This is a genomic window from Rhodanobacter glycinis, from assembly GCF_900114325.1.
Classification (GTDB): Bacteria; Pseudomonadota; Gammaproteobacteria; order Xanthomonadales; family Rhodanobacteraceae; genus Rhodanobacter_A; species Rhodanobacter_A glycinis.
The window spans coordinates 111,899-226,264 of sequence record NZ_FOSR01000002.1 but is presented as its reverse complement, the minus strand read 5'-3'; the positions used below and the strand labels follow the sequence as shown (position 1 = coordinate 226,264).

At 65.5% G+C, this 114,366-nt stretch carries 98 protein-coding genes, 1 pseudogene and 1 riboswitch (2 of these 100 only partly in view); of the genes and pseudogenes, 56 read left to right on the top strand and 43 right to left on the bottom strand.

The window, feature by feature from the left end:
- From mprF to queF, 3 genes are all read right to left on the bottom strand, one after another.
- Positions 1-212, bottom strand: partial view of a bifunctional lysylphosphatidylglycerol flippase/synthetase MprF gene (gene mprF, locus BMY90_RS03330; RefSeq protein ID WP_175481482.1) — the 5' end (the start) only. The gene continues 2,344 nt to the left of window position 1, outside the view; only the first 212 of its 2,556 coding nucleotides appear in the window; the start codon lies at positions 210-212; the stop codon falls past the left edge of the window.
- Positions 213-422: 210 nt separating this feature from the next.
- On the bottom strand, positions 423-1,043 hold the full coding sequence (locus tag BMY90_RS17175) for a hypothetical protein (RefSeq protein WP_092701813.1): 621 nt from the start codon (positions 1,041-1,043) through the stop codon (positions 423-425).
- Positions 1,044-1,161: 118 nt separating this feature from the next.
- A complete protein-coding gene (gene queF, locus BMY90_RS03320) occupies positions 1,162-1,989 on the bottom strand; it encodes an NADPH-dependent 7-cyano-7-deazaguanine reductase QueF (protein ID WP_092701506.1) in 828 nt (275 codons plus the stop codon).
- Between the two features lie 132 nt (positions 1,990-2,121).
- Here queF and BMY90_RS03315 point away from each other — a divergent pair, with 132 nt between their 5' ends.
- Positions 2,122-4,098, top strand: coding sequence for a M1 family metallopeptidase (locus BMY90_RS03315; RefSeq protein WP_092701503.1), 1,977 nt, complete (start codon positions 2,122-2,124; stop codon positions 4,096-4,098).
- Positions 4,099-4,262: 164 nt separating this feature from the next.
- Here the strand turns inward: BMY90_RS03315 and BMY90_RS03310 are convergent, their stop codons facing one another.
- The gene (locus BMY90_RS03310; RefSeq protein WP_092701500.1) at positions 4,263-5,255 is read right to left on the bottom strand and encodes an aldo/keto reductase; all 993 of its coding nucleotides are present in this window, start codon (positions 5,253-5,255) and stop codon (positions 4,263-4,265) included.
- A 117-nt stretch (positions 5,256-5,372) separates the two neighbouring features.
- On the opposite strand from BMY90_RS03310, the gene BMY90_RS03305 reads away from it, so the two are divergent.
- Complete coding sequence (locus tag BMY90_RS03305) at positions 5,373-6,275, top strand: LysR family transcriptional regulator (protein WP_092701497.1); 903 nt, start codon at positions 5,373-5,375, stop codon at positions 6,273-6,275.
- 150 nt (positions 6,276-6,425) lie between these two features.
- Here the strand turns inward: BMY90_RS03305 and BMY90_RS03300 are convergent, their stop codons facing one another.
- Together BMY90_RS03300 and BMY90_RS03295 are read right to left on the bottom strand one after the other, a co-directional pair.
- Positions 6,426-7,178: a glutathione S-transferase family protein gene (locus tag BMY90_RS03300; protein WP_092701494.1), complete on the bottom strand. Its 753-nt coding sequence runs from the start codon at positions 7,176-7,178 to the stop codon at positions 6,426-6,428.
- A gap of 75 nt (positions 7,179-7,253) precedes the next feature.
- Entirely contained in the window at positions 7,254-7,646 is a 393-nt protein-coding gene (locus tag BMY90_RS03295) for an acyl-CoA thioesterase (protein WP_092701491.1), read from the bottom strand.
- 345 nt (positions 7,647-7,991) lie between these two features.
- On the opposite strand from BMY90_RS03295, the gene BMY90_RS03290 reads away from it, so the two are divergent.
- The 3 genes and pseudogenes from BMY90_RS03290 to BMY90_RS17545 form a co-directional block, all read left to right on the top strand.
- On the top strand, positions 7,992-10,334 hold the full coding sequence (locus BMY90_RS03290; RefSeq protein WP_092701489.1) for a S9 family peptidase: 2,343 nt from the start codon (positions 7,992-7,994) through the stop codon (positions 10,332-10,334).
- A 748-nt stretch (positions 10,335-11,082) separates the two neighbouring features.
- Complete coding sequence (locus BMY90_RS17550; protein ID WP_425438640.1) at positions 11,083-12,072, top strand: HD domain-containing protein; 990 nt, start codon at positions 11,083-11,085, stop codon at positions 12,070-12,072.
- 1,309 nt (positions 12,073-13,381) lie between these two features.
- Positions 13,382-13,480: pseudogene (locus tag BMY90_RS17545) on the top strand (SEC-C metal-binding domain-containing protein); the annotation flags it as partial.
- 33 nt (positions 13,481-13,513) lie between these two features.
- Here the strand turns inward: BMY90_RS17545 and BMY90_RS03280 are convergent.
- Both BMY90_RS03280 and BMY90_RS03275 read right to left on the bottom strand, forming a co-directional pair.
- A complete protein-coding gene (locus BMY90_RS03280; protein WP_092701486.1) occupies positions 13,514-15,385 on the bottom strand; it encodes a M56 family metallopeptidase in 1,872 nt (623 codons plus the stop codon).
- A 1-nt stretch (position 15,386) separates the two neighbouring features.
- The gene (locus BMY90_RS03275) at positions 15,387-15,773 is read right to left on the bottom strand and encodes a BlaI/MecI/CopY family transcriptional regulator (RefSeq protein ID WP_092701483.1); all 387 of its coding nucleotides are present in this window, start codon (positions 15,771-15,773) and stop codon (positions 15,387-15,389) included.
- A 244-nt stretch (positions 15,774-16,017) separates the two neighbouring features.
- Here BMY90_RS03275 and BMY90_RS03270 point away from each other — a divergent pair, with 244 nt between their 5' ends.
- A complete protein-coding gene (locus BMY90_RS03270; RefSeq protein WP_092701811.1) occupies positions 16,018-16,716 on the top strand; it encodes an alternative oxidase in 699 nt (232 codons plus the stop codon).
- 67 nt (positions 16,717-16,783) lie between these two features.
- Here BMY90_RS03270 and BMY90_RS03265 read toward each other — a convergent pair whose 3' ends face one another.
- A complete protein-coding gene (locus BMY90_RS03265; protein WP_092701480.1) occupies positions 16,784-17,809 on the bottom strand; it encodes a ribonucleotide-diphosphate reductase subunit beta in 1,026 nt (341 codons plus the stop codon).
- Positions 17,810-18,011: 202 nt separating this feature from the next.
- Here BMY90_RS03265 and BMY90_RS03260 point away from each other — a divergent pair, with 202 nt between their 5' ends.
- Positions 18,012-18,308, top strand: a complete 297-nt coding sequence (locus BMY90_RS03260) for a GIY-YIG nuclease family protein (RefSeq protein WP_092701478.1) — start codon at positions 18,012-18,014, stop codon at positions 18,306-18,308.
- 129 nt (positions 18,309-18,437) lie between these two features.
- On the opposite strand, the gene BMY90_RS03255 is transcribed toward BMY90_RS03260, so the two are convergent.
- Positions 18,438-20,882: a ribonucleoside-diphosphate reductase subunit alpha gene (locus BMY90_RS03255; protein WP_092701809.1), complete on the bottom strand. Its 2,445-nt coding sequence runs from the start codon at positions 20,880-20,882 to the stop codon at positions 18,438-18,440.
- A 257-nt stretch (positions 20,883-21,139) separates the two neighbouring features.
- Positions 21,140-21,350: riboswitch (cobalamin riboswitch) on the bottom strand.
- A 192-nt stretch (positions 21,351-21,542) separates the two neighbouring features.
- Here BMY90_RS03255 and BMY90_RS03250 point away from each other — a divergent pair.
- Positions 21,543-23,228, top strand: a complete 1,686-nt coding sequence (locus tag BMY90_RS03250) for an AMP-binding protein (RefSeq protein WP_092701476.1) — start codon at positions 21,543-21,545, stop codon at positions 23,226-23,228.
- 12 nt (positions 23,229-23,240) lie between these two features.
- On the opposite strand, the gene BMY90_RS03245 is transcribed toward BMY90_RS03250, so the two are convergent.
- The 4 genes from BMY90_RS03245 to BMY90_RS03230 all read right to left on the bottom strand — a co-directional run bounded on the left by BMY90_RS03245 (position 23,241) and on the right by BMY90_RS03230 (position 27,577).
- On the bottom strand, positions 23,241-23,618 hold the full coding sequence (locus BMY90_RS03245) for a hypothetical protein (protein WP_008210294.1): 378 nt from the start codon (positions 23,616-23,618) through the stop codon (positions 23,241-23,243).
- A gap of 159 nt (positions 23,619-23,777) precedes the next feature.
- Positions 23,778-25,604, bottom strand: a complete 1,827-nt coding sequence (locus tag BMY90_RS03240) for a putative bifunctional diguanylate cyclase/phosphodiesterase (RefSeq protein ID WP_092701473.1) — start codon at positions 25,602-25,604, stop codon at positions 23,778-23,780.
- Positions 25,605-25,692: 88 nt separating this feature from the next.
- Positions 25,693-26,817: a cell division protein ZapE gene (gene zapE / locus BMY90_RS03235; protein WP_092701470.1), complete on the bottom strand. Its 1,125-nt coding sequence runs from the start codon at positions 26,815-26,817 to the stop codon at positions 25,693-25,695.
- A gap of 67 nt (positions 26,818-26,884) precedes the next feature.
- Positions 26,885-27,577, bottom strand: coding sequence for an alpha/beta hydrolase (locus BMY90_RS03230; RefSeq protein ID WP_092701467.1), 693 nt, complete (start codon positions 27,575-27,577; stop codon positions 26,885-26,887).
- Between the two features lie 59 nt (positions 27,578-27,636).
- On the opposite strand from BMY90_RS03230, the gene BMY90_RS03225 reads away from it, so the two are divergent.
- Entirely contained in the window at positions 27,637-28,230 is a 594-nt protein-coding gene (locus BMY90_RS03225; protein ID WP_092701464.1) for an acyl carrier protein phosphodiesterase, read from the top strand.
- Between the two features lie 171 nt (positions 28,231-28,401).
- Here the strand turns inward: BMY90_RS03225 and BMY90_RS03220 are convergent, their stop codons facing one another.
- Positions 28,402-28,923, bottom strand: coding sequence for a c-type cytochrome (locus tag BMY90_RS03220; RefSeq protein ID WP_092701461.1), 522 nt, complete (start codon positions 28,921-28,923; stop codon positions 28,402-28,404).
- 442 nt (positions 28,924-29,365) lie between these two features.
- On the opposite strand from BMY90_RS03220, the gene BMY90_RS03215 reads away from it, so the two are divergent.
- The 5 genes from BMY90_RS03215 to BMY90_RS03195 all read left to right on the top strand — a co-directional run bounded on the left by BMY90_RS03215 (position 29,366) and on the right by BMY90_RS03195 (position 38,252).
- Positions 29,366-30,580 (top strand): efflux RND transporter periplasmic adaptor subunit, encoded by a 1,215-nt coding sequence (locus BMY90_RS03215; RefSeq protein ID WP_092701459.1) that lies wholly within the window; start codon positions 29,366-29,368, stop codon positions 30,578-30,580.
- A gap of 202 nt (positions 30,581-30,782) precedes the next feature.
- Positions 30,783-34,019 carry an efflux RND transporter permease subunit gene (locus tag BMY90_RS03210; protein WP_092701456.1) on the top strand — a complete coding sequence of 1,079 codons (3,237 nt, stop codon included), beginning with the start codon at positions 30,783-30,785 and terminating at the stop codon, positions 34,017-34,019.
- A gap of 205 nt (positions 34,020-34,224) precedes the next feature.
- Positions 34,225-37,350, top strand: coding sequence for an efflux RND transporter permease subunit (locus BMY90_RS03205; RefSeq protein WP_092701453.1), 3,126 nt, complete (start codon positions 34,225-34,227; stop codon positions 37,348-37,350).
- A gap of 89 nt (positions 37,351-37,439) precedes the next feature.
- The gene (locus tag BMY90_RS03200; RefSeq protein WP_092701807.1) at positions 37,440-37,748 is read left to right on the top strand and encodes a LysM peptidoglycan-binding domain-containing protein; all 309 of its coding nucleotides are present in this window, start codon (positions 37,440-37,442) and stop codon (positions 37,746-37,748) included.
- A gap of 12 nt (positions 37,749-37,760) precedes the next feature.
- Positions 37,761-38,252 carry a hypothetical protein gene (locus BMY90_RS03195; RefSeq protein WP_092701449.1) on the top strand — a complete coding sequence of 164 codons (492 nt, stop codon included), beginning with the start codon at positions 37,761-37,763 and terminating at the stop codon, positions 38,250-38,252.
- A gap of 134 nt (positions 38,253-38,386) precedes the next feature.
- On the opposite strand, the gene BMY90_RS03190 is transcribed toward BMY90_RS03195, so the two are convergent.
- Positions 38,387-38,812, bottom strand: a complete 426-nt coding sequence (locus BMY90_RS03190) for a hypothetical protein (RefSeq protein WP_092701446.1) — start codon at positions 38,810-38,812, stop codon at positions 38,387-38,389.
- A gap of 243 nt (positions 38,813-39,055) precedes the next feature.
- Here BMY90_RS03190 and BMY90_RS03185 point away from each other — a divergent pair, with 243 nt between their 5' ends.
- The 3 genes from BMY90_RS03185 to bla all read left to right on the top strand — a co-directional run bounded on the left by BMY90_RS03185 (position 39,056) and on the right by bla (position 43,676).
- The gene (locus BMY90_RS03185; RefSeq protein ID WP_092701443.1) at positions 39,056-41,287 is read left to right on the top strand and encodes an NADP-dependent isocitrate dehydrogenase; all 2,232 of its coding nucleotides are present in this window, start codon (positions 39,056-39,058) and stop codon (positions 41,285-41,287) included.
- A gap of 310 nt (positions 41,288-41,597) precedes the next feature.
- The gene (locus BMY90_RS03180) at positions 41,598-42,695 is read left to right on the top strand and encodes a TraB/GumN family protein (RefSeq protein ID WP_092701439.1); all 1,098 of its coding nucleotides are present in this window, start codon (positions 41,598-41,600) and stop codon (positions 42,693-42,695) included.
- Between the two features lie 114 nt (positions 42,696-42,809).
- The gene (gene bla, locus BMY90_RS03175; protein WP_092701436.1) at positions 42,810-43,676 is read left to right on the top strand and encodes a class A beta-lactamase; all 867 of its coding nucleotides are present in this window, start codon (positions 42,810-42,812) and stop codon (positions 43,674-43,676) included.
- 168 nt (positions 43,677-43,844) lie between these two features.
- Here bla and BMY90_RS03170 read toward each other — a convergent pair whose 3' ends face one another.
- On the bottom strand, positions 43,845-44,795 hold the full coding sequence (locus BMY90_RS03170; protein ID WP_092701433.1) for an aldo/keto reductase: 951 nt from the start codon (positions 44,793-44,795) through the stop codon (positions 43,845-43,847).
- A 119-nt stretch (positions 44,796-44,914) separates the two neighbouring features.
- Positions 44,915-45,094: a hypothetical protein gene (locus tag BMY90_RS03165; RefSeq protein ID WP_092701430.1), complete on the bottom strand. Its 180-nt coding sequence runs from the start codon at positions 45,092-45,094 to the stop codon at positions 44,915-44,917.
- Between the two features lie 108 nt (positions 45,095-45,202).
- Between BMY90_RS03165 and BMY90_RS03160 the strand changes: the two genes are divergently transcribed.
- The 5 genes from BMY90_RS03160 to BMY90_RS03140 all read left to right on the top strand — a co-directional run bounded on the left by BMY90_RS03160 (position 45,203) and on the right by BMY90_RS03140 (position 50,001).
- Positions 45,203-46,123: a LysR substrate-binding domain-containing protein gene (locus BMY90_RS03160; protein WP_092701428.1), complete on the top strand. Its 921-nt coding sequence runs from the start codon at positions 45,203-45,205 to the stop codon at positions 46,121-46,123.
- A gap of 374 nt (positions 46,124-46,497) precedes the next feature.
- Positions 46,498-47,610 carry an S-(hydroxymethyl)glutathione dehydrogenase/class III alcohol dehydrogenase gene (locus BMY90_RS03155; RefSeq protein WP_092701424.1) on the top strand — a complete coding sequence of 371 codons (1,113 nt, stop codon included), beginning with the start codon at positions 46,498-46,500 and terminating at the stop codon, positions 47,608-47,610.
- Positions 47,611-47,791: 181 nt separating this feature from the next.
- Positions 47,792-48,454, top strand: a complete 663-nt coding sequence (locus BMY90_RS03150) for an NYN domain-containing protein (protein WP_092701805.1) — start codon at positions 47,792-47,794, stop codon at positions 48,452-48,454.
- Between the two features lie 91 nt (positions 48,455-48,545).
- Positions 48,546-49,445 (top strand): class I SAM-dependent methyltransferase, encoded by a 900-nt coding sequence (locus BMY90_RS03145; RefSeq protein WP_092701421.1) that lies wholly within the window; start codon positions 48,546-48,548, stop codon positions 49,443-49,445.
- A 19-nt stretch (positions 49,446-49,464) separates the two neighbouring features.
- Complete coding sequence (locus BMY90_RS03140; RefSeq protein WP_037098263.1) at positions 49,465-50,001, top strand: pseudouridine synthase; 537 nt, start codon at positions 49,465-49,467, stop codon at positions 49,999-50,001.
- A 233-nt stretch (positions 50,002-50,234) separates the two neighbouring features.
- Here BMY90_RS03140 and BMY90_RS03135 read toward each other — a convergent pair whose 3' ends face one another.
- The gene (locus tag BMY90_RS03135; RefSeq protein WP_092701418.1) at positions 50,235-51,023 is read right to left on the bottom strand and encodes a TatD family hydrolase; all 789 of its coding nucleotides are present in this window, start codon (positions 51,021-51,023) and stop codon (positions 50,235-50,237) included.
- Positions 51,024-51,255: 232 nt separating this feature from the next.
- On the opposite strand from BMY90_RS03135, the gene gspE reads away from it, so the two are divergent.
- The 12 genes from gspE (at position 51,256) to hrpB (ending at position 65,202) form a co-directional block, all read left to right on the top strand.
- On the top strand, positions 51,256-52,989 hold the full coding sequence (gene gspE / locus BMY90_RS03130; RefSeq protein ID WP_092701416.1) for a type II secretion system ATPase GspE: 1,734 nt from the start codon (positions 51,256-51,258) through the stop codon (positions 52,987-52,989).
- Between the two features lie 144 nt (positions 52,990-53,133).
- Positions 53,134-54,351, top strand: coding sequence for a type II secretion system inner membrane protein GspF (gspF, locus tag BMY90_RS03125; RefSeq protein ID WP_092701413.1), 1,218 nt, complete (start codon positions 53,134-53,136; stop codon positions 54,349-54,351).
- Positions 54,352-54,416: 65 nt separating this feature from the next.
- A complete protein-coding gene (gene gspG / locus BMY90_RS03120; protein ID WP_092701410.1) occupies positions 54,417-54,848 on the top strand; it encodes a type II secretion system major pseudopilin GspG in 432 nt (143 codons plus the stop codon).
- Positions 54,849-55,057: 209 nt separating this feature from the next.
- Entirely contained in the window at positions 55,058-55,600 is a 543-nt protein-coding gene (locus tag BMY90_RS03115) for a GspH/FimT family pseudopilin (RefSeq protein ID WP_092701803.1), read from the top strand.
- Entirely contained in the window at positions 55,597-56,064 is a 468-nt protein-coding gene (locus BMY90_RS03110; RefSeq protein WP_092701407.1) for a type IV pilus modification PilV family protein, read from the top strand. Before BMY90_RS03115 ends, BMY90_RS03110 begins: the two co-directional genes overlap by 4 nt.
- Positions 56,061-56,729: a prepilin-type N-terminal cleavage/methylation domain-containing protein gene (locus BMY90_RS03105; RefSeq protein ID WP_092701404.1), complete on the top strand. Its 669-nt coding sequence runs from the start codon at positions 56,061-56,063 to the stop codon at positions 56,727-56,729. The genes BMY90_RS03110 and BMY90_RS03105 overlap by 4 nt, the downstream gene beginning before the upstream one ends.
- Complete coding sequence (locus tag BMY90_RS03100; RefSeq protein WP_092701401.1) at positions 56,726-57,595, top strand: type II secretion system minor pseudopilin; 870 nt, start codon at positions 56,726-56,728, stop codon at positions 57,593-57,595. Before BMY90_RS03105 ends, BMY90_RS03100 begins: the two co-directional genes overlap by 4 nt.
- Positions 57,592-58,758 carry a PilN domain-containing protein gene (locus BMY90_RS03095; RefSeq protein ID WP_092701398.1) on the top strand — a complete coding sequence of 389 codons (1,167 nt, stop codon included), beginning with the start codon at positions 57,592-57,594 and terminating at the stop codon, positions 58,756-58,758. The genes BMY90_RS03100 and BMY90_RS03095 overlap by 4 nt, the downstream gene beginning before the upstream one ends.
- Positions 58,755-59,405, top strand: coding sequence for a type II secretion system protein GspM (gspM, locus tag BMY90_RS03090; RefSeq protein ID WP_092701395.1), 651 nt, complete (start codon positions 58,755-58,757; stop codon positions 59,403-59,405). The genes BMY90_RS03095 and gspM overlap by 4 nt, the downstream gene beginning before the upstream one ends.
- Positions 59,402-60,136 (top strand): hypothetical protein, encoded by a 735-nt coding sequence (locus BMY90_RS03085; protein WP_092701392.1) that lies wholly within the window; start codon positions 59,402-59,404, stop codon positions 60,134-60,136. The genes gspM and BMY90_RS03085 overlap by 4 nt, the downstream gene beginning before the upstream one ends.
- Positions 60,137-60,139: 3 nt before the next feature.
- A complete protein-coding gene (gene gspD, locus BMY90_RS03080; RefSeq protein WP_425438639.1) occupies positions 60,140-62,473 on the top strand; it encodes a type II secretion system secretin GspD in 2,334 nt (777 codons plus the stop codon).
- Between the two features lie 116 nt (positions 62,474-62,589).
- Positions 62,590-65,202, top strand: coding sequence for an ATP-dependent helicase HrpB (gene hrpB, locus BMY90_RS03075; protein WP_092701386.1), 2,613 nt, complete (start codon positions 62,590-62,592; stop codon positions 65,200-65,202).
- A gap of 13 nt (positions 65,203-65,215) precedes the next feature.
- On the opposite strand, the gene BMY90_RS03070 is transcribed toward hrpB, so the two are convergent.
- On the bottom strand, positions 65,216-65,854 hold the full coding sequence (locus BMY90_RS03070; protein ID WP_008214097.1) for a flavin reductase family protein: 639 nt from the start codon (positions 65,852-65,854) through the stop codon (positions 65,216-65,218).
- 84 nt (positions 65,855-65,938) lie between these two features.
- Here BMY90_RS03070 and BMY90_RS03065 point away from each other — a divergent pair, with 84 nt between their 5' ends.
- The 3 genes from BMY90_RS03065 (at position 65,939) to BMY90_RS03055 (ending at position 71,450) form a co-directional block, all read left to right on the top strand.
- Positions 65,939-66,631, top strand: coding sequence for an ArsR/SmtB family transcription factor (locus tag BMY90_RS03065; protein ID WP_008214094.1), 693 nt, complete (start codon positions 65,939-65,941; stop codon positions 66,629-66,631).
- 1,170 nt (positions 66,632-67,801) lie between these two features.
- Positions 67,802-70,069 carry a protease pro-enzyme activation domain-containing protein gene (locus BMY90_RS03060; RefSeq protein WP_175481480.1) on the top strand — a complete coding sequence of 756 codons (2,268 nt, stop codon included), beginning with the start codon at positions 67,802-67,804 and terminating at the stop codon, positions 70,067-70,069.
- A gap of 142 nt (positions 70,070-70,211) precedes the next feature.
- Complete coding sequence (locus BMY90_RS03055; protein WP_092701380.1) at positions 70,212-71,450, top strand: TIGR03862 family flavoprotein; 1,239 nt, start codon at positions 70,212-70,214, stop codon at positions 71,448-71,450.
- 270 nt (positions 71,451-71,720) lie between these two features.
- On the opposite strand, the gene dbpA is transcribed toward BMY90_RS03055, so the two are convergent.
- The 3 genes from dbpA to BMY90_RS03040 form a co-directional block, all read right to left on the bottom strand.
- On the bottom strand, positions 71,721-73,100 hold the full coding sequence (gene dbpA / locus BMY90_RS03050) for an ATP-dependent RNA helicase DbpA (RefSeq protein ID WP_092701377.1): 1,380 nt from the start codon (positions 73,098-73,100) through the stop codon (positions 71,721-71,723).
- A 148-nt stretch (positions 73,101-73,248) separates the two neighbouring features.
- Positions 73,249-74,025 (bottom strand): ABC transporter permease, encoded by a 777-nt coding sequence (locus BMY90_RS03045; protein WP_092701374.1) that lies wholly within the window; start codon positions 74,023-74,025, stop codon positions 73,249-73,251.
- Positions 74,022-74,984 (bottom strand): ABC transporter ATP-binding protein, encoded by a 963-nt coding sequence (locus BMY90_RS03040; protein ID WP_092701801.1) that lies wholly within the window; start codon positions 74,982-74,984, stop codon positions 74,022-74,024. Before BMY90_RS03040 ends, BMY90_RS03045 begins: the two co-directional genes overlap by 4 nt.
- Positions 74,985-75,092: 108 nt before the next feature.
- Here BMY90_RS03040 and BMY90_RS03035 point away from each other — a divergent pair, with 108 nt between their 5' ends.
- Positions 75,093-75,839, top strand: a complete 747-nt coding sequence (locus tag BMY90_RS03035; protein ID WP_092701371.1) for an FAD-binding oxidoreductase — start codon at positions 75,093-75,095, stop codon at positions 75,837-75,839.
- Between the two features lie 448 nt (positions 75,840-76,287).
- The gene (locus BMY90_RS16965; RefSeq protein WP_139201672.1) at positions 76,288-76,644 is read left to right on the top strand and encodes a hypothetical protein; all 357 of its coding nucleotides are present in this window, start codon (positions 76,288-76,290) and stop codon (positions 76,642-76,644) included.
- Between the two features lie 26 nt (positions 76,645-76,670).
- Here the strand turns inward: BMY90_RS16965 and BMY90_RS03030 are convergent, their stop codons facing one another.
- The 5 genes from BMY90_RS03030 to BMY90_RS03010 all read right to left on the bottom strand — a co-directional run bounded on the left by BMY90_RS03030 (position 76,671) and on the right by BMY90_RS03010 (position 83,223).
- Complete coding sequence (locus BMY90_RS03030) at positions 76,671-77,501, bottom strand: fimbrial protein (protein ID WP_139201671.1); 831 nt, start codon at positions 77,499-77,501, stop codon at positions 76,671-76,673.
- A 391-nt stretch (positions 77,502-77,892) separates the two neighbouring features.
- Complete coding sequence (locus BMY90_RS03025; RefSeq protein WP_092701365.1) at positions 77,893-78,993, bottom strand: fimbrial protein; 1,101 nt, start codon at positions 78,991-78,993, stop codon at positions 77,893-77,895.
- On the bottom strand, positions 78,990-81,773 hold the full coding sequence (locus BMY90_RS03020; RefSeq protein ID WP_245734836.1) for a fimbria/pilus outer membrane usher protein: 2,784 nt from the start codon (positions 81,771-81,773) through the stop codon (positions 78,990-78,992). Before BMY90_RS03020 ends, BMY90_RS03025 begins: the two co-directional genes overlap by 4 nt.
- A gap of 62 nt (positions 81,774-81,835) precedes the next feature.
- A complete protein-coding gene (locus BMY90_RS03015; protein WP_092701796.1) occupies positions 81,836-82,585 on the bottom strand; it encodes a fimbrial biogenesis chaperone in 750 nt (249 codons plus the stop codon).
- A 92-nt stretch (positions 82,586-82,677) separates the two neighbouring features.
- Positions 82,678-83,223, bottom strand: a complete 546-nt coding sequence (locus BMY90_RS03010; protein ID WP_092701363.1) for a fimbrial protein — start codon at positions 83,221-83,223, stop codon at positions 82,678-82,680.
- A 627-nt stretch (positions 83,224-83,850) separates the two neighbouring features.
- Between BMY90_RS03010 and BMY90_RS03005 the strand changes: the two genes are divergently transcribed.
- From BMY90_RS03005 to BMY90_RS02975, 8 genes are all read left to right on the top strand, one after another.
- A complete protein-coding gene (locus tag BMY90_RS03005; protein ID WP_245734834.1) occupies positions 83,851-84,789 on the top strand; it encodes an alpha/beta fold hydrolase in 939 nt (312 codons plus the stop codon).
- Between the two features lie 10 nt (positions 84,790-84,799).
- Positions 84,800-85,402, top strand: coding sequence for a hypothetical protein (locus BMY90_RS03000; protein ID WP_092701360.1), 603 nt, complete (start codon positions 84,800-84,802; stop codon positions 85,400-85,402).
- 72 nt (positions 85,403-85,474) lie between these two features.
- Positions 85,475-85,669, top strand: coding sequence for a helix-turn-helix transcriptional regulator (locus tag BMY90_RS02995; protein ID WP_092701357.1), 195 nt, complete (start codon positions 85,475-85,477; stop codon positions 85,667-85,669).
- 14 nt (positions 85,670-85,683) lie between these two features.
- On the top strand, positions 85,684-86,079 hold the full coding sequence (locus BMY90_RS02990) for a hypothetical protein (RefSeq protein ID WP_092701354.1): 396 nt from the start codon (positions 85,684-85,686) through the stop codon (positions 86,077-86,079).
- An 18-nt stretch (positions 86,080-86,097) separates the two neighbouring features.
- On the top strand, positions 86,098-86,361 hold the full coding sequence (locus BMY90_RS16960) for a hypothetical protein (protein ID WP_139201670.1): 264 nt from the start codon (positions 86,098-86,100) through the stop codon (positions 86,359-86,361).
- Positions 86,362-86,368: 7 nt separating this feature from the next.
- Entirely contained in the window at positions 86,369-87,958 is a 1,590-nt protein-coding gene (locus BMY90_RS02985) for an alpha/beta fold hydrolase (protein ID WP_092701351.1), read from the top strand.
- Entirely contained in the window at positions 87,955-88,689 is a 735-nt protein-coding gene (locus tag BMY90_RS02980) for an ABC transporter ATP-binding protein (RefSeq protein WP_008215873.1), read from the top strand. The genes BMY90_RS02985 and BMY90_RS02980 overlap by 4 nt, the downstream gene beginning before the upstream one ends.
- A complete protein-coding gene (locus BMY90_RS02975) occupies positions 88,686-89,858 on the top strand; it encodes an ABC transporter permease (protein WP_092701348.1) in 1,173 nt (390 codons plus the stop codon). The genes BMY90_RS02980 and BMY90_RS02975 overlap by 4 nt, the downstream gene beginning before the upstream one ends.
- A 37-nt stretch (positions 89,859-89,895) precedes the next feature.
- Here the strand turns inward: BMY90_RS02975 and BMY90_RS02970 are convergent, their stop codons facing one another.
- Positions 89,896-90,765, bottom strand: a complete 870-nt coding sequence (locus BMY90_RS02970) for an alpha/beta fold hydrolase (RefSeq protein WP_092701345.1) — start codon at positions 90,763-90,765, stop codon at positions 89,896-89,898.
- Complete coding sequence (gene hemH / locus BMY90_RS02965) at positions 90,762-91,895, bottom strand: ferrochelatase (RefSeq protein ID WP_092701790.1); 1,134 nt, start codon at positions 91,893-91,895, stop codon at positions 90,762-90,764. Before hemH ends, BMY90_RS02970 begins: the two co-directional genes overlap by 4 nt.
- Positions 91,896-92,030: 135 nt before the next feature.
- Here hemH and BMY90_RS02960 point away from each other — a divergent pair, with 135 nt between their 5' ends.
- The 4 genes from BMY90_RS02960 (at position 92,031) to tatC (ending at position 94,327) form a co-directional block, all read left to right on the top strand.
- Positions 92,031-92,720, top strand: a complete 690-nt coding sequence (locus tag BMY90_RS02960; RefSeq protein ID WP_092701787.1) for a lipid-binding SYLF domain-containing protein — start codon at positions 92,031-92,033, stop codon at positions 92,718-92,720.
- A 70-nt stretch (positions 92,721-92,790) separates the two neighbouring features.
- A complete protein-coding gene (tatA, locus tag BMY90_RS02955; protein ID WP_008215886.1) occupies positions 92,791-93,048 on the top strand; it encodes a Sec-independent protein translocase subunit TatA in 258 nt (85 codons plus the stop codon).
- A gap of 48 nt (positions 93,049-93,096) precedes the next feature.
- Positions 93,097-93,570, top strand: coding sequence for a Sec-independent protein translocase protein TatB (tatB, locus tag BMY90_RS02950; protein ID WP_092701342.1), 474 nt, complete (start codon positions 93,097-93,099; stop codon positions 93,568-93,570).
- Positions 93,557-94,327 carry a twin-arginine translocase subunit TatC gene (gene tatC, locus BMY90_RS02945; RefSeq protein ID WP_092701339.1) on the top strand — a complete coding sequence of 257 codons (771 nt, stop codon included), beginning with the start codon at positions 93,557-93,559 and terminating at the stop codon, positions 94,325-94,327. The genes tatB and tatC overlap by 14 nt, the downstream gene beginning before the upstream one ends.
- Positions 94,328-94,792: 465 nt before the next feature.
- Here tatC and BMY90_RS02940 read toward each other — a convergent pair whose 3' ends face one another.
- Both BMY90_RS02940 and BMY90_RS02935 read right to left on the bottom strand, forming a co-directional pair.
- A complete protein-coding gene (locus BMY90_RS02940) occupies positions 94,793-96,130 on the bottom strand; it encodes a S41 family peptidase (RefSeq protein ID WP_092701336.1) in 1,338 nt (445 codons plus the stop codon).
- A 128-nt stretch (positions 96,131-96,258) separates the two neighbouring features.
- Positions 96,259-97,452, bottom strand: a complete 1,194-nt coding sequence (locus BMY90_RS02935) for a murein hydrolase activator EnvC family protein (protein WP_092701333.1) — start codon at positions 97,450-97,452, stop codon at positions 96,259-96,261.
- Between the two features lie 542 nt (positions 97,453-97,994).
- Here BMY90_RS02935 and BMY90_RS02930 point away from each other — a divergent pair.
- The 4 genes from BMY90_RS02930 to ligB all read left to right on the top strand — a co-directional run bounded on the left by BMY90_RS02930 (position 97,995) and on the right by ligB (position 104,649).
- Positions 97,995-100,766, top strand: coding sequence for a TonB-dependent receptor (locus tag BMY90_RS02930; protein WP_092701330.1), 2,772 nt, complete (start codon positions 97,995-97,997; stop codon positions 100,764-100,766).
- Between the two features lie 212 nt (positions 100,767-100,978).
- On the top strand, positions 100,979-101,851 hold the full coding sequence (locus BMY90_RS02925) for a methylglyoxal synthase (RefSeq protein ID WP_008215895.1): 873 nt from the start codon (positions 100,979-100,981) through the stop codon (positions 101,849-101,851).
- Between the two features lie 136 nt (positions 101,852-101,987).
- Positions 101,988-102,746, top strand: coding sequence for an NRDE family protein (locus BMY90_RS02920; protein ID WP_008215897.1), 759 nt, complete (start codon positions 101,988-101,990; stop codon positions 102,744-102,746).
- A 214-nt stretch (positions 102,747-102,960) separates the two neighbouring features.
- A complete protein-coding gene (ligB, locus tag BMY90_RS02915) occupies positions 102,961-104,649 on the top strand; it encodes an NAD-dependent DNA ligase LigB (protein WP_092701327.1) in 1,689 nt (562 codons plus the stop codon).
- A gap of 42 nt (positions 104,650-104,691) precedes the next feature.
- On the opposite strand, the gene BMY90_RS02910 is transcribed toward ligB, so the two are convergent.
- Positions 104,692-105,093 (bottom strand): YchJ family protein, encoded by a 402-nt coding sequence (locus BMY90_RS02910; protein ID WP_092701325.1) that lies wholly within the window; start codon positions 105,091-105,093, stop codon positions 104,692-104,694.
- 67 nt (positions 105,094-105,160) lie between these two features.
- Entirely contained in the window at positions 105,161-105,358 is a 198-nt protein-coding gene (locus BMY90_RS02905) for a hypothetical protein (RefSeq protein ID WP_008216524.1), read from the bottom strand.
- A 209-nt stretch (positions 105,359-105,567) separates the two neighbouring features.
- On the opposite strand from BMY90_RS02905, the gene BMY90_RS02900 reads away from it, so the two are divergent.
- Positions 105,568-105,795 (top strand): SHOCT domain-containing protein, encoded by a 228-nt coding sequence (locus tag BMY90_RS02900; RefSeq protein WP_092701322.1) that lies wholly within the window; start codon positions 105,568-105,570, stop codon positions 105,793-105,795.
- Positions 105,796-105,815: 20 nt separating this feature from the next.
- Here BMY90_RS02900 and BMY90_RS02895 read toward each other — a convergent pair whose 3' ends face one another.
- The 9 genes from BMY90_RS02895 to BMY90_RS02855 all read right to left on the bottom strand — a co-directional run.
- A complete protein-coding gene (locus tag BMY90_RS02895) occupies positions 105,816-106,394 on the bottom strand; it encodes an NnrU family protein (protein ID WP_092701319.1) in 579 nt (192 codons plus the stop codon).
- A 212-nt stretch (positions 106,395-106,606) separates the two neighbouring features.
- Positions 106,607-107,164 (bottom strand): HutD/Ves family protein, encoded by a 558-nt coding sequence (locus BMY90_RS02890; protein WP_092701316.1) that lies wholly within the window; start codon positions 107,162-107,164, stop codon positions 106,607-106,609.
- A 78-nt stretch (positions 107,165-107,242) separates the two neighbouring features.
- Positions 107,243-109,348: an ATP-dependent DNA helicase DinG gene (gene dinG / locus BMY90_RS02885; RefSeq protein ID WP_092701313.1), complete on the bottom strand. Its 2,106-nt coding sequence runs from the start codon at positions 109,346-109,348 to the stop codon at positions 107,243-107,245.
- A gap of 35 nt (positions 109,349-109,383) precedes the next feature.
- Entirely contained in the window at positions 109,384-110,046 is a 663-nt protein-coding gene (locus tag BMY90_RS02880; protein ID WP_092701310.1) for a DsbA family oxidoreductase, read from the bottom strand.
- Between the two features lie 129 nt (positions 110,047-110,175).
- A complete protein-coding gene (locus BMY90_RS02875; RefSeq protein ID WP_092701307.1) occupies positions 110,176-111,483 on the bottom strand; it encodes a type II toxin-antitoxin system HipA family toxin in 1,308 nt (435 codons plus the stop codon).
- A complete protein-coding gene (locus tag BMY90_RS02870) occupies positions 111,480-111,764 on the bottom strand; it encodes a helix-turn-helix domain-containing protein (RefSeq protein ID WP_245734832.1) in 285 nt (94 codons plus the stop codon). Before BMY90_RS02870 ends, BMY90_RS02875 begins: the two co-directional genes overlap by 4 nt.
- Before the next feature lie 114 nt (positions 111,765-111,878).
- Positions 111,879-113,543 carry an NAD(P)/FAD-dependent oxidoreductase gene (locus BMY90_RS02865; protein ID WP_092701301.1) on the bottom strand — a complete coding sequence of 555 codons (1,665 nt, stop codon included), beginning with the start codon at positions 113,541-113,543 and terminating at the stop codon, positions 111,879-111,881.
- 201 nt (positions 113,544-113,744) lie between these two features.
- Positions 113,745-114,251 carry a DUF1993 domain-containing protein gene (locus BMY90_RS02860; RefSeq protein ID WP_008216539.1) on the bottom strand — a complete coding sequence of 169 codons (507 nt, stop codon included), beginning with the start codon at positions 114,249-114,251 and terminating at the stop codon, positions 113,745-113,747.
- Positions 114,248-114,366, bottom strand: the final stretch of a protein-coding gene (locus tag BMY90_RS02855) for a TCR/Tet family MFS transporter (protein WP_092701298.1). It continues 1,228 nt past the right edge of the window; 119 of the gene's 1,347 nt are visible here — the last part of the coding sequence; the start codon falls outside the window, past its right edge; it ends in the stop codon at positions 114,248-114,250. Before BMY90_RS02855 ends, BMY90_RS02860 begins: the two co-directional genes overlap by 4 nt.

The window sequence follows — 114,366 nt, the reverse complement described above, 5'->3', positions numbered from 1 at the left end:
ATGTCGTACAGCGTCATCACCGCGTAGCCCAGCGCGGTAAGCACGATGGCCTGGCCGATGCGGCCGCGGCGCAAGCGGTGCAGATAGTGACCCACCGCGTGGTAGCTGACCTCGCCGGCCAGTTTCTGCAGCGCCCACAGCGCCAGCGCCAGCATCAGCACCGACAGCAGCGGACCGCCGAAGCGGCGCAGCCAGGCCGGGCCCGCAGGCATGCCGCCCGGAGCCTCTGGCCGACTCAGGATCTCCGCGCCCCCTTGCTGCTCCACTGCCGTGTCCCCTGACTGCGCTTTATCGCGATGGTGCCACATTGTCCGCCGCATGCCATGGGCACGGACGCAACGCGGCACCGGTCATGCATTCACCATGAAAAAGGCGCCCCGGCGGGGCGCCCATGCCAAACCCGGGAATCCGGGAGCCTGCGATCAGCGCTTCTTGACTTCGAAGTTCTGGCTGGCGACCTGCTTGCCGTCCAGGGTGATATCCACCTTGTACTTGCCTTCCGGCCACAGGTTGGGGTTTTCCACCTTGAAGGTGGTGGTGGCCGGGCCGCTGGTGGCGATCCGCTGGCTGATGCTGCTGACCAGCTGGCCCTTGCCTTCCAGGTAACGCCAGGTGGCGTTGAGGGTGGCGCCGTTGGTGCTGCCATCGGTGAGCACGCTGGCATACAGGGTCTTCTGGTTCGGCGCGAAATGGTCTTCCGCCTTGCGCACCTTGTGCTCGGCATTGACCGAGTCGCCCACCGCCAGGGAGGCGACCTTGAAGGCATCGGCTGGCGCTGCCGCCGGTGTCGCCGGCGGCGTGGCCGCGGCGTTGGTCATGGCCGGGGTGGCCGCGGTGCCGGCGCTGGCAGGTGCCGCAGCCGGTGCGGTGCTGGCGGGTGCCGGCGCGGTCGCGGCGGTGCTGGCGGCGGCCGGGGCGGTGGCCGTGCTGGCTGCGGCTGGCTGGTTGGCCGCCGGTTGTTCGCTCTTGCCGCAGGCGCTGAGGATCAGCAGGCCGGACAGCGTGGCGGTATACAGGAAAGCGGAGCGTACGGTGGATTTCATGGGCAGCATTCCAGTTCAGGACGCGACGGGACACGAACGGCCCGCGTCACGCAGGCCGATATCGTTGCGAAGGCTAGCGCTTCGGATCTGAAGTGCCGATGACCGACCGATGCGCCTGCTATTGCCGTGCACCGCGGCGGTTGTCAGGCGCGTTGCCTGGCACGCTGCTGCGGAACGGGTTGATGTCCAGCCCGCCGCGCCGGGTGTAGCGGGCATAGACGCTCAGCCGTTCGGGGGCACAGCGTGCGCTGATGTCCATGAAGATGCGCTCCACGCACTGCTCGTGGAACTCGCTGTGGGTGCGGAACGAGACCAGGTAGCGCAGCAGGCCCTCGCGGTCGAGCGGTGCTCCTCGGTAGGCAATCTGCACGCTGCCCCAGTCGGGCTGGCCGGTCACCGGGCAGTTCGAACGCAGCAGGTCGGAGACCAGGGTTTCCTCGACCACCGCGGCAGCCGTGTCGGCATGCAGGTAATCGGCCTTCGGCGGGCCGTAGTCGTCGATGGCTACCGGCAGCTCGTCGATGGATTCGCCGGCCAGGTCGGCGAACGTATGCGCCGCGGTGCGCGCGGGATGCAGGATCACCTCCACCACGTCGCCGGCGGCCGTGGTCAGGTCCTGCTGCAGCAGGGCGCGCAAGGCCGCGGCGCTGGCCAGCGGCTCCTGCGAGAAACCGTTCAAGTACAGCTTGAACGACTTGGATTCGATGATGTTCGGCGTGCTTGCCGGAATGCGGAATTCGGCCACCGCCGCCTGCGGCTTGCCGCGCATGTCCAGCCAGGACAACTCGTAGGCGTTCCAGATATCAGTGCCGTGGAAGGGCAGCGGCATGCCCACGCCGATCTCGTTGCGCTTGGCGACGCGCGGGATGGGAAACAGCAGGCCGGGGTCGTAGCGGTCGGCGTAGACGGTGGCCTTGCCGAGCGGGGAGTGGTCGGGGGTGCTCATGGGGCACATTCTACCGGGCCGGCCCCGCAGTGCCTCGCTTGCCCTGACACCCAGTACTTCTGGCCTATCCATGCGCGCGGCAAGCTTTCTATAGTGGGCTGTCCCGATCCCCGTTGTCCCTGAGGAACCCGCATGAAGAAACCGGTCCTGGCCCGCCCTGCGGCGGTTGCCCTGTTCGCTGTGGCTGCTGCGCTGTGTGCGCCGGCCTTTGCCAACGGCACGGATGCCGGCTTCAACGCTAAAGCCCTGTTTGCACCGTTGACCCTGCCGCACCCGGCCAACGCGTTCCGCGACAGTGCCGGCCGGCCCGGCCCCGAGTTCTGGCAAAACCGCGCCGACTACAACATCCAGGCGCGCATCGATCCGGCCACGCACACCTTGAGTGGCGAGGAAACGATCACCTACACCAATCACAGCCCCGATGCGCTCGACGAACTGTGGGTGCAGCTGGACCAGAACATCTACAAGCCCGATTCGCGTGGCTCGGTCACTTCGCCGTGGCCGCACAAGCCCGGCCAGACCACCGACGGCTACCAGCTCGACGCGGTGGAGATCAACGGCAAGCCGGTGCATTACCTGGTCACCGACACGCGCATGCGGGTGGACCTGCCCACGGCATTGAAGGCGAAGGATGGCCAGCTCAAGCTGCACATCCGCTACCACTACACCGTGCCCGGCGTGTGGGGCGGCCGTACCGCGGTCACGCCAAGCAAGAACGGCGACATCTACGAGATCGCGCAGTGGTTCCCGCGCATGGCGGTGTACGACGACGTGCACGGCTGGGACACGCTGCCCTACCTGGGCCAGGAGTTCTACCTGGAATACGGCACCATCGACTACGCCGTGACCGTGCCGTGGAACTGGATCGTGGAAGGCTCCGGCCAGCTGATGAACCCCGACCAAGTGCTCACCGCCACCGAGCGCCAGCGCCTGGCTGCGGCGGCCAAGAGCGACAAGACCGTCTACATCCGCAAGCCATCCGAGGTGAACGACCCAGCCAGCCGGCCCACCCATAGCGGCACGCTGACCTGGCGCTTCCGCATGGAACACACCCGCGACGTGGCCTTCGCCGCCTCGCCCGCCTTCGTGTGGGATGCCGCGCGCATCAACCTGCCCGACGGCAAGCACGCCATGGCGATGTCGATCTACCCGGTGGAAGGCGTGGGCGCGGACAAGTGGAATCGCTCCACCGAATACGTCAAGGGCGTGATCGAGCACTTCTCGGCCAAGTGGTTTCCCTACCCGTGGCCCAACGCGATCAATCTGGGTGGCCACGGCGCCGGCATGGAATACCCCGGCATCGTGTTCGACGGCTTCGATGAAGGCGGCAAGCCGCTGTTCTGGATCACCGCGCACGAGATCGGCCACACCTGGTTCCCGATGATCGTGGGCTCCAACGAACGCCGCCACGCGTTCATGGACGAAGGCTTCAACACCTTCATCGACGTCTACGCGTCCGACGCCTTCAACCACGGCGAATACGGTCCCAAGCGCGACGGCGAATACGCGCCCGGCGGCGGCAATCCGGTGGACGAGATCCTGCCGATCCTGGCCGACCCGAATGCGCCGACGCTGATGGCGCATGCCGATTCGATCAGCGAGAAGTACCGCCATCCGGTGACTTACTTCAAGGGCGCGCTGGGCCTGATCCTGCTGCGTGAACAGATCCTGGGGCCGGCCCGTTTCGATCCCGCGTTCCGCCGCTACATCGCCACCTGGGCGTACCACCATCCCACGCCATCCGATTTCTTCCGCTTCATGGACAGCGCGACCGGTGAGGACCTGTCGTGGTGGTGGCGCGGCTGGTACCTGCACAACTGGCAGCTGGACATGGGCGTGACCGGCGCCAGCTACGTGGACAACGATCCGGGCAAGGGCGTCACGGTGAGCCTGGTCAGCAAGCAGAAACTGGTGATGCCGGCCACGCTGCGCATCGACTTCACCGACGGCACGCACCAGGACATGCGCGTGCCGGTGGAAGCCTGGCGCTTCAACGGCACGCCGAAGATCACCCTGGACACCACCAAGGCGATCAAGCAGCTGACGCTGGACCCGGACCACAAGCTGCCGGACGCGGATCGCAGCAACAACAGCTTCGCGATGCATTGATGTTCGAAGCCCCTCTCCCGTCGGGAGAGGGGTTGGGGTGAGGGTTCGGTATCGCCGTCACGCCTTGTTCCGCCCGAATCCTCTCCCGCCTGCCGGCACCCTCTCACCCGCAAGGGGACTGCCTCAGGGGCGCCGGAGGGAGAGGGATTCATGCGAGAATCGCTTCAACCGTTGATGTGCGTCATGCTCGCCGCCGCATAACGCGCGCCGACGGCGGCGTCGGGCGGGAAGATCGCCTCGATCGCAGCCAGCTCATCGGCAGACAGGACCACATCCAGCGCGCCCAGGTTTTCGTCCAGCCGGCTGCGTTTCTTGGTGCCGGGGATCGCCAGCACATCCTTGCCCTGTGCCAGCACCCAGGCCAGCGCCAGTTGCGCGGGTGAGCAGCCCTTGTCGGCCGCCAATGCCTTCACCTTGTCCACCAGCGTCAGGTTGCGCGTGAAGTTTTCGCCCTGGAAGCGCGGGCTGCTGCGGCGGTAGTCGTCGGCGTCGAAATCTTCCGGCGAGCGGATTGCGCCGGTAAGAAAGCCCCGGCCCAACGGTGAATAGGCGACCAGGCTGATGCCCAGCCGACGACACGTGTCGAGCACGCCGTTCTGTTCCGGATCGCGCGTCCACAGCGAGTATTCGCTTTGCAACGCGGCGATCGGGTGCACCTTGCTGGCGCGTTCCAGCGTGGCGGCTGAGGCTTCGGACAAGCCGAGGTGGCGCACCTTGCCGGCGGCGACCAGTTCGGCCATCGCGCCCACGGTGTCCTCGATCGGCACGTTCGGGTCCACGCGATGCTGGTAATACAGGTCGATGGTGTCGATGCCGAGTCGCTTCAGGCTGGCGTCGCAGGAGGTGCGCACGTACTCCGGGCTGCCGTTGACGCCGCGCGCCGTCGGGTTGGCCGGGTCGCGCATGATGCCGAACTTGGTGGCGATGAAGGCCTGCTCGCGGTGCCCCTTGATCGCCTTGCCCACCAGTTCCTCGTTGATGTGCGGGCCGTACATGTCGGCGGTGTCGAGCAGGGTCACGCCGCGATCCAGCGCGTGTTGGATGGTGGCGATGGATTCGGCGTCGTCGCGATCGCCATAGAAGTCGCTCATGCCCATGCAGCCGAGGCCGAGGGCCGAGACGCGGGGGCCGTGCTTGCCGAGTGTGCGGGTTTGCATGCGGGTGTGCTCCGGTGTTGGAAGGTAATGGGTGAAAGTGGCGCCATGATGCGCGGTGGCCGTTGGCGAATAAATACTTAATAATTACCAAGACTATTTCATTGAGATAAACAATCCATGGACCGCCTGGAAACCATGCGGCTGTACGCGCGGATCGTCGAACTGGGAAGTTTCACGGCTGCCGCCAACGACCTGGACCTGCCGCGCGCCACCGTCACCAACGCCATCAAGAAACTGGAGGCACGGTTGGGTGCGCAGTTGCTGCGTCGGACCACGCGCTGCCAGAGCGTGACCCGCGATGGCCACGCCTATTACGGCCATTGTGTGCGCCTGCTGGCCGACCTGGACGAGGTGGAGGCGGATTTTCGCGAGGCCGCCGTGGTGCCGAAAGGGTGCCTGCGCATCAACATGCCCGGCACGTTGGCACGCCACCTGGTGATTCCCGGATTGCCGGAATTCTGCGCACGCTACCCGCAGATCAAACTGGACATCGGCACCAGTGATCGCTTCGTGGACCTGCTGCGCGAGGGCGTGGATTGCGTGCTGCGCGTGGGCGAGCTGCCCGATTCGGGCCTGGTCGGGCGCCGGGTTGCGCTGCTCCAGCAAGTCACCGTGGCCAGTGCCGGTTATGTGCGGCGCCGCGGCTTGCCGCACACGCTGGCCGATCTGCAGCAAGGGCACGAAGCCGTGAGTTGGGTCTCGCCGACTACGCGCCGACCCGAACCGTCGCTGGACTTCATGGTGCGGCGCCGGCGGCGTGAAGTGCACCTGCCGGCACGCGTCAGCGTCAGCGGCACGGATGCCTACCTCGGTTGTTGCGAGGCCGGCCTGGGCATCGCGCAGTTCCCCCGCTATCGGGTGGCTGACCTGCTGGCGCGCGGCGCCCTGCAGGAGCTGTTTCCCGATTCGCCGCCACCGGCATTGCCGGTACACGTGCTGTATGCGTCGCAACGCCAGATGCCGGCACGGTTGCGCGTGTTCGTGGACTGGCTGGTGGAGCTGATGGCGAAACAGCGCTGATTCAAATCCCGTCCGTCCACGGGCCCATCCCGCCTTGGCAGGCCCGCTCGCGGGCGATGCTTTTCGACGTGGTGGTCGAAAACCTTGAGGCGCATCGCGGCCGAAGCCGCTCCTGTCGGTTGAAGAGTGAGATAGCCGGGGCCCGGACGTTCAGCCGCGTGGCAAGCCGTGGCGCGGCGTGCCGCCATCCAGCGTGTCGCTGCTGAGCGGCGCACCAGCGGCGAGCAGGGCGGCGCGCTGCTCGGCCAGTGGCAGGCGCAGGATGGCGTCTTCGTAGCGGGCCAGCTTGACCAGTGCCGGTTCGGCCAGCACGTGCGCCACGAAGGCGGCAGTGGCCGGCCAGCGCGCGGGGTCGATCTGATAGCGCACGAACGAGGCGGTGCGGAAGTAGCTGGCGATGGCGATGTCGGCGATCGAGAGTGCGCCGAAGCCGAACAGGAAGCCGTCCGCGGGCAACTGTGTTTCAAGGTAGTCCAGCGTGGCGGGAATGTCGGTTTCCAGTGCGCGTTGTACCACCGCTTCATCGGTAGGCTCGTGGAAGATGTGCCGGCGTGCCCCGCGCTGGTAGAACAGTCGCCAGATCAGCACGTCGGCCAGTTGCGTGTCGGCGTATTCCTCCAGCCAGCGGGCACGGGCGCGGTCGGCGATGTCGCGCGGGTACAGCGTGGGCGAGGGATACTTGTCCTCGAGATACTGGCAGATCACCGAGGAATCGTTGATCACCACGCCGTCATCGATCAGCACCGGAACGCGCCGCAGCGGGCTGAGCCGGGTGAACGCGTCGTTGCCGACGAACGGCGCGATCGGGTCGATTTCGTACTCCAGCTGCTTCAGCTCAAGGCAGGCCAGCACCTTGCGCACGTAGGGCGAAACGTAATTGCCGATCACCTTGAGACGAGCCATCGCACGATTCCTTCCGGCTGAAAGGCGCCAGCGTGGGATCGGGCCGGTGGACCGTCAAGTGCCCTTCCGTGCGCCTCAGTCGGCGGACGGCTTGGGCAGCGCCGGCACCGCCGTGGGCGAGCCGTTGGAATCCAGCGCAATCATCACGAAGCGGCCGGTGGTGCAGACGCGGCGGTCGCCGCTGAGCGGGTCCTCGGCGGTCATTTCCACTTCCACCTGCATCGAGCTGCGGCCGGTGCCGACGACGTGCGCTACCAGTTCCACCAGCTGTCCGCTGCGTACCGGCACGCGAAAGCTCACCTCTTCCGAACGCGCGGTAACCACGGTGCGGCGCGCGTGACGCGAGGCGACGATGAAGGCGGCCTTGTCCATCCACGCCAGTGCCTGGCCGCCGAACAGCGTGCCCAAGTGGTTGGTGTGGTGGGGGAAAACCATTTCGAGCAGGCGGACTTCGGAACTGGAAGACATGGGGGATTCCGGGCAAATGGGGCGCCTATTGTGCCGCAGCGGGTGCGGCCAGCGGTCTGCCTCAACCTATGGCAGGGGTGCCGAAGGTCACGGCGCGCTAGCATCGAGCCTTCGCGTGTGGCGGCAGGGGCATCGAAAAGCCTTCGTCACCCTTTCGGCTGTCAAGGATGGTCTGAACAAGCTTTTGCTCGTCATTCCAGCTTTTCGCTGGGATGACGGCTTGTTCAGACATTCCTGGAGAGCCGCAGGAATGACGAGCAAACAGGGCCAATTCGAGATTCCCGCCAGCCGCGCGAGTCGGCCGCGTTACGAAAACCACCCGGTATCCCTAGGGGAGTGCAGCAAATGAGTTCGAAGATCGGCAAGACGCGTCTGTCCGGCGCATTGATGGTGGGGCTGCTGATGTGCGCCTCCGGCGTCATGGCGCAGGGCCGCGTGCTCACCGCGCAGGATTACGCGCAGGCAGAGCGCTTCATGTCCTACAACACCATGCCGTTGGTCGACCACGACGTGCAGCGGGTGAAATGGCTGGACAACACCCATTTCTGGTACCGCGACCACGACGCCAGCGGCGACCGCGTGATGGAGATGGACACCGCCACCGGCAAGGCCGCACCGGCGTTCGACCAGGCCAAACTGGCCGCCGCGTTGAGCAAGGTCACCGGCAAGCCGGTGCCGGCGAACAAGGTGCCCGCATACGGCTTCGATTTCAGCGTGAAGCCGGACGGCCACTACGACATCGACCTGATGGGCAAGCACTACCAGTGCGACCTCAAGGGCGCCGGTGAATGCACCGCCAAGGCCGCCGCGAAGACCGGCAACGAGCCGGGCATCCTCTCGCCCGACAAGACCAAGGAAGCCTTCGTCCGCGACTGGAACCTGTGGGTGCGCGACGTCGCCACCGGCAAGGAAACCCAGCTCACCACCAACGGCGTGAAGGACTTCGGCTACGCCACCGACAACGCCGGCTGGATCCACACCAACCGCGCGGTGGTGAACTGGTCGCCGGACTCGAAGAAGATTGCCACCTATCAGCAGGACCAGCGTGGCGTCGGCGAGATGTACACCGTCAAGACCCAGGTCGGTCATCCGGTGCTCGACGCCTGGAAATATCCGCTGCCGGGCGACAAGAAGGTGTTCATGATCGAGCCGGTGGTGATCGACGTCGCCACCCACAAGACCGTGCGCCTGCAGTTGCCGCCGCAACAGCGCCTGTCCAGCCTGTGCGACGACATCAGCTGCAACAGCGATGGCCACTGGAGCGACCTGAAGTGGGCGCCGGACAGCCGCACGCTGGCCATGGTCAACAGCTCGCGTGATCGCAAGCACGAGTGGTACCGCGTGGCCAACGCCGACACCGGCGCCGTGCGCACCGCGTTCGAGGAAAGCGTCAAGGACTACTACGAAAGCGGCCACGGCGAGGTCAACTGGCAGTACCTGCCCAAGACCCATGAAGCCATTTGGCCGTCCGAACGCAACAACTGGAACAACCTGTACCTGTACAACCTGAAGACCGGCAAGATGGAGCACGCCATCACCGGTGGCGACGGCAATGTCGCCGAAGTGCTGCATCTGGATCGCAAGACGCGCGAACTGTGGTTCGTCGGCGTGGGCAAGGTGCCGGGTGTGAACCCCTACTACAAGCAGTTCTGGAAGGTGAGTATCGACGGCGGCAAGCCGGTGCTGCTCACCCCGGAAAACGCCGACCACACCATCAGCATGTCGCCCGACGGCAAGACCTTCGTCGACAGCTACTCCACGCCGACCACGCCGCCGGTGACCGTGCTGCGCTCGTCCGCCGATGGCCACGTCATCGCCACCATCGCCAAGGCCGACATCAGCCGCCTGAAAGCCGCCGGCTGGGTGCCGCCGATCCCGTTCACGGTGAAGGCGCGCGACGGCAAGACCACGCTGTACGGCATCATGTTCAAGCCATCCAATTTCGATCCGGCCAAGAAGTACCCGGTTATCGATTATGTCTATCCGGGCCCGCAGACCGGCTCGGTGCGCGGCCGCAGCTTCAATCCGTCGCGTGGTGACAACCAGGCGCTGGCCGAACTCGGCTTCGTCGTGGTCGCGCTCGACGGCATGGGCACGCCGTGGCGCAGCACCAGCTTCCACCACACCTGGTATGGCGACATGGGTGACAACACACTGCCCGACCAGGTCAAGGGCATCCAGGAACTGGCCAAGCGTTACGCGTGGATCGACATCAACCGTGTCGGCATCTGGGGTCATTCCGGTGGCGGCAACACCACCGTCGACGCCATGTTCCGCTACCCCGACTTCTTCAAGGTCGGATGGGCGGAAAGCGGCAACCACGACAACCGCAACTACGAGAACGACTGGGGCGAGAAGTACCAGGGCCTGCTGGTGACGAACAAGGACGGCACCACCAACTACGACAACCAGGCCAACCAGGACATGGCGAAGAACCTCAAGGGTCGCCTGATGCTGGTCCACGGCACCATCGACGACAACGTGCCGATCGGCGAGACCTACCTGGTGGCCAGCGCGCTGATCAAGGCCAACAAGGACTTCGACATGCTCATCATCCCGAACGTCCACCACGGCTACGCCGCCGCCACGCCATACGCCACCCGCCGTCGCTGGGACTACTTCGTGCACTACCTCGCCGGCAACACGCCGCCGAAGGAGTACAAGCTCAAAGCGTGGCCGTGGTATTGAGTACGCGCAGGTAAGTGATTGAACGAGGCCGGGGCGAAAGCCCCGGCCTTTTTTTGGTGCGCCCGGCAGGGCGCACCTGCTCGGAGGTGAAAGTCCTCTATCCACCCAGCAAGGGGAAGGATTAGCGGAAGGCAAGGGCGTCTCGGGTGACCGGGCGTCTGGAGGAAGCTGGAAGCAAAACGCTGGCCTGACGAACAGGAAGCGGATACGAGGCGACACGTTGGGGTGAGGCAGCCAAAAAGGTCAAAGCCCGGTACTTGCACAGACGACGTGGCGTATATCCGACAGGCATAAGCGGGAAGGCAGGTGCGTCATACCCGGGGAGATCTCGCCTCATGCCTGAAAGGGCGACGCCGCAAGGTGGAGCGAGAAGTCAGCAGAGGCCATAGTAGGTGCGTTATGACCGAAGGGCCGAACCTGTCACGAGTGGCAAGTCACGCGTGATCTCTGCGCGTCTTGGGCAGACGTTCCGACGCAAGTCGGGAGCCTGCGATCAGTACTGGAAGGGCCAGTAGTCCGGAAGGTGATCCAGGTGTTCATAGGACGACAGGCGACACGACGAACGAAACAAGCTCAATGCCTCGAAGTTCGCATGAACTACATGGCAGACAGGAACCGCCGTATGCGGAACCGCACGTACGGTGGTGTGGGAGGGGGCCGGATGATTCCGGCTCCCTCCCCGATTTCAGTCTCGCGTTGTGAGACTGAAAGCTGGTAGAACTCCAAGGACAGGAATAGGGGAAGGAACATGCCGATCAGGCGTTCGGTGGCTGCGATGGATATCGCGGCAAAGGAGTATCAGCTGTGTCCTGCCAAGACCTACAACCGGCCGGACGGCGCCGTGGTGCCCGGTCGTACGGTCTTCGAGCATTGCCAGATCGTGGGCGAGGTGGCGCGGGCGTTGATCTCACGGTATCCACCACGTCTTGGGGAAGCGCTGTTTCCTGCAGGCAGTCTGCTGGCCGCGGCCAGTCATGACACAGGCAAGGTCAGCCCCACGTTCTTCAACAAGTTGATGAAGGCCTGTCAGCTGCCACAGGTTCCAGGCTTTTCGCCCGAAATCGAGCGCCAATGGGGCGGGCACGCCGGCGTCAGCCAAGTCGCTCTGGAGGCGATGGGTGTGCCGCGTTGGTTGCCGGAAATTGCCGGCCAGCATCACGGATTTTCGCCGCCAGTGGCAGGGCGACGAGCCGATGCGGAACAGTTTGGAGGCAGCACGTGGCAGGCACAGCGGGTGGCCTTGGTGGCCGAGCTCAAGGCACGCTTGGCCACGGACTGGCCGCAACTGGCCTCGGTCGCGCAGGCGCGGCTGATCGCCGGCCTCACCTCGGTTTCCGACTGGATCGGTTCCGGCAGGCATTTCGAAGACCCGGACGCGCCGTGGCAGCCGAACATTGCGCGCGCACTCGACGAAGCCGGCTTTGCGCCGCCGGCTTACCGGTCAAGCTTGAGCTTCGAAGAGATCTTCGGTTTTCCTGCGCGGCACGCGCAGCGCCAGTTGATCGACGCTGCCGTAAAGCCAGGCGTCTACCCACTGGAAGCGCCGATGGGCTTGGGCAAGACCGAGGCCGCATTGTACGTGGCCTATCGCCTGCTGGAAGAAGGCCAGGCCTCAGCCCGTCTTCCCCACACGCGTGGGGGTGTTTCCACGGCGCGCTGGGTGATGGTGTTCAGCATGACGTCTTCCCCACACGCGTGGGGGTGTTTCCATTGTCCGTTGAGGCTGGGCAAGGGCTAAGCCGTCTTCCCCACACGCGTGGGGGTGTTTCTCAGCTTCGGCAGTTACGTGCCGGCCGCCGGCAGTCTTCCCCACACGCGTGGGGGTGTTCCCGGGTTGGCGCCAGGATGCTGAGCGGCGAAGGTGTCTTCTCCACACGCGTGGTGTGTTTCTGGCTGAGCGAAATACTTGAGGGCGAACCGCTGGCCTTTATTGGACCAAGCCGCTGGTCGAGCCGGCCCTGAGTGAGCGTGGGTAGACGGGCTATCCGTATGGCGCAGTCCTGCCGCCAAAGTTCTGCCCGTAAGCAGCACGTCGCCGAAGGATGGCAAGCTGAAGAGGCAGCCATGGCCGCACCCCTGTCGGCTGGAAAGCGCCCTCGGCGGCACGCCGAACAAGAGGGTTGGCGGTGCCACGCATAGTCGATACTCTCAGCTCTTTCCGCACACCGAACTGATCGGCCTTGTCTGCCATGAACGCAATCATTCCGTCGTCGAACGGCGCCATACCGAATTTCGCAACGCTCGATCCCGCGCAACTGCTGGATCGACTGGCCACCGAGGAGGATCGCGCGCCACTCGACCTGATCGATGCCTGCGTGGCCCATGGCGAAGCGATGGTGGAAACCTTGCGCCCTGTTCTGGACGACGAACGCACATGGCGTGGCGCGGCGCCGGGCGTGTGGTGGCTTCCACTGCATGCGGCCTTCATTCTCGGCCGCATTCCGACCGAGTCGGCCGGCTTGCTGCTGGTGCATTTGATGCGGCGCCTGGACGAGCACGACGACAATGATTTGTCGGACTGGCTGGCGGGCGACTGGGCGCCGCTGTTTGCCAACAAGCCGCCGGCCGCCGTCCACGCCGCCCGCGAATTCGCGCAGGAGGCATCGGGTGGCTGGCATATGCGTTGCCAGGCGCTGGATGTCGTGCTGGATGCGGGCATGCGCGAAAGCGAAGCTGCGCTTGAAGCGGCCATCAACTGGGTTGCCGGGCTTGCCGGCGACGAATCCGGCGAGTGGATGTTTCGCACCATGGCGTGCAATGCGCTGCTGGATTTTCCACGTGAGCGCCATCGCAGCGTGATGGAGGCCATTGTCAACGGCGAGACACGGCTAAGAGAAGAGCGCGGCGACATTGGCGGCATGTTTGCCATCGAGGATGTCGAAGACGCCTTTCAGCGCGGCAAGGATGAGCCCGACTGGCAGCGCCGCGGTAGCCCGTGGAAGTTCTACAGCCCCGATGCCATCGAGACGCGACAGCGGCGTTGGCGCGAGGAAGATGCACGCAGGTGGGACCGTCGTCCGCATTGGGACGCGATGACCACCTACGTGCGGGCTACGCCCAAGGTCGGCCGCAACGATCCCTGTCCGTGTGGCAGCGGCAAGAAGTACAAGCGCTGCTGCCTGGTGAATGGCGAAGCGGATAGCTGACGCGGCGACAGAAGGCGTGGGCCACGCGCGGGTTCAGCGTGGACTGGTTTCCTGCGCCAAACCCTTGGCCTTGGCTTCCTGCAGCAGCGCGTTCATGGCTTGCGCGGATTGCGCCGTGACGCGTTTTCCCTGTGCGCGCAGGGCAATCTGTTCTTGCCGCAGGGCGACTTGTTGCTGGCGCAGGGACTGCTTTTTCGCGTCGAGTTCGTTGCGTAGTGCGGTGTGCTGTTTTTCGAGGTCGGCCTTGCGTGCGGCCAGGGCTTGTCGCTGGGCGGCATAGGCTTGGCGATCCGTGTTGTCCGCTGCGTGTGCGGCCAGTGCGGCTTCCTGGCTGGCCAGGTCGGCCTGGCGTTCGGCGAAGGCGGCTTGGCGTGCGGCCAGGCCGGCCTGTCGGCCGGCGAGCTCGCCTTGCTTGCCGGCGAGTTGACCTTGCCGCTGATCCAGTTCGATCACCGGCGCATGGAGGTGCTCGGCACGCTGGATGATCGAGCGATCGTGGATGAGGTAGGCCGTATTGCCTTGGCGATACCAGAGCATCGGTGCGTTCTTCTTCGGGAGACGCTTGATGGCCGCCGCATCGGCCTTGGTGCCGTAGATCGTCAGTGCGTCGTTATCGAAAAGCGCGAAGCCCAGGGAGGCGTTCGAGTCGATATCGATGTCCACATGATGAGCATTGAAGCCGTATTCGGGCAATGGCGGCGGTGATGGCGGAGCCGGTGGCGCGGGCGGTGGCGGCGGTGGCGGCAGTCCCGGCGGCGGGGATGGCAAAGCCGGTGGTGCCGGCGGAGGCGGCGGTGGTGCGGGAATGGCCGTCGTATCGGTTTGGGCCACCGGGGCCTGATGGGCGGGTTGCGCGGTGTGGCTGGCGGCGACGACGCGGTAGGGCAGCACGCCGACCAGTGCCACGGCGGCGACGAACAACCAGCCGCGCGCACGCGGCATGGTGCTGGAGGTCTGTTGCAACATGGTCAGTCGCCTCTTGAGGTTGTGGAACGTGGGGGATGCGCCGGCCAGGCCGGCGTGCAGGGGACGGGCCACGCCCAGGCGCAGCAACAGCCGGCCGTAATCCTGTGGCGCGCTGTGCTGCTGTTGCAGCGCTTGCGCGTCGCAGGCGGCCTCGCGGTGCAAGGCGTACTCGTGCATCGCCCAGCGCAGCAGCGGGTGGAAGAAGAACAGGCGTTGCGCCAGCGCGGGAATCCAGCCCAGCGGCAGGTCGTGGCGTTGCAGGTGGGCCAGCTCGTGTGCCAGCGCCAGCGCGGATTCGTCGGCGCTCAGTGCATGTTCGGCAGGCCACAGTACGACTGGGTGGCGATAACCGCTGACTTGCGGCGAGGCAAGATCGGGCGAGACCAGCAGCGCGGGCGTGTGGCGCAAACCGAGTAGGCGAGCCTGCCGCGAACACTGCGCTTGCAGGATGGCATCGGCCAGTGGCCTGGCTGCGCGACGCAGCCGTCGGGTGTGGCGATGTTGCCGGGTCAGCGCGGGCAGCTGGGCGAGCAGGAGCAGCAGCCATGTCGTGGCCAGCAGCAGGCGCCAGTGCGCGGCGAAGGCGTTGATCGCCTGCGCACCGAGCGTGGTAGCCGGTGACGCGGCGCCGATGGGATCAGCAGTCGCCGATCGCAAGCCTGCCGGCGTGGCATCCACATGCACCACGACGTGTGTCGGTGCGATGACTTGCGTCGTCGTCGGTGCCGCGAGCAGGGGCAGCGAAATCGGTGCATGCCAGCACAGGCCAAGCACCACTTGCAGACCCACCAGCCACCACAGGGCGCAGCGCGCGGTGGCGGGCAGGCGTGGCAGCAGGCGAATCAGCAGGGCGACCAGTCCCACCAGCAGAGCCGCTTGCAGCGAGGTCCAGACGAGGCGGCTCAGCAGCAGGCCGGCCAGATGATCGAGCGTCGCCATGTCATTTCTCCCCGCGTCCGGATTGCAGTCGCGTCACCAGCGCTTCCAGCTCGGCCAGTTCGTCGTCGCTGACCTCGCCGCGTTCGGCCATCCACGCCACGAACGGCGAGACCGAGCCGCTGAGCGTCTTCTCCACGAACTGGCCTACCGCGCTGCGCATCGCCTCGCCCGGGCCGGTGGTGGTGGTGTAGCGATACACACCCTTGGACTGGCGGCGTTTCAGGTAACCCTTGGCGCGCAGACGCTCCATCATGGTGAGCACGGTGGAGCGGGCCAGGCCGTGGGTTTCGCCATAGTCCGCCGCCATCTCGCCGACCGAGGCGGGCTCGCGTTCGGCAAGGTGATGCAGCAGGGCGAGTTCCTGGTCGCCGATGGAAGGTCTGGACATGCGTGGGCGCCTATGACTACAGGTGTAGTTAAAAGCTACACCGTGACTACTCGTGTAGTCAATGCCAATGCGTGCCCGCACGCCTGCGTCGTTTTGCCCAGTGGCAAAGCCCGGCCCTGCACCCGATCTTGATCCGCGACGGCCCACACTGCTTCCGGAACGGAAAAAGCAACGGGGGCGGGCCACGGCCTGTAGCGTCGGGCATGCGTGCCAGCGACGTCGAACAACTTTCTGGAGCCAGATGATGGATACCAAACGAACCCGCATCAGTCCCAAGCGCTCGCCACAACCGGAGGAACAGATCAGCCTGACGCGGCATCACGAGCCGCGCGGCTTTCGTGATCGCGTGGCCTTCGGCTTCGTGAAGTTCCTGCGCTTCATCGCCGACACCTTCTTCGCCAAGCGCTACGGGCATCGCGCGGTAGTGCTGGAAACCGTGGCCGCGGTGCCGGGCATGGTGGGCGCCACCTTGCAGCACCTGCGCTGCCTGCGCCGCATGCGCGACGACGACGGCTGGATCTACACCTTGCTGGACGAAGCCGAGAACGAGCGCATGCATCTGATGACCTTCATGGCCATCATCCGCCCGACCTGGTTCGAGCGCGTGGTGGTGGTCATCGTGCAGGGCATCTTCTACAACGCCTTCTTCCTGCTGTACCTGTGCTCGCCGCGCACGGCGCATCGCGTGGTGGGCTATTTCGAGGAAGAAGCGGTGATCAGCTACAACCACTACCTGGCACAGATCGACAGCGGCGCCGACGAAAACGTGCCCGCCCCGCACGTGGCCATCGATTACTGGAGCCTGCCGGCCGATGCCCGGCTGCGCGACGTGATCGTGATCATCCGCGCCGAAGAAGCCATGCACCGCGACGTGAACCACGGCTTCGCCGACACGCTGCAGCGCAAGTCCGAACACCACGAGCGCATGCACAGCGATTTGTGAGCGCGTTGTGTTGGGGCGGACACGGGCGCAGCGCTGCGTCCGTGTCCTGGCCACATCCCGAGCGGGTTCAGAACGCCATGTCGAACGCCACTTCACCTTCCACGCCGACCTGGTAGGCGGAGACGCGGCGCTCGAAGAAGTTGGTGACTTCCTGCACGTCCTGCAGGTCCATGAAGTCGAACGGGTTCTTCGCGCCGTACTTCTTCGGCAGGTCGAGCTGGGCCAGGCGCTGGTCGGCGCAATATTCCAGGTACTGGCGCATCTCCTTCGACGACAGTCCGACCACGCCGCCGGAGAGCACGTCCTCGGCGAACTGCGTTTCGCAGGCGATCGCGTCTTCCAGCATTTCCTCGACCTGCGCGCGCATCTCCTCGTCGAACAGGTCTGGCTCCTCGGCGCGCACCGTGCGTACCACTTCGAACGCGAACGCCATGTGGCAGCTCTCGTCACGGAACACCCAGTTGGTGCCCGAGGCCAGGCCATGCAACAGGCCGCGCGAGCGGAAGTAGTAGACATAGGCGAAGGCGGCGAAGAAGAACATGCCTTCGATGCAGGCGGCGAAGCAGATCAGGTTGAGCAGGAACTGCCGGCGCTGCGCGCGCGTTTCCAGCCGCGAGATGTCCTGGATCGAGTCGATCCACTTGAAGCAGAACTCGCCCTTGGCGCGGATCGAGGGGATGTTCTCGATCGCCGAGAAGGCCTTGGCGCGTTCGTTCTGGTCGGGAATGTAGGTGTCCAGCAGCGTCAGGTAGAACTGCACGTGCAACGCTTCTTCGTACAGCTGGCGCGACAGATACATGCGCGCCTCGGGCGCGTTGATGTGCTGGTACAGGTTCAGCACCAGGTTGTTCGACACGATGGTGTCGCCGGTGGCGAAGAACGCGATCAGCCGGTGGATCAGGTGGCGATCAGCCGCCGACATCTTGCTGTTGAGGTCGGTGGTGTCCAGCGAAAAATCCACCTCGTCCACCGTCCAGGTGTTCTTGATGGCGTTCTTGTACATCTCGTAGAAGCCCGGGTAGCGCATGGGGCGCAGGGTGAGTTCGAACCCTGGATCGAGGATGTTCTGGGGGTGTTCGGGTTGGGTGGACATGAGTGGTTCCTTGCGTGGTTCGCAGCCGATAAGGCGCGGTGGATCTGGTCGTCATCCAGCGAGGTGCTTTTCAACAGCCGAAGGGCTGATCAAGCTGGGATCCAGCGGCTTTCGCCTACGTGATGGCGTGGCGAGGGCCTAAGGCGCTGGATTCCAGCTTTCGCTGGAATGACGGGTGTTGTGTGTTTCGGAGAAATTGGAAATGCGAGGGCTTCGACCTTGTGTTTATCTTCTCGCGAGCCATCGCAATGGCACGCTGTATGTCGGAGTCACGTCCGATTTGCCAGCGCGTGTCTGGCAACACCGCGGCGAGGTGGTTGACGGTTTCACGCAGCGGCATCACGTGCATGGCCTTGTCTGGTTCGAGCAGCACGAAAGCATGGAGCCCGCGATCGCCCGCGAAAAAGCGATCAAGGCATGGAAACGTGCATGGAAGATCGAACTCATCGAGAAATCCAATCCCTATTGGCGTGATCTTTACGCGGAGATTTGTGGGTGAATCGCCACGTCTCTTCACCGTCATCCCGGTTCCCTCACCGTCATCCCAGCGAAAGCTGGGATCCAGTGCCTTTATGGTGTGCGCGGGAAGTCACTGGATTCCAGCTTTCGCTGGAATGACGGTAAGGAGTTACTGACAGGCCTCGCAGTATTCGGGGTTCTCCAGCGAGCAGAACACGGCGGCACTTGCCTGGTTTTGATCAATAGCGCTCTGATCGATGGCTGGCGCTGCCTTGGCCTCGGCCTTGCCCGCCGATACCGTGGTCTTGGCGATCTTCGTCGCCGGTCGTGAGCGTAGGTAGTAGGTGGTCTTGATGCCGGCTTTCCACGCGTACATGTACATGGAGCTGAGCTGGCCGATGTTCGGGTTTTCCATGAACAGGTTCAGCGACTGGCTCTGGTCGATGTACGCCCCTCGTGCGGCGCCCAGTTCGATCAGTGCCTTCTGCGGCAGCTCCCACACCGTGCGGTAGATCTGGCGCAGGCGCTCGGGGATCGCGGTGATGCCCTGGATCGAACCTTCCGCCAGCTTGATCGCGTCGCGCACTTCGCTGGTCCACAGGCCGAGCGTTTTCAGCTCGTCGACCAGGTAGCGGTTCACCACCAGGAAGTCGCCCGACAACGTCTCGCGCTTGAACAGGTTCGACACCTGCGGCTCGATGCACTCGTAGCAACCGGCGATCGAGGCGATCGTCGCGGTGGGCGCGATGGCGATCAGCAGCGAGTTGCGCAGGCCCTTGGCCTTGATGTTTTCACGCAGCGCGTTCCAGCGTGCGTCATCGTGCGGCTTGGCGTTCGGCCAATGGTCGAACTGCAGGTCGCCACTGGCGGCACGGCTTTCGGCAAAGCCGGGATGGGCGCCTTCGGCCTCGGCCAGTTCGTTCGATTGTGACAGCGCGTGGAAGTAGATCTCCTCGGCAATGCGCGAGGACAGCGCCAGCGCCTCGGCCGAATCGAACGGCAGGCGCAGCTTGAAGAACACGTCCTGCAGGCCCATCACGCCCAGGCCCACCGGGCGCCACTTGCGGTTGGCAGTGGCGGCGGTGTCGATCGGGTAGAAGTTGAGGTCGATCACCCGGTTGAGCTGGCGCACGGCGGTGCGCACGGTGGTGGCGAGCTTGTCGTAGTCGACGGCGCCGTCGACGACGTGGCGCGACAGGTTGATCGAACCGAGGTTGCACACCGCCGTCTCGCCGGCGTTGGTGACTTCCAGGATTTCGGTGCACAGGTTGGACAGGTGGATGACGTTATCCGCCTTGGCGGTCTGGTTGCTGGTGGCGTTGCAACGGTCCTTGAAGGTCATCCAGCCGTTGCCGGTCTGCGCCAGCGTGCGCAGCATGCGCGCGTACAGGTCGCGCGCCTTCACCGTCTTCGCCGCCAGGCCCGCGGCCTCGGCCTTGCGATAGGCGGTTTCGAAGGTTTCGCCCCAGCTGTCGACGAAGTGCGGCACGACCTTCGGGTCGAACAGCGACCAGTCGCCGTCGGTCTCGACGCGACGCATGAATTCGTCGGGGATCCAGTTGGCCAGGTTGAGGTTGTGCGCGCGGCGCGCCTCGTCGCCGGTGTTGTCGCGCAGCTCGAGGAATTCCTCGATGTCGGCGTGCCAGGTTTCCAGGTACACGCAGGCCGCGCCCTTGCGCTTGCCGCCCTGGTTCACCGCGGCGACGGACGCGTCCAGCGTCTTCAGCCACGGCACCAGACCGTTGGAATGGCCGTTGGTGCCCTTGATCAGCGAGCCGCGCGAACGCACGCGCGAGTAGGCCAGGCCGATGCCGCCGGCGAACTTCGACAGCTTGGCCACGTCGGCGTACTTGTCGTAGATCGACTCCAGCGAGTCGGTCGGCGAGTCGAGCAGGAAGCACGAGCTGAGCTGCTCGTGCGCGGTGCCGGCGTTGAACAGCGTGGGCGAGCTGGCGATGTATTCCAGCGACGACAGCATGCGGTACAGCTCCAGCGTCTCGGCGATGTCGTTGCCGCCGAGTGCGCAGGCGATGCGCATGAAGAAGTACTGCGGCGTCTCGGTCACGAAGCGCTTCTGCGGATGACGCAGCAGGTAGCGGTCGTACACCGTGCGCAGGCCGAAGTATTCGAAGCGGCGGGTGGCCAGCGGATCGATCGCGTCATTGAGCTTGCGCGCGTTGGTGGCCACGAAGTCGCGCAGGCGCTCGTTGAGGATGCCCAGTTCGGCACCGTGGGCCACCGACTGCGAGAAGCTCTGGATTTCCTGGCCGGTCACTTCCTTGTCGATGTAGGCACCGAGCAGGCGCGCGGCGAGCTGGCCGTACTCGGGCTCCTCGGCGGTCAGCGCGGCGGCGGTGCGGATCGAAAGCTGGTCCAGCTCCTGGGTGGTGGCGCCGTCGTACAGGCCACCGATGGTCTTCAGCGCCACGCGCATCGGATCGACCGCGTGCAGGCCGTCGGCGCTGCGGGTCACCGCGCGCACGATCTTGTTGACGTCCACCGTCTCCTGGCCGCCATTGCGCTTGGTCACGCGCATCTGGCCGGGGTTGTGCGGCGGGGTGAGGGCAAAGGCTTCGGCCGGGGCGGCTTCTTGTTTTTCTTGAATGGCAGGCATCGGGGTTTCGCTGATGTTGGCCGTGGCCTCGACGGCCTCGGCGGAAAATACGGACGACTCCGCGCGGGCGCCGGAACGCTCGCGGACGGTGGTATCGAGAGGCTGCATGTCGGTTCGCTCCTGACCTTGGGTGTCGACCACCTGCTCCCTCGCGCAGGGTTGGGGTGTGGTCACCGCGGTCACGCGTGCGCGGGGCGCAGATGCCCCGTTGCACGACGCACCTCCCCGCGGAAGCCGTCACCTATTCGACACGACACTCCGGTCGTATCGCGTCGGCAGGTCTTCGGACTCGCGGACATGGGTCTTGCGACCCGCCTACTTGCCTTCGCTTCCCAGCCATGGCGGCCAGTGCATGTGATGGCGTTCGTTTCCGCTTACCGCTGCGGGGCAGTTCCGGATTCGCACCGGATTCCCTATTAAGCCAGCCCGACCGTAGGTCTGGATTGGCACCGACGGACACAACATATCGGGTGATCTGATGCTGGTCAACCCAAGTTATTGTGAATAAGTCGGTGGATAAGCCGGGCAAGGCAAGTGCTGGCGCGGTTTGTGGCGCCTCGCAGAAAGTCGCTGCGTCGTGCCGGGCAAGGGCGCGTGCCGATCCGGCTTGCCGCCGCGGCGTTATGCTCGATCCCGTCGCCTTTCAGGGAGTGATGACGCGTGCCCCATCTGCCCAGCTACGTTCACGGTGCCAGTGCCCAGCCGCTGCTCGGGGAAACCATCGGCGCGTTGCTTGATCGCATCGCCGCCACGCACCCGGAGCGCCCCGCGCTGGTGGTGCGCGCGCAGGCGGTACGCATGGATTACCGCGCGTTCCACGCCGAAGTGGAACGTGTCGCCGCGGGGCTGCTGGCGCTGGGCCTGCAGCGTGGCGACCGGGTGGGCATCTGGGCGCCGAACCGGGCCGAATGGGTGCTGCTGCAGTTCGCCGCGCCCAAGGCCGGGCTGATTCTGGTGAACATCAACCCGGCCTATCGCGCGCACGAGCTGGAACACGCGCTGCATGTCGTGCAATGCCGGGCGCTGGTGTTGCCGCGACGCTTCAAGAGTTCGCATTATCTGGAACTGCTGCACGAGCTGGTGCCGGAGCTGGACGCCGCCACGCCGGGGGCGCTGGCCAGCGCACGGCTGCCCGAGTTGCGCGAGGTGATCCTGCTCGACGACGAGGCCGCTCACGGCACGCGGCTCTGGTGCGAATTGGTCGGGCTTGGCGACACCGCGACGCTGGCGCACCTGCACGAAGCCGAGCGCGAGCTGGGTTTCGATGACCCGGTGAACATCCAGTTCACCTCCGGCACCACCGGCGCGCCGAAGGGCGCCACGCTCACGCATCACAATATCGTCAACAACGGCTGGTTCATCGGCGAGGCGATGCGCCTCACCGAACACGACCGGCTGTGCATTCCGGTGCCGTTCTACCATTGCTTCGGCATGGTGCTGGGCAATCTGGCCTGCGTCACCCACGGCGCCTGCATGGTGATTCCCGGCGAGGGCTTCGATGCGCTGGCCACGCTGGAAACCGTGGCGGCGGAAAAGTGCACCGGCCTGCACGGCGTGCCGACCATGTTCATCGCCGAGCTGGAGCATCCGCGCTTCGCCGAGTTCGATCTGTCATCCCTGCGCACTGGCATCATGGCCGGCTCGCCGTGCCCGATCGAGGTGATGCGTCGGGTGGTGGGCGAGATGCACATGGCCGAGGTGACCATCGCCTACGGCATGACCGAGACCAGCCCGGTGAGCTTCCAGACCTTGCCGGAAGACCCGCTGGAGCGACGCGTGGACAGCATCGGCCGCGTGCACCCGCACGTGGAGGTGAAACTGGTGGATGCCGATGGCCGCATCGTGCCGCGCGGCGAGCCCGGCGAGCTGTGCACGCGCGGCTATTCGGTGATGCTGGGGTACTGGCAGGATGAGGCGCGTACCCGCGAAGCCATCGATGCCGCCGGCTGGATGCACACCGGCGACCTGGCCACGCTGGACGACGACGGTTATTGCCGCATCGTCGGCCGGCTCAAGGACATGATCATCCGCGGTGGCGAAAACGTGTATCCGCGCGAGATCGAGGAATTCCTCTACACCCATCCCAAGGTGCTCGACGTGCAGGTGTTCGGCGTGCCCGATGCGAAGTTCGGCGAACAGGTTTGCGCCTGGGTGCGCCTGCGCGAGGGCACGCAGGCCAGCGAGGCGGAAATCCAGGATTACTGTCGTCGCCGGCTGGCCTATTACAAGGTGCCGCACTACGTGCGCTTCGTCGACGCGTTCCCGATGACCGTCACCGGCAAGGTGCAGAAATACCTGATGCGCGAAGCGATGACGACCGAGCTGGCGGCACGCGTCGACGATTGACCGCGCAATGGCCTACTTGGCGATGCTGTAATCGATCTCGATCGGGTAGGGCGACGGATCGGCCGGCGGTTTGGGCAGCGTCCACGTGGTGAACTGGCCGGCCATGCACTTGGCCACCGGCGTGGCTGGCATCACTTCGACATGGCTGGGCTTGCCATCGGCGCCGACATCGGCGACCAGGGTGAACGGCGTGGTGTCGGCCGGCGCATTGCTGGCCAGGCAGCTGCGGTAGGCATCGGTGGTGGGGTTGCCGATCTGGCCCCACAACACTTTCTGGTAAGCCGTGCCGGCCGTACCGGCTTCGATCAGCTTGGCCTGGGTGACGCGTGCGGGGAAGCCGCCTTCGTGCGAACTACCGAGCAGCAGGGCAAGGGCAAGAACAGTGATCATGCGTGGCTCCGCGGAAGGACACCGTACCAAGGTAGCAGTTTGTCGCCGGGGTGTTGAAGATGCCGGCTCCCTGGCGAGACATCCCGGCGTTCCCGCAGGAGCCTGCTGGTGGGCGGTGCTTTTTCGGGTGCGTGACGGAGAGCATCGCCCGCCAGCGGGCTACGAGGACGTGCGATGGCGTGGCGGCAGTGGTGCGGCGGCGTAGGAACGCAGCCAGCCCGGCACGTCACGGGCGGGCAGTGGACGCGAGATGTGGAAGCCCTGCACTTCGTCGCAGGCCATGGCCAGCACCACGTTGTGCACCGATTCGCTTTCCACGCCTTCGATCACCACGCGGAAACCCAAGTCGCGCGCCAGCGCGCTCACCGATCGCACGATGGCCGCGTCGGCGTGGCTTTTGTCGATGCCGCGCACCAGCGACTGGTCGATCTTCAGGCTGCTGGCCGGCATCTGGCGCAGCGAGGCGAGGTTGCTGTAGCCGATGCCGAAATCGTCGATGGCGACAGTGGTGCCCAGCGCACAGATCGCGGCCAGGTGCCGGCGGGTGGCGTCGCAATGCTGCATCAGGGTGCTTTCGGTGAATTCCAGTTCCAGCAGGTGCGGATCGATGCCGTGGCGGCTCATCAGCACCTGCAGCCGCGCGACCAGTTCGGCATCGAAGTCGGCACTGGACACGTTGAGCGACAGGCGAATGTCCAGCCCGTCCGCGCGCCATGTCGCCAGCTGTGCCATGCCGTGGTCAAACACCCACTCGGTCAGTGCGCGCATCAATCCGGCCTGTTCGGCCAGCCCGATGAATTCGCCGGGCTGCACTTCGCCCAGGGTGGGATGGTGCCAGCGCAGCAGGGCCTCCAGTGCCACGCAACGGCCACTGTCCAGGTCGATGCGGGGCTGGTAGTGGAGATCCAGTTCGGCACGTTCGGTGATGGCGGCAGCCAGTTCGGTGACCAGGAAGAATTGCTGCCGGTGGTGTTCGTCCTGGGTTTGCTCGTAGCGGGCCCAGCCCGGCGCGTTGCGCTGGGCTGCGTGCGAGGCGCTCATCACTCGTCGCAGCGGATCGCCGCCGCGCAATTCGCGCGCGTCGACCTGCAGCAGGCCGATGCCGGGCCGCAGGGTCAGCGGGATGTTGAGGCAGTCGAACGGATGGCGCAGTCGGGCCACCAGCTCGTCCAGTCGTGCCGGGGTCGGTTCGCCGTGCGTCTGCGGCAGCACGATCGCCAGGCGCGTCACGCTGACCTGGTACAAGTGCATGTCCGGTGTCATCCACTGCTGCACGCGCGCGGCGACCACGCGCATCAGTTCGTCGGCATAGGCATGGCCCATGGCGCGCACGAAGGCGTTGAAACGTGCCACCGACGCCACTTCAATGGCCACCAGCCACGCGTGGTTGGTGTCATCGCGCAGGTGGGTGCGCAGGTCCTCGAAGAAGGCGCTGCGGTGGGGCAACTGGGTCACCGGGTCGGTACGCCCCAGGTAACTGCGCAGCACCACGCCGGCGCCGGCCAATGCGGCGGCATCGCGCAGGGCCACGCGCTCGTGTTCGGCCAGGGCCGAGCGCGGGGCATGGTCCATCACGCAGAGCGCGCCCACTTGCTGGCCAGTGAGGGTGCGCACCGGCTCGCTGGCGAAGAAGCGCACCGGTGCGGATGCCGGATGGGGCACAGGTGGCGCCGGACGGAAGCGGGCATCGTCGCCGGTATCCAGCACCACTTCGGCGGTATGGCTGCGCGCGGCCTCCAGGTAGGCGGTGGCGAGGATGTCGCTGGGTCGGGTGGGGTCGTCCGCGCCGGCGGTGTACCAATAGGCGCGGCCGTCACTCAACACCAGCGCGACCAGCGGCACATGCAGCGCCTGCGCCGCGAGCCGGGCCACCGCATCGAAGCCGGGCACGGCAAAACGGCTTTCCGGCCTCGCGTCATCGACGGCGGAGGGTGGTTGACCGTCACCCGGCACGGCGTCCGGGCGAGTCTCCGACAGCGTGTGCATCGTGAATCCCCCAGCAGGAACGGCGTGACGTTCAAGCCCCGGCTTTCAGGCTACTGCCGCCATGCGGGCAGCGCAATGCGCGCGTGCGTCAACCCTGGCGGTGCGGCAGCGCCAGGTATTCCTCGCTCTGCATTTCGATCAGCCGCGACTCGGTGCGGCCGAACTCGGCGCGCAGGCGCTCGCCGTCGTACAGCTCGGTGATCGGCGCGGCGGCGGACAGCACCAGTTTCACGTGGCGGTCGTAGAACTCGTCCACCAATTGCACGAAGCGCTTGGCCGCGTCCTCGCTGTAGATGGTGAACTGCGGCACGTTGGAAATGATGATCGCCGGGCCGGCCTTGGCCAGTGCGATGTAGTCGGCCACCGCGCGCGGGCCGTCGCACAGCGCGTCGAAGTCGAACCAGAGCACGTTGTCGGCACGCTTGCGCAGCGGGATCGGGCGGTCGTTGATGACGATTTCGCCTCCTTCGCTGACCTCGCCATGGGCCTGGCCGTCGAAGATGCGCGCCAGCGCGCGCTCGGCTTCGGCACCGGGCGGCGTGTGGTAGACCGGCGCCTGCGACAGCGCGCGCAGGCGCCAATCCTGCGCGGACACCATCTCGACCACGCGGCATTGCTGTTCGATCAGCGCGATGGCCGGCAGGAAGCGGGCGCGCTGCAAGCCGTCCTTGTACAGGTTGGCCGGTGCGGTGTTGGAGGTGGTGACCAGGCTCACGCCGCGCGCGAACAGGGATTCGAACAGGTTGGCCAGGATCATCGCGTCGCCGATGTCGTTGACCAGGAATTCGTCCAGGCACAGCACGCGGCAGCGTTGCGCGATGCCGGCGGCCACGTCCACCAGCGGGTCCTGGCGTTGGCCCAGTTCGCGCATCTGCTCGTGCACCTCGGCCATGAAGCGGTGGAAGTGCCGGCGCAGCGCCACGCCATGCGGCAGGCTGGCGGCGAACAGGTCCATCAGGAAGGTCTTGCCGCGGCCCACGCTGCCCCACAGGTACAGGCCGGGAATGGCGCCGGCGCCGGTTTCGTCATTGCCGAGCAGGGATTTCAGCCGTCCGAACAGGCCGTTGCCTGGCGCTGCCACCGGCGCGCACAGCGCGGCGTGCAGCCGGTCGAACTCCGGCAGCAGGGCAAGCTGGGCCGGGTCGGCCTGCCAGCGGTGCGCAGTGACACCTTCCTGATAGCGAACGGAGGGAGCGATGGGATTGGCGGACATGCGAAAACAGCCGGGAGGGTGGGCGGGAGGCTCGGGGCGCGAGGCATGGGCCTGCGCGGCGTGTGGCTCAAGCGACGCTGCGGGGTTCCGGCAGCCAGTCGCGTACGGCATGCTTCACCGCGCCGCGCAGGTCCATCAGGCGGCGGTGGAAGAAATGGCCGGTGTCGGGCATGCGGATCAGCTCGGGCGGCTGGTCCATGCCGTCGATCCAGTCGAACACCGCTTGCGGCTCCACCACTTCGTCCGCTTCGCCCATCACCACCAGCCACGGGCAGTTGGGCAGCACGTCATTGGCCAGTTCCCAGCGACCGACCGGCGGCGCGATGCTGACCAGCGCCTGCGCCTGCAGTTTCGTTGCATTGCGGATGGTCACGTAGCTGCCGAACGAGAAGCCGGCCAGCCACAGCGCGTCGTGCGGGCGCACGCGACGCAGCCACGCCACCACCGCGGCCAGGTCGTCGCTTTCGCCATCGCCGTCGTCGTAGCTGCCTTCCGATTCGCCGGTGCCGCGGAAGTTGAAGCGGATCGTGTCCAGCCCCGATTCGCGCAGGCTGCGCTCCAGCATCGTCACCACCTTGTTGCGCATGGTGCCGCCCTGCACGGGGTTCGGATGGCAGATCACCACCACGCCGGCACGCGCGCCGGGGCGATCGGCGATCTCGCTCAGGGTTTCCAGCTTGCCGGCCGGCCCGGACAGCGCGAAGCTGGCGGCCTGCTCGGGAAAGTCGGTGGGGTCGTCGGGAAGCTCGGTGAGATTCATATGCACATGATACCCGCCGGGCGTCTTCGCCGCCTGCGCCGGACTGCCAGCGAGCGTCGATGAACCATCTGGCGCACGTGCTGCTGGCCGGTGACGACGAACTGTTGCAACTGGGCGGCCTGATGGGCGATTTCGTGCGCGGCACGCCCGATCCGGCCTTGCCGCCGGGGTTGGCGGCAGGCATCCACCTGCATCGGGCCATCGACGGATTCACCGACAACCATCCCGCCGTGGTCGCGGCGCGCGCGTTGTTCGAGCCGCCGTATCGGCGCTACGCCGGTATCCTGCTCGACATGTGGTTCGATCATTGCCTGGCACGGGATTTCGCGCGCTGGAGCCCGGTCCCGCTGGAGGCGTTCTCCGACGGCGTGCGGGCGCTGTTGCACCGGCACGATGCGTTGTTGCCGGACGACTTGCGCCGTTTCCGCGGTTACATGGAGGCGCATGGCCTGCCGGCGGGGTATGCGGATCGCACGGAGATCGGCCGGGCGCTGGCTGGCATCGGACGGCGGTTGCGGCGGGCGAATCCGCTGGATACGGCGTTGCCGGTGCTGGCGGGGATGGAAGTGCCGTTGCAGGCGTGCTTCGAGGCGTTCTTTCCGGAGTTGCGGGATTTTGCGCGGGCGTGGATCGAGGCGAATGTGGCGCGCTGAGAGAGCAGCCTGTTGTTCTCCCTCTCCCCAGCGGGGAGAGGAGGCGAACGCAAACAGCTTGCTTATGTGAGCACCCGGCCCCTCATCCCAACCTTCTCCCCGGCGGGGAGAAGGGGCGAACGAAAACGCCGCCCGAAGGCGGCGTTTGCTTTTGCTTTATTGAAGCGGGGCTTATTTGGCCTGGTCGACGATCCAGGTCACGGCGGCCTTGATCTGGGCGTCGTTCAATGCGGGGTTGCCGCCCTTCGGTGGCATGAAGTTGCCGTCGGGGCCGTGGTAGCCCTCGGTGGCGTGCTTGATCAGGGTGGGCAGGCCTTCGGCGATGCGCGGCCCCCACATGGCCTTGTTGCCCAGCTTCGGCGCACCGGCGACGCCGGCGGTATGGCAGCTGGTGCACAGGTGGTCATAGATGGTCTTGCCGTCGGTGGTGCCGCCGTAGGCGACCTGCGACGCGGCGGCCTTGGCGGCAGCGGCCTGGGCGGCCTCCATCGCGGCGCGGCCGGTGTTGCCGGCGTATACGGCACCGACCGGGGCCAGTTCCGCAGACACCGCCTTGGGCGCGTTCGGATTGGTTTCCACCGGCTCGTGGTGGTAGATGGTGACTGCCGTGACGATCAGCACGATGGTCAGCAGGCACAGGCCTACGATCAAGATCGAGAACTGACGCAGAAAGCCCTGGTCGGATTTGGTCATGGATCCGCTCACTCACGTACTCCAGTCATCATTGGGTAAGCCGGAAAGCCGTCAAGGCTTCCGAGGCATGCCTGCTCGTCGGTGGACGAAATCGCCGCGCGACGGCTCCGCATGGGCTGCACGGGCAACAATTTTGCCATTATAGACGAAGCCGGGCGCAAGTTTCAGACGGATCGTGTGTTGCCGTCGAGGTGGCGGCCATGGTTCCCCCTGTTGCCGCGAAAGGCCGTATTCTGCACTGTCCGGTGGCGGGGAGCCGCCACAAGACCTGCCGTCCCCTGCCATCGGTCATGTCCCCCCCATGTCAACTGGCATTGTTCAATTCCGTTGAACTGCACCTATTCTTCAGTAGTCCAACATTTCCAGCTGTCCAACTCCATTGTTCAGGCGCATGCGCGCCGGTCGCGATCGTTCGGTCCGGCCGTCTACCCGGGAGCTTTACATGTCGCGTTTTTGGAAGGTCGCGCTGATCGTCATTATCGTGATCGTGCTGCTGGCGGTCGGTTTCCGTCTGGTGCACAAACCGGGTGGCGCAGGGCAGGGCCAGGGCAAGGCCGGTGCCGACACGCCGCCGGTGCCGGTCACGGTGGTCCCCGTGGTCAAGCAGAACGTGCCGATCTACCTGACCGGCCTGGGCACCGTGGTGGCGCGCAATACCGTCACCGTGAGCCCGCAGGTCAGTGGCCAGCTGCTCAGCATCAACTTCAAGGAAGGCGACCCGGTGACCAAGGGCGAGCTGCTGGCGCAGATCGATCCGCGCACTTTCCAGGCCGCGTATGACCAGGCCGTGGCACAGAAGGCCCAGGCGCAGGCGCAGCTGGATACCGCGCGCAGCAATTACCAGCGCAGCCAGACCCTGCTGGCCAAGGGCTATATCGCCAAGCAGGACCTGGAAGGCCTGCGCAACACGGTGACCCAGGACGAAGCGCTGGTGGCGGCGGACAAGGCCAATGCCGAAAGCGCCAAGGTGCAGCTGGGCTACACCCGCATCGTCTCGCCGATCGACGGCATTGCCGGCATCCGTGCGGTGGACCCGGGCAACGTGGTGAGCACGGGCACGGCTCTGGTCACGCTGACCCAGGTCCATCCGATCTACGTGGAATTCAACCTGCCCGAGCAGAATCTCGACGAGGTGCGCAAGGCCTTCAAGGGCGGTGCCGACCTGGAAGTGAGCGCGCTCGACCGCACCGACTCCCATCCGATCGACGCCGGTGGTGCGCTGCAGGTGGTGGACAACCAGATCGATACCAGCACCGGCACGTTCAAGCTGCGTGCGGTGTTCGACAACAAGGACGGCAACCTGTGGCCGGGGCAGTTCGTCAACGTGCAGTTGAAGGTCAGCACGGTGGATGGCGGCCTGGTGATTCCGTCGCAGGCCGTGCAGCGCGGCCCGGACGGCGACTATGTCTACGTGGTGCAGGCCGACAAGACGGTGAAGATGCAGCCGGTGACGGTGGCCGGCGAAGTCGGCGACAGTCACGTGATGATCGACAAGGGCGTGGCGCTGAACCAGCAGGTGGTCACCGAAGGCCAGTTCCGCCTGAAGCCGGGCAGCAAGGTCGATGCGCTCAAGCCGGGCGAAGTGCCGCCGGCGCCGACCGACGCCCAGTTGAAGAAGGCACAGGCCAAGGGTGGTGGTCGGCATCGTGGCCATTAAGCCGGCCCGCGCCGCGCGGGCCGCGACGAAAGCGTCGCCGCCCGCCGCGCACCGCTTCACCTGGTCCGGTGGCCCGCGCTTGCGTCATCACCCGAACGTGGACGGACGTCCATTTCACGGCTCCTCCCCGGCCTGCGCGCAGACGACTTGCGGCGCGGGACGGCCGGAGAGCATTCACCGACTCTGACGGTTACGACGACCCATGGGATTCTCCTCGCTCTTCATTCGCCGTCCGATCGCCACCTCGCTGCTGATGGTGGCGGTGCTGCTGCTCGGCATCCTTGGCTACCGCGAGCTGCCGGTGTCGGCGCTGCCGGAGATCGAGGCCCCCAGCCTGGTGGTGACCACGCAGTACCCGGGCGCCAGCGCCACCACCATGGCGGACCTGATCACCACGCCGCTGGAGCGCAACCTGGGGCAGATTTCCGGACTCACCATGATGAGTTCGGATTCCTCCGCCGGCCTGTCCACCATCGTGTTGCAGTTCGACATGAGCCGCGACATCGACGTGGCCGCGCAGGACGTGCAATCGGCGATCGACCAGGCCAAGGGCACCTTGCCCAGCAACCTGCCGTACCCGCCGGTATACAACCGCGTGAATCCGGCCGACGCGCCGATCCTCACGCTGTCGCTGCAATCGGACAGCCGTCCGCTGCGCGACGTCAACGACATGGCCGATTCGGTGATCGCGCAGAAGCTGTCGCAGGTGCCGGGCGTGGGCCTGGTATCGATCGCCGGCAACGTGCGCCCGGCGGTGCGCGTGCAGGTGAATCCGTCGCAGCTGGCCAATCTCGGCCTGACCATGGAGGACGTGCGCAGCGCGCTCACCCAGGCCAACGTCAATGCGCCCAAGGGCACCTTGAACGGCAAGACGCAAAGTTACTCGATCGGCACCAACGACCAGCTGGTCGACGCGGCCCAGTACAAGAGCACCATCATCAGCTACAAGAATGGCGCGCCGGTACGGCTGTCCGACGTGGCCAACGTGGTCGACGGAGTGGAGGACGACCAGCTCGCCGCGTGGTCCAACAACAAGCCGGCGGTGCTGCTGGACATCCGTCGCCAGCCCGGTGCCAACATCGTCAAGACGGTGCAGCAGATCCGCCAGGTGCTGCCGTCGCTGCGCGCCACCTTGCCGGCCGACGTGCATCTTGATGTGTTCGCCGACCGCACCATCACCATCCAGGCGTCGGTGCACGACGTGGAATTCACCCTGCTGCTGACCATCTTCCTGGTGGTGGCAGTGATCTTCGTGTTCCTGCGCCGGTTGTGGGCCACGGTGATTCCGTCGGTGGCGGTGCCGCTGTCGTTGCTGGGCACGTTCGGCGTGATGTCGTTCACCGGCATGTCGCTGGACAACCTCTCGCTGATGGCGCTGACCGTGGCCACCGGCTTCGTGGTGGACGATGCGATCGTGATGATCGAGAACATCGTGCGCTACATCGAGCAGGGCAAGGACGGCAAGGAGGCAGCCGAGATCGGCGCGAAGGAAATCGGCTTCACCGTGCTGTCGCTGACCGTGTCGCTGGTGGCGGTGTTCCTGCCGCTGCTGCTGATGCCCGGCGTCACGGGTCGGCTGTTCCACGAATTCGCGTGGGTGCTGACGATTGCGGTGACCATCTCGATGCTGGTGTCGCTGACGCTGACGCCGATGATGTGCGCCTACCTGCTCAAGCCCGACGAACTGCCTGAAGGCGACGACGCGCACGAACGCCATGCCGCCGCCGGCAAGCGCACCGTGTGGTCGCGCACGGTGGGGCTGTACGAGCGCTCGCTGGACTGGGTGCTCGACCATCGCCGGCTGACCATGCTGGTGGCCACGATCACGCTGGTCGTCACCGTGTGCCTGTACATCGTGATTCCCAAGGGCCTGCTGCCCGAGCAGGACACCGGCATGATCACCGGCGTGGTGCAGGCCGACGACAACATCGCCTTCCCGCAGATGGAAAACCGCACTCAGGCGGTGGCCGCCGCGCTGCGCAAGGACCCGGCGGTGGCCGGCGTGGCCGCCTTCATCGGTGCCGGCACGATCAACCCCACGCTCAACCAGGGCCAGCTCAGCATCGTGCTGAAGGACCGCAGCAAGCGCGGCAGCCTGGATAGCGTGGTCGCCAGCCTGCAGAAGGACGCCGCCGGCATTCCCGGCGTGGCGCTGTACCTGAAGCCGGTGCAGGACGTGACGCTGGATACCCGCGTGGCCGCCACCGAGTACCAGTATTCGCTGTCCGACGTGAATTCCGACGAGCTGGCCAAGTACGCCACCGAGATGACCCAGGCGTTGCGCAAGCAGCCTGAACTGGCCGACGTGGGCAACAACCTGGTCAACCAGGGCAACGCGCTCAAGCTCAACATCGACCGCGAAAAGGCCAGCCGCCTCGGCGTGCCGGTGCAGACCATCGACGACACCTTGTACGACGCCTTCGGCCAGCGCCAGATCTCCACCATCTTCACCCAGCTCAACCAGTACCGCGTGGTGCTGGAAGTGGCGCCGCAGTTCCGCAACCGCGCCGATCTGCTGGACAAGCTGACTGTGCGCGGCAACGGCAACGGCGCGTTGACCGGCTCCACTGCCACCAGTTTCGGCCAGGTGAAGTCGAGCAACTCGGCCACGCCATCGGGCATCGGCAACGGCGGCAACGTGGGCTTCACCATCGGCGCCGGCGGCACCATTCCGCTGTCTTCGCTGGCTACCGCCACGGTCACCGATGCGCCACTGGTGGTCAGCCACCAGAACCAGTTGCCGGCGGTGACGCTCTCGTTCAACCTGGCACCGGGTTACTCGCTGTCGCAGGGCGTGGCGGCGATCCAGAAGGTCGAGAAGCAGCTGAACATGCCGCCGCAGGTGCGCGGGGAGTTCATCGGCAAGGCGGCGGAGTTCTCCTCCTCGCTCAGCGACGAAGTGCTGTTGCTGCTCGCCTCGATCATCGTGATCTACATCGTGCTGGGCGTGCTCTACGAGAGCTACATCCATCCGCTGACGATCATCTCCACGCTGCCGCCGGCCGGCGTGGGCGCGTTGCTGGCGCTGATCCTGTGCGGCATGAGCCTGTCGGTGGACGGCATCGTCGGCATCGTGCTGCTGATCGGCATCGTCAAGAAAAACGCGATCATGATGATCGACTTCGCGATCGAGGCACGGCGTGCCGGGATGAATGCGCACGATGCGATCCGCCGCGCCTGCCTGCTGCGCTTCCGCCCGATCATGATGACCACCGCGGCGGCGATGCTCGGCGCCTTGCCGCTGGCGCTGGGCAACGGCATCGGTGCGGAACTGCGCCGGCCGCTCGGCGTGTCGATCGTCGGCGGCCTGTTGCTGTCGCAGTTGATCACGCTGTACACCACGCCGGTGATCTATCTCTACATGGAACGTTTCTCCGACTGGTTGCAGCATCGCCGCGAACAACGCGAGCTGGCGCGCATCCAGCAGAGCGGGGCATGAGTCGTCGACGCTGGTGGCCGCCTTCGGGCGGCCCGGGCCAGCCATGTCGCACGTCGCCGCATGACTTCCACGGCACCCCGGAATCCCGGGGTGCCTTTTCGGTTTTCGCGGTTCCGGTTCAACCCCGGCGCGGTTCGCGCGTTGAGTGAAAGATGCATGATTCCGTTGTCGAACGTTTCCACCGCGCCGTGAGTTGCCGTAACGCATGAACATCTGTGCCCCGTTCATCCGCCGCCCGATCGGTACCTCGTTGCTGGCGATGGGCGTGTTCGTCATCGGCATGATCTGCTACTCGCTGCTCGGCGTGTCGGCGTTGCCGGACATGCAGTTCCCGGTGATCTTCGTGCAGGCCAGCCAGGCCGGCGCCAGTGCCACCACCATGGCCTCCACCGTGGCCGCACCGCTGGAGCGCCACCTGGGCCAGGTGGCCGGCATTGATTCCATGCGGTCGCACAGTTCCGAAGGCAGCACCTTCGTGCTGATGTTCTTCCAGGACGGACGCAACCTGGACTCCGCCGCGCGGGACGTGCAGGCGGCGATCAATGCCGCCTTGCCGGATCTCCCCTCCGGACTCAACGGCGCACCGAGCTACCGCAAGGCCAATCCCAACGACGATCCGATCATCGCCTTCGCGCTGACCTCGGAAACGCAATCGGCGGCGGATCTGTACGACGTGGCCGATTCGCTGCTGGCGCAACGGATCAGGCAGATACCCGGGGTTTCCTCGGTGGATATTGCCGGTGCCGCCACGCCGGCGATCCGGGTCGACGTGAACCTGCGTGCGCTGAACTCCATGGGCCTGTCGCCGGACCAGTTGCGCAACGCGCTCACCGCCGCCAACGTCACCTCGCCGCAGGGTTTCCTGAGCAACGGCAAGACGCAGATGATCGTCACCGCGAACGACTCGCTGCACACGGCCGACGATTTCGCCAAGCTGGTGATCGCCATGCACAATGGCGTGCCGGTGCGGCTGTCCGACGTGGCACACGTCTATGCCGGCACCGAGGACGCCTACCAGGCGGCCTGGTTCCAGGGCAAGCCGGCGATCCTGATGTACGTGTACAAGCAGGCTGACGCCAACGTCATCGCCACCGTCGACCGGGTGCAGGCCGAAGTGCCGATGCTGCGCGCCTACCTGCATCCCGGGACCGTGATCACCCCGTTCTTCGACCACACGCCGACCATCCGCGCGTCGTTGCACGAGGTGCAGGTGACGCTGCTGATCTCGCTGGCGATGGTGGTGCTGACGATGGCGCTGTTCCTGCGCCGGCTGGCACCCACGCTGATCGCCGCGGTCACCGTGCCGCTGTCGCTGGCCGGTGCGTTCGGCGTGATGTACATCCTGGGCTATACGCTCAACAACCTCACCCTGCTGGCGCTGGTGATCGCCATCGGTTTCGTGGTGGATGACGCCATCGTGGTGATCGAGAACATCATCCGCCACATCGACGCGGGCATGTCGCGGCTGGAAGCCACGCTGGCCGGGGCCAAGGAGATCGGCTTCACCATCGTCTCGATCACCGCCTCGTTGACCGCAGTATTCATTCCGCTGCTGTTCGCCGGCGGCATCACCGGCATGTTCATGCATCAGTTCACGATGACGCTGGTGGCGGCGATCGTGATGTCGGCGATCGTGTCGCTGACGCTGACGCCATCGTTGTGCGGGCATTTCCTGCGCGGTCATAGCGAGCCGGAAAAACCGTCGCGGCTGGGTGCGGCGCTGGAAGGCTTCCACGCCGGCATGCTGCGCGTCTACACGCGCGGGCTGGACTTCGCGTTGCGCCATGCGCTCATGCTGGCGCTGACACCGCTGGTATTGATCGTCGCCACGTTCTTCCTGCTCAAGGTGGTGCCGGGCGGGTTGTTTCCGCCGCAGGACACCGGGCTGATCTGGGGGCGTGCCAGTTCCAGCTCCACGGTGTCGTTCGACGAGTCGGTGAAACGCCTCGACCGCATCACCGACATGCTGCTGGCCGATCCGGACGTGGCCGTGGTCGGTGCGCGTCTGGGCAGCAGCCGCAGCGGCACCAGTGCGTCGTTCAACATCCAGCTGAAAACGCCTGCGCAAGGACGCAAGGACGACACCTTCGCCGCACTGGCGCGATTGAGCGCCAAGGCCGATCGTTTCCCCGACCTCAACGTGCGCCTACGTCCGATCCAGGATCTGCCCAGCGGTGGCGGCACCAGCCAGGGCGCGCAGTACTCGGTATCGCTGCAGGGCAACAGCCTGACCGAGTTGCAGGAGTGGCTGCCCAAGCTGGTTGCCCAGCTGAAGAAAAGCCCCAAGCTGCGCGACGTGGGCAGTGACGTGGATGAATCCGGCCTGCTGCAGAACATGGTGATCGACCGCGATACCGCGGCGCGGCTGGGCGTTTCGGTCGGCACCATCGATGGCGCGCTGTACGACGCCTTCGGTCAGCGCCAGGTCAGCACCATCTATTCCGACCTCAACCAGTACAAGGTCGTGGTCAATGCGCTACCCAGCCAGACGGCCACGCCGGATGCGCTCAACAAGATCTACGTGAGTTCCACCAGCGGCAAGATGATTCCGATCACCGCGATGGTGAAGCAGGTGCCGGGGCTGTCGCCCACGTCGATCACCCACGAAAACCAGTACACCACGATGGACCTCAGCTTCAATCTCGCGCCGGGCGTGAGCATGGGCGAGGCCTACGCGATCATCCAGCACACCGTGGACGGCATGCGCATGCCGGGCGACATCCGTCTCGGCCTGGGCGACAACTTCCGTCGCTTCCGCCAGGCGCAGGGCGGCATGCTGTGGCTGGTGCTGGCCGCGGTCCTTACCGTCTACATCGTGCTGGGCATGTTGTACGAGAACCTGATCCATCCGATCACGATCCTTTCCACCTTGCCCGCCGCCGGCGTCGGTGCGCTGCTGGCGTTGTGGATCACCGATACCGATTTGTCGGTGGTGGCGCAGATCGCGCTGGTGCTGTTGATAGGCATCGTCAAGAAGAACGCGATCATGATGATCGACTTCGCACTGGTCGCCGAACGCGAGCACGGCAAGAGTCCGATGGAAGCGGCGCGCGAGGCCTGCATCGTGCGCTTCCGTCCGATCATGATGACCACCATGGTCGCCATCCTCGCCGCGGCGCCGCTGGCCATCGGCCTGGGTGAAGGCTCCGAGTTGCGCCGCCCGCTGGGCATCGCGCTGATCGGCGGCCTGCTCGTCTCGCAGAGCCTCACCCTGCTCAGCACGCCGGCGCTGTACGTGATCTTCTCCTGCCTCGCCGCCCGCTGGAAAGGCTGGCGCGCGGCACGTCGCGAGCGTCGTCGCACACGGCGGCTGGTGTCGCAGCAAAGCTGAAGCATCGCCGCATGAATGACGGGGCGCTCACGTACTACTAACCTTCGCGCCGTTATTCCTGTCCCTCCACTTCAATGGAGGAATGCCCGATGGGCAACGAGACGAGCAAGCCGGATTTCTCCGACGTGCAAGGTGGCGCGTCTTCGACGGCGCCGCCGGCCGCCGCCCCGGCCCCGGCCGATTTCAGCGATGTGCAGGGTGGTGCGTCCTCGACGGCACCGGATGCCGCTGCGCAAACCTATACCGTCGTTTCCGGCGACAACCTGTCGAAGATCGCCAAACACGTCTACGGCAACGCCAACGAGTGGCATCGCATCTTCGACGCGAACCGCGACCAGCTCGACAACCCGGACCGCATTGTGCCGGGCCAGACGCTGAAGATTCCCGCCAAAGCCTGAGGAGGCGAACACATGAAGATCAACCATCGCATCACGACGCTTGGCGTATTGTCCCTGGCCGTTGCGCTGTCGCTGAGCGCCTGCGGCAAGCAGGGTGAACCGACCACCGCACCTGCCGGCACTCCGCCACCGACCGCCCAACCGGATGGCGCGGCCGCTCCGTCGGCTCAAGCGCCCACGTCAGTCAGCGTGACGGACGTGGAACTGGGCAATGCCGTCGGGGCGGACCAGAAGGTCGCTACGCCGAGCAGCAGCTTTGCGCCCAGCGATACCATCTACGCCGCCGTCACCACGTCTGGTGCGGGCACGGCCGCGTTGGCTGCCAAATGGACCTATCAGGACGGCCAGACGGTGCATGAGGAAAGCAAGTCGATCGCACCGACCGGCCCCGCCACCACCGCGTTCCAGATCAGCAAGCCCAGCGGCTGGCCGGCGGGCAGCTACAAGGTGGCGATTTCCCTGAATGGGCAGCCGGTGTCCAGCAAGGATTTCACGGTGCAATAAAGGCACCCTGAAAGTTTCAGGAAGATTCGGTGCGCCAGGGAGGGCGCCCGAAATGGCACCGGCGCTCGTCGCGGTGCATCACACCGACACGGAGGTGGCCGCCCGAACCGCATCGAGCGGCTCGCTGCCGGCTCTCAGGCCACGGGCAGATCCGCCGTCGCCCGCGCTTCGGCTCGCACGGGGTGCGAATCATGCGCAGCCGTCAATGCCGTATCCGGGCGCAATGTGATGCCGGTGCGCCGCGTGAAATGCGCCAGCAGGATTTCGCGCGTGGCCGTTGTCACGTCCGGCGCGCGACCGATACCGAGCAGTTGCGCATGCTGCAGGATGGCCCGACTGGCCAGCAGGCTGCCCGGCACTTCCGAACGGCGTTGCCCGTCGCCCTGCCACAGCACGGCGACCCAGCCCTCCTCGTGGGCGGCATGCGATTCGTCCATCGGCAGCAGCAAGGTGCCATCGCCCAACCACAACGCACACTCGTGGCCGTCGGCCAACTGGCGGGTGTACGACGGTTCAAGCGCGGCGATGAAATCGACGATGCGCTGGCTCAATCCCTTCATGCGACGATCCTTGGCGTTGGGTGTGCGTATGCTAGTCCAACGCCGCGCGGGTGCAATCGGGCATGCCATGGAGGCATGCATATGGCGCCCGGTGCTTTGCCCCTGACCATGAAACCGCGACAATAGGAAGACTGCCTGCCAACCGGGTGCCGCCTGGATCTGGCAGCTACCCGACGCCGCGCGGCCTTGTTTCCCGCCGGCGCAGCACCATCTTTCCCCGAATCTCCAAAGGGTCAACGCACCATGTCCAACACCCCCAAGATCATCTACACGTTGACCGACGAAGCGCCGTTCCTTGCCACGCAGTCGCTGCTGCCGGTGGTCGAGGCGTTCGTGCGCACGGCGGGCATCGCGATGGAGACGCGCGACATTTCACTGTCCGGGCGCATCCTGTCGCAGTTCCCCGAGGCGCTGAAGGACGAGCAGAAGGTCGCCGACGACCTCGCCGAGCTGGGCCAGCTGGCCACCACGCCGGAAGCCAACATCATCAAGCTGCCGAACATCAGCGCCTCGTTGCCGCAGATGAAGGCGGCGATCAAGGAACTGCAGGGCAAGGGCTTCGCGCTGCCGGAGTACCCGGACGAGCCGAAGGACGACAAGGAAAAGGACGTCAAGGCGCGCTATGACCGCGTCAAGGGCAGCGCGGTGAACCCGGTGCTGCGCGAAGGCAATTCCGATCGTCGCGCGCCGCTGTCGGTGAAGCATTACGCGCGCAAGCACCCGCACAAGATGGGCGCGTGGAGCGCGGATTCGAAGACCCACGTGGCGCACATGGATGCCGGTGACTTTTACGGTACCGAGAAATCGGCGCTGGTCGACAAGGCCGGCAATGTGCGCATCGAGTGGTTCGGCAAGGACGGCAAGCAGGTCGTGCTGAAGGAAAAGACCGCAGTCAGCGACGGCGAGATCATCGACGCGGCGGTGATGAGCCGCAAGGCGCTGGCGGCCTTCGTCAACGCGCAGATCGCCGACGCGAAGCAGCAGGGCGTGCTGTTCTCGCTGCACCTGAAGGCGACCATGATGAAGGTCTCCGACCCGATCATGTTCGGTATCGCGGTCGGCGAGTTCTACAAGGATGCGCTGGGCAAGCACGCCGCTGCGCTGAAGCAGGCCGGCTTCAATCCGAACAACGGCATCGGCGACCTGTATGCGCGCATCGCCACCTTGCCGGAAGCCGAGCAGGCCGCGATCAAGGCCGACATCGATGTCGAGTACGCCAAGCGTCCGGCGCTGGCGATGGTGAATTCCGACAAGGGCATCACCAACCTGCACGTGCCCAGCGACGTCATCATCGACGCCTCGATGCCGGCGATGATCCGCGACTCCGGCAAGATGTGGAATGCCGAAGGCAAGCTGCAGGACGTCAAGGCGCTGATCCCGGATCGCAGCTATGCCGGCGTCTACCAGGCGGTGATCGAGGATTGCAAGGCGCACGGCGCGTTCGATCCGGCGACCATGGGCAGCGTGCCGAATGTCGGCCTGATGGCGCAGAAGGCCGAGGAATACGGCAGCCATGACAAGACCTTCCAGATCGCCGCCGACGGCGTGGTCAAGGTGATTGACGAGGCCGGCAAGGTGCTGTTGCAGCACGATGTGGAAGCCGGCGACATCTGGCGCATGTGCGAAACCAAGGATGCGCCAATCCAGGATTGGGTGAAGCTGGCGGTGAGCCGCGCGCGTCACACCCCGGCGGTGTTCTGGCTCGATCCGCAGCGTGCGCACGACGCCCAGATCATCAAGAAGGTCGAGCGCTATTTGAAGGATCACGACACCAGCGGCCTGGACATCCGCATCATGGATCCGGTGGCGGCCACCACGTTCTCGCTGGAGCGCATCCGCCAGGGCCTGGACACCATCTCGGTCACCGGCAACGTGCTGCGCGATTACCTCACCGACCTGTTCCCGATCATGGAGCTGGGCACCAGCGCGAAGATGCTTTCCATTGTGCCGTTGATGGCCGGTGGTGGTCTGTTCGAGACCGGTGCCGGCGGCAGCGCGCCCAAGCACGTGCAGCAGTTCCTGGAAGAGAACCACCTGCGCTGGGATTCGCTGGGCGAATTCCTGGCGCTGGCCGCCTCGTTGGAACACCTCGCCAGCCGCTACGACCACGCCGGTGCCAGCGTGCTGGCCAAGACGCTCGACCAGGCCAACGGCAAGTTCCTGGACAGCAACAAGTCGCCCTCGCGCAAGGCCGGAGAGCTGGACAACCGCGGCAGCCACTTCTACCTCACCCTGTACTGGGCGCAGGCGCTGGCCTCGCAGGACAGCCACGCCGAGATGAAGGCGACGTTCGCGCCGCTGGCCAAGGCGCTGACCGAGAACGAGGCGACCATCGTCGACGAACTCAACAAGGTGCAGGGCAAGCCGGTGGATATCGACGGCTACTATCGCCCGGACATCGCCAAGGTGAGCGCGGCGATGCGCCCGAGCAAGACGTTCAACGATGCATTGGCGGCGTTGAAAACGGGCGCCTGATCGCGGCGTATCGAGGCAAGCGACACGGGGCGTTGCGGCGCCCCGTGTCGCCTTTGGTGACCGGCGAGCGAAGTCCTGAGCAGCGACAAGGTTCGGCTGATACCTCACCGTTCGCCCTGAGCGGATGTCCGTAGGGCCGGAGTCGAAGGGTGATCGTCTGTGGACACTGCGCAAGCTACGCTCAGTGCGAACGGTCTTTTTTGCTGAGCTTCGTCGCTGATCGGGAGCGAGGTTCCGCGATGGCAGGCAGGCTGGCCATATCCGAGTCATCTGCCCGGCGGGAAAATGAGCCACTTGCCGAAGGAGTGCAATGATGCGCCTGCAAGCCGGAATCCTGCTGTTCGCACTGGGCGTGCTGTCGCCGGCGTTTGCCCAGTCGACGACCGGCTCCGTACCACCGCCGCCACCACCACCGGCGAACGTGCCGCTGCTGGCACCGGTGGTGGTCAGTGGCGTGGTGCCGGGGCCGGGACTGTGGAAGGTGAGCAAGGATGGCCACGTGCTGTGGGTACTGGGCACGCTGTCGCCGCTGCCGCGCGACATGCAGTGGGAATCGCGTGATCTGGACCGGGTGATCGGCCAGTCGCAGCAGGTGCTGCTGCAACCGAAGATCAAGCTGAAGGCGGACATCGGTTTCTTCGGAAAACTTTTCCTGCTGCCCTCGGCCTACGGCGCGCGCAAGAATCCCGACGGCAAGAAGCTGGACCAGGTGATGGACGCGTCGACCTACGCGCGCTGGCAGGTGCTCAAGCAGAAGTACATCGGCCGGGATCGCGGCATCGAGCGCTGGCGCCCGTTGTTTGCGGCGCAGGAGTTGTACAAGAAGGCGCTGAAGGCGAACGGCCTGAGTACCAGCGGCGGCGTGCCGGGCACGGTGGAGACGCTGGCGAAACGCTATGGCGTGCAGGAAACCCCGGTCGACTACCACGTGGAGATCAAGCATCCGCGCGATGCGATCAAGGCGTTCAAGGCCGCGGCGCCCAGTGACCTGAAGTGTTTCAGCCGCACGCTGGACAGCGTCGAGCACGATCTGCCGGAAATGACCGAACGCGCCAATGCCTGGGCCATCGGTGACCTGGCCACATTGCGTGCGCTGCCCGACAGCCACCGCCGCGATGCCTGCGTCAGCGCGATCACGAATGCCGGCTTCGCCCATCAGCTCGGCCTCGATGACGTGTCCGAACAACTGGAGGCCAAGTGGCTGGCGACGGCGCGCGCTGCGCTGGCGAACGACCGCACCAGCTTCGCGATGCTGCCGATGGGCGAATTGCTGTCGCCCACGGGCTATCTCGCCAAACTGCAGGCGCAGGGCTACACCGTGGAATCGCCCGAGCAGCAAGACGCAGCGCCGGCCACCGCAGGCAGTGTGCCGACGCCGGCCGTGGCAGGCAGTACGACGGCGCAGTGATCGGCTTGCGCCTGCTTGCCGCTGCCATGACTTTGCCCTTGTCGCGGCCGCAAAAGCCCAGCGTCATGTTGCAGGCTGCACTGATTCGAATCCTTTGCTCATGGAGTCCTGTGCATGCATCGTCGTGACTTGATCAAGGCCAGCCTGCTGGGTGCCGCGGCACTCGTTGTCCGCCCCCGCTTTGCTATGGCTGGCGAAACGGAAGCCATCGCCGGCGAGCTGGCCACGCTGGAACGCCAGCATGGCGGTCGGCTGGGCGTGGCCATGCTGGATATCGGCAGTGGTCGGCATGCAGGTCATCGCGCGGGCGAGCGCTTTCTGTTGTGCAGCACCGGCAAATTGCTGGTGGTGGGCGCGGTGCTGGCGCGGGTGGATCGTGGCGAGGAGCAACTGTCCCGCCGCATCGTGTTCGGCCCTGACGTCATCCTCGAATGGGCGCCGGTCACCCGCAAACACGTGGGCGCGCCAGGCATGACCGTGGCCGAGCTTTGCCACGCCGCGTTGACCATCAGTGACAACACCGCGATGAACCTGTTGCTGAAGAGCGTGGGCGGCCCCGCCGCGGCGACGCGCTTCGTGCGCAGCCTGGACGACGACATCACCCGACTGGATCGCCACGAACCCGAACTCAACGTGCCCGACAGGAATCTCGACACCACCACGCCGGACGCGATGCTGGCGAGCTTGCGCAAGCTGTTGCTGGGGAATGTGCTGTCCGCGTCGTCGCGCGCGCAATTGATCGACTGGCTGCGCCACAACACCACCGGCGAAACGCAGCTGCGCGCCGGCATGCCGGCGAGCTGGCAGGCGGGCGACAAGACCGGCAGCGGCCACACCCAGACCAACGACGTGGCGATCGCCTGGCCGCCGGGGCGGCAGCCATTGCTGGTCACGGCGTATTACGAAGGCCCGGCGGACCAGGGCGACATGCGCAAGGCAGTGCTGGCGCACGTCGGCAAGCTGGCGGCACGGATGGAATAAAAACCTGCTCGAAATCGCGCTGTCGAACAGGAGCCCCGCATGCGTTCCCGCTCGTCATTCCTGCTTTCGCAGGAATGACGCTTCAGTAGGGAAGCTTGGAGGTTTTGAGCAGGCTCCAAGGCTCGGCCATCCTGCAGGCAGAAGCCTGGTGGCTCCCGTCGGCCGAGCTCACGCCGCGCTGGCGCGATCCAGCGTGGCGATTTCTTCGGCACCGAGCTTGAGCTCGGCCGCGGCCAGCAGTTCGCGCAATTGCTCCACGCTGGTGGCACTGGCAATCGGTGCGGTGAGCCCCGGGCGCGCCATCATCCACGCCAGCGCCACCTGCGCCGGCGTGGCCTGGTGCGCGGCGGCGATCTGGTCCAGTGCGGCAAGCACACCGAGACCCTTGGGGTTGAGGAATTTCTTCACCGCGCCACCACGGGCGGAGCTCTTGGCCAGATCGGCCTCGCTGCGGTACTTGCCGGTGAGGAAGCCGCTGGCCAGCGCGTAGTAGGGAATCACGCCGAGGTTCTCGCGACGTGCCAGCGGTTCCAACTCGGCTTCATAGCCGGCGCGGCTGACCAGGTTGTATTCCGGCTGCACGGTTTCGTAGCGCGGCAGGTGGTGCTGCTTCGACACGGCAAGCGCGTCGGCGAGACGGTCGGCGCTGTAGTTGGACGCACCAATGGCGCGCACCTTGCCTTCCTCGATCAACCGTCCGAATGCGCCCAGCGTGTCGGCCAGCGGCACGCTGGCGTCGTCTTCGTGCGCCTGGTAGAGGTCGATGTGGTCGGTCTGCAGGCGCTTCAGCGAACCTTCCACCGCCTGGCGGATATTCATCGGCGACAGCCCGGGATGCTCGGCCCATTTGGCCACCTTGGTGGCGATCACCACCTTGTCGCGGCGACCGCCGCCCTGCGCCAGCCACTTGCCGATGATGGTTTCCGACTCGCCGCCGCGATTGCCCGGCACCCAGGCCGAATAGACGTCTGCGGTGTCGACCAGGTTGAAGCCGGCATCGACGAAGGTGTCGAGCAGTTCGAACGAGCGCTTTTCGTCGGCGCTCCAGCCGAACACGTTGCCACCGAAGGCGAGCGGGGCGACGGAAAGTGGCGAGTTGCCAAGTGGGCGTGTGTGCACGGGATACCTCGGATGACGGGAGACGGGAAGTCTGCACGCGTCTGGGCAAACGGCACGTGACGTATCCGAAGTGGCTGCGCGTCGGCGGGATTCAAGCCCGTCAGGTTTCCATGCGGCGATCAGCGCGGTCCCATGATGCGTGGCCACACGGTCGCGCAGCAGGCCGCTGCGACTCGCCTGGCCTTGCGGCCGTGCTTGTCCGGTTGCTGTGCCGATGGCGCATCCGGGCGCCAATCCAGGTTTTCCTTGCGCAACATGTGACCGTGCAGGAACAGCAGATCTTTCCAGAGCGAGAACATGGGGAGCCTCCTGAAGGAGTGCGTGGACTTGTGGTGTGCTCAAGGTACGCGCGTCGGAAGCCGCCAAAAAGCGATATATTCGCAAGCCAGACTTGAGGGATATTCAAGATGGGCAAGTTGCCGTTGGGACTGTTGCAGCAGTTCGTGCTGGTGGCGCGCACGGGCAATCTGTCGCGTGCGGCGGAGCAGGCCAATCTCACCGTCAGTGCGTTGAGTCACCAGATCCGCCAACTTGAAGAACGGCTGGAGCGACGCCTGTTCGAGCGCGGTCCGCGCGGGGTGACGCTGACGGTGGAGGGCTGCAGCCTGCTCGATGCGGTCGGCGAACATTTCGACGGCATCGAGCACGCGTTGTCGCGCTACCGCAAGCGACGCCACGGCGCGCTCACGCTCAGCGCCAGCCCGGGCATCATGTCGAGCTGGCTGATGCCGCGCCTGCCGCGACTGGTGGCGGCGCATGCGGAGCTGGAGTTGAGTTTCCAGTCCACCTCCGCGCTGGTGCAGTTCGATCGCGAGCCGGTGGATTGCGCGCTGCGCTACGGCCGCGGTCAGTGGGAAGGATTGGCGTGCGAGCGCCTGTTCGGCGAATGGCTCGCACCGGTGGCCGCACCGGAACTAGTGGCGCGGATGAGTGGCGCCAGCCAGGACGATCTCACCGGCTGGCCGTTGCTGGGTGATCCGAACCCGGCCAATCGCTGGCTGGACTGGTTCAAGCGTTTCGGCGGCACCCCACCCAAGCGTTACGTGGCCAGTTTCGACAGCGTGGATGCGGCTCGCCATGCCGCGATCGAGGGTCTTGGCGTGGGGCTGGGACGGATGGTGACTTCGAAGTCGCTGCTGGACGCCGGTCGCCTGCGCGTGTTGGGACGGCACTACATTCGCGTGCCCGAGGCGTACTGGCTGGTCTACCCGCCGCGCTCGCAGGATCACCCCGGCCTGCAACTGTTTCGCGCGTGGCTGCATGCCGAGGCGAACGACTATTGCCGCCAGTTGCCGGTGCTGCAGGAGGATGCAGCGTTGGAAGGTTGAGGCTCTTGGCGCGCTGGGTGCAATGCTCCGAACTCTGCAGAATCGTCATCCCAGCGAAAGCTGGGCTCCAGTGACTCCAGCTCTGAAACGCACAAAGGCGCTGGATTCCAGCTTTCGCTGGAATGACGAGCACTCGGAGTGTTGCCAAAGTTTGGAGCATTGCTGCGCGCAGGAGGAGTAGGAAGGCTTGCCGCGAGGTTGGATGACCCCTCCCCAGCCCTCCCCTGCAAGCAGGGGAGGGAGAAAAGCCGGGTGTCCGATGCGGGGTGCTTTACCGGCCAGCGACGTCGGGTCTCCGTGCTGTCAACGGTTTCGCAAATGACGACGACGCGCCATCATCACGGGCATTCATTCGTCGATGCGAGGAAACCACCATGAAATCACGTGCCGCCGTTGCCTGGGGAGCGGGCCAGCCGCTGTCGATCGAGGAGGTGGATGTCGAGGGGCCGAGGGCCGGCGAGGTGCTGGTGCGCATCGTCGCCACCGGCGTCTGCCACACCGATGCGTTCACGCTCTCGGGTGACGATCCGGAAGGCGCCTTCCCGGTGATCCTTGGCCACGAAGGCGGCGGCATCGTCGAGGAAGTGGGCGCTGGCGTCACCACGCTGAAGCCGGGTGACCACGTGATTCCGCTGTACACGCCCGAGTGTGGCCAGTGCGAATACTGCCGCTCCGGCAAGACCAACCTGTGCCAGGCGATCCGCAGCACCCAGGGCAAGGGCCTGATGCCGGATGGCACCTCGCGCTTCTCGTGTCGCGGCAAGCCGATCCTGCATTACATGGGCACCAGCACCTTCAGCGAATACACGGTGCTGCCGGAGATCGCGCTGGCGAAGATCAACCCCGCCGCGCCGCTGGAGAAGGTGTGCCTGCTCGGCTGCGGCATCACCACCGGCATCGGCGCGGTGCTGAACACGGCCAAGGTCGAGCCGGGGGCCAGCGTGGCGGTGTTCGGGCTGGGCGGCATCGGGCTGTCGGTGGTGCAGGGCGCGGTGATGGCCAAGGCTGGCCGCATCATCGTGATCGATACCAACCCGTCCAAGTTCGAGATGGCCAGGGCGCTGGGCGCTACCGATTGCGTCAACCCGAAGGATCATCCGGACACGCCGATCCAGGACGTGATCGTGGAGCTGACCGGCGGCGGCGTCGACTATTCGTTCGAGTGCATCGGCAACGTCAACGTGATGCGCTCGGCGCTGGAGTGCTGCCACAAGGGCTGGGGCGAGTCGGTCATCATCGGCGTGGCCGGCGCCGGGCAGGAAATCCACACGCGGCCGTTCCAGCTGGTCACCGGGCGGGTCTGGCGCGGTTCGGCCTTCGGCGGGGTGAAGGGGCGTTCGCAGTTGCCCGGGTACGTCGACCGCTACATGGCGGGTGACATCCATATCGACGAAATGATCAGCAAGGTGCTGCCGCTGGAACGCATCAACGAGGCGTTCGAGCTGATGCACGATGGCAAGGCGATCCGCTCGGTGATCCACTACTGATTCGCGGGCCGGGCCCCGGCGCATGTCCGGGGCCGCTGGGAAATATCCCAAAAAGGGTTCCGGCGTGCCCCTCGCCGCCGCGCGACGGGCGTGCAATGGCGTAAAATGAACGAGGCCAGCCATGATGGCGCTGGCCATCCATACGTTCATTTATTCATTGCAGCACCATCCGGGACATCCTATGAGCAACACCGCCATCCTCGTCGACGGCGCGTTTTTCCTCGCGCGTTACCGCAAGGTATGGAGCGAGCGCGACGCCAATGACGCCCGCACCGTGGCCAAGACCGTGTTCGGCATGGCACTGGAGCATCTCAAGGCGCTCGACCGTCCGCGCGAATCCTTGTACCGCATTTTTTTCTACGATTGCCCGCCGCTGGAAAAGCGCTTCGTGCGGCCGATCAGTGGCGAGAGCATCGATTTCGGCCGCACCCCCGCCGCGGAGTTTCGCCGTGACCTGCACGACCAGCTGCGCCGCCAGCGCAAGATGGCGCTGCGCCTGGGCCGGCTGGCCGAGCGCGGCGAGTGGAAACTGAAATACCACGCCCTGCAGCAGTTGCGCGACGGCACGCTGGATTCGGACCAGCTCGGCGACGAGCATTTCGAACCGGACATGCGCCAGACCCAGGTCGACATGAAGATCGGCGTCGACATTGCCGCGCTGTCCTACAAGAAGCTGGTGGACCAGATCATCCTGGTCGCCGGCGATGCCGATTTCATTCCGGCGGCGATGCTGGCCCGCGACGAAGGTATCGATTTCATTCTCGATCCGATGTGGCAGGGTATCGCGCCGGATCTGCACGAACACATCGACGGCCTGCAATCGGTGTGTCCGCGGCCGTTCTGAAGCACGCTTGCGGGTTTGCCGAAACGCTTGTCCACCATTTCTGCACGTTGGGGTCGCCACCTTAAGTGGCATCAGGTTCCAGGAGTCGTCCATGAAAAGCTTGTGGGTTGCCGCGGGATGTGCGGTGTGGCTGGCCGTCGCACCGGCCTTGGTGCAAGCGCAGCAGGATCAGCCGGATGGCGAGCTGGTGCCGCCGACCAGTGCCAGCGATTTCACCGCCAGCCAGCTCGACACGGTGCTGGCCGGCACCTGGCGGCCAGCGGCCGATCGGGCGCGTGACGCCTATCGCCATCCCAAGGCCACGCTGCAGTTCTTCGGCATCCAGCCCGACCAGACCGTGGTGGAGATCAATCCTGCCGGCGGCTGGTACAGCGAGATCCTGGCGCCGTTGCTGCGCGACAACGGCGACTACGTGGCCGCCGAGCCCGCGCCATCCGGCGGCGCCGAGGCGAAGCGCAGCGACAGCACGCTGCGCGCGAAATTCGCGGCCAATCCGGCGGTGTACGGCAAGGCGCACATCGTCGAATACGATCCGAAGGCGCCGGTGTTCGGCCCGCCCGGTTCGGCCGATGCGGTGCTGACCTTCCGCAACGTGCACAACTGGGTGCAGGCCGGCACCGCACCGGCGATGTTCAAGGCGTTCTTCGCCGTGCTGCAACCCGGCGGTGTGCTGGGCGTGGTCGACCACCGCGCGCCTGCCGGCGCCACGCTGGCCGCGGTCAAGGGCAGTGGCTACTTGCCCACCTCCTACGTGGTGAAGCTGGCCACGGCGGCCGGCTTCAAGCTGGATGCACGCAGCGAGATCAATGCCAATCCGAAGGACACCAAGGATTACCCCAAGGGCGTGTGGACCTTGCCGCCGACGCTGGCGCTGGGCAGCAAGGATCGGGCGAAGTACCTCGCCATTGGCGAATCCGATCGCATGACGCTGCGCTTTGTGAAGCCGGGGGCGCCGGCTGCGGCCGCTTCCACTGCCGTTTCCCCGCTCTGAGCATTCGTTCGGCACGCGCATGCTGATCGCGCTGAACAAGCCGTACGGCGTGTTGTGCCAGTTCACCAGCGACGAGGGTCGTCCGACTCTCGCCGACCATGTGCGGCAGAAAGGCGTTTACGCCGCTGGCCGTCTCGACCACGACAGCGAAGGCCTGTTGCTGCTTACCGACGATGGCCGCCTCGCGCATCGCTTGACCGACCCGCGCCACAAGCAGCCCAAGACCTATCTGGTGCAGGTGGATGGTGCCGTCACCGATGAAGCCGTGGCGGCGTTGCGTCGCGGCGTGTTGCTGAAGGATGGTCCCACGCTTCCCGCCGGCGCCGAGCACGCGGCCGAGCCGGACTGGTTGTGGCCGCGCGATCCGCCGGTGCGCTATCGCAAGAGCATTCCCACCAGCTGGCTGTCGATCACCCTGCGCGAAGGCCGCAACCGCCAGGTGCGGCGGATGACCGCTGCCGTGGGGTTTCCCACCTTGCGGCTGATCCGGGTGCGGATCGGGGCGTATGCGCTGGATGGCTTGGCGCCGGGGGAGACGCGGGTGCTGGCCGGGTGAGGGTTTGCCCGTGAAGCAGGTGTCTCACTGGATTCCGGCCTGCGCCGGGATGACGAGTCGGAGAGGTGGTCGCTGCCAGAAATGGAGTCGCCCCCTTGTTGCACCTCGCGCAAGCGGCGTGGGCATTCACTCTCGAAGGACATCCCAGGATTATTCCGGACAGCAGTGAGCCTGCGCCGGAATGACGGTGGAGAGAGGGCGTTGCGTAGCATCGAGGATCGCCGCAACCGCCGTCACGCCAGTCCGAAGAACGCCTCTGCCGTGACCGTGCTGTTCGCCGCGGTGACCTCGACAGCCTCACCCCGATCGCGGGCGATTTCCTCGCAGATGTGCTTCAGGTACATGGGTTCGTTGCGGCGGTGGCTGGGCTGCGGGCGTACTGTGCGCGGCAACAAATAAGGGGAGTCGGTCTCGATCATCAGTCGGTTGGCGGGAATCTCGCGCACGAATTCGCGCAGATGGGAGCCGCGGCGTTCGTCGCAGATCCAGCCGGTGATGCCGATGTGGCAGTCCAGCGCGAGGTAGTCGTGCAGGGCCTCGCGGGTGTCGGTGAAGCAATGCACCACCATCGCCGGCACGCGGTCGCGCCAGCGGCGCAGCAGGGCCAGGAAGTCCTCGTGGGCATCGCGCTGGTGCAGGAACAGCGGCTTGCCCAGTTCCGCGGCGATGGCCAGTTGCCGCTCGAATGCCGCCAGTTGCGCCTCGCGCGGCGAGAGATGGCGGAAATAGTCCAGTCCGGCTTCGCCCACCGCGCGCACTTCCGGTTTGCGCGCCAGTTCGCGCAGGCGGGCATCCACGGCATCGTCATACTCCGCCGCATGGTGCGGATGCACACCCGCGGTGGCGTACAGCAACCCTGGGTGCGCGCGCGCCAGCAGCAGCGCTTCCTCGCTGCCTTCGCGCGAGGCGCCGGTGACGACCATGCGCGCCACCCCATGGTTCCGCGCACGCGCCAGCACATCGTCGAAATCGTGACGGAAGGATTCGTGCGTGAGATTGGCGCCGATGTCGATGAGCTGCATGGGGAACCCAATGAAAACAGGTATTGTCCCAGACCCATGGCTGTCGGCAAGCCTGGCGTCCAGGCTGAACGCCAGGCGGGTTGGGGGCAATTGCGTGTCACGGTTGCGATGTCGTGCTCGCCTGCCGCTTGGCCAATGTGTTACCTATGATGGTTCGCCGTGGCACGTCGGGGGGCGGGCACGGTCGGGGAAGTGTTTTACTGGCAGTCGCGATTCACAAGCGGGGTGGCATATGTCGGCAGTCGTGCAGCCGGCGCAGGATGGGGGACGGGCGGTCGTGGATGACCGCGAAACGGCAGTGTGCGCGCTGCTGGTTGCCCGTGGGCGCCTGAAGGACAACGATCTGGCGCGTGCGCGTCGATTGCACGAGGAATCGCCCGACGGCACGCTGACCGCGCTGCTGGCGCGCCTGGGGCTGGTTTCCGAGCGCGATCTGGCCGAGGCCTGGTCGGAACTGCTCGACGCACCGCTGCTGGTCGCCAAGGAAGCGCCGGAGTTGCCGCCGGCCGAACTGGACCTTTCCGTGCGTTTCCTCAAGCAGCAGCACGTGGTGCCGCTGCGCGACGGCGACGACGGGCTGGCGCTGGCGGTGGCCGATCCGGCCGACCCGTATCCGCTGCAGGCGGTGTGCCTGGCTGCCGGCAAGCCGGTGGCGCTGCGCGTGGGCTTGCGTTCGGAGATCGATGACCTGATCGAGCGCTATTACGGCTCCGGCCGCTCGGCGATGGGCACCATCGTGGAGAACCTCGACGGCAGCACCAACGTGGAAGACGACGTCGAACACCTGCGCGACCTCGCCTCCGAGGCGCCGGTGATCCGGCTGGTCAACCTGATCCTGCAGCGCGCGGTCGAACAGCGCGCGTCCGACGTGCACATCGAGCCGTTCGAGAACCGGCTGAAGGTGCGCTACCGCATCGACGGCGTGCTGCATGAGGTGGAAGCGCCGCCGTCCAGTTCCACCGCGGCGGTGATCTCGCGCGTGAAGATCATGGCCAAGCTCAACATCGCCGAACGCCGCCTGCCGCAGGACGGGCGCATCCAGTTGCGCGTGCAGGGCAAGGAACTGGACCTGCGCGTGTCCACGGTGCCGACCAGCTTCGGCGAGTCGGTGGTGATGCGTATCCTCGATCGCGAATCGGTGGTGTTCGACTTCGCTTCGCTCGGTTTCACCGACAATTTCCAGCAGCGCTTCGTCGACGTGCTGGATCGGCCGCACGGCATCCTGCTGGTCACCGGCCCCACCGGCTCGGGCAAGACCACCACGCTGTACACCGCGCTGTCGCAGATCAATACGCCCGACGTGAAGATCATCACCGTCGAAGACCCGGTCGAGTACCAGATCGAGGGCATCAACCAGATCCAGGTGAAGCCGCAGATCGGGCTGGATTTCGCCGGTGCGCTGCGCTCGATCGTGCGCCAGGATCCGGACGTGATCATGATCGGCGAAATGCGCGACCTGGAAACCTGTCGCATCGCGATCCAGTCCGCGCTGACCGGCCATCTGGTGCTGTCCACGCTGCACACCAACAGCGCGGCCGGCGGCATCACCCGCATGCTCGACATGGGCGTGGAGGATTACCTGCTCGGTTCCACCGTCAACGGCATCCTGGCGCAGCGACTGGTGCGCCGGCTCGATCCGGAAACGGCGATTCCGTACGAACCGTCGCCGGAAGTCATCAAGCAGTTCGAGCTGGAGAAATACACCGACGAACGCCCTATCCGCCTGTGGAAGCCCGGCAGCAGCACGGCCAACCCCACCGGCTACCGTGGCCGCCGCGCGATCATGGAATTCCTGGTGATGAGCGATCCGCTGCGCCGGCTGGTGATGCAGAAGGCCGACGCCGGCGAGATCGAGAAGCAGTCGCGCGCCGAAGGCATGCGCACCATGTACGAAGACGGCATCGCCAAGGCCGTGGCCGGCGTCACCACCCTCGAGGAGGTGCTGCGTGTCACGCAGGAAGGCTGACGTGTTTTCTCCCTCTCCCCGCCGGGGTGAGGGGCGGGTGCTCGCGAGAGTGTCTGTTCGTGCGGCATCGCTCTTGGCGAGTTCATCGCGAGCACCCGCCCCTCACCTCAATCCTCTCCCCAAAGGGGAGAGGAGGTTAAAGGCGTGAGCCAGTTCCGCTACAAGGCCGTCAGTGCCGCCGGTGAAACACTGCAAGGCCAGATGGAAGCGGCCAGCATCGAGGAAGTGATCGGTCATCTGCAGGACCAGGGCCACATCCCGCTGGAAGCACAGCCGGCGGATACGGCGGGTGGCGGTTCCGGCTTTGCCGCGTTGTTCGCGCGTGGCCCGTTCACCGGCGACCAGCTCGCCCAGTTCACCCACCAGCTGGCGACCCTGCTTGGCGCCGGCCAGCCGCTGGATCGTGCACTGGGCATCCTGCTCGACCTGCCCGAGGGCGAGCGCGCGAAGAAGCTGATCGAGCGCGTGCGCGATCGCGTGCGCGGCGGCACGCCGCTGTCGCAGGCGCTGGAAGAGGAACACGGCGTGTTCCCCAAGTTGTATATCTCGCTGGTGCGCGCGGGCGAGGCGGGTGGCTCGCTGGAAGAAACCCTGCGCCGGCTCGCCGATTACCTGGAACGTTCGCAGCAATTGCGCGGCACCATCATCAATGCGCTGATCTATCCGGCCTTCCTGATGGTGGGCGTGCTCGGTTCGCTGGTGTTGCTGCTGGCTTACGTGGTGCCGCAGTTCGTGCCGATCTTCCAGGACATGCAAGTGCCGATTCCGTGGATCACCCGCGCCGTGCTGGCGTTGGGCAATTCGCTGCAGGCGTGGTGGTGGCTGATCCTGATCGTGCTGGTCGGTGGCGTGTTCGTGTGGCGTGCGCGCATGCGCGATCCAGCCTTGCGGCTGGCGTGGCATGCCCGCCTGTTGACCATGAAAGTGGTCGGTCCGCTGTTGCTGAAGGTGGAAACCGCGCGCATCGCGCGCACCCTGGGCACGCTGCTGAAGAACGGTGTGCCGTTGCTGTCGGCGTTGGGCATCGCCCGGCAGGTTACCTCCAATCGCGCACTGGACCAGGCGCTGGTGCAGGCCGCCGAACAGGTGAAGGATGGCGGTGGCCTGAGCCTGGCGCTGGCGCAGGCGAAACACTTTCCGCGGCTGGCGATCCAGATGGTGCAGGTGGGCGAGGAGGCGGGCCAGCTCGACACCATGCTGCTGAAGGTGGCCGACACCTTCGAACTGGAATCACGCCGCAGCATCGATCGCCTGCTGGCCGCGCTGGTGCCGGCGCTGACCATCGTGATGACCGTGCTGGTGGCGATCATCATGGCGGCGATCCTGATGCCGCTGCTCAATCTCACCAACAATATCCAGTGAGCCCGACCACGGGACACACCACCCTTGCGCACCGAAAGGATGCGCACCGAACGGAGAAGCGATCCATGCAGTACCGACAACCGGGTTTCGGAAACAGGCGTCGCAGCCGCGGCTTCACCCTGCTGGAGATGCTGGCGGTGATCGTGCTGATCGGCATCATCGGCACCATCGTGGTGCGTCAGGTCGGCCACAGCGTGGACAAGGGCAAGTACGGCGCGGGCAAGGCACAGCTCACCACACTGGGCCAGGACATCGACAGCTATTCGCTGGACAACGGCAGCCCGCCGCAGAGCCTGGACGCACTGGTGACCAAGCCGGCCAATGCGCCGAACTGGCAGGGCCCGTATGCCAAGGAATCGCAATTGAAGGATCCGTGGGGCCATGCATTCGGTTACCAGTATCCCGGCCAGCATGGCAATTACGACCTGATTTTCTACGGCCAGGACGGTCGCCCGGGTGGCACCGGCTACAACGCCGACGTGGGCAACTGGCAGTAAGCATGGCGTCGATGCCGCCCCGCGCATCCTTGTCTCTCCCTCTATCTACACGGGGGGATCGGGCGCGGTTGTGGCTTTGCGGCAAGACGGCCCCCCTCTCCAGTCCGATGTTCCGTCATCCCGGCGAACGCCGGGATCCAGCGACTTCAGGCTCTGAAGTGCGCAAGGCGCTGGATTCCAGCGTTCGCTGGAATGACGGGCTATTCGCCATGTCGCCAAAGTTCAGGGCATGGCTCTCCAGCGCTTCTTCCGGATCGAGTCCGGAGCAGGCTCGGCGAGCAGAGAAGGGAGCGAAAACGCGGCATTTCCAGCACGGCTTCACCCTGCTCGAAATGCTGGCGGTGATCCTGTTGATCGGCATCGCCGCTTCGGCCGTGGCAATTTCGGTCACGCACGGACTGGCCAGCGCGCGCATCAACGCCGCCAGTGGTGAATTGGCCGCCGCATTGCGCGCCACGCGTGCGCAGGCGATCGTGCACGGTGCACAGCGCAACTTCGTGCTGGACACGCGCGATGCGCGTTATCACGGGGCGAGTGGGCGCGAAGTGCAATTGCCGCACGGCATGCGCGTGGGCATCACCAGCGCCAGCATGGACCAGGGGCGTGATGGCACCGCGCGCATTCGCTTCTTCCCCGACGGCAGCTCCACCGGCGGGCGCATCACCTTGCAGAGCGGGCAGCGGCAATGGCACGTCAACGTGTCGTGGCTGACCGGCGCGGTGAACGTGGTCGATGTGGTGAAACAGCCATGACGGCCATGCTGCAGGCCACGGGCTGGCGACATGATGATTCGCCATGGGCGGGAAGGCGGCTTCGCGCCCGCCGCCAGGGCGGTTTCAGCCTGCTGGAGGTGATCGCCGCGATCCTGCTGCTGGCGATCACCTTCGCCGCGCTGATGCAGGTGGCCGGTGGTGCGATCGGGCTGACCCGCCGCGCTGCGGCGCATGACGAAGCGGCGATGTGGGCACGCAGCAAGCTGGACAGTGCCTTCGTGCTGGACGCCCCGAAGCCGGGCGTCACCGCCGGCCGTTTCGACAAGGATTATCGCTGGCGCCTGCAGGTGACGCCGTGGACCGCGGCAGGGGTGTCGCAAGGCGGCATGATGCGGTTGTATCGGCTCGACCTGGAAGTGATGTGGGGCACGGCATCGCATCCGAATCGCGCGCGCTTCACCACCTTGCGCGCGGCGGTCGTCACGCCGGGAACGTCGTCATGAAGCGCATGGCCGGCTTCACCCTGCTCGAAGTGCTGGCCGCGCTGATGTTGCTGGCGTTCCTGCTGGTGGGCGTGTATTCGGGCATCCACACGGCCACGCGCACCGTGCATGCGGGACAGGCGCGGATCGAGCAGTTCGACCAGATCCGGGCGGCGCAGCACTTCATGCGCAGCGAGTTGGCACAAGCCCTGACGCAACCGATTGCGCACGACGAGCATGGCTTGCCGCTGTACTTTTCCGGCGATGCGCACGAGATGAAGTTCGTGGCGCCGCTGCCCGGTTATCTGGGCCGGCTCGGCCCGCAGTTGCAGCAGTTGAAGCTGGTGCCAGGCGACAACGGCAATCTGCAACTGGAAGCGAGTTTCGCGATCCTGCCGCCGGATGGCAGCGAGCCGGAGCCGTTGGGCGACGCGCAGGTGTTGCTGTCCGGCATTACCAGTGGCGGTTTCGATTATCGCGGACGTGATCGCCAGGGCCACCCCGGCGATTGGCAGGGCGACTGGAAGGACGGTCATCGCCTGCCTTCCCTGGTGAGCATCCACCTGGAACTGGATGGGGGCCGCGACTGGCCGACGCTGCAGACGCCGCTGCGGGTGAATGCCAGCGCCACGCGGGGCGCCAATGATCCGTTGCGTGGCTTGCGCGCGCAGGGGGTGGTGCGATGAAGCGCCATGTGCCGGCACATTCGCAGCGTGGCGTTGCGCTGCTGGTGGTGCTGTGGGCGTGCACGCTGCTGGCGATCCTGCTGGGCGGTTACGCCGCGATGGCGCGCACCGAAGGTCTGCAGGCGCGTTACCAGTTCGAGCAGACCCGCGCGCATTACGCGGCCGAGGCCGGTTTGATGCGCGCGGTTTACGCGCTGCAGGCGCCGGACATGGCCAACCGGTGGACCGCCGACGGACGCAGTTACCCGTTCCGTTTCGATGGGGCTTCGGTAAGCGTGTCGGCCACCGACGAGGGCGGCAAGGTGGATCTGAACACGGCCAAGCCCGAGGTGCTGGTCGGCCTGTTCCGCGCCGCCGGCGAAAACGACAGCCGGGCTGCCGCGCTGGCCAAGGCGGTGGTGGAGTGGCGCAGCTTCGCGATCAGCAATGAACAGAAGGCGCAGCGCAAGGCCGCCTATGTCGCGGCGGGGCGCAGCTATGGCCCGCGCAACGGTGCGTTCGCCAGCGTGCAGGAAGTGCAGATGGTGCTGGGCATGACGCCGGCGCTGTATGCCAGGGTATCCCCGGTGCTGACGATCTGGTCCGGACGACCCAGTCCCGATCCGGCCACCGCGCCACCGCTGGTGCTGGCTGCGCTGGGCATGACGCCGGACGCCGTGCGCGCGGCGCTGGCCAAGCGCGCCGCCGCCGATGCGCACGCGTCGGGCTTGGCTGGCGGTGGTGGGGTAACGCATAGTATTCGTTCGGTCGCGGTGCTGGCCGATGGAACACGCGCCGTATTGCGCGCCACGGTGCGGTCGCAGGTGGCCCAGCCCGGTTCGTCGGGCTTTGCCGTGCTGCGCTGGCAGGAGGGGAATGGAGAATGAATGCCGCATCGCAATCGCTGCGTCCGCAGCTCGATCGCTTGCGCCGGGCCTGGCGCGGCTCGCCGTTGCCGGGCTTTTTCGCCTGGTGGGGCGGCGAGCTGCGCAACCTGTTGCCGGTGCGCTGGCGCATGCTGTTCGGCGGCGGCGCGGTTTGGCATCTGCTGCAACACGACGACGGGCAGTGGGTTCTGCGTCGTGCCGGTGATCCCGCGCCCTTGGCGCGCTGGGATGACAGCCTGGATGCCCCGGCCCAGCAGGCGGCATTGAGCGGTGCCACCGTCGGCACCGCGCCGCAGGATCTGCGCCTGGCGTTGTGCCTGAGCCCTGACGCGGCGCTGCGCCGGCGCTTGCCGTTGCCGCTGGCGGCGCGCGACAACCTGCGCCAGGTCGGTGCCTTCGAGATGGACCGGCAGACCCCGTTCCGCGTGGAGCAGGTGCATTACGACATTCGCGAATGTGCCGGTGCCGCACCGACGGGGCGCTTCAACGCCGAGCTGGTGGCGGTGCCGCGCGGCTTGCTCGATGCGCAGTTGCAGCGCCTGCGCGAGGCCGGTATCGCGGTCGATGCGGTGGATCTGTCCGAGGGCGCGAGCCGGCTTGGCGTGAACCTGCTGCCGCGCGAAAACGCGCGCGTGCGGCACGATCCGCGACGGCGACTGAATCTGGCGCTGGCCGGTGGCATCGTGCTGTTGCTGCTGCTGTGCCTGGGCCAGTGGTTGCACAACCGCGAGGATGCGCTGGCCAGCATGCAGGCGCAGGTCGACAGCATGCGCGGCCAGGCACAACGGGTCGCTTTGTTGCGCCGGCAATTGCAGGACAACGCGGGCGCCGCCGGTTTCCTGGTCCAGCGCAAGGCGCAGACCATCACCGTGCTGGATGTGCTGCAGGAGCTCACCGCGCGCCTGCCCGATGACACCTGGCTGGAACGCTTCACCCTCGACAGCAGCGGACACATCGGCTTCCAGGGCCAGAGTGCAAAAGCGGCGAGCCTGGTCGATGCCCTGCAAAACAGTCGCCTGATCGCCAATCCCGGTTTCCAGGGCGTGATCCAGCGCGATCCGTCCACCGGCAAGGAACGCTTCTACATGGTCGCGCAAGTGCAAGCGCCCGCCGCCACGAAACCCGCCGGGGCGACATCGACCGCGCCGAAGGCTTCGCCATGAAGCTCAAGCCGCTCAAGCCCGTCGAAAGTCGCATCGCGGCGATCCTGCTGTTGCTGGTCGCGCTGGCGCTGGCGTATCTGGTGTTGTTGCACTGGTGGTTCGTGGCGCCGCTGCAAAGCGTGAGTGGGGCGATGGACGACCTGCGTCTGACCCAGGCGCGCTATGCCGCCACGATCGCCGAGCAGCCGCAACTGGAACAACGACTGGCCTCGCTCGGCCAGGGCCAGGCGGACAGCCACGCCTTCCTGCCCGAGCGCGATCCCAGCGCGGCGGCGGCCGGGCTGATGCAGCGCGTGGTCGATGATGCCGCGGCGCATGCGCAGGACGGCAGTTGCGAGGTCACCCAGAAGATGCCGGTGCCGGATTCGCCGAACCAGAACGATGGACCGTATCGCCGCGTGTCGGTGAGCATCAGCCTGCGTTGCGGCATGCGTCCGCTGGTCGACCTGCTGTACACGCTGGAACACGGCACGCCGTACCTGTTCGTGAGCGATTTCAGCCTTTACCGCAACCCGGTGGCGGCCCAGGACAAGGGCGCCGGCGGCATGCTGGAAGTGCAGTTCACGCTGTACGGCTACGTGCGTGGCGCGGCGCCTGCGGGAACACCCGCGACCCGCAGCGAACCGGACGGGGAGGACGCGTCATGAACGCTGCCACCCAACGTCGACTGACGCCGTGGCTGATCGGTGGCGTGGTGATCCTGGGCGCGGTTTTGCTGGCGTTGCTGTCCGGTGTCGGGCGTGACGTGCGCTGGAGCCCGCCGCACCGCGCCGCGCCGCTGCCGCCCGCGCGCAAGGTGGCGCTGCCGGCACCGCCGTTGCTCGACAGCTATGCCGCGGTGTGGCAACACCCGTTGTTCAACAGCGACCGCAAGCCGATCATGGATGATGCCGGTGGCGCGCACGTCAGCCTGGGCGACCTCGAACTCACCGGCATCATTCTCACGCCCGGCCTGCGCATGGCGTTGCTGCGCGACAAGAGTGCAGGCGACAAGGCCGATGCGACGGAAGTGCGCGTGCGCCAGGGCGATTCATTGCCCGATGGCAGCTGGAAACTGATCGGGCTGAAGCCGCGCTCGGCCGTGTTCGCCTCGGCCACCGGGCGTACCGTGCTGGACTTGCCGGCGGGTGCACCGATCGACGCACCGGCCACCGGCGCCTCGGCCGCGCCAGCGTCACCGGGTCGCCAGCCGCAGGCGCGCGCAGCCGAGCACATGCATCAGGTCAACGCGCCGATGTCGATGCGTGGCCCGCATGCCGCCCCACCCGCCATTCCACCCCCGCCGCAGGGCGCGCAACTGCAGCGCATGCTCAAGCTCAAGGCCGCCATTCTCAAACAGCGGGCCCGGGAACACCGGGCCGACGACGGAGTACATTGATTCATGCCTCGCACGTCCATGCATCCGCTTCTTCGTGTCGGCGCCGTCGCGCTGGCTGTCCTGCTTGCCGGCTGTGCCAGCATGCCCCGGCCTCATGACGACGGTGCGCTGCAGCGCGAGGCCATGGCCGGCACCGAGCTGCCGCCGCCGGCACCGTTGCCGCTGGATCACAATCCACCAACCTCGGGGGCGGCGCCTGCGCCGCAGATCAGCCGCGGCAGCGGCCGGTTCATCCGTCCCACCGCGCTGGCGCATCCGCGCAAGGCGGCCAGTGGCAGCGGTGCGGTTACTTTCAACTTCGAGAACCAGCCGGTGCAGGCGGTGGTGAAGGCGATCCTCGGCGATCTGCTCAAGCAGAACTACACCATCGTGCCGGGCGTGCAGGGCAACATCTCGTTCTCCACCTCCGAACCGGTGGAGTCCAGCCAGGCGCTGCCGATTCTGGAAACGCTGCTGTCGTGGACCAACAACGCGCTGGTGCGCCGCGACGGCGGCTACGTGGTGATGCCGGAGAAGGACGCCACCGCCGGCAACCTGGTGCCCAGCCTGGGTGCGCCTGCGCCGATGGCCGGCCTGCAGGCGCGGCTGTTTCCGCTGCACTACATCTCGGCGACCGAGATGCAGAAACTGCTGAAGCCGTTTGCGCGACCAAGCTCGATCCTGCTGGCCGATCCGGCGCGCAACCTGATCGTGTTGTCCGGTACGCCCGATGAGCTGGACAACTATGCGCGCACCATCCGCACCTTCGACGTGGACTGGCTGCGCGGCATGTCGGTGGGCGTGTTCAACCTGCAGCATGCCGGCGTGGACGAGGTGATGCCGCAGCTGGACAAGATGTTCGGTCCGAAGGGTGACACGCCGCTGGCCGGCATGCTGCGCTTCATCCCGATCAAGCGCACCAATGCGCTGGTGGTGATCAGCACGCAGCCGAACTACGTCAACGAGGTCGGCCAGTGGATCACCAAGATCGACCAGGGCGGCGGCAACCAGCCGCAGCTGTATGTGTATGACGTGCGCAACATCAAGGCCTCGGACCTGGCCAAGTACCTGGCGCAGATCTACACCAACAGCGGCGGTGGTGGTGGCGACAACGGTGGCAAGGTGGGCCCCGGGTTGGCGTCCGGTTCGCTTGGCCTGGGCAACAATGCGAATGGCTCGGCCAGCGGCATGGGCAGCAGCGCGGGCAGCTTCGGCAGCTCCACCACGTCAGGCGGTTTTGGCGGTTCGTCGGCGGAGGGCGGCAGTGGCCTGGGTGGCCGCACCGGCGGTTCGGGTAGCAGTTTCGGGGGCGGTGCCGGCGGTGGCATGAGTGGCGGCATGCCCGCGATGGGCAATGGTGGCAGCGGCAGCAGTGACCAGCAGTACGCCTCGTCCGACGGCAGCATCAAGATCAGCTCGGTGGACAGCAACAACCAATTGCTGGTGCGCGCGCGGCCCTCGCAATGGGCCGAGATCGAGGAGGCGATCAAGAAGCTCGACAACGTGCCGCTGCAAGTGCAGATCGAGACGCGCATCCTGGAAGTGACGCTGCAAGGACAATTCCAGTTCGGCGTGCAGTGGTATCTGGAAGGCTTGACTGGCAGCACGGGCACGCCGGGCAGCTCCAATTTCAAGCCCGGGCAGCCTTACCGGCACCGCCAGATCGGTTTGGGTGCCGGCGGCAATGCATTTACCGGCCAGCCATTCTTCTATTCGTTCCTCAACAGCAAGATGCAGGTGGCGGTCAATGCGATGGAAAGCAACGACAACACCAAGACCTTGTCTGCGCCCTCGCTGGTGGTGCTGAACAATCAGGTAGCGCACATCCAGGTGGGCGACCAGATTCCGATCAACGAAACCTCGTTGGTTGGATTGGGCGGTGATGCCACCACGACCGCGAGCCAGGTGCAGTACATGGATACGGGCGTGATCCTGAACGTGCAGCCGCGGGTGAATCCGGGTGGCTTGGTGTACTTGAACGTGCAGCAGCAGGTGAGTACGCCGGGTGCCCAGAATGCGCAGGGCAACTACACCATTTCGCAGCGCGCGATCGGTACCCAGGTGGCGGTGCAGAGTGGCCAGACGGTGTTGCTGGGTGGTTTGATCGAACAGAACAATGACACCAACGACACCGGCATTCCCGGGCTGAACCGCATCCCGGTGCTGGGGCGGCTGTTCGGCTCCACCAACCGGACCCGCAAGCGCACCGAGCTGATCGTGCTGATCACGCCGCGGGTGATCCGCAACAGCAGCGAGGCACGCGAGATCACCGACGATTACCAGCGCGAGTTCGAATCGCTGGCACCGTTGCGTGCGGCCAGGGCGAAGGACGCGGCGCAGACCATGCCGGTGCATTGAGCCAGCCGCTTTGCCTGTAGGAGCGCACCCTGTGCGCGATGCTTTCAAGAGCCATCGCGCACAGGGTGCGCTCCTACCTCTGACCCCTCTCGCAGGTGCCGCTATCATGCGAGCACATGACACGCTCCACACCCATTTTTCCGATTACCCCACTGCTGCCGGAAATCCGCGCCTCACTTGCGGCCAATCCGCGGCTGGTGCTGGAAGCGCCACCCGGCGCCGGCAAGACCACCCAGGTGCCGCTGGCCTTGCTCGATGCCGAGTGGCTGGCGGGGCGCAAGATCGTGGTGCTGGAGCCACGGCGCATCGCCGCCCGTGCCGCGGCGCAGTTCATGGCGCGCCAGTTGGGCGAAGAGGCGGGACAGACCGTTGGTTATCGCATCCGCTTCGAATCGAAAGTGAGTGCGGCCACTCGCATCGAGGTGGTCACCGAAGGCATCCTCACCCGGCTGATCCAGGATGATCCCGAGCTGACCGGCATCGGCGCGATCCTGTTCGACGAATTCCACGAGCGTCACCTGGCCGGTGATCTTGGCGCCGCGTTGGCGCTGGACGTGCAGGCCACGTTGCGCCCGGACCTGCGCCTGCTGGTGATGTCCGCCACGCTGGACGGCGAGCGCATCGCGCAGTGGCTGGATGCGCCACGTATCACCAGCCCGGGGCGCAGCTTCCCGGTCCGCATCGAGCATCCGCCGGCACGCACGCAGGAAAGCCTGGAACACCAGGTCGCCCGCGTGGTGAAGCAGGCCCTGGCCGAGAACGATGGCGATGTGCTGGTGTTCCTGCCGGGGCGCCGCGAGATTGCGCGTGCGCAGGCGGTGCTTGAAGAAACCCTCTCCCTCCGGGAGAGGGTGGCCGGAGGCCGGGAGAGGGTACGGGCGGAGCGTGACGTCGAAGCTTCGCCGAACCCTCACCCTCGATCCCTCTCCCGAGGGGAGAGGGAAGAACATCTCGACATCGTGCCGTTGCACGGCGAACTCTCGCTGGCTGATCAGCAACTCGCACTGTCACCCGCCGATCCGGGTACGCGGCGCATCGTGCTGGCCACCAACGTGGCCGAATCCAGCGTCACCTTGCCGGGTATCCGCGCCGTCATCGACAGCAGCCTGGCACGCGAGCCGCGCTTTGATCCGAATTCCGGCTTCACCCGGCTGGAGACGGTGCACATCTCGCAGGCTTCGGCCGACCAGCGCGCCGGTCGCGCCGGTCGCGTGGCGGAAGGCACGGCGTACCGACTGTGGCCGCAGAGTCGGCGACTGGATGCTTCGCGCACGGCGGAAATCATGCAGGCGGAACTGTCCGGCCTGGCGCTGGAACTGGCGGCCTGGGGAAGTGCCGAATTGCCATGGCTCGATCCACCGCCTGGCGGCGCAATGGCGCAAGCGCGCGAGCTGCTTCGTGCACTCGGCGCGCTGGATGCGGACCAGCGCATCAGTACACTGGGTCGGGGCATGCTCGCGTTGGGCACCGCCCCGCGGCTCGCGGCCGCTGCGTTGCGTGCGCCACTCGAACATCGCGCGCTGATTGCCGACCTGCTGGCGCTGATGGACGCGCGCTCGCCGTTGCGTGGCGAGCAGGCGCGCAGCGACGATTTCCGGGTTCGCGTCGCCGCCTTGCATGCCTGGCGTGATCGTTGCGCTGCCGGTGCCCGCGGCCATGCGGCCGACAGCGGCGCGCTGGCTGCGATCGAGCAGGCGGCGAAAGGCTGGCGTCGACGCCTGGACGTGCGCAGCGCCGCCAGTGGCGTGCCGGACAGCCATGCCGTCGGTGACCTGCTGTCGCACGCGTTTCCCGATCGCATCGCGCATCGCGACGAAGCCAATCCGTTGCGCTACACGCTGGCCAACGGCCGCGGCGCGCGCCTGCACGAACAAACCGCCTTGCTCGGCGAGCCGTGGCTGGTGGCGCTGGACCTGCGCTTCGAAGCGCGCGACAGCCTGATCCTGGCTGCTGCGCCGCTCGACTCGCGCGCGCTGGAGCGGGACTTCGCGCAACGCTTCGTTAGTGCACGCACGCTGCGCTGGAACGACGCGCGCGATGCGGTGGAAGCGTTCGAGGAACGCCGTTTCGGCGCGATCGTGCTGGCGCGCCACAGCGTCCCGGTGCGGCCGGAAGATGCCTTGCCCGCGATGCTGTCGGCGATCCGCAGCAAGGGACTCGATGTGTTGCCGTGGAGCGAGCACGCGCGGCGTTTGCGCCTGCGCATGCAGGCCTTGCGTACATGGATGCCCGAGACGGATCTGCCCGATGTCTCCGACGCCGCGCTGCTGGCCACGCTCGATCACTGGCTGGCGCCCTACCTGCACGGCAAGCGTCGGCTGGATGCGCTGGACGGGGAGGAACTGACGCAGGCGCTGGCCAGCCTGTTCGATCACGAGCAGCGTCGCCTGCTGGATGCGCAAGCGCCGGACAGCCTGCGTGTCCCCAGCGGGCAGACACGTTCGCTGGACTACGTGCCGGGCGAGCCACCGGTGCTGGCGGTGAAGTTGCAGGAACTGTTCGGCCTGGCCGATACGCCGCGTGTCGGCGGCGGTCGCATTCCGGTGACCTTGCACCTGCTGTCGCCGGCGCGGCGGCCGATCCAGGTCACGCAGGACCTCAAGGGCTTCTGGGAGCGCACCTATCCGGAAGTGAAGAAGGAGCTGAAGGGGCGCTACCCGAAGCATCCCTGGCCGGATGATCCGTGGACGGCCGTGCCCACCCATCGCGCCAAGCCGCGTGGTACCTGATCACGCGCCGGCTTCAGGCTTCGGCCTTGAACGTGCGACCGAGCTCGGCACCGCGACCGAAGTAGTGACGAAACACGTAGAACAGTGGCTGGTAACGGCGGGTGTCGATATGCGAGGTACCGGGAATCACGATGTTGGCGTGGGCATGCACGCGGCGGATTTCCAGCTTCAGCGTGACATAGCCGCCGGCATTGTCGTGCCATGCAGGAATCGACTGTGGCGTGGCGCGATGCAGGCGCGCCTCGAGTTGTAGCGGCGCCTCGGCAATACGCGGCGGCGCCACGTCCAGCGACGGCACCGCATGCCAACCCGCCAACGCGAACTTGTCCGCTGCGTGGCGATAGCCGGTGGCCTTCTTCCATGCCGGCACGGGGTTGCGGCCACTGGTGGGTGCCAACCGCTCGACCGCAGCATGCATGTCTTTCCCGGCCACGTTCAATACGCACTCGCGCTCGCGCAGCAGGTTGGCGAGTCCTTGTCCGCCGTCGGCCAGACCAATCACCACGTGGTCTGCCAGTGCCCAGGCTGAGGACATCGGCGTGATGTTGGTCGAGCCATCCGGATTGCGCGTGGTGATCAGCAGTATCGGCGTGCCGAAGTAGAGGATCGACGGCTGGATTACGAGAGTGTCGGGGATGTGGCGGATGTCCATGCATCCAGTGTCGCGATCGGCTGCATTTGATGTTTCGCTGCATAACGAAACGGCACGCGCACGCGCGGGGCTAGACTGTTGCGCATGACGGAAGCTGCCTCGCTCAATCGTTACCAGTTGGCCGAACTCGGCGCGTTGCTGGCCGAGCCGGCGCGTGCGGCCATGCTGCTGGCGCTGATGGATGGGCGTGCGCGTCCGGCCGGCGAGCTGGCGCGTGCCGCCAGTGTGGGCGCGGCCACCGCCAGTGCCCATCTCAAGCGCCTGCTCGATGGCGGTCTGCTCGGCGTGCATGCGCAGGGGAGGCACCGGTATTACCGCCTGGCCGGCGATGAAGTAGCCGCGTGGCTGGAAGCGATGGCGCTGCCGCAGATTGCGCGTCCCCTGCGTCCAGCCTCCGCCGATGCCGCGATGTGCCGCGCGCGGACCTGCTATCGCCATCTCGCCGGTGCACTCGGCGTGGCGTTGTGCGACGCATGGCTTGGCCGCGGCTGGCTGCACTCCAGCGCCGATGGCTTGCAGCTGTCGCAGCCCGCAGTCGAGGCGTTGTGCCAGGCCGGTTGGCCCGAGCCAGTCGCCCGCCGCCTGCCGCAACTGCGCGGCCGCAGCTGCCTGGACTGGACCGAACGCCGCCTGCACGTCGGTGGCCCACTCGGCGTGGCACTTACCGCATCCATGCTTGATCTGGGCTGGCTGCGGCGCGCCGAACGTGGTCGTGCCCTGTTGCCCAGTGCCGACGGATTGCGGCGACTGGCCACACTGGGTGTGCGGCTGGACTGAGGACGCGTTCCAAGCCATCGCATGCCCATGCCGTTTTGCCGGGGCCATCAGCGCATGGCAAGTGGTGTGCGCCAGCCTGCCGCTTCTGGCATCTCGAAACCTGATTGGCGACGAAGCTCGGCTAAAAAAGACCGTTCGCGCTGAGCGTAGCTTGCGTTGACAAGCGTACGCGGAGAGTAGCCATGGATGGCTACGGCTTTGAGGAGCGAGGAAGTCGAAGCGCCTGCAGGCGATCACCCGTCGACTCCGGCCCTACGGGCCTACGCTCAGGGTGAACGGTGAGGTATCGGCTGGACCTCGTTGCCTATCAGGTTTGGGGGAGCTCTGAACAAACCGTTTTATGTTCGTCATTCCTGCGTAAGCGGGAGGCGCTTTTCGACAGATGTTCGTCTGTTGAAACCCCTGCTTGACCAGCCCTCCGGTGGTTGAAAAGCGTCCCGCGGGAATGACCGGAAAATGGAGTTATTCGAGATTCCATTATGTGTTTGAAAGTCGGATGTTTTTAATCCGAGGCTTGCACGAGGCTTTCGAGATGATTGTGTCTTGTTTCGTGTACTTCGTAGTTTTGGCGGTTGTCAGCACAGGTATCGATTTATATTGCGATTCATTTGGCAAGCCAGGCGAAAGAAAGCATTCACAAAGCGGCGTTTTGACCGTCCGCCAAGGCACCTTTTGCGTGCGCATGTATTTACTATAACTGCAGTAAAAACAACTTATTGCACGATGCTATCGTAGCGTGATTACTGCCTGTTCGATAAGGTCGGAAGAATGACGTGAGCATCGAAATATATTACGAAAATGGATAATTTGGATCGATTATTGTGCCTCCGTTCATTTGAATGAAAAAAATCGGTCTGTGATCGCTGTCACTCTAATTCAAAGACGTAATTGACGATGTCTTTTTGCGGATCTATTTTCAATTGATCCACTGAGGGGATCGACCGGTGGATGATTCCGCAGCGGCGCATTGATCGGGGGGTCAACGCTGCTTGGGCCAGGCCTACGTACTGTCCATTCCAAGGTGGTCGGGGGGAATGGTGGTTTCGGGCGTCCAGGGAATCTGCTTGGCACTTGCTACATGGAGCCGTGCGTGAGCACGGCATGTTATTGCCACGGGGTCTTTGCGGCCGCGTAAGGTCCGCTCGCCCCGAATTTGTTGGGGAGTTACAAATGTCGAATCATTTCCGTATCAAGACGCTGGCTGCGGCCATCGGCATGGCGGCTGCGGCCACCCTCTGCGCGGCACCCACCAGCAGCGTCGCGACGAACAATGTGTCGCTGCACATCGTTCGCCAGGCCACCAAGCTGCGCACGGGTGACAAGGTGCTTGGCCTGCTCGACCAGAGCAAGCCGATGAACGTGACCGTCTCGCTGAAGCTGCGCAACAAGGCCCAGCTCGACGCGTTCGTTGCCAACCCGCACCACCCGAACCTGACCCCTGCCCAGTTCCGTGCGATGTATTCGCCGACCAAGGCTCAGGCGCAGGCCGTGGCCAACTTCCTGAAGCAGCAAGGCTTCACGAACGTGCATATCGCACCGAACCGCCAGTTGGTGACCGCCAGTGGCCATGCGGCTACGGCCGCCAACGCGTTCCACACCTCGTTCGTGCATGTGCACACGCATGACGGTCGCGACGCCTATGCCACGTCCAGCGCCGTGAAGATCCCCGCATCGTTGCAGGGGACGGTGCTGGAAGTACTGGGTCTGCAGAACGTGCACACCTTCCACGTGTTGAAGCCGGTGCATACCGATGCCAGCGGCTCCGCCACCGGGCACAACCCGACCGATTTCGCGTCGATCTACAACGCCGGCAACACGGCGACGGGTTCGACCATCAATGTCGGCGTGATCACCGAAGGCAGCATGACCAACGTGAAGAGCGACTTCAGCTCGTTCCTCAGCCAGAACCCGAGCCTGGGCAATATCCCGGTGAACGTGGTGACGGTGGATGGTGGCAGCAGCGATACCAGTGGCGACGGCGAGTGGGACCTGGACACCCAGGACATCGCCGGCATCTCGGGTGGCGTCAAGGCGTTCTACCTGTATGCAACGTCGAGCATGAACACCCAGCCACTGGTTGATGACTTCAACAAGGCCGTGACCGACAACGTGGTGCGCATCATCAACGTCTCCATCGGCGGTTGCGAAACCGGCTCGGAAACGAATGGTGTAGCGACGGGCGACAACGTCTTCGAGCAGGCCGATGCGCAGGGCCAGACCTTCTCGATCTCGTCGGGCGACAGCGGTGCCGACGAATGCGGCGACGGCGGCGTCACCCCGAGCTGGCCGGCCGACTCGCAGTACGTGGTGTCGGTGGGCGGTACCGAGCTGTACACCTCGGGCACCACCTGGACCAACGAGACGGTGTGGAACAACCTGAGCTCGAACGAAGGCGCCACCGGCGGCAGCCCCAGCACCTTCGAGGCGCAGCCGAGCTGGCAGAAGAACGTGGGCCAGAACTCGGGCAGCCAGTATCGTGGCCTGCCTGACGTGGCCTTCGACGCCAGCCCGGAATCCGGTGCGTCGGTGATCGTGGATGGCCAGTCGCAGCAGATCGGCGGCACCAGCCTCGCCTCGCCGCTGTTCGTCGGCGTGTGGGCTCGTACGCTGGCAGCCGATCCTTCGCTGGGCTTTGCCGCGCCGCTGATCTATTCCGATGCGGCCAGCAACTATGCGTCGGACTTCCATGACGTCACCTCGGGCAACAACAGTGGCGAAACCGCGGCGACCGGCTGGGATTACTGCACCGGCTTCGGCTCGATCAACATCGCCAATTTCGTCGGCCATGTCGCCGGCGGCGGCAGCAATCCGCCGCCGAGTGGCAGCACGCCGGCCGCCAACTTCACCTACACGGCGAATGGTCTCAGCGTGAGCTTCACCGATGCCTCCTCGGACACGGGCAGCACGATCAGCTCGTACTCGTGGAATTTCGGTGACGGTGGCAGCTCCACCTCGGCCAACCCGAGCCACACCTATGCTTCATCCGGCACCTACAACGTCACCGAAACGGTGACCGATGGCCTCGGCAACACCAACAGCAAGAGCGAGTCGGTGACCGTGTCCAGCGGCAGCACCCCGCCGCCGCCGAGTGGCGTGTTCAGCAACAACACGGCCAAGACGATTGCCGACAACGCCACCATCACCAGCAACATCAAGGTGACCGGCGAGCCGGGTGCGGCGCCGTCCACGCTGAAGGTGCACGTCAACATCACCCACAACTGGTCGGGTGACCTGGAGGTCGTGCTGTATGCCCCGAACGGTGCCAGTGCCGTGCTGCAGCAGCCTGACTACAACGATGACGGCAACATCAACACCACCTGGACGGTGAACGCGTCGTCGGTGCAGGGCAACGGCACCTGGAAGCTGAAGGTGATCGACAACGATCCGTACTACTACGGTGACTACGGCAAGCTCAACAACTGGAGCCTGACGTTCTGATGACATCGGCGCGCAGGAATGCGCGCCAGTCGTCGCTTCGCAACGGAAGCCCGGCCAGCGATGGCCGGGCTTTTTGCATCATGCGGCTCGGCAAGATGCGCCAGCACGACCCGGAACCGGCCCGGCATGCGACCATGTGCGGATGACACAGTTACATCCAGCGCGCGTGGCGGTCGTCGGTGGCGGGCCGGCCGGCCTGATGGCGGCCGAAACCGCACGCGCCGCCGGTTTCGCCGTCGATCTCTACGATGGCATGGGTTCGCCGGGGCGGAAATTCCTGCTCGCCGGCAAGGGTGGCCTCAACCTCACCCATGGCGAACCCCTCGGGCACTTCGTCGAGCGTTATGGCGCGCGGCGCCGCGACGTTGCGCGCTGGCTGCAGGCCTTCGGCGCCGACGAACTGCGTGCCTGGGCGCGCGAGCTGGGCGTGGAAACCTTCACCGGCAGTTCCGGTCGCGTGTTCCCGCATGACCTGAAGGCCGCCCCGCTGCTGCGTGGCTGGGTACGACGACTGCATGCGCAGGGCGTGGTTTTTCACATGCACCATTGCTGGCTGGGCTGGCGTGACGACGGCGCGCTGCGTTTCGCCACGCCCGCCGGTGAGCGCATAGCGCACGCCGATGCCCTGGTGCTGGCACTGGGCGGTGCGAGCTGGCCGCAGCTGGGTTCGGACGGTGGCTGGTTCGCCGTGCTGCAAGCGGCAGGCGTGGATCTGGCACCGCTGCAGCCGGCCAACTGCGGTTTCGAGATCAACTGGAGTGAGCACTTGCGCACCCGCTTCGCCGGCTCGCCATTGAAAGCCGTGGTGGCGCACTGGATCGATCGCGATGGCACGCCCCGTTCGCGCCAGGGCGAATGCGTGCTCAGCGAATACGGTATCGAAGGCAGCCTGATCTATGCCATCGGCGCGGCGCTGCGCGAGCAGGTCATGGCGCAAGGCGAAGCCCGACTGCAGCTGGATCTCGCTCCCGGGCGCAGCGAGCCGGAACTGGCCGCGCGACTGGCCGCGCCGCGCGGACGGCACAGCTTGGGCGATTGGCTGCGGCGCCGTGCGGGGCTGGACGCCGTGAAATGCGCGCTGGTGTTCGAGGCGGTGGACAAGGCGGTGCTGGCCGACCCGACGGCGCTCGCCGCGCGGATCAAGGCGTTGCCCTTGCGCCTGCGTGCGCCGCGCCCGCTGGCCGAGGCGATCAGCACCGCCGGCGGCGTGCGGCTGGAAGCGCTGGATGGACACCTGATGCTGCGTGATCGCCCGGGTGTGTTTTGCGCTGGCGAAATGCTCGATTGGGAAGCCCCCACCGGCGGCTACCTGCTCACCGCCTGTTTTGCCAGCGGGCGGTTGGCCGGCGAGGGTGTCGCTCGCTGGCTTGGCCAACGGTAGGAGCCCGCTCGCGGGCGATGCTTTTGTTTTCTTTTCCCGGGGAAGGTCTGATCAATCGGCTTCTTGCTCGTCATTCCTGCGGAAGCAGGAGGCGCTTTACAACAGACGAATGTCTGGTCATCCAGTGCCTTTGCATTCAACGGCCTACAGGCACTGGATCCCAGCTTTCGCTGGGATGACGAGCAAAATCAGATCTTCCCCAGGTGCGCCACAGCGGAAGCGTCGCCTGCGAGCGGGCTCCACACGTCGCTGGCAGGCTGTTGGAGGGCCTCAGTCCAGCGAGCGCACGCGGAAGTTGCGGCCCTTGATCTTGCCGGCGCGAAGGCGTTCCAGCGCCTTGTTCGCCAGCGCGCGGGTGATCGCCACGTAGGCGCGGGTGGCGAACACGTCGATCTTGCCGATGTCCTTCGCGTCCAGGCCGGCGTCGCCGGTGAGGGCACCGAGGATGTCGCCGGGGCGCAGCTTGTCCTGCCGTCCGGCATCGATCACCACGGTTTTCATCGGCGCCAGGTTCAGCGTCTTGCCGCGTGGCGGCGCCAGCTTCAGCGGGCGCCACGGCAACGGGGCGCCTTGCATCTCCTCGATGTTGGCGGCCTTGGGGCGCTCGCGCGGCGTGCACAAGGTGATCGCCATACCCGCCTGTCCGGCACGGCCGGTGCGGCCGATGCGGTGCGTGTGGGTGTCCGGGTCATGCGCGATGTCGTAGCTCAGCACCAGCGGCAGCGCGGCGATGTCCAGCCCGCGCGCGGCCACGTCGGTGGCCACCAGGATGGCGCAACTGTGGTTGGCGAAGCGCACCAGCACTTCGTCGCGGTCGCGCTGTTCCATGTCGCCATGCAGCGGCAGGGCAGAGAAGCCGCGGCGATCCAGTTCCTGCGCTACCGCATCCACGTCGCGGCGCATGTTGCAGAACACCAGCGTCTGCTGGCCGCGTTCGCCGGCAAGCAGTTGCGCCAGTGCATCCAGCTTGTGCGCCGGTTCCACTTCGATGAAGCGCTGTTCGATCGCGGCTTCCGCAGTGGCAGGTGCTTCCACGGTGACTTCCACCGGATCGCTCTGCAGGCGCTTGCTGGCCGCGCGGATCGCTTCGGGATACGTAGCCGAGAACAGCAGCGTCTGATGATGCTTGGCGATGCGGCTCACGATGTCGTCGATGGCGTCGGAAAAACCCATGTCGAGCATGCGGTCGGCTTCGTCCAGCACCAGCACCTTGATGCCGCCGCCGTGCAGGCTGCCGCGCTTCAGATGTTCCTGCACGCGACCGGGCGTGCCGACCACGATGTGCGGGTCATGCGCCAGCGAGGCCAGCTGCGGACCCAGCGGCATGCCGCCGCACAGGGTCAGCAGCTTCACGTTGGGAATGTTCGCGGCCAGCTTGCGGATCGCCTTGCTGACCTGGTCGGCCAGTTCGCGGGTCGGACACAGCACCAGCGCCTGCAGCCGGATCGTGTCGGCGTCCAGCGCCTGCAGCAGGCCCAGCCCGAACGCGGCGGTCTTGCCGCTGCCGGTTTGCGCCTGGGCGATCACGTCGCGCCCGGCCAGCAGCGGCGGCAGGCTGTGCGCCTGCACCGGCGTCATCCCGGTGTAGCCGAGGGTTTCCACGCTGGCGAGCAGCGCGGGTTTGAGCGGAAGCGTCTGGAAAGCGGTCATGCGACATGATCGCATGTCCGGCTGCTGGCGGTTTCGATAACGCAGTGAAGCCTCGGTATGGCACGTGTAGGAGCGCACCCTGTGCGCGAATGCTCTGGCGTTGATCAAGGCCAAAGCACTCGCGCACAGGGTGCGCTCCTACAGGTGGCTAGGAACGCAGGCCCACGCCACGCTTCAGCAGGTGCACGGCCAGCACGCCCAGCGCGATCACGAAGCCCACCATCACCAGCAGGGCCGGGCCGACGGACACGTCGCTGATGCCGAGCACGCCGAAGCGGAAGGTGTTGACCATGTACAGGATCGGGTTGGCGCGTGAAATCGTCTGCCACGGCTCGCTCATCATCTTGATCGAATAGAACACGCCGCCGAGGTAGGTGAGCGGGGTGATGATGAAGGTGGGGACTAGGGCGATGTCGTCGAATTTCTTCGCGTACATCGCGTTGATGAAGCCGGCCAGCGCGAAGATGATGGCGCCCAGCGTGACCGAGACCAGCGCGATCAGCGGGTGCACCAGGTGCAGGTTGGTGAAGAACAGCGCCACCACCAGCACCAGTACGCCCACCGCCAGCGCGCGCGCGACTGCACCGGTGACATAGCCGGCCAGGATCACCCAGTTCGACATCGGCGCCACCAGCATCTCTTCCACCGAGCGCTGGAATTTGGCGCCGAAGAACGAGCTGGAGATGTTCATGTAGCTGTTGTTGATCACGCTCATCATGACCATGCCGGGCACGATGAACTGCATGTAGGTGAAGCCTTCGATGGTGCCGATGCGGCCACCGATCAGCTTGCCGAAGATCACGAAGTACAGCGTGATGGTGATCACCGGCGGGATCAGCGTTTGCGTCCAGATGCGCAGGATGCGCACGATCTCGCGCCGGGCGATGGTGCGGTAGGCGACGAGGTTGGCGGACAGGTTACTCATGCGGCCTGCTCCTTCGCGCCATTGCGGCCACCTTCGACCAGTCGCACGAACAGTTCTTCCAGCCGGTTGGTCTTGTTGCGCATCGAGGTCACCGTGATGCCGTGCGCGGACAGCGCCGCGAACAGCGAGTTGAGGTCATGCGTGCGCGCTATCTCCGCTTCCAGCGTGCGTTCGTCCACGCGGCGCAGGGCGATGCCGTCCAGGGTGGGCGGGGTGGAAACGGGTTCGGCGGTATCCAGCACGAAGGTTTCCACGTCCAGCTTGGCCAGCAGGCGCTTCATCGTGGTGTCTTCCACGATGGTGCCGTGGTCGATGATGGCGATGTTGCGGCACAACTGCTCGGCTTCCTCCAGGTAATGCGTGGTGAGGATGACCGTGGTGCCGGCGGCGTTGATGCCGCTGACGAAATGCCACATCGAACGGCGGATCTCGATGTCGACGCCCGCAGTGGGCTCGTCCAGGATCAACAGGCGCGGCTCGTTCATCATCGCGCGGGCGATCATCAGGCGCCGTTTCATGCCGCCGGAGAGCTCGCGCGCCTGGTGATACGCCTTGTCCCACAGGCGCAATTCCTTCAGGTACTTCTCCGCGCGCACGGCGGCGATCTTGCGTGGGATGCCGTAGAAACCGGCTTCGTTCACGCAGATGTCGAACGGCTTCTCGAACTGGTTGAAGTTGATCTCCTGCGGCACCAGGCCGATCAGCTTCATGGCCTCGTTGCGTTGCTGGTTGACCGAGATGCCGAAGATGCGCGCATCGCCACCGGTGGAGCTGACCAGCGAGGAGAGAATGCCGATCAGGGTGGACTTGCCGGCGCCGTTGGGGCCGAGCAGGGCGAAGAAGTCGCCTTGCTGCACGGTAAGGCTGATGCCCTTGAGCGCTTCCACGCCGTTGCCGTAGGTCTTGCGCAGATTGTCGACCACCAGGGCGGGGGCTGTTTCGGGGTGTTGCGGGGACATGGGCTGCACCAAGCGGGGCGAGCCTCTTATTATAGCGAGCTAGCCTCCATCGTCTGGCCCTGCCAGAAGTACACACTGTTTCAGTACGCATCGTTAATCAGGACCCCCATGGCCGACCATTTCCAGCTCCGTCTCGTCGAAAGCCACATGCTGGCGCCCACCGTGCGCCATCTTTCGTTCGAACGCGCCGATGGGCAGCCGCTGGCCTTCGTGCCCGGGCAGTTCCTGCAGGTCCACTTCCACTACGACGACGGCACCGCCACCAAGCGCAGCTATTCGGTGGGCACCGTGGGCGATGGCAGCTCGCCGGTGCAGCGCGTCGAGATCGCGGTGAGCTACGTCGAGGGTGGCGCGGCCACCAAATTGCTGGGTGAACTGCCGATCAGCGGCCTCATTGATGCCAGTGGCCCGTACGGCCGCTTCTGCCTGCAGGACACCGACACCCACCCGCGCTACCTGCTGATGGCCACCGGTACCGGCGTCACGCCGTATCGCGCCATGCTGCCGCGATTCGAGAAACTGCTCGCCGCCGGCGGTCGCGAAGTGGTGCTGCTGTACGGCGCCCGCAACGAAACCGAGCTGCTTTACGGCGAGGAATTCGAAGCCTTCGCGCAAAGCCACCCCGGCTTCACCTTCCACGGCTGCCTCAGCCGCCAGCCGCGCGCGGTGCCGCGCCCGCATGATCGCAACGGACACGTGCAAAACGTCCTTGCCGAGTTGCAACCGCACGCCGACCGCGACATCGCCTACCTGTGCGGCAACCCGAACATGGTCGACGCGGCCTTCACCGCGCTGCAGGAGTTCGGTTTGCCGGTGAAGCAGATTCGGCGCGAGAAGTACGTCTCGTCGCGGTGATCGTTGCCACATCCGGGACAGCTTTGCCGAGAAAACCGTTGTCCTTGTGCCTGGCGAGCAGCGCAGGTGATCGCACTCGAACGTTGAGCCGCCCATGCGGCATGCTTCGTGTGAACAGCATCAGTGCGCGGTTGCTGGCGCTGGCCAAGGCGAGCCAGGTCTTTGGTTAAAACGTGATGTTCATCACAATATAAGCAGTTCGCGAAGACGCCTCAGGCCGCATCACGTGTGCCTCACGTTTTCGTGACACACGCTGCAGTATCCCCGCTGACATGCGCATGACAGCGCTGTCCAAATGCCTCGCCGCACGATGCGGCCGGGGTATGGTGGCAGGGGGTACAGGATTTTGCGTGGCCACGGGTGATCCCGCTCGCCACTGAAGTTTCACCGCCAACTGCCGCTATCACGTTTGGCGCCCGTTCGTTTTTCGGGCACGACGGGAGGCAGTATGAATGGCTCGGTTCGCGTGATGGTTTCGGCCTGTCTGCTGTGTGGCCTGCTTGCGGCAGGACCGGCGGAGGCTGATGGTGGACGGATCACGTTCAGCGGCGCTGTCGTCGTGCCGACATGCAATACGACAGCAGAGGTCATTGCATCCACACGAGTTCCGGCTCGCCTGCAACGTCGCTATCGACAAAACTGCGCCGGCCATGGTCCGGTCGAATCATCCGTGTCGGCCTATATCGTGACCGCAAGGCGACTGACCCATGCCGAGCCGGATCGCGTGCTGAATTACTTTGACGGTTATGTCAGCGCCAGTCGAGCCGACGCGGCACCGATGCTGATTACGCGGACCTACGAATAGGTTCGGGACACGCGTGTCTGTAGCGATCAGTTGTAGGACATGGTGAAGGTGGCCGTGGCACAGACCGGGCCGGCGCCGACCGGCGAACCGGTGGCGTAGTACTGCGCGTAATACGGAACCGTGAGCGTGCCGTTGGGCGAGGGGCCAAGCGATTGCGCGATGCCGAAGTTCACCGCCTGGTAGTTGCCTTGCAGCAGGCGCACTCCCACGTTGGCTGCCGGCGTACCCGTCGTGCAGGAAGCGGGTGGCAGGATCACGCCTGTCGCTGTTCCCGGTGTGTTCGTGTTCAGCGTGATGTAGAGAGAGTTGCCGGGGTTGCAGGTGTATTGGACGTTGAATGGCGTGGTACCGGCGAGCTGACCCGTGCCGTTCAAGGCGCTGGCACTCACGGTGGGCAGCAGCACGGAGAAATTCTTCGACGACGGGAACACCGTGCAACTGCCCGCGGTCACTGTGACCGGGTTCAGCACCAGGGTGCCAAAGGCCGGGGAAGGGCCGGTGAAATTCGAGTTCGTGTCGAAAAACTGCAGCAGATTGATCGTGCTGGTGGTGCCGGGCGCGACAGGACCAACTTTGACCAGTTGTGCGGTGAAGTTGGTCGTGACGGTGTTGCAAAAGAAGATAAAGCAGTTGACCTGTCCCATGTTCCAGCCGCGCGTGCCATTGGGTCCGTTGTTGCCGCTGCCGGCCTGAGTGGGCGTCGCGGTAAGCTGGATGTCGATGCCGGGCAGCGAGCTGGCAAACAGGATGCCGCCTCCCGGTGAGGTGTTGGACGAGTCGAGTGCGGCCAGGTTGCCCGTCAGGATGTTGAACGTGTCGAAGAAATTCGTTCCCGTGCAACTGAACGTCACGGACACGGAAGTCGGCGAACCGAGTACCACGCCGTTGGCGGTGCCTGCCGGAACCGTGACGGATCCCAGGCTGAGAGTGGCCGGTGATGGTGACGCGACACACGCCGGTGCAACGGCCGCGGCAGCGGCAAGCTGGGGGACGGCGGCCTGGGCGGAGGGTGTGATGACCAGTACCAGGTATGCCGTGACCATGGCCAGGCAGGCCACGAGCATTCCCGCGCACTGTCGTACGATGCGATACGCGTGGTTCAGTCGCCGGTATGTCATGGTGTTCTTCGACATCGGTGAAGGGGCGTTATCTGGCAATGCGTGCCTGCAAATGGATCCAGTGCCCTGCAAAGTCGAGGCTGGACAGCAAGCAGGGTCGCTTCCAACCGCACGGTGATTCTGCTTCAGGTCAGTAGTAGCTCAGCGTGTAGGTGGCCGTAGCACTGACGTCACCAATAGTCACGTTGCTGTTACTCGTCTGATAGTACTGCGCGTAGAAGGGCAGGTTCATGGTACCGGTTTGCGTGGCACCGATGGTAATTGGATTGCCGAAAGTAACAGGAGTGCTGCCGTCCCTTTGGAGGATCTGCACGCCTACATATCGCGCGTAGCCCGCGCCGGGGTTGTTGTTGGCGCCGCCGACGTTGTTGTTGTAGATCACGCCTTTGTTCTTGCCGTTGGTTGCGTTCAAGGTGATACGGAGCCTGGCACCTGCGACGCAATTCAATTGCACCTGGAACGACTGCTGGCCGGCAGTGCTGCCTCTACCAGAAAGGGCTGTGGCACGTACCGCAGAAAGCGTCACTGTCGTGGGGTCGAACGCCGTCGTGCAGGTGGGAATGACAAACTGGATGTTGGTGACATAGAAGATTTCAACGGGATTGCTGCCGTTCGTCATGTCGACATTCCACTGGGCGAGCTTTCCTGCCGGGATAGTCAATTGTGGCGAGGTGCCTTGCAGGCCTGAAGGGATGGTGCCAGTGATCACCAGTTGCAATGCGGAAGCAACGCTGAAGGCCGTGCCTGCTGTGTTGGGCGGTACGGACGCGTTGTACGGATAGGCCGACAAGAGCGTGTTTGCGTCCGGGTGCAAGATTCGGAAGGACAACCATGAAAGATTGGTCGGATAGAGCGTTTCGTCGCTGCCTACGGGGGGGCCGTAGCTACTGACGATGCCATTGTTGGTGGTACCCGCACAGACGAGGGTGGGATAGTTTGCAGGGGTAGCTTGCCCTGACGTCCACACAACGGTGCCTATGGCCGCGCCGGTGTTCGACAGCATGATTTTGCCACCGGGTGGCGTGAACGTCACAGAGCCGGGATTGTTGGTACTGGTGCAATCGGCATGGGCACGGCCGGACAGGGCCAGCAGCAAGGCCAGCAGCAACAGCATCAACGGCCTGTAACCGATGCCGTGCCATGGTTGCGAGCGGATGACTGTGGGAGTCGTGGCTCTTGCCGCGTGGCGGTGCCCGCGGCGTGGCAGCGATGTGAGCAGCGTAGAAGTCATGTTCCGCTCTTTTTCGGCAATGATGGCGTGGCGCTGCTCGCAACACAGGTAGCCTGGATCTGCGGGTAGGCGGCCTTGTCGTGCCTGGGTAGCGCGTAGGTGAATGAACAGGCTTGTGCCACGCCATTTTCATCATTCCACCGCGCACTGACTTGGCCGGTTTGCTGGACGCCGCGCAGCAAGGCCTGCCCTGCCTGCCCAACCACTCCCAGCGGTGTTCCCTTGGCATTGAATACCTGCGCGCCGAACGGCAGCGCGTCGCCGTTGGCGAGGCGTGCGCGTACGATCAGGGTGCGGCCGGTTTCGGTCTTGAATTTCAGCATCACTACGGCGCCGGCGTACGGTGCGACCTGGGCGCTGGTGGCGTCCATTTGCACGTTCAGCGGCAGGCCCTTGGGATCGATCTCGATGGTGTTGAGGGTGTAGGGCGTGAGATAGGGCACGATGGCGTAGCCGGAGTGGTCTATCCGTGCGCCGGTGGCATTGTTCAGCCGCGCACCGGCTGCACCGGGCGCGTAGACAATGCCTACGGTATCGCCGATCGGTTGGCCGAAGGTGATGCCGCCGGGGTGGGCCACGATCGCACCGCTTAGGCCGAACGATGCCTGCGAATAACCGTTGCCGCTGCCGGCACTGGCATTGAGTACGGCGTACGGGCTGCGGTAGCCGAGGTTGACGCTGCCGCTGCTGCCGCCGGCGTCATTGCCGCTGTTGTGCGCGACGGTGGCGCCGTAGTTGAACTGGTTCTCGGCACCGAACGAGCCGTTCAGGATGGCCTGATCCTGGTTGCCGCCGTTGCGGTCATGGGTCAGGTTGAGCATCAGGCTGGGTGCGTGCGCGCTGTTGCCCAGCGGCAGGCTGAAGGTGGCGAGGTATTCGTTGTCGTAGCGACCGAAGACGTCGCGCGTGCGGGTGACGGAGATGCCGTAATTCAGCCGATGGAAAGAATTGTTGTAGCCCACCTGGAACTGCGTGTCGGTGCCGGTGCGGTTCCAGTAGTCGCTGGCCGACACGTTGGCGTACAGCGAGCCACCACGCATGCCGAGGCGCTGGTTCATGGTGAGGTCGAAACGATTGCGTTGCCGCTGCAGTCCGGTCGGATTGATGATCGGGTTGTAGCTGTGGCCGGCCAGCGCCGCCTGTTGCGCCGGTGTCAGCCCGGTTTGCAGCGGCACGCCGTCGATCAGGGTGACATCGGTTGGAGCGGTGTAGCTGAAGGCATTCAGTCCGCGGCGGGCGTAGTCGCGGGCCAGTGCCGCATCGGTCAGGCTCAGGAAGCCGCTGGTGGAATAGCGGTAGGCGGCGACCGTCAGCGAGGTCTGCGTGTCCGGCAGGATCTTGCTGTAGCTCAGGCGCATGCTGTGCCCGTTGTAGTTGTCGTAGCCCGGGGTGGCCGTGCGCGCCTGGGTGACGTCGAGGGCGAACGCGCCGTAGCGCGTATTGATGGCACTGCCCAGCAGCAGTGCGGCATAGCCCTGGGATCCTTCGATGCCGGCATAGCCTGTCAGCAGGTTGTTGAAGCCGTGTTGCACGGTGGCCTGCACCACATTCGGCAGGCTCAGCAATGCGGTATTGCGCAATTGGCCGACGGCGACGTCGAAACGCGTGGTGCCGGGGCGCAGCAGCTGCGCGACCGAGGCATACGGCACCGAGAACGTATGCGTGTGACCGTCGGCTTCGGTTACGGTCACGTCAAGGTTGCCGCCGTAGCCGGTCGGATACAGATCGTTGATCACGAAGGGGCCGGGGGCCACCGTGGTCTGGTAGAGCTGCACGCCGTTCTGGCTCACGGTGACCTTGGCGTTGGTGTTCGCCACGCCGCGCACCACCGGCGCATAGCCGCGCAGCGAATCGGGCAGCATGCGGTCATCGGTGGCCAGTTGCACGCCGCGGATGCCGAAACTGTCGAACACCTGGCCATCGGTATAGCTGTCGCCCAGCGTCAATTGCGCACCCAGCGACGGCAGGTCGCGCCGCACGTAGCTGTCGATGTTCTGCCAGCGCTTGCGCGCACGCGTGCCGCTGGTGGCGGACTGCCAGTTGACCGTGGAATCCTGGCGGAAGTGCCAGGCACCGAGGTTGATGCCGGCATTCAGGCCCAGGTAGGACGTTGTCTGGGTTTGCCCGTGGCTGCTGCTGCGGTAGCTGTTGAAGTTGTAGTTGAGCAACGCCGCCGGCACGCCCTCGTCCCAGTATTCCGGGCTGACGTAACCGCGCGCACGTTGCTGCATGTAGGCCTGCGGCACGCTGGTATCCAGCCGCAGGTTGCCCATGTCGAAACTCATCGACGCATCGGGTATCAGGCTGCCCATGCTGACGCAGGCGGCCGGATCCACCAGTTGTTTGACGAGTTCGGCGGACAGGTTGGCCGGATGCAGCCCCAACTGGTCGAGCAGCTGGCGATCGACGCATGGGGTGGCGCTGGCATTGGGCGTTGCCGATGCGAAACGCACATCGCGCCGGCCGACCCAGCCATTGTTGAGATAGATGTCGACATTGTACGAGCCGGGCAACACCGGGTTGCCGTGCTCGAAGCGGGCAAGGTCGCTGGTGTTGTCGCCGGCGCCAGCCAGAAGGCTGCGATCGAACGTAAAGGTCGTGCTGCCGTCGGCATCGCTGCCGTTGGCAGGGCCGGCGTCCGCACTGCTGCTGGCAGAGTCGGCACCGGACGATGCGGGGCTGGCGACCGGCGCCGCGTCGGCAGCACCCGCCGCCGTGGCACCTGCCGCGGCCATCATGCTCCAGCCGCCAAGCACCAGCGCAATCGCCGCGCTCAGCAACGCCTGCCGGCATGCTCCATGCCGGCGCGGTGGTGCCGTCCGGTCTGTAGCATGCCTTGCCTTCACGGCGCCACGCTGCCCTTGAGTGGCGTGGTTGCACCGTAATCGTTGACGATGTCGTAAGTGACCGGCGTGCCGGATGCGGGCGCCGTGGCAAGGTTCTTGACCTTCAAATCAAGTTTGCCGAAAGGATCGACCATGCCGGAATCGCTGACATAGGATTTGCCGCCGACCGTGATCGTGGCCTGCACGATGGTGACGTGGTACGGCGTGGGATTGTGCACTTCCAGCGCATAGCCCTGTCCATCGGGGACGCTCGTCCAGGTCACCAGCGAAGGTGCCTTGGCCGGATCGCCAGCCAGGTGGGCCGGACGATAGAAAAGCTTGAGACGCGAACGAATCGCGAACTGCAACAGGTTCTTGCCAGCGAATGCCTTGCCGCTGGGCTTGGGCGGGATTTCCAGCACATTGAGCCAGAACAGTGATTCGCGATCGGTCGGCAGTGGTTGCTTGTTCTGGGTGTAGAGAATGCGCAGGCTCTGGTCCTTGTGCGGATCCATGCGAAAGATGGGCGGCGTGATCAGGAACGGCGTGTTGACCTTGTCCGGCGTGGAATGCTCATCCCCGCTGTCGATCCAGGCCTCGACCAGAGCCGGCGTTTTGTTGTTGTTGGTCAGCCGCACGGTGACTTCACCGTCCTGGGCGGGAAACACCACTCGGGTTCCGCCGATGACGACGTTGGCTTGTGCCGCGGGAACGCTCAGGCAAAGCAGCAGCAACGCCGTAGCCAAGGCGTGGATGGAATGTTTCACGGGGGCGACCTCGAAGCAGTTGCTTGACAGGAGCGGGGCGCGGCACCGCGACACGGCATGGCCGGTCGCGGTGCTCGCGTGGTACGGCGGTATTACTGGTAGATCACCGAGAACTGCACGCTGCTGGCCACGCTGCCGGCGCCAACGGTGCCGGTGGCGTAGTAGCGGGCGTAGTAGTTCAGGGTGGCGGCGTTGGCGGTGATGGTGGCCACGCCGGCGCCGGTGGTCGGGGCCGCGCTGCCGGCGGTGATCACGCTGTTGTCGCTGTTGACCAGCTGCACGTCGACGCCGGTGGCGGTGCCGGTGTTGACCAGGCGACCTGCGGCATTCACGTTCGGGCCGTTCTCGAAGAAGGTCGAGGCCTTGGTGGCGGTCGGCGAGCCGGCGCAGCCGGACAGGTTGATCGCGAACGCGGTCTGGCCGGCAGTGTCGCCAATGGCAGAAAGCGCCGTGGTCGAGACGGTGGGCAGGGTGATGGTGGCCGGACCGGCAGCACCGTTGATCTTGACCGTGCAGGTGGAACCGGTGACGGCGCCGTTGATGTTGATCGTGCCGTCGTTCGCATTGGCGGCCTGCGGGGCGAGCGCAGCGGCGCCGAAGGCGGCGACGAGCGCGGAGGTGAGAAGCAGCTTGTTCATGGTGTTTCCTCAGGTTTCCACAGTGGTTGGTGAGTACAGCGTTGGTGGTGCGGGTACTTGCGACGGGCCAGCCGGTCCCGCTCCCCAGCGGACGATCAGGCCGCGCCGTCGGAGAGGGAGGGAGCAATCATCGTGCCAATACGTGATCTACATCACATTTAAGGCGCGCGCGCGGCCGTCATCTGGCCGCAGGTCCAATGGACGTGAGCTGTCTTGATGTGCTTGGTGCGACGCATACGCGTGCGTATTGTCTAGAAATGACACGCAGCGTCGAATGTCTTATTTATCATTGGACGCGCCCCCCTTTTTTCCTTCTCCCTGTGCAGCCGGGGTGGGCATCTGTCGCCACGCCGCCGGATGTGAAGTGTGCAAGGTGACAGTTGACCAACAGGGCAACTGTAGGTCCGGATTCTCCGATCCGTGTCAGTCCAGTGCGCGAGCAAGACTGGACGCGCGCCATGATAGAGCGCCGTTTTGGCGCCGGCATTAGGACGATTCCCAAAAATGCGCATGACAGCGCTGGCAACCGGGATTACTCATTCACCGTCCATGCGATGTAAAGCTTGCTTTACATAAAAAGACGTGTAAAGCTTGCTTTACATCGCACTGAATGCACGGGAGGGTGTCATGGGGAAGCATCGCGGTTGGGGGTTTGTCCTGGTGGTGGCGCTGGTCGGTTTTGCCGGGGCGTCGATGGCGGCGGAAAGTGCACCGGTGGAACGTGTCGGCACGTTGCAGGTGCAGCGTCATGGTGACCATGGTCGGCCGGTGATCCTGATTCCCGGCCTGGAATGCGGGCCGTGGGTATGGCAGCGGACCATTGCCGATCTGGAAAAGACCCACGTGGTGTACGCGGTGACCCTGGCCGGCTTCGACGGCGTGCCGCCGCCGGCGCCCGATGCCAAGGCCGGCACGCTGCTGGATCGCGCCGACGCCTCGCTGCTCAAGTTGATCGAGACGAAACACATCGACAAACCGGTGCTGGTGGGTCACAGCATCGGTGGCACGTTGTCGCTGCGCTTTGCCGGCGAACACGCGAAGCTGCTCTCGGGCGTGGTGGCGGTGGATGGCTTGCCGGTGTTTCCGAACATGGACCGGATGAGTGCAGCGCAGCGACAGGCCGCTGCGGCGCAGGTGCAGGCGCACGTGGGTGCGATGACGCCGGCGCAATTCAAGGCGGCAGCGCTTCCCTACATGCAGCACATTGGCGTGATTGACCCGAACGAGGCCGCCCGCGTGGCGCCATTGGTTGGTCGCAGCGATGCCAAGGCCACCGCGGAGTACATGGCGGCCGACATGGCGGCCGATTACCGCCCGGGCCTGAAGCAGGCGAACGTGCCGATCATGGAAGTCGTGCCGTACTACGCGTCGGATGCCCGCCAGTACGCGGCCATGCGCAAGCAGCCGGTGCCGGACGCGGCGCAGAAGGCGGCCTATTACCAGAGCCTGCTGGCCAACGCGCCGAAGGCGAAGGTGGTGTCGGTTTCGCCATCGCGGCATTTCGTGATGCTCGACCAGCCGGTGAAATTCCAGCAGACGCTGGATGGCTTCCTGAAGGCGTTGTGAGGTCGTTGCAATGGCACGTCTGACCCAGAAGCACTACGAACAGCGGCTGATGCTGGTGATGCTGGTGTACATGGCCGTGCTGTTCGCGGATGGCCCGTTGTTGCGCGCTGCCACCAACCTGCCGTTGAAGGCCTTGCTGGCCGTGGCACCGGTATTGCCGATGCTCTACGTGATCGCGCTGATGTGGTGGCGCGTCCGCGACAGTGATGAACTGGAACAGCGCACCCATCTGGTGGCGCTGGGCGTGGCGACGGCGTTGGTGTCCGCGCTCAGTATGGTGGTGGGGTTCCTGGTGGCTGGTGGCGTGTTGCATTGGGGCGGCGGTGTGCTGATCTGGGTGTTTCCGATGCTGATGGCGGGCTATGGGATTGCCTACAGGCAAGTGGCCCGCCGCTACGGCATGGGCAATTTGTGCACGGGCGAAGGCAGTGCGTGGATGCCGTGGTATTTCGTGCTGCTCGCCCTGGTGATGGCGGGGTTCGGATTCAACGCATGGTGGCATCACCTTCGCGGCGACGCCCTGGTTTTCGTGGCCACGGCCGTGTTCTTCGTGGTGGTGGCGATCCGGGCCCGCGTGCGGCAAGTGCGTGCAGGGCAGGAACGGGAGGACTGACATGCAGGTACCTTGCGCATGGCTGGACCACTTTTCCATGCGGGTGCAGCGTGGAGCGGGGCGGCGCTGCGCATGAACAATCGGGTACGCGAATTGCGCGGCGAGCGCGGCTGGTCGCAGGCGGACCTGGCGGTACAGCTGGATGTGTCGCGACAAACCGTCAACGCCATCGAGACGGGCAAGTACGACCCCAGCCTGCCGCTGGCCTTCAAGATTGCAAAACTGTTCGAGTTGGCGATCGAGTCGATTTTCGAACCGGCCGAATGACACGGGAGAGTGTGATGAGAGACCAACCGGTAAAGCGTTATCTGCGCGATGCGCTGGCGCCGTTGCTGCTGACCCTGGTGGTGGCGGCATTGATGATGCATTTCGGACCGTCGCTGGGTGCGCCGGGGAAAGTCGCTTTCCTGGTGGTGCTGATGTCCTGCTATGGCTGGTGCGGCTGGGTCGAGTTCCGTCATTTGAGGATGTGCGACGAGTTGCGTCGGCGCTTGGCACTGGAGGCGCTGATGCAGGCCTTTATCGCCGCCTTCGGCATCTTTCTTGTCCTGCTTTTCGCCCATGCCTTGAAGCTGCTGACCGTTTCGATCGACGTGGCGCCTCTGGTGATGATCGGTTGTTACGCGGTGTGCGAGATCGGCGCGCGCCTGCGCTATCGCTACTGGGCGCTGCTGTAATGACATGGAGTGACTACGATGAAACACGAAAGGCAAAAAAGGGGAGTACTGGCCGCATGCGTCGTGACACTGGCGTTGCTGGCATTGATCCGCGTTCCCGTGGTCGTATCGGCGCACGGCAGCGCAGGCACGTCACGAAATACGGCCATGGCCGTGCCGTCATGGCATCTTGCCGGCATGGGTCTGCATCTGAACGTCGAGTGCGATGCTCCATCCAGTTGCGCGGTGGCGCGCGTACTGTGGCAGACGCTCGCGCCATTCATAGCGGGAAACGGGGGGTAAGCGGAACATGAGCATGTCAGGACGCAACGTATTGCGCATCGTGGTGGTCGTGGCGGCGGTCGGCTGGTTCGGCTGGCGTTATATCCACTCGCACGAAAAGCCGCTGGCACAGGCAGACACGGCATCGGCTCCGGCAGCCGCCGCCAGCGCACCGGCGAAGCCGTTGCCGCCGGCGAAGCCGAAAACCTGGAAGGTCGGTTCGCTGACGTTGCACGATTGCGAACTGGGCCGACCAGGCAGCGGCATCACCAAAGAGGCGTGGTGCACCACGTTCAAGGTGCCGGAAAACCGCGCCGATCCGCACAGCCGCATCATCGGTCTGAAGCTGGCTTTGGTACGCAGCGATGCCGCCGTGGCCGACAAGGACATGGTGGTGTTGCTGGCCGGCGGCCCCGGCGAGGCAGCTACGGCGTCGTGGCAGATGGTGGCGCCGGCGTTCGACGGCGTGCTCAAGCACCACGATGTGGTGCTGCTCGACCAGCGCGGCACCGGCGGCTCGAATCCGCTCAGCTGCACCTCCACCGACAACGATGGCGACGACACCCGTGTCGCCGGCCCGGACCTCGACCAGTTGCGCAAGGAAGTGCAGTCCTGCCTGGCCGAGGTAAGCAAGCGTGCCGACCCGCGTTACTACACCACCACCGTGGCGGTGCAGGATCTGGAAGACGTGCGCAAGGCACTGGGCGCGCCTACGTTCGACCTGGTGGGTGTGTCCTACGGCACGCGCATGGCGCAGCAGTATCTGATGCATCACCCCGATGCGGTGCGCAGCGTGGTGCTTGATTCGCCGGTGCCGAACCAGACCGTGTTGGGCGAGGATTTTGCGGCGAATCTGGAGCACGCGTTGAAGCTGGACTTCGCGCAGTGCACGGCCAATCCGGCATGCAAGAAACGCTTCGGCGATCCGATGCAGACGCTGTACCAGTTGCGCGACGCACTGCGGGCCAATCCGCACACGGTCAGCTTCCGCGACCCGCAGACCTGGGCCACGGTGACGCGGCCACTCAATGAGTATGCGCTGGCCGGCGTGGTGCGCATGTTCGCCTACACGGCGGAAACGGCCGCGTTGCTGCCGTTGTCCATCGACGCGGCCGCGCACGGGGATGTTGCTCCGTTGCTGGGGCAGGCCAAGCTGCTCAGCGGTGACTTGAGTGGCGACATGAACAACGGCATGTCGATGAGCGTGATCTGCAGCGAGGACGCCGACTTGCTCAAGCCGCGTCCGGAAGATGCCAACACCATCCTCGGCAACCATCTGATCGACGCGATCAAGACCGAATGCTCGGTGTGGCCGCACGGCACGCGCCCGGCGAATTTCCATGCGCCGTTGAAGAGCGACAAGCCGATCCTGATCCTCGACGGCGAGCGCGACCCGGTGACCCCGCCGGCCTACGGCAAGACCATTCTCGCCGGCCTGGGCCATGCGCGGCAGTTGCTGTTCAAGGGCCAGGGTCATAGTGAGTTGAGCCGCGGCTGCATGCCCAAGTTGCTCACCCAATTCATCGACAAGGCCGACCCGAAGGGACTGGACGCCAGCTGCCTGGATCGGCTCGGTTCCACCCCGACCTTCATCGACTTCAACGGAGCCACGCCATGATCGAGGTAAGCGACCTGCGCAAGACGTTCGGCACGGTGAAGGCCGTGGACGGCGTCAGTTTCATCGCTCGCGATGGCGAGATCACCGGACTGCTCGGCCCCAACGGCGCCGGCAAGACCACCACGCTGCGCATGCTCTATACGCTGATGAAGCCGGACAGCGGCCAGGTCAAGGTGGATGGCATCGATGCGGCGGTCGACCCGCTCGGCGTGCGCCGGCTGCTTGGCGTATTGCCGGACGCGCGCGGGCTGTACAAGCGCCTCACTGCGCGCGAGAACATCGAGTATTTCGCGCGCCTGCACGATATCGAGCCGGCGCGGATGCGTGCGCGTAGCGATGTGCTGGTCGATGCGCTGGAGATGCGCGACATCCTCGACCGTCGCACCGAGGGCTTCTCGCAGGGCCAGCGCGTGAAGACCGCGATTGCCCGCGCGCTGATCCACGATCCGAGCAACGTGATCCTCGACGAACCCACCAACGGCCTCGACGTGATGGCCACGCGCGGCCTGCGCCAGTTCATGCAGGCGCTGAAGGCGGAGGGCCGCTGCGTGCTGTTCTCCAGCCACATCATGCAGGAGGTGGCGGCGCTGTGCGACCGCATCGTGGTGATCGCGCACGGTCGCGTGGTGGCCGATGAAACCCCCGACGCGCTGCGTGCGCAAACCGGCGAGACCAACCTGGAGGATGCCTTCGTGAAGATCATCGGCAGCGAGGAGGGCCTGGCCGCATGAAAACGCTCACCGTCTTCCTCAAGGAAGTGAAGGAAAGCCTGCGCGACAAGCGCACCGTGCTCAGCGCCCTGCTGTACGGTCCGCTGATCGGCCCGATCGTCATGGTGATGCTCATCAGTACCACCATCAACCACCAGATGGACAGGGCCGACCAGCCGCTGAAGGTGCCGGTGATCGGCGCGCAGTACGCGCCGCACCTGATCGATGCGTTGAAGCAGCAAGGGCTGGTGCTGCAGTCGCCGCCGGCCGATCCGGATGCTGCCGTGCGCAACCAGGATGCCGATGTGGTGCTGCGCATCCCGTCGAATTACGGCAAAGCCTGGACGAAGGGCGAAGTGGCACAGGTGGAACTGATCTACGACTCCTCGCAACGCGACGCCAATGCCGCCGAAGGGCGCCTGGCCGGCATGCTCAAGACGTATGCGGGCACCCAGGGTGCCATGCGGCTGGTGGCGCGCGGCCTGTCGCCGGAGCTGATGATGCCGTTGCGGGTGGATGCCCGCGACCAGTCCACGCCGCAGTCGCGGGCCGGGATGATGTTCGGCATCCTGCCGTACTTCTTCGTCATCACCGTGCTGGTGGGCGGCATGTACCTGGCGATCGACTTCACCGCCGGCGAGCGCGAGCGGCAGTCGCTGGAGCCGCTGTTCGCCAATCCGCTGCCGCGCTGGAAGATCCTGCTCGGCAAGCTGGGTGCGATCTGCACGTTCTCGCTGGCCAGCCTGCTGATCTGCGTGGTGGCGTTTGCCGTGGCAGGGCGTTTCCTGCCCACCGACAAGATGGGCATGACGCTGAATCTGGGCTTCGCGTTTGCTGGCCGGGTTTTCCTGCTGATGCTGCCCCTGGTGCTGCTGTTCGCGGCGCTGCAGACGCTGGTGGCGGGCTTTGCCAAGACCTACCGCGAGGCGCAGACCTACCTGTCGCTGCTGATGGTGGTACCGATGCTGCCCTCGATGCTGCTCACCTTCATGCCGGTGAAAACCGTCGGCTGGATGTATGCGGTGCCGCTGCTCGGCCAGCAGGTGGGCATTACCCAGTTGTTGCGCGGCGGTGCGGTGGGCATGCCCCACGTCATGATGTGCCTGGTCAGCGGCTTCGTGGTGGCGTTGCTGGTTACGCTGGCGACAGTGTGGGTCTACCGCTCCGAGCGACTGGCGATCTCGGCGTGATGCGGATGCAGCCCCTTGTACGCAAGGGGCTGCATCTTCAGGCAAGCGTGGATGCTTGCGGAGCGATGTGTTGCAGCATCCACGCCGCTACCGCCTGCGGATGTTCCAGGTGCAGGTGGTGGCCGCCGTCCATCGATTCGATATCGATATGCGGCACGCAGGTGGCGCGCCCACGCATCATGGTGTCGGGCAGGTACGGCGTGGACGGTCGCGCCAGCAGCAGTGACGTGGGAGCCGTGATGCCGGCGAGCAGGGCATGAATTTGCGTTTCCGCCAGGCGGATGGCGGTGGGGCGGGTCAGGCGCGGGTCGCTGCGCCAATGCCAGCCATCGTCGGTTTGGCGCAGGCCGCGTTCGACGATGGGGCGGGCCAGTTCGGCGCGCAGGCCGCTGGCGATGGCGCGTGCGCTGACGGCCTGGTCGATGTCGCGGAAGCGGCGCAGCGACTTGTCGCTGGCGGCCGGCGCGGCGAGTGCCTTGCGGAAGCGTGCGAGGGTTTGCGTACCGTCGTCGCCGAGCGGGCCCAGGCCTTCGATCAGGTACAACTGTTCGATTCGCGCGGGCGCTGCGGCCGCGGTCAGCGAGGCAACGCCGGCGCCCAGTGAGTGGCCGAGCAGGGCGAAACGCTGCAGCTTCAGCACGTCAGCCGCCGCCAGCACGACACGCACGTAGTCGGGAAAGTGGTAATGCGTGCCGGCGGGCAAGTGGTCGGCGTGACCATGGCCGGGAAGATCCAGCGCGATCACGTGGAAACGCGTGGCCAGCAACGGCGCGAGCTTCGCGAAGCTGGCCGCGTTGTCCAGCCAGCCGTGCACGGCCAGCAGCGGCGAGGCGGCCGGGTCGCCCCAGCTTTGCGCGGCGAGGGTGAGCGGACCCAGCGCGATGCGTTGCTCCGTCGGTTCGATCATGCGGGGGCGTCGCTGCGCAGGGTCTTGGCACGCTGCTGTGCGGCGGTCTGTTGCGCTTGCGCGGTGGCTGCGTCGTAGTCGATGGCGAATTCCGGCCAGCCCTGGGTGTGGCGGAGGATCAGCGTGGCGAGACTGGCGACCTGTTCGGTGCTGTCGTTGAGCGCCGGGATGTAACGCAATTCGTGGCCACCGGCGGCGGTGAAGAAATCGCGGTTCTGCATCGCGATTTCCTCCAGCGTTTCCAGGCAATCCACCGCGAAGCCGGGGCAGGCCACGTCGAGCCGCTTCACACCCTCGGACGCCAGGCGCCGCACGGTTTCGTCGGTATACGGGTGCAGCCAGCGCTCGCGACCCACGCGCGACTGGAAGCTGAGCACGACCTCGGATTCATCCAGCCCCAGGCGCTCGCGCAAGAGTCGTGCGGTGGCATGACACTGGCAGAAATACGGATCGCCGGCATCGCGGTAGCGCTCGGGGATGCCGTGGAACGACAGCAGCAGTTTGTCGCCGCGGCCGTGCGTTTCCCACCAGCGTCGGATGCTGTTCGCCAGTGCGTCGATATGCCCGGGGTCGTCGTGGTAATCGTTGACGATGCGCAATTCCGGCGGCCAGCGCAGCGTCTTGATCGCATCGGCCACGGCATCGAGCACCGAGCCGGTGGAGGTGGCCGAATATTGCGGGTACAGCGGCAAGACCAGCAGTCGACGCACGCCGGCGCGCTGCAATTGCGCGATCTGTTGCGCGACAGACGGTGCGCCGTAACGCATCGCCAGTGCCAGCTTGATCGGTCCCGGTCGCTGACGTCCCAGTTCGGCTTGCAATGCATCGGTCAGCGCCTCGCTGCCGAAGCGCAGCGGCGAGCCGCGTTCTTCCCAGATGCGCGCATAGGCATGCGCCGAACGCGCCGGGCGTGTGCGCAGGATGATCCCGTGCAGCACCAGCCACCACAGCCAGCGCGGGAGTTCGATCACGCGCGGATCGGAGAGGAATTCGGCCAGATACGGGCGTACCGCCTTCGCCGTGGGCGCCTCCGGGGTGCCCAGGTTGACCAGCAGTACGCCAGCCTGAACGGCGGGCGCATGCGCGTCATGAGGCAAATCGGCAAGGCCGGTATAGTGGCTGCGTGACATGGAGGTGCCGGCGGCTGGAACGATCCGCAAGTCTGCCATAACCTGCCGTGGATGCCGCGGGATGAACTTGCGACCGCTGGTCGCATCCAAGCCATGCCGGCCTTCCGTTTGCCCATCATTTGCCTGGAGACATCCATGATCAAAGCCTCCCTGCGTCGACTTTTGCCCGTTGCCATGCTCCTGCTGTTGCCCGCGATGGCCGCGCATGCCGAGGATCCGCCGCTGGTGCGCGCGCAGAACGCGGTGCGCGTGCTCAACGATATCGAGCAGGCGCCGGACAAATCCATTCCCACCGACCTGCTGAAGCAGGCCCATGCGATCGCGGTGATTCCCGACCTGGTCAAGGCCGGTTTCGTCTTCGGTGGCCGGCGTGGCGAAGGTCTGATCTCGGTGAAGCGGCCGGATGGCACCTGGTCCAACCCCAGCTTCATCAGCCTGACCGGAGCCAGCGTGGGCTTCCAGATTGGCGTGTCCTCCACCGACGTGGTGCTGGTGTTCACCACCCAGCGTGGCGTGGATTCCATCGTCAACGGCAAGTTCACCATTGGCGCCGATGCCAGTGCCGCGGCCGGCCCGGTGGGACGCAATGCCAGTGCCGCCACCGACGGCAAGCTGCATGCGGAGATCTATTCCTACTCGCGCGCACGCGGCCTGTTCGCCGGCGTGGCGCTGGATGGCGGCGTGATGCGCATCGACTACGACGCCAATACGGCGGTGTATGGCGCGGGCATCACCCCGCGGCGCATCTTCGAGGGCGGCGTGAGCAACGTGCCGGCGCCAGTGGTGAGCTTCCGCGATGCGCTGGAGGAGTACACTTCAAAGTGATCGTCATGTGCGAAGATCGGCGTTCCCGTGGGTGGAGCCGTTTCCGCCCGGGCATGCCTCGAGGGTAATCATGGGTTTTGACAGCATCTGGCATTGGCTCATCCTTCTGGTGGTGGTGCTGCTGATCTTCGGTACCAAGAAGATCACCAACCTGGGACCGGATATCGGCAATGCCGTGCGTGGCTTCAAGAAGGCCATGCACGGTGATGACGAGGAAGAGGCCAAGGCGAAGGCGAAGGCGGCGGCCGAGAAGCTGCAGGCCGATCCGCCGCCGGCTTCGACCCAGTCCACCACGCAGGAACAGCGCGACTCCACCGAGTCGAAGTAAGAGTCTGCGCATGGTCTCCACGCATCCCGCAGAGGGGTGGAGCAGGCGATGATCGAGATCAGCTTCGGCAAACTGGTGTTGCTGGCGTTGATCGCGTTGATCGTGCTCGGCCCCGAGAAACTGCCCGGCGCGGCGCGTACCGCCGGCGCCTTGCTGCGTCGCGTGCGCAATGGCTGGGACAGCGTGCGCGCCGAAGTGGAGCGTGAGCTGGAAGTGGAAGAAATTCGCCGCACCGCGCGTGAAGCTGCCGCGCAGGCCGAGGCCGTGCAGAAGGAAGTCGAGGCCGGCGTGAAGCAGGTGCGCGAGCCGCTGGATGAAGCCGTGGCCACGATGAAGTCTGCTGGCGCGCCCGCGGTGGATGCGGCTTCTGGCGGGGCGCCGGAGTCGCCTGCGGCGCCGGTCGCGGACGCCGCCACCGGCGCCGACGAAGCGCAGGCCCAGTTGCCTTTGGGCGAGCCCGCCGCCGAGCCCGCCCCTCAGCCCGCCGCGCGGGAGCCGGAGTCATCGCATGGCCGAGCCTGAATCAAACCTGGGCGACGATCTGCAGCAAGGCCTGTTTTCGCACCTGCTGGAACTGCGTTCGCGCCTGATGAAATGCGTGGCCACCGTGCTGATCGTGCTGGTGGCGCTGGTGCCGTTCGCCAACCGTCTCTACAGCGAGCTGGCCGCGCCGTTGGTGGCGCGCCTGCCGCACGGTGCGCACCTGATCGCAACGCAGGTCACCAGCCCGTTCCTCACTCCGCTGAAACTGGCGTTTTACGCGGCGCTGTTCATCGGCATGCCGGTGATCCTGTACCAGCTGTGGGCCTTCGTCAGCCCGGGCCTGTACAAGCATGAAAAACGCCTGGCACGGCCGCTGCTGGTGGCCGCGCTGGCACTGTTCTACCTCGGCTGCGCCTTCGCGTATTTCCTGGTGTTGCCGGCGGCGTTCCGCTTCCTCACGGCGGTGACGCCGCAGGGCGTGGAGATGATGACCGACATCACGCATTACCTCGATTTCGTGATGCTGATGTTCTTCGCCTTCGGCCTGTGCTTCGAGGTGCCGGTGGCCGTGGTGATCCTGGCCGCGGTGGGCGTGGTCGACCTGCCGAAACTGCGCAACGCCCGACGCTACGCCATCGTCGGCGCATTCGCCATCTCCGCCCTGATCACCCCGCCAGACATCACCTCGATGATCATGCTGGCCATCCCGATGTGCCTGCTCTACGAGCTGGGTTTGCTGGCGGTGCGCTGGCTGGTGCCGGCTCGGGTGGTGGGAGCATCGGACGAGATGGAGTGAGTCGGCGCCGGGTTTGACCGGATGGGCCCCGTGTACCGTTCATGCCGAGCGTCGCGCCGCAGGCGCGAAGTCGAAGCACTGAGGCAATACCCTTCGACTCCGCGCCTGCGGCGCTACGCTCAGGGCGAGCGGGAATCGAGGATTCCGGTCGAGCGGATGGTGATGGCTTTCCCTTCTCCCTGTGGGAGAAGGTGGCGCGCAGCGACGGATGAGGTACGGGCGGGGCGAGTCCTTGCAGGCTTGGCGGACGCATCATTGCCGCGCTCTGGCTGAACCCTCACCCAGACCCGCTCATAGGGGGTTTCCTGAGAGGCACCGTGGGAGGACTGTTCGTGACGGGGCCGGGCGTTACCGCGAGCACCCGCCCCTCACCTCAATCCTCTCCTCGCTCCTCAAAGCCGACGCCATCCATGGCGTCTCCCCGCGTACCCCATTGGGGAGAGGATGCGAATGCGGGAAGCGCTTTTACTTGGTTGAAGCGGCGTGATTCAGCGCCAGCCCCTTGAGGATATTCAACGCCTGCGACAGCGCGTAGTCCTGCGTGGCCAGCTTGGTGCTCTGCGCGCTGCCGTCGTTGTCGATATTGCTGCTGCCATCGGCGTTCTGGTTGGCCAGGTGGTGCGGCAGGTCAGCTTCGGAATTGATCGGCATGGCAGGGGTGTCGGCCACGCTGGCGGTGAGGTCGCCCAGGGCGATGTCGGGCTTGATGCCTTCGGCCTGGATCGAGGTGCCGTTGGGCGTGTAGTAGCGCGCAGTGGTGATCTTCACCGCGTGGTCGGCGTCCAGCGGCAGCACGGTCTGCACCACGCCTTTGCCGAAGGTGCGCTGGCCCACGATCAAGGCGCGGTGGTTGTCCTTCAGCGCGCCGGAGACGATCTCGGCCGCCGAGGCGGTGCCGTTGTTGACCAGGTCCACCATCGGCGCGCCGTTCAGCAGGTCGCCCGGATGGGCCGAGAAGCTGAGGTTGGCGTCGCGCAGGCGGCCGCGCATGGTCACGATGGTGCCGGAATTCAGAAAGTCGTCGCTGACTGCCACGGCGGCGGTCACCAGGCCGCCGGGGTTGTTGCGCAGGTCGAGGATGGCGCCTTTCTGCGGACCGTTCTTGGCGATCAGCTCACCCAGCTTTTTCTCCAGGTCGGTAGCCGTGTCGTCCTGGAACTGGCTGATGCGGATGTAGGCGTAACCCGGTTCCAGCTCGCGTACCTTTACGCTGCTGACGGTGATCAGCTGGCGGGTAAGCGTCATGTCTACCGGCTTGTCGCTCTTGGCATGCAGGATCGACAGCGCGATCTTGCTGCCGGGCTTGCCGCGCAATTCCTGGAACAGGCCGTCGATATTGTCGGCGTCGACCAGCTTGCCGTTGACCTTGAGGATGATGTCGCCTGGCTTGATGCCGGCGCGGGCGGCGGGCGTGTCGTCGATCGGCGTGACGATGCGCAGCACGCCGTTGTCCTCCAGCACCTCGATGCCCAGGCCGCTGTACTGGCCGCTGGTGTCCTCGTCCAGATCCTGCAGGCCCTGCTTGTCGAGATAGGCGCTGTGCGGGTCGAGGTTGGCCAGCATGCCCTTGATCGCGTCGTTCATCAGCGCCTTGTTGCCCACGGGTTCGACGTAGGCCTGGCGGATGATTTCGTAGACGCGGGCGAAGCGGCGGATGTCGTCCGTGTCGACCTGGTTGCCTGTCGCGCTGGAGCTGGCGGATGCCGGGGCATCGCTGCTGGCGGCGGGCGCCGGGCCGGTCTGTGCAAACGCGAGCGGCGAGGCCAGCAGCAGGGCGATCAGGCTGAAGGGGGAAAACCGCATGGAACGACTCCGCGAACTGAAGGGGGCAGCATCCGGCTTGGACCACCGGCAAGCGCTGAAATTCAACGGGCCGAAGGATGGGGAGCCGAAACTACGCCATCCTAGCCGGTGATGGTGCTGGCGTGGCGTCAACGTTGTTGTCGCAGCCACGAACGCGGGTTGACCGGCTTGCGGTTGTGACGCAGTTCGAAATACACGCCGGTGCTGCTGCTGGTGCTGGGCAGGGCGGTGCCCAACACGGTGCCGGCCTTCACCGCGTCGCCCACGTTGTGCAGCAGGGTTTCGTTGTTGCCGTACATGCTCATCCAGCCATTGCCGTGGTTGACGATGATTAGCAGGCCGTAGCCGCGCAGGAAGTGCGCGTAGACGACGCGGCCGGCGGCCACCGCGTGCACTTCGCTGCCGGCTGGTGCCGCGATCAGCACGCCGTTGCCGTAGTCGTGCACCGGGCCGGATGCGGGCCATGGCAAATTGCCGCGGGTGTTGGCGATCTTGCCCGCCGGCACGCCGGTTTCGTGGCGGCCTGCCTTGGCGGCTTCCGCGGCGGCGCGGGCGGCCTCGTCGATGGCCTTCTGCAGCTTGTCGAGCAACTGGTTCAGCGACTGCTCGTTCTGCTTCATCGCCGCCAGTTTCTGGCCCTGGCTCTTGTATTGCGCGTTGACCTGGCTGGCCAGCTTCTGCTGCGCGGCGCGTTGCTGGCGCAAGGTCCTGGCCTGTGCCTCACGCTGGGCGCGGACGGCTTGCAGCGCTTGCTGCTCGGCGGTGATGGAGGTCTCCAGCGCCTGCAGTTTGGCCAGGTCATCCATCAGCTGGTTGACCTTCTTCACGCGATCCTGCTGGAAGTACTTCGAATACGTCAGCGCGCGCGCGATGCGGGCAACGTCCTCGCCACCCAGCAGCACTCGCATGTCGGTGCCGCGGCCGAGGGCGTAGGTGGCGCGCAGCAGGTCGGCGATCGCCGCGCGCTGGTCGTGCAATTTCTGCTGCAGATCGTTGCGCTGCTGCTGCAACTGGTCGAGCTGCTGCTGCTTGGCGGCGATCTGGGCGTCGGTTTCGCGGACCGCCTTGGCGGCGGCGGCCAGGGCATTGGCCTGCTTGGCCAGGGCGGCGTCAAGAGTGTCCCGTTTCGCGGCGGTTTGCGCCTGCTCCTGCGCCAGCGCCTTCATCTTGTCGCGGATCTCGGCCAGCTTCTTCTGCGCCTGGGCCTGTTCGGCCTGGGGCTTGTCGGTCTGACGTGCGGCAACGGGCCACGCGAAGGCGGTGCAGGCGAGCAGGGCCGCGAAGGCGAGGGAGGCGGAGCGGAGCATCGTGGGCTTGGGCATGCGGGGATTATCACCGAGCCGCGGCGCGGCCGCGAGCCGGGCGCGACGGTACGCCGAATCACGGGTCTGCTGCCCTGTTTGGCCGTGAGCGGCGTTTGCACCGGATCGGGCTGTTGCATGCGGTGAATCCACCCGGATGGCTGTGCCTTCACGCAGAAGATTCATCGAGGGCCGGCATTGCCTCGATCGGGAAAGCGGATCAGTGGTGGTCGCGAGGGAAAGTGGACGCCCCCTGTGCTTTCGATGAGTCGTGGCAATTGGAAGTCTATACGTCCAAATAAAGATTTTTGCGGCCTGTTTTTTTCGTCAGTCTCGCGAAGGTTTTCGTAAAGAAAATGTATGCCATTCGTAATGGACTTGTGAAGACATGGTCGAGATGTTACGAATGTCGCCGCAGGAAGCTGCTATCCCCGCTCAAGCGGCTGCCTGTACCCACCGAAGGGATCCCCCGTTCCCCTTCAAAGCCGGTCCCCTCCGGTGCATCCACGCAAAACAATTCGAGCGAATCGTAGTGTCTCCCTTTTGGGGTGGAGGTTATTTCGATGAATCGCAACAAGCTTTCGCTTGCCCTGGCCGCGTTGCTGCTGACGCCCGCCATTGGCGCTGTCCATGCACAAAGCACGTCGTCATCCAGTTCCGGCACACAAGACCAGAACGGCACGTCGGTGCAGAACGCCAAGCAGATGCAAACCATCACCGTCACCGGTTCGGCGCTGCCGCGCATCGACGTGGAGACACCCTCGCCGGTGACCGTGATCACCGCGAAGCAGATCGCTCGCAGCGGCCTGACCACGCTGTCCGACGTGGTACGCGCGGTATCGGCCGACAACAGCGGCTCGGTCCCGAATGCCTTCAGCAACGGCTTCGCCGCCGGCTCGTCCGGCGTGGCGCTGCGCGGCCTTACCGTGAATTCCACGCTGGTGCTGATCGACGGCCATCGCAACGCCAATTACCCGGTGTCCGACGACGGCCAGCGTTCGTTCGTGGACCTGAATACCATTCCACTGGCGGCGGTCGAGCGCATCGAAGTGCTGAAGGACGGCGCCTCGTCGCTGTATGGCGCCGATGCGATCGCCGGCGTGGTCAACATCATCCTGCGCCGCAGTTTCCAGGGCGTGGAAGCCACGGCTGACGTGGGCACCTCGCAACATGGTGGTGGCTTCACCCGCAAGGCCACTTTCCTGGCCGGTGGCGGCGATCTGGAAAAGGATCACTACAACGCCTACCTGAGCGTGCAATACCAGAAAGACAACCCGATCATGGCCAGCCAGCGTGGCTTCCCGTACAACACGGGCGACCTCAGCTCGCTGGGCGGGCCAGGCCTGGGCGGTGCGCCCGGGCATGCGGCCGGTACCGACGGAGCGATCCGCCCGAATACCGCCGGCAGCCTGTGGCAGCCCTTGCACGGTTGCACCACCGGGCCACTGATCACCGATCCGAAGAATGGCAGCTGGTGCCGTTACGATGCGAAAAACCGTTACGCGCAGGTGCAGCCGGCGATGGAGCAGGGTGGCATCTACAGCCGCTTCACGGTCAAGTTGAACGACACCACCACCGCGTATCTGTCGGCCAGCTACAACGAGGCCAAGACCACCACCCGGGGCGCACCTCGTTCGATCCAGAGCAGCACGCCGAACAACACCAACAACATCGCGTTGCCGGTGGGCAATCCGTCCAACCCGTTCGTGGTGCCGGCGCTGATCAGTTACAACTTCGGCGATATCCCGGTCGGCTTCAATTACGACAACCACAATGCGCGCATCGTGGGTGACGTGTCTGGCCAGGTGGGCGAATGGAACTACGACGCCGCGCTGGTGCTCAACCACGAGTGGCTGGATTCGACCCAGCAGGGTTACATCAGCTATGCGGCACTGATGGATGCCGTCGCCAAGGGCACTTACAACTTTGCCAATCCGTCGGCCAACTCGGCGGCGATTCGCTCGGCATTGGCGCCGGGCTACAACAAGACCTCGACCAGCGACCTGGATACGCTGGACCTCAGCGCCAACCGCGAGTTGTGGGACCTGCCGGGTGGCCCGATGGGCCTGGGCATCGGTGCGCAGATCCGGCATGAAGCGCAGAACGATCCCACCCTCAACCCGAACTTCGAGTTCCAGGGCCTGGGCAACGCGCAGACCAAGGGCAGCCGCGAAGTCAGCGGCATCTACGCCGAAGTGGACATGCCGCTGCTCGACTCGCTGGAGGTGGATGCTTCCGGTCGTTTCGACCATTACACCGACGCGGGCAACAACTTCTCGCCCAAGATCGGCTTCAAGTACAAGGCCACCGACTGGCTGGCCTTCCGCGGTACCTACTCGAAGGGCTTCCGGGCGCCGTCGTTCGCCGAGAACGGCTCCAGCTCGACCCAGGGCTTCGTCACCCACACGCCGCCGCCGGCCTTCCAGACGGCGCACGGCAATGATGCCTACGTGCTGCCGTACAGCCTTTCCGAATACACGCTGGCGAACAAGAACATCAAGCCGGAGAAGGCGCGCAGCTTCACCTTCGGCGTGGTGCTGCAGCCGACCAGCTGGTTGAATGCCTCGGTCGACTACTACAACATCAAGAAGACCAACAACATCGTGGCGGCCGATACGTCTTCGGCGCTGGCCAACTACTACGCGGGCCTGCCGCAGGCACCCGGCGTGACGGTGATCCCCGATCTGCCCGATCCGGATCATCCGGGTGCGCTGGCGCGGCCGTCCGAAATCATCGGCTCGTACCTCAACGCCAACTCGCTGAAGACCACCGGTATCGACGTGGACCTGCAGGCCCATTTCGAGTTTGCCAACAACTGGCAGTACATCAGCGAGCTGACCGGCACGCAGATCTTCCAGTGGAAGGAAACCCTGGCCGATGGTTCCACGCAGTCCTACGTGGGTACCCAGGGGCCGTACAACCTGTCGTCCGGTGCGGGTACGCCGCGCAGCCGCGCCTCGTGGTCGAACACGCTGGTAGCCGGTCCGCTGACCGTCACCGGCACGCTGTATTACACCAGCGGGTACAGGGAGATTGCCGCGGATGTGGGCACGCTTGGGCTGTATAACGGGGATTGCTTGAGCACCAATCCGATCACTGGCTTGAACTTCCCGTCGAGCTGCAGCGTCGGCGCGTTCTACGACTTCGATCTCACCGGCAGCTATGCGTTCAACGATCACTTCAGCCTGACGGCGTCGGTGATGAACGCGTTCGACCGCAAGCCGCCATTCGATCCGGCGAACTACGCGGGTGGTGGCCTCAACTACAACCCGACCTGGTCGCAGGCGGGTCTGGTCGGCCGCTTCTACAACCTGGGCGTGAAGGTGAAGTTCTAGCCAAACAGGCGGTTTTTACCGCGTCTGACACGGCGCGCCGGCTTGCCGGCGCGCCGTGTGCTTTATGCCGTATGCGACTAGCGCAACGCTGGCCGTGACGCGCAATGTCGCCGAGAATGCAGACTCCTGGCCCGCACGACATGCACGTAACCCGATTCGCGACGTGTGCCGAGATGCAGGCGTTTCGAACACGGATCGAGGAGACAGATGCGATGCGCATGGGCCTGGCCGCCAATCAACTGCACCACAGTCACGACGATGGCGCGCTGTTCCGCTGGCTGCGCGCCTGCGAGGCAGGCATCCGCGAATTGAAACTCGGCCTGCACGCCGTGGGGCGCACGCATGACGCGATCGTGCGCGCGAACATGCTGGTGGGCTACGCGCCGCTGCGCCGCTATCCGTATGGCCGCGAAGGCGGCCTGATGAAACTGGTGGCCGAAGTGGTGGGGCTGGACGAGACGGAACGCACGCTGGACGGGGCGATCTACCTGATCGATCCGGTCGATCCGTCCTCGGTGTTTCCCGAGGCGGTGGCACTGAAGCGACAATGCGTGATCCACGCCAAACCGTTCATTTCCACCGTGGCCTCGGCCCGCGACTGGGTGGAGATGGAACGCATCCATGCGGGGCTGGCGCCCGATCCCGGCGCCGACGATTTGTATGCAACGCAGACACGCACGCTGGCGCTGATTGCCCACGATGCGATGAAACCGCAGATGCTGGCCTACGCCGCGGAGCACTTCGACCTGCTGTCGCGTTTCGCCCGTCGCGTGGCCACCGGCACCACCGGCCAGCGCCTCAACGAGCTGGCCTGGAGTCGCGGCTGGCCGGAAGGCCAACAGTGGGTGGACCGCTACCAGAGCGGCCCGATGGGCGGTGACGCGCAGATTGCCGACCTGGTGCTGGAGCGCCGCTGCCAGCGTGCGATCTTCTTCGAGGATCCGCACGTGGCACGTCAGCACGAGGCCGATATCCAGTTGCTCGAACGCGCGGTGACCACGCGCACCGATGAAACCGTGTGCATGACCTCGCCGCGCGTGGCGGCGCGCTGGGCCGAAGCGGCGCGGGTCAGAAGCGAGAAGTGAGTGGAGAGGAGTGAGAAGTGAGAGAGAGCAAGATCGTGCAAGGTGACGTTTCCGTGCGGGAATCCGAGATGAGTCGCGCTGGCATGCCGCGCGCGGCACTCTCACTCCTCACTCCTCTCCACTCACGCCTGCCCTCATGTGCCTGATCGCCTTCGCCTGGCAAGCACATCCGCGCTGGCGTCTGCTGCTGGCGGGCAATCGCGACGAATTCCACGCGCGGCCCAGTGCACCGCTGGCGCGTTGGGACGACTTGCCGATCATCGCCGGCCGCGACCTGCAGGCCGGCGGTACCTGGCTGGGTGTGACCGGGGATGGACGTTGCGGCGTGGTGACCAATGTGCGCGATCCGCGTGACCCGCAGCGGGGTCAGTCGCGGGGACTGCTGCTGACCGATTATCTGGGTGGAAGTGCCGACGCTGCCACGCATGCCGAAGCGTTGCGCGCCTGCGCAGCCGACTATCGCCCGTTCAACCTGCTTACCTTCGATGCGCACGACGCGTTTTATCTCGGCAATCGTCCCGAGGCGCGTGCGCAGGCAGTAACCCCGGGTGTGCACGGCCTATCCAATGCGGACTTCAATACCCCGTGGCCGAAGACGCGGGCCTTGATGCAACGGCTGCAGCGATGGACGACATCCGCCGATGCCGACGATTTTGCGCCGCTGTTCGCCGCGCTGGCCGATGAACATCAGGCCCCGGACGACGAATTGCCGGACACCGGCGTGGGGCTGGAACGCGAGCGAATGCTGTCACCGGCCTTCATTCGCGGCGAACACTACGGCACCCGCGCCAGCACGGTCGTGGCGATCGGCCATGATGACCGCGGTGTGATCGTGGAACGACGCTTCGGGCCGCATGGACGCTTCGATGGCGAAACCCGTCTCGTGTTGCCGTAGGAGCACCCTGCTCACGCTCCTAGGGGCGTGAGCGAAAGGTTTTCGCGGTATCGAGCCAAAAGCATTCGCGCACAGGGTGCGCTCCTACACGTATCGGCAGCGATGCCGCGCGCTCGATGCGGCACAGGCCTACGCCGTTGGTCGCCCGTCCCGCCTGTCGTTCGTCCCGGGCATCGCATAGCGTGAGGTTTCATGGACGCAGCGGGAGCGCGAGATGCGCAGGCAACGGCAGGGATGGGTGCTTTGTGTATTGATGGCGGTGGCACAGGTCGCCTTGGCAGACAGTTGTCCGGCCTGGTCGCCCACGCAGGCAAAGCAGGAGCTGGCCGCGCTGCACGACCGGCTCGATCGCTGGAATCATGACTACCGCGTCAACGGCCAGTCGGCGGTGGACGACGCGGTCTACGACCAGTCGCTGGCGCGGCTCGCGCAATGGTCGCGCTGCTTTCCCGAACAGGCACCGCCGATGCCCAGACATCTGGCCGATGCCAGCGGCACCGTTCGCGCGCCGGTGGCGCAGACCGGGTTGGCCAAATTGCCGGATGCAAAAGCGCTGGCGGCCTGGATGCGCGCTCGTGGCAACCGCGACTTGTGGGTACAGCCGAAAGCCGATGGCGTGGCGGTGACCCTGGTCTATGTGGATGGCCGCTTGCAGCAGGCGATCAGTCGCGGCGATGGCGTGCACGGTTCGGACTGGACCGCCAAGGCCATGCGCATCGCGGCCATCCCGAAGCAACTGCTGCACGCGCCGGCGCGCGTCATCCTGCAGGGCGAGATCTACTGGCGGCTGGCCGATCACGTGCAATCGCGCGATGGTGGCGTCAACGCGCGTTCGGCGGTGGCCGGGGCGCTGGCGCGCGCGGTGTTGGACGATGCGACCGCTGCGCATATCGGCCTGTTCGTGTGGGACTGGCCCAATGGTCCGGCGGACATGCCGGCGCGCTTGGCCGGCATGCGCGCGATGGGGCTGGGCGACAGCGCGGACTACACGCACCCGGCGACTTCCATCGATCAGGTCGAGCGCTGGCGCGCGCAGTGGTATCGCCACCCGATGCCGTTCGCTGCCGATGGCACGGTTGTGCGCCAGGGTCATCGCCCACCCGGCCCGCAATGGGAGCCCGCGCCACCGGCGTGGGCGGTGGCGTGGAAGTATCCCGCCGCGCAGGCCTTGGCCGAGGTGCGCGCCGTCGACTTCACTCTCGGGCGCACGGGGCGCATCACGCCGGTGCTGGAACTGGTCCCGGTGCAACTGGGCGACCATCGCGTGCAGCGGGTCGGCGTGGGTTCGCTGCGGCGCTGGCGTGAGCTGGATATCCGCCCTGGAGATCAGGTGGAGATTGCGCTGGCCGGTCTCACCATTCCACGGCTACAGGCGGTGGTGTGGCGAACGGCACAACGCGCCCCGGTCGAGGTGCCCGATCCGCATGCGCATGATGCCGCCACCTGCTGGCAGGTCGCGCCGGACTGCCGGCGCCAATTCCTCGCGCGGCTGGAATGGTTGGGAAGTCGGCAAGGCCTGCAATTCAGTGGCGTGGGCACCGCCACGTGGCAGGCGCTGATCGACGCCGGGAAGGTGCGCCACCTGCTCGACTGGCTGGTGCTGACGCCAGAACAATTGGCCGGCGTGCCGGGCATCGGTGCCGGTCGCGCAGAGGCCATTGCGCACACCTTTGCCCGTGCGCGCCAGCACTCGTTTGCACGCTGGCTGCATGCGCTGGGCCTGCCCGGCCGCATACCGCCTGAAGCAAACAACTGGCAAGTGCTGCAATCGCGAAGCCTTGCCGATTGGCAGGCGACAGGCATGAGCGCGAGTCGCGCACGACGGCTGCTGGCGTTCGTCCACCAGCCGGATATGCAGGCGCTGGCGGTGCAATTGCATGGTGCCGGCGTGCAGGGATTCTGAGCGTGGGTGTGATGGCGCGCCGGGCCACGTCGCGCGTTGGCGTCAGTTCTTCAGCTCGCCATCCACGTAGTACCAGCGGCCATCCTCGCGCACGAAACGACTGAGCTCGTGCTGGCGTTGTGCGCGGCCGCCACCGAGGCGGTAGCGTGCGATGAATTCGACCGTGGCGTGGTCGTCGTCAATCAGCCGACCGTCGCGGATTTCCAGTCCCAGCCAGGTGGGCTGCGGGTGTTGCGCAGCCAGTCGCAGCGAGGCGGGGCGCGTTTCGGCGTGCCAGGTGGCCAGCAGGTAGTCCTCGCGTTGCAGCACGTAGGCGCTGTAGCGCGAGCGCATCAGTTGCTCGGCACTCGTAGCCGCGGCGCCGTCGTGCAGCGGGCCACAGCAGGTGGTGTAACCGGAAGGGTTTCCGCACGGGCACGGTGTCAGGGTATCGATCGATCGCATGCCGTCTTTTTACCGCGAAGTCGACATGCCGTGTTGCACGGCGATCATCGCGAGGCCCGAAAGCCTCTCAGGCCGGTCGCCCGCGCAACACGCGTGCGGGCAACATCAACACCGCGCCAAGAAAGGCGAACACCGCACCCACGGTGATCCCGACCAGCCGCAGGGGCAGGCACAGCAGCCACACGATCGGGTACATCACCAGGGCCAGCAACGCGAGCGGCCAGCAGAACACCAGCAACAACATCCAGAGCAGGAAAGCAGCCATGTGGCGACCTCGTGGAAGGAGTGCAGCGGACTCTAGCGCAGTGATGTCGCTGCGTACATGAGCGCCCAGGTAGGCCCGCGCCGACAGACGCACCACCGTATCCACGTTTACCCTTTGCAGGGAATGGCATCTGGAGTCCGACGTCAGGTCGAACAGCGCTTCACGCAAGACTCGGTGCTCGACATTTGGCAACGTGAGAATCATTGAACATGGGATTTGACAGTATCTGGCACTTGTTGATTCTGGTTATCGTGCTGGCCGTGCCTGTGGCGATCATCGTGCTGATCGTACGATTGGTGCGGCGTCTGTCACGAGGGGCCAGTCCGGCGCCGTCCACCGAAGCGCGGCTGCGGGAGCTGGCATCCTTGAAAGCGCGCGGTCTGGTGACCGAAGCAGAATACGAGCGGCAACGCCGTGCCATTATTGGCGATGTCTAGGAGCGTGGGCGGCCGAAATCTCAGGCCATCGGGTTCACGCCGATCAGCGCCTGGTGCAACCAGAATGCGAATATCGCCCAGACCACCACGCCGATCAGCACGGTCGTCACATCTCCGCGCAGGGTGCCGGCGGGATAGGTCGTGCCGGTGAGGCGATCGCGTCGGCGCAATACGGCGAACAGTGCGATGGCCCACGCCAGCAGCGCGCCGAACAGCACCACGTCGCGCAACATGCCGGTGGCCAGCAGGTGGCCGAGAGCCCACACCTTGACCGCCAGCAGCATCGGGTGACCCAGCCTGGCCTTGATCCGGTTGCGTGGCACATAGGCCGCAGCAAGCAGTACGAAGGCGACGAGGGTGAACAGCGCATTGAGATGGCGCAGCCACATCGGCGGTATGTACAGCAGTGCGGGGTGCTGCCGCGCCAGTCCGAAGCCCCAGATCAGCACCACGAAACCGATGATCGAGACGGTGGCATACAGGCCCTTCCAGGGCAGCACGCCCAGGCGGGCAACCTGTTTTTCGCGCCAGTCGGGGACGAAGATGCGCACCGAATGCATGCCCAGGAAAATCACCAGGCCGAGAATCAGCATGGACATCGCGGAGCTCCGATAGCGGCAATGAAGGCCGAGTATAGGCGGCTTGCGTACGCGGCGTTCGCGACCTGTTGCAGGAAGGCGGAAAGCGCCGTTCTGTGGTCTTTCAAGCCGGCAAGCTCGTTCTGACTGGGGTGCCTGCGAGGATCGCGTGCGTTGGTCGGGTTGGGCGACCGGTGCCCCTCTCCAGGATGCCTCGATGTTTCCTGGGCTAGTCAGGTGGCGACTTCAACCCGAACAACCAGCGCCACCGCGTCAGGGTGCACAAACAGTGGGGCAGCGTGGGGCGACGGTCGCCACGCGTCGCCCGCACGCAGCGTGCCCTCGGCGCTGGCTATCATGCCGCGTGCGCAATACACCAGCACCACGGCATCATCGGCGGTGAGGGGGCCGGCATCCCGACAGGCGCGGACGTCACCACGCACTTGCGAACGCCGCACCATCAGGTTGAAGTCGCGGGTGGGGCCGCCGGCCAAGGTCACCGCGACCTGCGCCTCGCCGGCAAAGGCAAACGGTGCGCATGGCGTGGTGAGGGCATGCGTGCGCTCACCATCCAGCGTCATGTTGAAACCGTCGCCGTCGAGCAGGGTGATGACACGGTCGATGCCGGGAAAGATCGAGAACGGCGCGGCGCTGTCCACCTCGGCTACGCTGATGCGCCACAGAAAATCGTCCATGCCTGCATTGGACGGATGGACGGCTATTTCGTGGGTACGGCCGAGGCCATTTTTCCATGGCTGGGCGAGGCAATCATCGAGGCGAATGATGGGCATGGAGGGTCAGCTCACGGTGCGGAAGGCGTTGCTTTTCTTCTCCCCCTGCGTGCAGGGGGCGATGGTTCGAGACGGTGATCATGTCACCCGCTCGATGACCCGTTCGAACGGCGGCAGCGCGCGCAGCATGCCCGCGCCATAGCGCTTGGTGACCACGCGGCGGTCCAGCAGCACGATGCGTCCGGTGTCGGTTTCGTTGCGGATCAGGCGGCCGCAATACTGGGTCAGCAGGCGCGTGGCTTCGGGCACGCTGACCTCGATGAACGGGTTGCGTCCGCGCGATTCCAGCCACTCGGCGTAGGTGGCGCCGACCGGGTCGGTGGGCACCGCGAACGGCAGCTGGGTGATGACCACGGTCTCGCACAGCTTGCCGGGGAGGTCGACGCCTTCGCCGAACGAGGCCAGTCCGAATAGCGTGCTGCCCTTGCCGGATTCGATGTCGGCGCTGTGTTCGGCCAGCAATTGCGCCTTGGCCAGCGAGCCCTGCGCGCGCACCTTGCGCACCTTGTCGATCGGCAGACGCTGCAGCACGCGGTCGAGCTTGGCGCGCGAGGTGAACAACACCAGGTTGCCGGCATCCCAGTCGAGATATTCGGCCAGCCAGTCGCTGATTTCCTGCGCGTGCTCTTCGCGTGCGTCGGGCATCGAGCGCATCAGCGGCACTTCCAGCCGTGCCTGGGCGGAGAGATCAAACGGCGAGGGCAGGCTCAGCGTCACCGCATCATCGGGCAGACCCACCGCATCGGCGAAACCGCGGAAATTGCCGCCGGCGCTGAGCGTGGCCGAGGTCAGTACCACGCCGCTGGCGTTGCCCCACAGTACGGTGCGCAGCAGGCCGCCGGCGGAAACCGCCGAGGCGTGGCAGACCAGTTGCTGGTCGCCGCCCAGCGTGACCCAGCGCGCCAGCGGCGGGGCGTTGTCGGGATCGTCGCTGGCCCAGGCGCGCCAGCAGGCGGCTTGTTTGCCAATGCGTTCCAGGGCCATGCCCAGCTCGCGCGACAAGGCTTCCTGGGTCGGGCCGCCGTCGGTCATCTCGACGATCGCGCGGCGCACGGCGGTCAGCCAGCGCTGCACTTCGCCGGTGAGCAGGCTGAGCATGCGTGCGTGTTCTACCCATGCCTCCGGAAGCTGGCCGAGCGAGCCGCGATACATCGGCTCGTTTTCGCCCGGATCGGGCAGCCAGCCGAGGCGGATGGTTTTTTCCAGCTCTTCCAGCGCGTCGCTGAGCTCTTGCAGCTTGGCGTCGCCGACATCCAGCGTGAGCTTGCCCAGCACTTCCTTGTCGGTCAGCGAATACGCCGCATGCACCTGCCGGCCGAGCCGGCTCAGCTGGCGCACGGTGGCGTTCATGTAGACCTCGGAGGCGCCGCGATCGATCGCCTTGCCGGGCACGTGATGGCCTTCGTCGAAGATGTACAGCGTCTCGTCCGGACGCGGCAGGATCACGCCGCCCCAGCCTTCGTCCTCACCGGGCATGGTGAGGTCGGCCAGCACCAGATCCTGGTTGGCCACGATGATTTCGGCATCTTCCACCGCACGGCGTGCACTGAAGAACGGGCAGGTCATGAAGAAGCCGCACTTGCGGTTGGTGCAGCCACCGGCGCTGGTGGTGAGCATGGGGCGAAGCAGGTCGCTGACCGGTTCCGGCGCGCTATCCATGTCGCCGTTCCATTCGCCGCTGTCGAAGCTGGCGCCGAGCTGGGCCAACGCCTGCTTGTCGCGCGGTTGCGGCGGCTTGGCCCACAGCGCCAGGTCGGCGTCGAAGCCGGCCAGTCCCATCTGGCCCGAGTCGTTCATGCTGTTGCGGGCCATGGCCAGGTTGCGCGGGCACAGATAGCGGCCGCGCCCCTTGGCCAGCGCCACTTTCGCCTCGATACCGTTGAGCTTGAGGTAGAGCGGAATGTCGCGCTGGACCAGCTGTTCCTGCAGCGCCACGGTGGCGGTGGCGATCAGCAGCTTTTTCTTCTGGAAGCGCGCGACTTCCACGCCGGCGATCAGGTAAGCCATCGACTTGCCGGTGCCGGTGGGCGCCTCGATCGCCGCCGCGCCGCCACTGCGGCTGAGCGCCTTGGCCACCTCGGCAATCATCTTGCCTTGCGAACCGCGTGCGCGAAAACCCGGCAAACCGTCTTTCAGGCGGGCATAGGCGGCGCGGATGGCGTCCTTGGTGGTGTCGGTAAGCATCCGGCCATTGTCCCACGGCCGGAGCGGTGGATGGCTCAGCCTGCGGCGGCGATCTGCCGCAAGGCCTGCTCGAACGCCTCCGGTGGCTGTCCGCCGGAAATCAGGTGCTGGCCGTTGACGATGGTGGCCGGCACCGAGTGAATGCCGCGCGAGGTGAAGAATTCCTCCTGCGTGCGCACTTCGTCGGCGAATTCGCTGCCGGCAAGAATCTGTCGTGCCCGGTCGGCATTCAGCCCGGCGTCGGAGGCGATCCGCACCAGCGTGTCGTGCGCGCTGACGTCTTCGCCCTCGGTGAAATACGCGCGCAGCAGCGCCTGCTTCAGTGCGAGCTGATGGCCTTCCAGCTCGGCCCAATGCAGCAGCCGGTGTGCATCGAAGGTGTTGTAGACGCGGCTGCGCCGGTCCATGTTGAAGGTGAAACCGACAGCGGCCCCGCGCGCGCGAATCGCCTCGCGGTTGGCATCGATCTGCTCAGCGGAACTGCCGTACTTGCGCACCAGGTGCTCGGTAGCGTCCTCGCCTTCGGCCGGCATCTGCGGATTCAGTTCAAACGGCTGGAAGTGGATGTCCGCCGTGACCTCGCCGTCGAGATGCTTCAATGCCTGCTGCAGCGAAGCGAGTCCCACCGCACACCACGGGCAGGAGACGTCGGAGACGAAGTCGATGCGGATGGGGGTGGATTCGCGTGGGGTAGTCATGGGCGCGTACGTTAGGTTGCGGCAATTGCCGTGGACCCCATCTCACATGCGGGCATGCAGAGGAGTAATCAATCGCGCTTGCTTGAGGCAGAGTCGCTATGGACTCGTACTGGTTGATCCCGTTGGCGTTCAAGCATCGTCGTGACTGTTGTCGGTCCGGGACAGCCGTGCCAGTTTGTCGTGTGCGCTCATGGCAAGCAGCGACGGCAGGCGTTCAAGCATGGGATGGCCGACACCTTCGCTGCGCATGAAGCGCGACAGGTCGCTGGCGTGGTCGGGCAACGCGGTGGCCATGGCGGTGATGCGTGTCAGTGCGGCATCGACATCGACATGGGCGCTGCGCAGCAGCTTTTCCCAATGATGCCGGTGGATGTCGCGCAAGCGGTAGGTGTTGCCGATCTTCATCGCCAGGATCAGCTTGTCCTGGCGCAGTGATGGATAGGGTAGCGCGCTGCCCAGGTCGTACAGCGGCGCAAGGCGGATGCGACCGCCGCCGCCGAACAGCAGCGCGTAGTTTTTCGCGTGGGCGTCGGTGCCGGCAATCAGCCAGTTGAATGCCAGCGCATCGATGAAGGTGTCGACGTCGCGCGCCGGGGCGCTGGAATGAGTGCGCAGTGCATCGACGATGGCCTCGGGGCTTGGGCCACCTTCATTCTGGTATTTGCGCGTGGGCGAGATGGCCAGGGCCTGGCAGAAATCCTCTTGATGAACGCGCAGCAGTTGGCCGTCGTGCTCGATGCGATCGAAGCGGGTGACGACGATGGCGGCCTCACCGTTGAACCGCCGTACTTCGGAATACGCGGCCGGCAGCCCGAGGCGACGGGCCAGGGTCAGGCAGAAGTGTTCGTTTTCGGCGTGGCCGTCAAACGCATCGCTGGGCGGTTTCAGAATATGCGTGGTCGGCGTGCGCCCGGCGGGGACGCCCCATCGGCCATCGCGCAGCAACAGGGCGGTTTTGGGTTGCGCTCCGGCGAGGCTGAACTGGCCGTGGTCGCCGGCGCGGCGGGTAGCGGAAGGATCGTTTCGCAAGGCACGCAGTCGCTCGCCAATATCCGCTTCGCTCAGCCAGACAATGTCTTCTTCAGCGGTCACTTGTACTGCATCGAGCCGTTCCGGCGGCACGAACTGGACGGCGCCCGCGCAATCTTCTCCGATATGGCTGAGCAAGCTGAAGGCGTTGCGGGCGGAGACGTGAAAACGGTTGGCCCAGCGCGTCAGGGTCTGCTCGTTATCCGGCAGCAATCCCCACATGAAAGCGTCGATGGCGGCGTGCGGATGCTCGGCACGCACCAATGGCATGGACAGCGACAACGGGATCGCATTGTGCTGCTGTCGCCAGGCGTTGGCGTAGACGAAACGCGAACGGCCGCTGCGATCACGGATGACCTCACCGATCATCGTGCCGTTCATCAGGACGACGAGACTTTGCGCGCTCATTGTGGTTTGCGTGCAGCATCGACGATGGCATCGATATCGATCCCCGGAGTGTCGGCTACGCCCGTGGCATAGCGAGGTGTGCCGACTTCCAGCGGGATATCCAGCACGTTGAGCGCACGCAATACCAGGCCGATCTCGGCGCGTGGCTTGCCATGCTCCACCTCGACCAGCCATTGCCGACTGACGCCGACGCGCCGGGCCAGCTCGGCCTGATCGAGGCCGGCTTTTTGGCGCCGCTCGCGTAGCAAGGCGCCAATATCCTGCGGAGTCCTGATCAGCATCATAACCTCGATGTCGCCATACGGCGACATGATGAATTGTCCACGTACGGCGACATTATAGGCATGTCGTCGTACGTAGACAATCTCTCGCAAGTCCAGGCTTTGCCTGGGTTATCAGCTTTCCGCCATGCTCAACGCCAGTGCCTCGGCCACCTTGATGCCGTCCACAGCGGCGGAAAGGATGCCTCCCGCATAGCCGGCGCCTTCGCCGGCGGGATACAGGCCGCGGGTGTTGAGGCTTTGCAGGCTGTCGTTGTCGCGCTTGATGCGTACCGGTGATGACGTGCGGGTTTCAACGCCAGTGAGGATGGCGTCGGACATGGCGTAGCCGCGAATCTGTCGCTCGAATGCGGGCAGCGCCTCGCGGATGGCGGCGATGGCGTAGTCGGGCAGCGCGCTGTCGAGGCTGCCCAGGGTCACGCCGGGTTGGTAGGACGGTTGCACGTCGCCGAATTCACGCGAGGGGCGGCCGGCGAGGAAATCGCCGACGAGTTGTGCGGGGGCGCTGTAGCTTTCGCCGCCGAGGACGTAGGCGTGGCTTTCCAGGGCGCGTTGCAACGCGATGCCGGCGAGCGGACTGGGCTGGCCGTTTTCGAGCCGGCCGTCGAACGGCACAAAATCGGATGGCTCGATGCCGACCACCACCGCCGCGTTCGCGTTGCGTTCGTTGCGCGAGTACTGGCTCATGCCGTTGGTGACCACGCGACCGGGCTCGCTGGTGGCCGCCACCACGGTGCCGCCGGGGCACATGCAGAAACTGTAGACCGAGCGGCCGTTGCCGGCGTGACTGCTCTTGCAGTGATGCACCAGTTTGTAATCGGCCGCGCCAAGGATCGGGTGGCCGGCTTGCGGACCGAAACGCGCACGGTCGATCACCGATTGCGGATGCTCGATGCGAAAGCCGATCGAGAACGGCTTGGCCTCCAGGTAGACGCCACGCGCGTGCAGCATCTCGAAGGTGTCGCGCGCGCTGTGGCCAAGCGCCAGCACCACGTGATCGGCGCGGAGCTGCTCGCCGCTGGCCAGCGTCACGCCGCGCACGTGGCGTTCGCCGGCGGTGTCGGTATCGATCAGCAGGTCGTCGACGCGCTGGCTGAAACGGATTTCGCCGCCCAGCGATTCGATCGTGGCGCGCATGTTCTCCACCATCGTCACCAGCCGGAAGGTACCGATATGCGGCTTGCTGACGTAGAGGATTTCCTCCGGCGCGCCGGCCTTCACGAATTCGGTAAGCACCTTGCGGCCGTGGTGCAGCGGATCGCGGATCTGGCTGTGCAGCTTGCCGTCGGAGAAGGTGCCGGCGCCGCCCTCGCCGAACTGCACGTTCGACTCCGGATGCAGGTTGCGCTTGCGCCACAGGTCCCAGGTGTCCTTGGTGCGCTCGCGCACTTCCTTGCCGCGGTCGAGGATGATCGGGCGAAAGCCCATCTGCGCCAGGATCAGCGCGGCGAACAGGCCGCACGGGCCGAAACCGATCACCACCGGACGGTGAGTGATCTTCGCCGGGGCCTGGGCCACGAAGTGGTAAGTGGTATCCGGCGTGGGCTGCACGTGCGGGTCGCCGGCGTGGCGTGCGAGCAGGGCAGCCTCGTCGATCACGTCCACATCCAGCGTGTAGATCAGCGCGATCGCGCCACGCTTGCGCGCGTCGTAGCCGCGGCGGGACACGGTGTAATCGCGCCATGCGTCGCGCGGCACGCCCAGCTTCGCGCAGATGGCCGCTGCCAGCGCCTCGTCGGCGTGGTCGAGCGGGAGCTTGATGTCGGTCAGTCGCAGCATGCGTGGAAGGCGTGGAGAGGTGGAAAGCGATTTTCGCATGCCGGGCAGGGAAGGCGGCGCGAATGGCTGCCTTCCCGCCCTCTCGTTCACCCTGAGCGCAGGCCCGAAGGGCTGGCGTCGAAGGACACCAGGCGTTTCGACTCTGCTCGCCAACGCGAGCGACGCTCAGCGCGAACAGGTGAAGGTGGTGCTACGGCGGGCTTACGGACTGCCGATGAAGTCGCTCTTGCCGATCTCCACGCCCATGCCGCGGAACAGGTTGTAGGCGGTGGTGCAGTGGAAGAACAGGTTGGGGAGGGTGAAGCCGAGCAGGTAATCCTGGCCGCTGAGAGTCACCTCGCCGTTGCGCGTCTTCATGTGGACTTCGCGGGCTTCGCTGCCGTCGATCTGCTCGGGCTTGAAGCTCTTGACGTACTCGATGGCGGCGTCGATGCGTGCATACACCTGCGCCAGCGTGGTCTCGTTGTCCTCGAAGCTCTTCGGCTCCGCGCCGGCCAGTCGGGCGGCACCGCGCGCGGCCATGTCGCAGGCGATCTGCACCTGCTTCACCAGCGGTAGCATGTCGGGAATCAGCCGCGTCTGCAGCAGCACTTCGTCGGTCACATTTTTCGATTTCGCATGCGCCTCGCCCTTCTGGAACACGTGGCGCAGGTTGCCCAGCGCGCGCACGAAGACGGGGACGGATGCCTGATACATGGAAAGGCTCATGGGGATGACTCCGGTGGTTCGTTGGGAAGCATGTCGGCGACGGGAGCGGCCAGGGGCGACGTCTCGCCGGGGAAGGCGATGGGTGCTTCGTCGTTCGGGGCCGACACGGTGGTTT

What these genes read in the sequence shown, in the direction of transcription:
- BMY90_RS17175 (WP_092701813.1), bottom strand. Translation starts at nt 1,043, where the DNA reads ATGAAATCCACCGTACGCTCCGCTTTCCTGTATACCGCCACGCTGTCC.
- queF (WP_092701506.1), bottom strand. Translation starts at nt 1,989, where the DNA reads ATGAGCACCCCCGACCACTCCCCGCTCGGCAAGGCCACCGTCTACGCC.
- BMY90_RS03315 (WP_092701503.1), top strand. Translation starts at nt 2,122, where the DNA reads ATGAAGAAACCGGTCCTGGCCCGCCCTGCGGCGGTTGCCCTGTTCGCT.
- BMY90_RS03310 (WP_092701500.1), bottom strand. Translation starts at nt 5,255, where the DNA reads ATGCAAACCCGCACACTCGGCAAGCACGGCCCCCGCGTCTCGGCCCTC.
- BMY90_RS03305 (WP_092701497.1), top strand. Translation starts at nt 5,373, where the DNA reads ATGGACCGCCTGGAAACCATGCGGCTGTACGCGCGGATCGTCGAACTG.
- BMY90_RS03300 (WP_092701494.1), bottom strand. Translation starts at nt 7,178, where the DNA reads ATGGCTCGTCTCAAGGTGATCGGCAATTACGTTTCGCCCTACGTGCGC.
- BMY90_RS03295 (WP_092701491.1), bottom strand. Translation starts at nt 7,646, where the DNA reads ATGTCTTCCAGTTCCGAAGTCCGCCTGCTCGAAATGGTTTTCCCCCAC.
- BMY90_RS03290 (WP_092701489.1), top strand. Translation starts at nt 7,992, where the DNA reads ATGAGTTCGAAGATCGGCAAGACGCGTCTGTCCGGCGCATTGATGGTG.
- BMY90_RS17550 (WP_425438640.1), top strand. Translation starts at nt 11,083, where the DNA reads ATGCCGATCAGGCGTTCGGTGGCTGCGATGGATATCGCGGCAAAGGAG.
- BMY90_RS03280 (WP_092701486.1), bottom strand. Translation starts at nt 15,385, where the DNA reads ATGGCGACGCTCGATCATCTGGCCGGCCTGCTGCTGAGCCGCCTCGTC.
- BMY90_RS03275 (WP_092701483.1), bottom strand. Translation starts at nt 15,773, where the DNA reads ATGTCCAGACCTTCCATCGGCGACCAGGAACTCGCCCTGCTGCATCAC.
- BMY90_RS03270 (WP_092701811.1), top strand. Translation starts at nt 16,018, where the DNA reads ATGGATACCAAACGAACCCGCATCAGTCCCAAGCGCTCGCCACAACCG.
- BMY90_RS03265 (WP_092701480.1), bottom strand. Translation starts at nt 17,809, where the DNA reads ATGTCCACCCAACCCGAACACCCCCAGAACATCCTCGATCCAGGGTTC.
- BMY90_RS03260 (WP_092701478.1), top strand. Translation starts at nt 18,012, where the DNA reads ATGCGAGGGCTTCGACCTTGTGTTTATCTTCTCGCGAGCCATCGCAAT.
- BMY90_RS03255 (WP_092701809.1), bottom strand. Translation starts at nt 20,882, where the DNA reads ATGCCTGCCATTCAAGAAAAACAAGAAGCCGCCCCGGCCGAAGCCTTT.
- BMY90_RS03245 (WP_008210294.1), bottom strand. Translation starts at nt 23,618, where the DNA reads ATGATCACTGTTCTTGCCCTTGCCCTGCTGCTCGGTAGTTCGCACGAA.
- BMY90_RS03240 (WP_092701473.1), bottom strand. Translation starts at nt 25,604, where the DNA reads ATGCACACGCTGTCGGAGACTCGCCCGGACGCCGTGCCGGGTGACGGT.
- zapE (WP_092701470.1), bottom strand. Translation starts at nt 26,817, where the DNA reads ATGTCCGCCAATCCCATCGCTCCCTCCGTTCGCTATCAGGAAGGTGTC.
- BMY90_RS03230 (WP_092701467.1), bottom strand. Translation starts at nt 27,577, where the DNA reads ATGAATCTCACCGAGCTTCCCGACGACCCCACCGACTTTCCCGAGCAG.
- BMY90_RS03225 (WP_092701464.1), top strand. Translation starts at nt 27,637, where the DNA reads ATGAACCATCTGGCGCACGTGCTGCTGGCCGGTGACGACGAACTGTTG.
- BMY90_RS03220 (WP_092701461.1), bottom strand. Translation starts at nt 28,923, where the DNA reads ATGACCAAATCCGACCAGGGCTTTCTGCGTCAGTTCTCGATCTTGATC.
- BMY90_RS03215 (WP_092701459.1), top strand. Translation starts at nt 29,366, where the DNA reads ATGTCGCGTTTTTGGAAGGTCGCGCTGATCGTCATTATCGTGATCGTG.
- BMY90_RS03210 (WP_092701456.1), top strand. Translation starts at nt 30,783, where the DNA reads ATGGGATTCTCCTCGCTCTTCATTCGCCGTCCGATCGCCACCTCGCTG.
- BMY90_RS03205 (WP_092701453.1), top strand. Translation starts at nt 34,225, where the DNA reads ATGAACATCTGTGCCCCGTTCATCCGCCGCCCGATCGGTACCTCGTTG.
- BMY90_RS03200 (WP_092701807.1), top strand. Translation starts at nt 37,440, where the DNA reads ATGGGCAACGAGACGAGCAAGCCGGATTTCTCCGACGTGCAAGGTGGC.
- BMY90_RS03195 (WP_092701449.1), top strand. Translation starts at nt 37,761, where the DNA reads ATGAAGATCAACCATCGCATCACGACGCTTGGCGTATTGTCCCTGGCC.
- BMY90_RS03190 (WP_092701446.1), bottom strand. Translation starts at nt 38,812, where the DNA reads ATGAAGGGATTGAGCCAGCGCATCGTCGATTTCATCGCCGCGCTTGAA.
- BMY90_RS03185 (WP_092701443.1), top strand. Translation starts at nt 39,056, where the DNA reads ATGTCCAACACCCCCAAGATCATCTACACGTTGACCGACGAAGCGCCG.
- BMY90_RS03180 (WP_092701439.1), top strand. Translation starts at nt 41,598, where the DNA reads ATGATGCGCCTGCAAGCCGGAATCCTGCTGTTCGCACTGGGCGTGCTG.
- bla (WP_092701436.1), top strand. Translation starts at nt 42,810, where the DNA reads ATGCATCGTCGTGACTTGATCAAGGCCAGCCTGCTGGGTGCCGCGGCA.
- BMY90_RS03165 (WP_092701430.1), bottom strand. Translation starts at nt 45,094, where the DNA reads ATGTTCTCGCTCTGGAAAGATCTGCTGTTCCTGCACGGTCACATGTTG.
- BMY90_RS03160 (WP_092701428.1), top strand. Translation starts at nt 45,203, where the DNA reads ATGGGCAAGTTGCCGTTGGGACTGTTGCAGCAGTTCGTGCTGGTGGCG.
- BMY90_RS03155 (WP_092701424.1), top strand. Translation starts at nt 46,498, where the DNA reads ATGAAATCACGTGCCGCCGTTGCCTGGGGAGCGGGCCAGCCGCTGTCG.
- BMY90_RS03150 (WP_092701805.1), top strand. Translation starts at nt 47,792, where the DNA reads ATGAGCAACACCGCCATCCTCGTCGACGGCGCGTTTTTCCTCGCGCGT.
- BMY90_RS03145 (WP_092701421.1), top strand. Translation starts at nt 48,546, where the DNA reads ATGAAAAGCTTGTGGGTTGCCGCGGGATGTGCGGTGTGGCTGGCCGTC.
- BMY90_RS03140 (WP_037098263.1), top strand. Translation starts at nt 49,465, where the DNA reads ATGCTGATCGCGCTGAACAAGCCGTACGGCGTGTTGTGCCAGTTCACC.
- BMY90_RS03135 (WP_092701418.1), bottom strand. Translation starts at nt 51,023, where the DNA reads ATGCAGCTCATCGACATCGGCGCCAATCTCACGCACGAATCCTTCCGT.
- gspE (WP_092701416.1), top strand. Translation starts at nt 51,256, where the DNA reads ATGTCGGCAGTCGTGCAGCCGGCGCAGGATGGGGGACGGGCGGTCGTG.
- gspG (WP_092701410.1), top strand. Translation starts at nt 54,417, where the DNA reads ATGCAGTACCGACAACCGGGTTTCGGAAACAGGCGTCGCAGCCGCGGC.
- BMY90_RS03115 (WP_092701803.1), top strand. Translation starts at nt 55,058, where the DNA reads ATGTCGCCAAAGTTCAGGGCATGGCTCTCCAGCGCTTCTTCCGGATCG.
- BMY90_RS03110 (WP_092701407.1), top strand. Translation starts at nt 55,597, where the DNA reads ATGACGGCCATGCTGCAGGCCACGGGCTGGCGACATGATGATTCGCCA.
- BMY90_RS03105 (WP_092701404.1), top strand. Translation starts at nt 56,061, where the DNA reads ATGAAGCGCATGGCCGGCTTCACCCTGCTCGAAGTGCTGGCCGCGCTG.
- BMY90_RS03100 (WP_092701401.1), top strand. Translation starts at nt 56,726, where the DNA reads ATGAAGCGCCATGTGCCGGCACATTCGCAGCGTGGCGTTGCGCTGCTG.
- BMY90_RS03095 (WP_092701398.1), top strand. Translation starts at nt 57,592, where the DNA reads ATGAATGCCGCATCGCAATCGCTGCGTCCGCAGCTCGATCGCTTGCGC.
- gspM (WP_092701395.1), top strand. Translation starts at nt 58,755, where the DNA reads ATGAAGCTCAAGCCGCTCAAGCCCGTCGAAAGTCGCATCGCGGCGATC.
- BMY90_RS03085 (WP_092701392.1), top strand. Translation starts at nt 59,402, where the DNA reads ATGAACGCTGCCACCCAACGTCGACTGACGCCGTGGCTGATCGGTGGC.
- gspD (WP_425438639.1), top strand. Translation starts at nt 60,140, where the DNA reads ATGCCTCGCACGTCCATGCATCCGCTTCTTCGTGTCGGCGCCGTCGCG.
- hrpB (WP_092701386.1), top strand. Translation starts at nt 62,590, where the DNA reads ATGACACGCTCCACACCCATTTTTCCGATTACCCCACTGCTGCCGGAA.
- BMY90_RS03070 (WP_008214097.1), bottom strand. Translation starts at nt 65,854, where the DNA reads ATGGACATCCGCCACATCCCCGACACTCTCGTAATCCAGCCGTCGATC.
- BMY90_RS03065 (WP_008214094.1), top strand. Translation starts at nt 65,939, where the DNA reads ATGACGGAAGCTGCCTCGCTCAATCGTTACCAGTTGGCCGAACTCGGC.
- BMY90_RS03060 (WP_175481480.1), top strand. Translation starts at nt 67,802, where the DNA reads ATGTCGAATCATTTCCGTATCAAGACGCTGGCTGCGGCCATCGGCATG.
- BMY90_RS03055 (WP_092701380.1), top strand. Translation starts at nt 70,212, where the DNA reads ATGACACAGTTACATCCAGCGCGCGTGGCGGTCGTCGGTGGCGGGCCG.
- dbpA (WP_092701377.1), bottom strand. Translation starts at nt 73,100, where the DNA reads ATGACCGCTTTCCAGACGCTTCCGCTCAAACCCGCGCTGCTCGCCAGC.
- BMY90_RS03045 (WP_092701374.1), bottom strand. Translation starts at nt 74,025, where the DNA reads ATGAGTAACCTGTCCGCCAACCTCGTCGCCTACCGCACCATCGCCCGG.
- BMY90_RS03040 (WP_092701801.1), bottom strand. Translation starts at nt 74,984, where the DNA reads ATGTCCCCGCAACACCCCGAAACAGCCCCCGCCCTGGTGGTCGACAAT.
- BMY90_RS03035 (WP_092701371.1), top strand. Translation starts at nt 75,093, where the DNA reads ATGGCCGACCATTTCCAGCTCCGTCTCGTCGAAAGCCACATGCTGGCG.
- BMY90_RS16965 (WP_139201672.1), top strand. Translation starts at nt 76,288, where the DNA reads ATGAATGGCTCGGTTCGCGTGATGGTTTCGGCCTGTCTGCTGTGTGGC.
- BMY90_RS03025 (WP_092701365.1), bottom strand. Translation starts at nt 78,993, where the DNA reads ATGACTTCTACGCTGCTCACATCGCTGCCACGCCGCGGGCACCGCCAC.
- BMY90_RS03010 (WP_092701363.1), bottom strand. Translation starts at nt 83,223, where the DNA reads ATGAACAAGCTGCTTCTCACCTCCGCGCTCGTCGCCGCCTTCGGCGCC.
- BMY90_RS03005 (WP_245734834.1), top strand. Translation starts at nt 83,851, where the DNA reads ATGGGGAAGCATCGCGGTTGGGGGTTTGTCCTGGTGGTGGCGCTGGTC.
- BMY90_RS03000 (WP_092701360.1), top strand. Translation starts at nt 84,800, where the DNA reads ATGGCACGTCTGACCCAGAAGCACTACGAACAGCGGCTGATGCTGGTG.
- BMY90_RS02995 (WP_092701357.1), top strand. Translation starts at nt 85,475, where the DNA reads ATGAACAATCGGGTACGCGAATTGCGCGGCGAGCGCGGCTGGTCGCAG.
- BMY90_RS02990 (WP_092701354.1), top strand. Translation starts at nt 85,684, where the DNA reads ATGAGAGACCAACCGGTAAAGCGTTATCTGCGCGATGCGCTGGCGCCG.
- BMY90_RS16960 (WP_139201670.1), top strand. Translation starts at nt 86,098, where the DNA reads ATGAAACACGAAAGGCAAAAAAGGGGAGTACTGGCCGCATGCGTCGTG.
- BMY90_RS02985 (WP_092701351.1), top strand. Translation starts at nt 86,369, where the DNA reads ATGAGCATGTCAGGACGCAACGTATTGCGCATCGTGGTGGTCGTGGCG.
- BMY90_RS02980 (WP_008215873.1), top strand. Translation starts at nt 87,955, where the DNA reads ATGATCGAGGTAAGCGACCTGCGCAAGACGTTCGGCACGGTGAAGGCC.
- BMY90_RS02975 (WP_092701348.1), top strand. Translation starts at nt 88,686, where the DNA reads ATGAAAACGCTCACCGTCTTCCTCAAGGAAGTGAAGGAAAGCCTGCGC.
- BMY90_RS02970 (WP_092701345.1), bottom strand. Translation starts at nt 90,765, where the DNA reads ATGATCGAACCGACGGAGCAACGCATCGCGCTGGGTCCGCTCACCCTC.
- hemH (WP_092701790.1), bottom strand. Translation starts at nt 91,895, where the DNA reads ATGTCACGCAGCCACTATACCGGCCTTGCCGATTTGCCTCATGACGCG.
- BMY90_RS02960 (WP_092701787.1), top strand. Translation starts at nt 92,031, where the DNA reads ATGATCAAAGCCTCCCTGCGTCGACTTTTGCCCGTTGCCATGCTCCTG.
- tatA (WP_008215886.1), top strand. Translation starts at nt 92,791, where the DNA reads ATGGGTTTTGACAGCATCTGGCATTGGCTCATCCTTCTGGTGGTGGTG.
- tatB (WP_092701342.1), top strand. Translation starts at nt 93,097, where the DNA reads ATGATCGAGATCAGCTTCGGCAAACTGGTGTTGCTGGCGTTGATCGCG.
- tatC (WP_092701339.1), top strand. Translation starts at nt 93,557, where the DNA reads ATGGCCGAGCCTGAATCAAACCTGGGCGACGATCTGCAGCAAGGCCTG.
- BMY90_RS02940 (WP_092701336.1), bottom strand. Translation starts at nt 96,130, where the DNA reads ATGCGGTTTTCCCCCTTCAGCCTGATCGCCCTGCTGCTGGCCTCGCCG.
- BMY90_RS02935 (WP_092701333.1), bottom strand. Translation starts at nt 97,452, where the DNA reads ATGCCCAAGCCCACGATGCTCCGCTCCGCCTCCCTCGCCTTCGCGGCC.
- BMY90_RS02930 (WP_092701330.1), top strand. Translation starts at nt 97,995, where the DNA reads ATGAATCGCAACAAGCTTTCGCTTGCCCTGGCCGCGTTGCTGCTGACG.
- BMY90_RS02925 (WP_008215895.1), top strand. Translation starts at nt 100,979, where the DNA reads ATGCGCATGGGCCTGGCCGCCAATCAACTGCACCACAGTCACGACGAT.
- BMY90_RS02920 (WP_008215897.1), top strand. Translation starts at nt 101,988, where the DNA reads ATGTGCCTGATCGCCTTCGCCTGGCAAGCACATCCGCGCTGGCGTCTG.
- ligB (WP_092701327.1), top strand. Translation starts at nt 102,961, where the DNA reads ATGCGCAGGCAACGGCAGGGATGGGTGCTTTGTGTATTGATGGCGGTG.
- BMY90_RS02910 (WP_092701325.1), bottom strand. Translation starts at nt 105,093, where the DNA reads ATGCGATCGATCGATACCCTGACACCGTGCCCGTGCGGAAACCCTTCC.
- BMY90_RS02905 (WP_008216524.1), bottom strand. Translation starts at nt 105,358, where the DNA reads ATGGCTGCTTTCCTGCTCTGGATGTTGTTGCTGGTGTTCTGCTGGCCG.
- BMY90_RS02900 (WP_092701322.1), top strand. Translation starts at nt 105,568, where the DNA reads ATGGGATTTGACAGTATCTGGCACTTGTTGATTCTGGTTATCGTGCTG.
- BMY90_RS02895 (WP_092701319.1), bottom strand. Translation starts at nt 106,394, where the DNA reads ATGTCCATGCTGATTCTCGGCCTGGTGATTTTCCTGGGCATGCATTCG.
- BMY90_RS02890 (WP_092701316.1), bottom strand. Translation starts at nt 107,164, where the DNA reads ATGCCCATCATTCGCCTCGATGATTGCCTCGCCCAGCCATGGAAAAAT.
- dinG (WP_092701313.1), bottom strand. Translation starts at nt 109,348, where the DNA reads ATGCTTACCGACACCACCAAGGACGCCATCCGCGCCGCCTATGCCCGC.
- BMY90_RS02880 (WP_092701310.1), bottom strand. Translation starts at nt 110,046, where the DNA reads ATGACTACCCCACGCGAATCCACCCCCATCCGCATCGACTTCGTCTCC.
- BMY90_RS02875 (WP_092701307.1), bottom strand. Translation starts at nt 111,483, where the DNA reads ATGAGCGCGCAAAGTCTCGTCGTCCTGATGAACGGCACGATGATCGGT.
- BMY90_RS02870 (WP_245734832.1), bottom strand. Translation starts at nt 111,764, where the DNA reads ATGCTGATCAGGACTCCGCAGGATATTGGCGCCTTGCTACGCGAGCGG.
- BMY90_RS02865 (WP_092701301.1), bottom strand. Translation starts at nt 113,543, where the DNA reads ATGCTGCGACTGACCGACATCAAGCTCCCGCTCGACCACGCCGACGAG.
- BMY90_RS02860 (WP_008216539.1), bottom strand. Translation starts at nt 114,251, where the DNA reads ATGAGCCTTTCCATGTATCAGGCATCCGTCCCCGTCTTCGTGCGCGCG.